The 110,587-nt window shown below is 67.6% G+C and carries 109 protein-coding genes, 3 tRNA genes, 1 other RNA gene and 1 pseudogene (1 of these 114 cut by a window edge); 55 read left to right on the top strand and 59 right to left on the bottom strand.

All coding sequences use genetic code 11. The annotated features are described in order from the left end of the window. Nucleotides 1–985: the 5' portion of a L,D-transpeptidase gene (locus AC5P66_RS00570; RefSeq protein ID WP_049413199.1), read on the bottom strand. Its footprint begins 101 nt before the window's first position; only the first 985 of its 1,086 coding nucleotides appear in the window; the start codon lies at nt 983–985; its stop codon lies beyond the left edge, outside the window. Between the two features lie 352 nt (nt 986–1,337). After that, nucleotides 1,338–1,664 carry a ComEA family DNA-binding protein gene (locus AC5P66_RS00565; protein WP_032953992.1) on the bottom strand — a complete coding sequence of 109 codons (327 nt, stop codon included), beginning with the start codon at nt 1,662–1,664 and terminating at the stop codon, nt 1,338–1,340. A 201-nt stretch (nt 1,665–1,865) separates the two neighbouring features. On the opposite strand from AC5P66_RS00565, the gene AC5P66_RS00560 reads away from it, so the two are divergent. The 4 genes from AC5P66_RS00560 (at nt 1,866) to murU (ending at nt 5,495) form a co-directional block, all read left to right on the top strand. Continuing rightward, nucleotides 1,866–3,359, top strand: a complete 1,494-nt coding sequence (locus AC5P66_RS00560) for a M20 family metallopeptidase (RefSeq protein WP_069139004.1) — start codon at nt 1,866–1,868, stop codon at nt 3,357–3,359. 69 nt (nt 3,360–3,428) lie between these two features. Further along, nucleotides 3,429–3,698: a GlsB/YeaQ/YmgE family stress response membrane protein gene (locus tag AC5P66_RS00555; RefSeq protein WP_005415577.1), complete on the top strand. Its 270-nt coding sequence runs from the start codon at nt 3,429–3,431 to the stop codon at nt 3,696–3,698. A gap of 64 nt (nt 3,699–3,762) precedes the next feature. Continuing rightward, nucleotides 3,763–4,788 carry an aminoglycoside phosphotransferase family protein gene (locus tag AC5P66_RS00550; RefSeq protein ID WP_099495203.1) on the top strand — a complete coding sequence of 342 codons (1,026 nt, stop codon included), beginning with the start codon at nt 3,763–3,765 and terminating at the stop codon, nt 4,786–4,788. After that, nucleotides 4,785–5,495, top strand: coding sequence for an N-acetylmuramate alpha-1-phosphate uridylyltransferase MurU (gene murU, locus AC5P66_RS00545; protein ID WP_049413204.1), 711 nt, complete (start codon nt 4,785–4,787; stop codon nt 5,493–5,495). Before AC5P66_RS00550 ends, murU begins: the two co-directional genes overlap by 4 nt. Nucleotides 5,496–6,011: 516 nt before the next feature. Here murU and hda read toward each other — a convergent pair. The 3 genes from hda to AC5P66_RS00530 are packed head-to-tail and all read right to left on the bottom strand — an operon-like array spanning nt 6,012 to nt 9,024. After that, the gene (gene hda / locus AC5P66_RS00540; RefSeq protein ID WP_049415140.1) at nt 6,012–6,719 is read right to left on the bottom strand and encodes a DnaA regulatory inactivator Hda; all 708 of its coding nucleotides are present in this window, start codon (nt 6,717–6,719) and stop codon (nt 6,012–6,014) included. Continuing rightward, nucleotides 6,719–7,888, bottom strand: coding sequence for an AI-2E family transporter (locus tag AC5P66_RS00535; protein WP_049415142.1), 1,170 nt, complete (start codon nt 7,886–7,888; stop codon nt 6,719–6,721). The genes hda and AC5P66_RS00535 overlap by 1 nt, the downstream gene beginning before the upstream one ends. Then, complete coding sequence (locus AC5P66_RS00530) at nt 7,885–9,024, bottom strand: DUF2066 domain-containing protein (RefSeq protein WP_049415144.1); 1,140 nt, start codon at nt 9,022–9,024, stop codon at nt 7,885–7,887. Before AC5P66_RS00530 ends, AC5P66_RS00535 begins: the two co-directional genes overlap by 4 nt. 99 nt (nt 9,025–9,123) lie before the next feature. On the opposite strand from AC5P66_RS00530, the gene purM reads away from it, so the two are divergent. The 7 genes from purM (at nt 9,124) to AC5P66_RS00495 (ending at nt 14,044) form a co-directional block, all read left to right on the top strand. Further along, nucleotides 9,124–10,182 carry a phosphoribosylformylglycinamidine cyclo-ligase gene (purM, locus tag AC5P66_RS00525; protein WP_049415145.1) on the top strand — a complete coding sequence of 353 codons (1,059 nt, stop codon included), beginning with the start codon at nt 9,124–9,126 and terminating at the stop codon, nt 10,180–10,182. A gap of 21 nt (nt 10,183–10,203) precedes the next feature. Next, nucleotides 10,204–10,692 carry a hypothetical protein gene (locus AC5P66_RS00520; protein WP_049415148.1) on the top strand — a complete coding sequence of 163 codons (489 nt, stop codon included), beginning with the start codon at nt 10,204–10,206 and terminating at the stop codon, nt 10,690–10,692. After that, nucleotides 10,689–11,111, top strand: coding sequence for a hypothetical protein (locus tag AC5P66_RS00515; protein WP_049415149.1), 423 nt, complete (start codon nt 10,689–10,691; stop codon nt 11,109–11,111). Before AC5P66_RS00520 ends, AC5P66_RS00515 begins: the two co-directional genes overlap by 4 nt. Before the next feature lie 38 nt (nt 11,112–11,149). Next, entirely contained in the window at nt 11,150–11,812 is a 663-nt protein-coding gene (locus AC5P66_RS00510; RefSeq protein ID WP_049415152.1) for a DUF2238 domain-containing protein, read from the top strand. Continuing rightward, nucleotides 11,809–12,468, top strand: coding sequence for a phosphoribosylglycinamide formyltransferase (gene purN / locus AC5P66_RS00505; protein ID WP_049415155.1), 660 nt, complete (start codon nt 11,809–11,811; stop codon nt 12,466–12,468). Before AC5P66_RS00510 ends, purN begins: the two co-directional genes overlap by 4 nt. A 68-nt stretch (nt 12,469–12,536) precedes the next feature. Then, nucleotides 12,537–13,358 carry a DUF3108 domain-containing protein gene (locus AC5P66_RS00500; RefSeq protein ID WP_049415157.1) on the top strand — a complete coding sequence of 274 codons (822 nt, stop codon included), beginning with the start codon at nt 12,537–12,539 and terminating at the stop codon, nt 13,356–13,358. A gap of 2 nt (nt 13,359–13,360) precedes the next feature. Beyond that, complete coding sequence (locus AC5P66_RS00495) at nt 13,361–14,044, top strand: DUF3108 domain-containing protein (RefSeq protein WP_099486876.1); 684 nt, start codon at nt 13,361–13,363, stop codon at nt 14,042–14,044. A gap of 122 nt (nt 14,045–14,166) precedes the next feature. On the opposite strand, the gene AC5P66_RS00490 is transcribed toward AC5P66_RS00495, so the two are convergent. Genes AC5P66_RS00490 through AC5P66_RS00480 form a run of 3 tightly spaced genes read right to left on the bottom strand, consistent with a single transcriptional unit; the run spans nt 14,167 to nt 16,004 of the window. Then, nucleotides 14,167–14,484, bottom strand: coding sequence for a hypothetical protein (locus tag AC5P66_RS00490; protein ID WP_032957609.1), 318 nt, complete (start codon nt 14,482–14,484; stop codon nt 14,167–14,169). After that, nucleotides 14,481–15,752, bottom strand: a complete 1,272-nt coding sequence (murA, locus tag AC5P66_RS00485) for a UDP-N-acetylglucosamine 1-carboxyvinyltransferase (RefSeq protein ID WP_049415159.1) — start codon at nt 15,750–15,752, stop codon at nt 14,481–14,483. Before murA ends, AC5P66_RS00490 begins: the two co-directional genes overlap by 4 nt. 21 nt (nt 15,753–15,773) lie before the next feature. Further along, entirely contained in the window at nt 15,774–16,004 is a 231-nt protein-coding gene (locus AC5P66_RS00480; protein ID WP_005408396.1) for a BolA family protein, read from the bottom strand. A gap of 54 nt (nt 16,005–16,058) precedes the next feature. Between AC5P66_RS00480 and AC5P66_RS00475 the strand changes: the two genes are divergently transcribed. From AC5P66_RS00475 to AC5P66_RS00400, 16 genes are all read left to right on the top strand, one after another. After that, on the top strand, nt 16,059–17,060 hold the full coding sequence (locus AC5P66_RS00475; RefSeq protein WP_099495101.1) for a KpsF/GutQ family sugar-phosphate isomerase: 1,002 nt from the start codon (nt 16,059–16,061) through the stop codon (nt 17,058–17,060). A gap of 66 nt (nt 17,061–17,126) precedes the next feature. Then, nucleotides 17,127–17,675: a KdsC family phosphatase gene (locus AC5P66_RS00470; protein ID WP_049415164.1), complete on the top strand. Its 549-nt coding sequence runs from the start codon at nt 17,127–17,129 to the stop codon at nt 17,673–17,675. Then, nucleotides 17,672–18,247: an LPS export ABC transporter periplasmic protein LptC gene (gene lptC / locus AC5P66_RS00465; RefSeq protein ID WP_111096978.1), complete on the top strand. Its 576-nt coding sequence runs from the start codon at nt 17,672–17,674 to the stop codon at nt 18,245–18,247. The genes AC5P66_RS00470 and lptC overlap by 4 nt, the downstream gene beginning before the upstream one ends. A 101-nt stretch (nt 18,248–18,348) precedes the next feature. Beyond that, nucleotides 18,349–18,915, top strand: a complete 567-nt coding sequence (gene lptA / locus AC5P66_RS00460) for a lipopolysaccharide transport periplasmic protein LptA (RefSeq protein WP_049415168.1) — start codon at nt 18,349–18,351, stop codon at nt 18,913–18,915. After that, the gene (gene lptB / locus AC5P66_RS00455; RefSeq protein ID WP_005415558.1) at nt 18,915–19,634 is read left to right on the top strand and encodes an LPS export ABC transporter ATP-binding protein; all 720 of its coding nucleotides are present in this window, start codon (nt 18,915–18,917) and stop codon (nt 19,632–19,634) included. The genes lptA and lptB overlap by 1 nt, the downstream gene beginning before the upstream one ends. Before the next feature lie 40 nt (nt 19,635–19,674). Then, nucleotides 19,675–21,096 (top strand): RNA polymerase factor sigma-54, encoded by a 1,422-nt coding sequence (locus AC5P66_RS00450; RefSeq protein WP_111096979.1) that lies wholly within the window; start codon nt 19,675–19,677, stop codon nt 21,094–21,096. 58 nt (nt 21,097–21,154) lie between these two features. Beyond that, nucleotides 21,155–21,472, top strand: coding sequence for a ribosome hibernation-promoting factor, HPF/YfiA family (gene hpf, locus AC5P66_RS00445; protein ID WP_005415556.1), 318 nt, complete (start codon nt 21,155–21,157; stop codon nt 21,470–21,472). A gap of 21 nt (nt 21,473–21,493) precedes the next feature. Next, nucleotides 21,494–21,946, top strand: coding sequence for a PTS sugar transporter subunit IIA (locus tag AC5P66_RS00440; protein WP_061479789.1), 453 nt, complete (start codon nt 21,494–21,496; stop codon nt 21,944–21,946). Further along, the gene (gene hprK / locus AC5P66_RS00435; RefSeq protein ID WP_005408388.1) at nt 21,943–22,893 is read left to right on the top strand and encodes an HPr(Ser) kinase/phosphatase; all 951 of its coding nucleotides are present in this window, start codon (nt 21,943–21,945) and stop codon (nt 22,891–22,893) included. The genes AC5P66_RS00440 and hprK overlap by 4 nt, the downstream gene beginning before the upstream one ends. Nucleotides 22,894–22,920: 27 nt before the next feature. After that, nucleotides 22,921–23,805, top strand: a complete 885-nt coding sequence (gene rapZ, locus AC5P66_RS00430) for an RNase adapter RapZ (protein WP_049415178.1) — start codon at nt 22,921–22,923, stop codon at nt 23,803–23,805. A 412-nt stretch (nt 23,806–24,217) separates the two neighbouring features. Next, the gene (locus AC5P66_RS00425) at nt 24,218–24,610 is read left to right on the top strand and encodes a PTS sugar transporter subunit IIA (RefSeq protein ID WP_263467360.1); all 393 of its coding nucleotides are present in this window, start codon (nt 24,218–24,220) and stop codon (nt 24,608–24,610) included. Continuing rightward, nucleotides 24,603–24,872 carry an HPr family phosphocarrier protein gene (locus AC5P66_RS00420; RefSeq protein WP_111096556.1) on the top strand — a complete coding sequence of 90 codons (270 nt, stop codon included), beginning with the start codon at nt 24,603–24,605 and terminating at the stop codon, nt 24,870–24,872. The genes AC5P66_RS00425 and AC5P66_RS00420 overlap by 8 nt, the downstream gene beginning before the upstream one ends. A 2-nt stretch (nt 24,873–24,874) precedes the next feature. Then, a complete protein-coding gene (gene ptsP, locus AC5P66_RS00415; protein WP_049410628.1) occupies nt 24,875–26,644 on the top strand; it encodes a phosphoenolpyruvate--protein phosphotransferase in 1,770 nt (589 codons plus the stop codon). Nucleotides 26,645–26,838: 194 nt separating this feature from the next. Continuing rightward, nucleotides 26,839–28,200 carry a magnesium transporter gene (gene mgtE, locus AC5P66_RS00410; RefSeq protein WP_049410631.1) on the top strand — a complete coding sequence of 454 codons (1,362 nt, stop codon included), beginning with the start codon at nt 26,839–26,841 and terminating at the stop codon, nt 28,198–28,200. A 105-nt stretch (nt 28,201–28,305) separates the two neighbouring features. Then, on the top strand, nt 28,306–28,572 hold the full coding sequence (locus AC5P66_RS00405) for a hypothetical protein (protein WP_049438626.1): 267 nt from the start codon (nt 28,306–28,308) through the stop codon (nt 28,570–28,572). 71 nt (nt 28,573–28,643) lie between these two features. Then, a complete protein-coding gene (locus AC5P66_RS00400; protein ID WP_065185824.1) occupies nt 28,644–29,441 on the top strand; it encodes a carboxylesterase family protein in 798 nt (265 codons plus the stop codon). Between the two features lie 224 nt (nt 29,442–29,665). On the opposite strand, the gene AC5P66_RS00395 is transcribed toward AC5P66_RS00400, so the two are convergent. From AC5P66_RS00395 to AC5P66_RS00385, 3 genes are read right to left on the bottom strand one after another with little or no spacing between them, the layout of a single operon-like run. Further along, nucleotides 29,666–30,616 carry an aspartate carbamoyltransferase catalytic subunit gene (locus AC5P66_RS00395; RefSeq protein WP_099494703.1) on the bottom strand — a complete coding sequence of 317 codons (951 nt, stop codon included), beginning with the start codon at nt 30,614–30,616 and terminating at the stop codon, nt 29,666–29,668. A gap of 16 nt (nt 30,617–30,632) precedes the next feature. Next, nucleotides 30,633–31,127: a Holliday junction resolvase RuvX gene (ruvX, locus tag AC5P66_RS00390; protein WP_049410643.1), complete on the bottom strand. Its 495-nt coding sequence runs from the start codon at nt 31,125–31,127 to the stop codon at nt 30,633–30,635. Beyond that, nucleotides 31,120–31,686: a YqgE/AlgH family protein gene (locus AC5P66_RS00385; RefSeq protein ID WP_049410646.1), complete on the bottom strand. Its 567-nt coding sequence runs from the start codon at nt 31,684–31,686 to the stop codon at nt 31,120–31,122. The genes ruvX and AC5P66_RS00385 overlap by 8 nt, the downstream gene beginning before the upstream one ends. A gap of 92 nt (nt 31,687–31,778) precedes the next feature. Here AC5P66_RS00385 and AC5P66_RS00380 point away from each other — a divergent pair, with 92 nt between their 5' ends. Beyond that, a complete protein-coding gene (locus AC5P66_RS00380; protein ID WP_495216033.1) occupies nt 31,779–33,572 on the top strand; it encodes a DUF4153 domain-containing protein in 1,794 nt (597 codons plus the stop codon). Beyond that, entirely contained in the window at nt 33,569–34,114 is a 546-nt protein-coding gene (locus AC5P66_RS00375; RefSeq protein WP_495216032.1) for a DNA-3-methyladenine glycosylase I, read from the top strand. The genes AC5P66_RS00380 and AC5P66_RS00375 overlap by 4 nt, the downstream gene beginning before the upstream one ends. Before the next feature lie 60 nt (nt 34,115–34,174). On the opposite strand, the gene AC5P66_RS00370 is transcribed toward AC5P66_RS00375, so the two are convergent. Together AC5P66_RS00370 and AC5P66_RS00365 are read right to left on the bottom strand one after the other, a co-directional pair. Further along, nucleotides 34,175–34,882 carry a YitT family protein gene (locus tag AC5P66_RS00370; RefSeq protein WP_005415543.1) on the bottom strand — a complete coding sequence of 236 codons (708 nt, stop codon included), beginning with the start codon at nt 34,880–34,882 and terminating at the stop codon, nt 34,175–34,177. 111 nt (nt 34,883–34,993) lie between these two features. After that, nucleotides 34,994–35,206: a DUF4287 domain-containing protein gene (locus AC5P66_RS00365; protein WP_495216031.1), complete on the bottom strand. Its 213-nt coding sequence runs from the start codon at nt 35,204–35,206 to the stop codon at nt 34,994–34,996. Nucleotides 35,207–35,299: 93 nt separating this feature from the next. On the opposite strand from AC5P66_RS00365, the gene AC5P66_RS00360 reads away from it, so the two are divergent. Continuing rightward, nucleotides 35,300–36,196 (top strand): LysR family transcriptional regulator, encoded by an 897-nt coding sequence (locus tag AC5P66_RS00360; RefSeq protein WP_099494702.1) that lies wholly within the window; start codon nt 35,300–35,302, stop codon nt 36,194–36,196. A gap of 62 nt (nt 36,197–36,258) precedes the next feature. Here the strand turns inward: AC5P66_RS00360 and AC5P66_RS00355 are convergent, their stop codons facing one another. From AC5P66_RS00355 to AC5P66_RS00340, 4 genes are all read right to left on the bottom strand, one after another. Beyond that, entirely contained in the window at nt 36,259–37,242 is a 984-nt protein-coding gene (locus AC5P66_RS00355; RefSeq protein WP_099494701.1) for an aldo/keto reductase, read from the bottom strand. 111 nt (nt 37,243–37,353) lie between these two features. Further along, nucleotides 37,354–38,082 (bottom strand): hypothetical protein, encoded by a 729-nt coding sequence (locus AC5P66_RS00350; RefSeq protein WP_049441132.1) that lies wholly within the window; start codon nt 38,080–38,082, stop codon nt 37,354–37,356. Nucleotides 38,083–38,117: 35 nt separating this feature from the next. After that, nucleotides 38,118–39,260 carry a PilT/PilU family type 4a pilus ATPase gene (locus tag AC5P66_RS00345; protein WP_005415539.1) on the bottom strand — a complete coding sequence of 381 codons (1,143 nt, stop codon included), beginning with the start codon at nt 39,258–39,260 and terminating at the stop codon, nt 38,118–38,120. A 98-nt stretch (nt 39,261–39,358) separates the two neighbouring features. Beyond that, nucleotides 39,359–40,396 carry a type IV pilus twitching motility protein PilT gene (locus tag AC5P66_RS00340; RefSeq protein ID WP_004147099.1) on the bottom strand — a complete coding sequence of 346 codons (1,038 nt, stop codon included), beginning with the start codon at nt 40,394–40,396 and terminating at the stop codon, nt 39,359–39,361. 87 nt (nt 40,397–40,483) lie between these two features. On the opposite strand from AC5P66_RS00340, the gene AC5P66_RS00335 reads away from it, so the two are divergent. Both AC5P66_RS00335 and proC read left to right on the top strand, forming a co-directional pair. Next, on the top strand, nt 40,484–41,161 hold the full coding sequence (locus AC5P66_RS00335) for a YggS family pyridoxal phosphate-dependent enzyme (protein WP_099494700.1): 678 nt from the start codon (nt 40,484–40,486) through the stop codon (nt 41,159–41,161). Between the two features lie 18 nt (nt 41,162–41,179). Beyond that, nucleotides 41,180–42,001, top strand: a complete 822-nt coding sequence (gene proC / locus AC5P66_RS00330; protein WP_099494699.1) for a pyrroline-5-carboxylate reductase — start codon at nt 41,180–41,182, stop codon at nt 41,999–42,001. A 60-nt stretch (nt 42,002–42,061) separates the two neighbouring features. Here proC and AC5P66_RS00325 read toward each other — a convergent pair whose 3' ends face one another. Continuing rightward, nucleotides 42,062–42,937 (bottom strand): LysR family transcriptional regulator, encoded by an 876-nt coding sequence (locus AC5P66_RS00325; RefSeq protein ID WP_111096558.1) that lies wholly within the window; start codon nt 42,935–42,937, stop codon nt 42,062–42,064. A gap of 98 nt (nt 42,938–43,035) precedes the next feature. Between AC5P66_RS00325 and AC5P66_RS00320 the strand changes: the two genes are divergently transcribed. Continuing rightward, nucleotides 43,036–43,638, top strand: a complete 603-nt coding sequence (locus AC5P66_RS00320; RefSeq protein ID WP_099494697.1) for a short chain dehydrogenase — start codon at nt 43,036–43,038, stop codon at nt 43,636–43,638. A 66-nt stretch (nt 43,639–43,704) separates the two neighbouring features. Here the strand turns inward: AC5P66_RS00320 and soxR are convergent, their stop codons facing one another. Further along, on the bottom strand, nt 43,705–44,139 hold the full coding sequence (soxR, locus tag AC5P66_RS00315; RefSeq protein WP_005415534.1) for a redox-sensitive transcriptional activator SoxR: 435 nt from the start codon (nt 44,137–44,139) through the stop codon (nt 43,705–43,707). Nucleotides 44,140–44,168: 29 nt separating this feature from the next. Here soxR and AC5P66_RS00310 point away from each other — a divergent pair, with 29 nt between their 5' ends. Beyond that, nucleotides 44,169–45,590, top strand: coding sequence for an MFS transporter (locus AC5P66_RS00310; protein ID WP_099494696.1), 1,422 nt, complete (start codon nt 44,169–44,171; stop codon nt 45,588–45,590). Between the two features lie 87 nt (nt 45,591–45,677). Here AC5P66_RS00310 and AC5P66_RS00305 read toward each other — a convergent pair whose 3' ends face one another. Together AC5P66_RS00305 and AC5P66_RS00300 are read right to left on the bottom strand one after the other, a co-directional pair. After that, nucleotides 45,678–47,699, bottom strand: coding sequence for an esterase/lipase family protein (locus AC5P66_RS00305; protein WP_049417092.1), 2,022 nt, complete (start codon nt 47,697–47,699; stop codon nt 45,678–45,680). Next, nucleotides 47,699–48,673: an Lnb N-terminal periplasmic domain-containing protein gene (locus tag AC5P66_RS00300; RefSeq protein WP_080354765.1), complete on the bottom strand. Its 975-nt coding sequence runs from the start codon at nt 48,671–48,673 to the stop codon at nt 47,699–47,701. Before AC5P66_RS00300 ends, AC5P66_RS00305 begins: the two co-directional genes overlap by 1 nt. Nucleotides 48,674–48,843: 170 nt before the next feature. Between AC5P66_RS00300 and AC5P66_RS00295 the strand changes: the two genes are divergently transcribed. Next, complete coding sequence (locus AC5P66_RS00295) at nt 48,844–49,248, top strand: GFA family protein (protein ID WP_005415530.1); 405 nt, start codon at nt 48,844–48,846, stop codon at nt 49,246–49,248. A gap of 280 nt (nt 49,249–49,528) precedes the next feature. Here the strand turns inward: AC5P66_RS00295 and AC5P66_RS00290 are convergent, their stop codons facing one another. After that, entirely contained in the window at nt 49,529–51,046 is a 1,518-nt protein-coding gene (locus AC5P66_RS00290) for an MFS transporter (RefSeq protein ID WP_099591100.1), read from the bottom strand. 106 nt (nt 51,047–51,152) lie between these two features. Between AC5P66_RS00290 and AC5P66_RS00285 the strand changes: the two genes are divergently transcribed. Further along, complete coding sequence (locus AC5P66_RS00285; RefSeq protein WP_111096565.1) at nt 51,153–52,076, top strand: LysR family transcriptional regulator; 924 nt, start codon at nt 51,153–51,155, stop codon at nt 52,074–52,076. A gap of 49 nt (nt 52,077–52,125) precedes the next feature. Here AC5P66_RS00285 and AC5P66_RS00280 read toward each other — a convergent pair whose 3' ends face one another. Continuing rightward, on the bottom strand, nt 52,126–52,989 hold the full coding sequence (locus tag AC5P66_RS00280) for a DMT family transporter (RefSeq protein ID WP_099494694.1): 864 nt from the start codon (nt 52,987–52,989) through the stop codon (nt 52,126–52,128). 132 nt (nt 52,990–53,121) lie between these two features. Here AC5P66_RS00280 and AC5P66_RS00275 point away from each other — a divergent pair, with 132 nt between their 5' ends. Beyond that, the gene (locus tag AC5P66_RS00275; protein WP_099494693.1) at nt 53,122–54,501 is read left to right on the top strand and encodes an aminotransferase-like domain-containing protein; all 1,380 of its coding nucleotides are present in this window, start codon (nt 53,122–53,124) and stop codon (nt 54,499–54,501) included. Here the strand turns inward: AC5P66_RS00275 and AC5P66_RS00270 are convergent. Further along, nucleotides 54,440–55,384 carry a LysR substrate-binding domain-containing protein gene (locus AC5P66_RS00270; RefSeq protein ID WP_049417088.1) on the bottom strand — a complete coding sequence of 315 codons (945 nt, stop codon included), beginning with the start codon at nt 55,382–55,384 and terminating at the stop codon, nt 54,440–54,442. The two genes, AC5P66_RS00275 and AC5P66_RS00270, sit on opposite strands and share 62 nt — an antisense overlap. Nucleotides 55,385–55,499: 115 nt before the next feature. On the opposite strand from AC5P66_RS00270, the gene AC5P66_RS00265 reads away from it, so the two are divergent. Then, complete coding sequence (locus tag AC5P66_RS00265; protein ID WP_111096560.1) at nt 55,500–56,198, top strand: glutathione S-transferase family protein; 699 nt, start codon at nt 55,500–55,502, stop codon at nt 56,196–56,198. An 86-nt stretch (nt 56,199–56,284) separates the two neighbouring features. Further along, a complete protein-coding gene (locus AC5P66_RS00260; RefSeq protein WP_099494691.1) occupies nt 56,285–56,959 on the top strand; it encodes a class I SAM-dependent methyltransferase in 675 nt (224 codons plus the stop codon). Between the two features lie 3 nt (nt 56,960–56,962). Here the strand turns inward: AC5P66_RS00260 and smqnr are convergent, their stop codons facing one another. Beyond that, complete coding sequence (smqnr, locus tag AC5P66_RS00255) at nt 56,963–57,610, bottom strand: SmQnr family pentapeptide repeat protein (protein WP_049417085.1); 648 nt, start codon at nt 57,608–57,610, stop codon at nt 56,963–56,965. A gap of 158 nt (nt 57,611–57,768) precedes the next feature. On the opposite strand from smqnr, the gene AC5P66_RS00250 reads away from it, so the two are divergent. Together AC5P66_RS00250 and AC5P66_RS00245 are read left to right on the top strand one after the other, a co-directional pair. Then, entirely contained in the window at nt 57,769–58,545 is a 777-nt protein-coding gene (locus AC5P66_RS00250; RefSeq protein WP_099494690.1) for a DeoR/GlpR family DNA-binding transcription regulator, read from the top strand. Between the two features lie 11 nt (nt 58,546–58,556). Beyond that, complete coding sequence (locus AC5P66_RS00245) at nt 58,557–59,690, top strand: MFS transporter (RefSeq protein WP_263467317.1); 1,134 nt, start codon at nt 58,557–58,559, stop codon at nt 59,688–59,690. Nucleotides 59,691–59,699: 9 nt separating this feature from the next. On the opposite strand, the gene AC5P66_RS00240 is transcribed toward AC5P66_RS00245, so the two are convergent. The 4 genes from AC5P66_RS00240 to AC5P66_RS00225 form a co-directional block, all read right to left on the bottom strand. After that, the gene (locus AC5P66_RS00240; protein ID WP_099494688.1) at nt 59,700–61,205 is read right to left on the bottom strand and encodes a PepSY domain-containing protein; all 1,506 of its coding nucleotides are present in this window, start codon (nt 61,203–61,205) and stop codon (nt 59,700–59,702) included. An 11-nt stretch (nt 61,206–61,216) separates the two neighbouring features. Next, nucleotides 61,217–63,355: a TonB-dependent receptor gene (locus AC5P66_RS00235; RefSeq protein ID WP_099494687.1), complete on the bottom strand. Its 2,139-nt coding sequence runs from the start codon at nt 63,353–63,355 to the stop codon at nt 61,217–61,219. 129 nt (nt 63,356–63,484) lie between these two features. Continuing rightward, nucleotides 63,485–63,880 carry a DUF2946 family protein gene (locus tag AC5P66_RS00230; protein WP_099494686.1) on the bottom strand — a complete coding sequence of 132 codons (396 nt, stop codon included), beginning with the start codon at nt 63,878–63,880 and terminating at the stop codon, nt 63,485–63,487. A gap of 191 nt (nt 63,881–64,071) precedes the next feature. Next, the gene (locus AC5P66_RS00225; RefSeq protein ID WP_019659488.1) at nt 64,072–64,452 is read right to left on the bottom strand and encodes a tautomerase family protein; all 381 of its coding nucleotides are present in this window, start codon (nt 64,450–64,452) and stop codon (nt 64,072–64,074) included. A gap of 566 nt (nt 64,453–65,018) precedes the next feature. Here AC5P66_RS00225 and AC5P66_RS00220 point away from each other — a divergent pair. Both AC5P66_RS00220 and AC5P66_RS00215 read left to right on the top strand, forming a co-directional pair. Further along, nucleotides 65,019–65,426, top strand: a complete 408-nt coding sequence (locus tag AC5P66_RS00220; protein ID WP_099494685.1) for a hypothetical protein — start codon at nt 65,019–65,021, stop codon at nt 65,424–65,426. A 52-nt stretch (nt 65,427–65,478) separates the two neighbouring features. Continuing rightward, nucleotides 65,479–66,042, top strand: coding sequence for a hypothetical protein (locus AC5P66_RS00215; protein ID WP_005415515.1), 564 nt, complete (start codon nt 65,479–65,481; stop codon nt 66,040–66,042). An 86-nt stretch (nt 66,043–66,128) separates the two neighbouring features. Here the strand turns inward: AC5P66_RS00215 and AC5P66_RS00210 are convergent. The 14 genes from AC5P66_RS00210 to AC5P66_RS00145 form a co-directional block, all read right to left on the bottom strand. After that, nucleotides 66,129–66,203 (bottom strand) — tRNA-Val (locus tag AC5P66_RS00210). 133 nt (nt 66,204–66,336) lie between these two features. Further along, a complete protein-coding gene (locus AC5P66_RS00205; RefSeq protein ID WP_005412452.1) occupies nt 66,337–66,690 on the bottom strand; it encodes a PilZ domain-containing protein in 354 nt (117 codons plus the stop codon). Beyond that, nucleotides 66,687–67,643 carry a DNA polymerase III subunit delta' gene (locus AC5P66_RS00200; protein ID WP_099494684.1) on the bottom strand — a complete coding sequence of 319 codons (957 nt, stop codon included), beginning with the start codon at nt 67,641–67,643 and terminating at the stop codon, nt 66,687–66,689. Before AC5P66_RS00200 ends, AC5P66_RS00205 begins: the two co-directional genes overlap by 4 nt. Further along, the gene (tmk, locus tag AC5P66_RS00195) at nt 67,640–68,305 is read right to left on the bottom strand and encodes a dTMP kinase (RefSeq protein ID WP_049417074.1); all 666 of its coding nucleotides are present in this window, start codon (nt 68,303–68,305) and stop codon (nt 67,640–67,642) included. Before tmk ends, AC5P66_RS00200 begins: the two co-directional genes overlap by 4 nt. Beyond that, on the bottom strand, nt 68,302–69,363 hold the full coding sequence (gene mltG, locus AC5P66_RS00190) for an endolytic transglycosylase MltG (RefSeq protein ID WP_049417073.1): 1,062 nt from the start codon (nt 69,361–69,363) through the stop codon (nt 68,302–68,304). Before mltG ends, tmk begins: the two co-directional genes overlap by 4 nt. A 210-nt stretch (nt 69,364–69,573) precedes the next feature. Next, nucleotides 69,574–70,938: an aminodeoxychorismate synthase component I gene (locus AC5P66_RS00185; protein ID WP_049417072.1), complete on the bottom strand. Its 1,365-nt coding sequence runs from the start codon at nt 70,936–70,938 to the stop codon at nt 69,574–69,576. A 134-nt stretch (nt 70,939–71,072) separates the two neighbouring features. Further along, a complete protein-coding gene (fabF, locus tag AC5P66_RS00180) occupies nt 71,073–72,335 on the bottom strand; it encodes a beta-ketoacyl-ACP synthase II (protein ID WP_049417071.1) in 1,263 nt (420 codons plus the stop codon). Between the two features lie 142 nt (nt 72,336–72,477). Further along, a complete protein-coding gene (gene acpP / locus AC5P66_RS00175) occupies nt 72,478–72,717 on the bottom strand; it encodes an acyl carrier protein (RefSeq protein ID WP_005415509.1) in 240 nt (79 codons plus the stop codon). A gap of 152 nt (nt 72,718–72,869) precedes the next feature. Continuing rightward, nucleotides 72,870–73,613, bottom strand: a complete 744-nt coding sequence (gene fabG, locus AC5P66_RS00170; protein WP_005408312.1) for a 3-oxoacyl-ACP reductase FabG — start codon at nt 73,611–73,613, stop codon at nt 72,870–72,872. An 81-nt stretch (nt 73,614–73,694) separates the two neighbouring features. Continuing rightward, complete coding sequence (fabD, locus tag AC5P66_RS00165) at nt 73,695–74,639, bottom strand: ACP S-malonyltransferase (RefSeq protein WP_005415507.1); 945 nt, start codon at nt 74,637–74,639, stop codon at nt 73,695–73,697. Between the two features lie 147 nt (nt 74,640–74,786). Further along, nucleotides 74,787–75,569: a BUD32 family EKC/KEOPS complex subunit gene (locus AC5P66_RS00160; RefSeq protein ID WP_049417070.1), complete on the bottom strand. Its 783-nt coding sequence runs from the start codon at nt 75,567–75,569 to the stop codon at nt 74,787–74,789. A 76-nt stretch (nt 75,570–75,645) separates the two neighbouring features. Then, entirely contained in the window at nt 75,646–76,623 is a 978-nt protein-coding gene (locus tag AC5P66_RS00155) for a beta-ketoacyl-ACP synthase III (protein ID WP_005415505.1), read from the bottom strand. Nucleotides 76,624–76,714: 91 nt separating this feature from the next. After that, the gene (gene rpmF, locus AC5P66_RS00150) at nt 76,715–76,909 is read right to left on the bottom strand and encodes a 50S ribosomal protein L32 (protein ID WP_005408308.1); all 195 of its coding nucleotides are present in this window, start codon (nt 76,907–76,909) and stop codon (nt 76,715–76,717) included. 107 nt (nt 76,910–77,016) lie between these two features. After that, complete coding sequence (locus AC5P66_RS00145; RefSeq protein ID WP_049404889.1) at nt 77,017–77,526, bottom strand: YceD family protein; 510 nt, start codon at nt 77,524–77,526, stop codon at nt 77,017–77,019. 113 nt (nt 77,527–77,639) lie between these two features. Between AC5P66_RS00145 and AC5P66_RS00140 the strand changes: the two genes are divergently transcribed. Continuing rightward, entirely contained in the window at nt 77,640–78,209 is a 570-nt protein-coding gene (locus AC5P66_RS00140) for a Maf family protein (protein ID WP_099494683.1), read from the top strand. Between the two features lie 101 nt (nt 78,210–78,310). Here the strand turns inward: AC5P66_RS00140 and AC5P66_RS00135 are convergent, their stop codons facing one another. Further along, the gene (locus AC5P66_RS00135; RefSeq protein ID WP_099494682.1) at nt 78,311–80,146 is read right to left on the bottom strand and encodes a glycosyltransferase family 39 protein; all 1,836 of its coding nucleotides are present in this window, start codon (nt 80,144–80,146) and stop codon (nt 78,311–78,313) included. A 42-nt stretch (nt 80,147–80,188) separates the two neighbouring features. On the opposite strand from AC5P66_RS00135, the gene AC5P66_RS00130 reads away from it, so the two are divergent. The 4 genes from AC5P66_RS00130 to AC5P66_RS00115 are packed head-to-tail and all read left to right on the top strand — an operon-like array spanning nt 80,189 to nt 84,555. Then, a complete protein-coding gene (locus AC5P66_RS00130; protein WP_049417066.1) occupies nt 80,189–81,142 on the top strand; it encodes an AAA family ATPase in 954 nt (317 codons plus the stop codon). A gap of 23 nt (nt 81,143–81,165) precedes the next feature. Further along, on the top strand, nt 81,166–82,089 hold the full coding sequence (locus AC5P66_RS00125; protein ID WP_181452419.1) for a DUF58 domain-containing protein: 924 nt from the start codon (nt 81,166–81,168) through the stop codon (nt 82,087–82,089). Next, on the top strand, nt 82,082–84,031 hold the full coding sequence (locus tag AC5P66_RS00120; RefSeq protein ID WP_099494680.1) for a transglutaminase TgpA family protein: 1,950 nt from the start codon (nt 82,082–82,084) through the stop codon (nt 84,029–84,031). The genes AC5P66_RS00125 and AC5P66_RS00120 overlap by 8 nt, the downstream gene beginning before the upstream one ends. Then, nucleotides 84,028–84,555 carry a Slp family lipoprotein gene (locus AC5P66_RS00115; RefSeq protein ID WP_049417063.1) on the top strand — a complete coding sequence of 176 codons (528 nt, stop codon included), beginning with the start codon at nt 84,028–84,030 and terminating at the stop codon, nt 84,553–84,555. The genes AC5P66_RS00120 and AC5P66_RS00115 overlap by 4 nt, the downstream gene beginning before the upstream one ends. Nucleotides 84,556–84,631: 76 nt before the next feature. Here AC5P66_RS00115 and AC5P66_RS00110 read toward each other — a convergent pair whose 3' ends face one another. The 4 genes from AC5P66_RS00110 to dnaX all read right to left on the bottom strand — a co-directional run bounded on the left by AC5P66_RS00110 (nt 84,632) and on the right by dnaX (nt 88,151). Next, nucleotides 84,632–84,991, bottom strand: coding sequence for a histidine triad nucleotide-binding protein (locus tag AC5P66_RS00110; RefSeq protein ID WP_014036181.1), 360 nt, complete (start codon nt 84,989–84,991; stop codon nt 84,632–84,634). 67 nt (nt 84,992–85,058) lie between these two features. Beyond that, the gene (recR, locus tag AC5P66_RS00105) at nt 85,059–85,658 is read right to left on the bottom strand and encodes a recombination mediator RecR (RefSeq protein ID WP_005415496.1); all 600 of its coding nucleotides are present in this window, start codon (nt 85,656–85,658) and stop codon (nt 85,059–85,061) included. 111 nt (nt 85,659–85,769) lie between these two features. Beyond that, a complete protein-coding gene (locus AC5P66_RS00100) occupies nt 85,770–86,090 on the bottom strand; it encodes a YbaB/EbfC family nucleoid-associated protein (protein WP_019659509.1) in 321 nt (106 codons plus the stop codon). Nucleotides 86,091–86,096: 6 nt separating this feature from the next. Beyond that, the gene (gene dnaX, locus AC5P66_RS00095; RefSeq protein ID WP_099494665.1) at nt 86,097–88,151 is read right to left on the bottom strand and encodes a DNA polymerase III subunit gamma/tau; all 2,055 of its coding nucleotides are present in this window, start codon (nt 88,149–88,151) and stop codon (nt 86,097–86,099) included. A 143-nt stretch (nt 88,152–88,294) separates the two neighbouring features. Between dnaX and AC5P66_RS00090 the strand changes: the two genes are divergently transcribed. Further along, nucleotides 88,295–88,387: transfer RNA gene (locus AC5P66_RS00090), tRNA-Ser, on the top strand. Nucleotides 88,388–88,718: 331 nt separating this feature from the next. Here AC5P66_RS00090 and AC5P66_RS00085 read toward each other — a convergent pair. Further along, a complete protein-coding gene (locus tag AC5P66_RS00085; RefSeq protein WP_275043300.1) occupies nt 88,719–89,129 on the bottom strand; it encodes a DUF3592 domain-containing protein in 411 nt (136 codons plus the stop codon). 314 nt (nt 89,130–89,443) lie between these two features. Between AC5P66_RS00085 and AC5P66_RS00080 the strand changes: the two genes are divergently transcribed. Further along, nucleotides 89,444–89,887 carry a GNAT family N-acetyltransferase gene (locus tag AC5P66_RS00080; RefSeq protein ID WP_049417094.1) on the top strand — a complete coding sequence of 148 codons (444 nt, stop codon included), beginning with the start codon at nt 89,444–89,446 and terminating at the stop codon, nt 89,885–89,887. Between the two features lie 55 nt (nt 89,888–89,942). Here AC5P66_RS00080 and AC5P66_RS00075 read toward each other — a convergent pair whose 3' ends face one another. Both AC5P66_RS00075 and AC5P66_RS00070 read right to left on the bottom strand, forming a co-directional pair. Beyond that, a complete protein-coding gene (locus tag AC5P66_RS00075) occupies nt 89,943–100,832 on the bottom strand; it encodes an autotransporter-associated beta strand repeat-containing protein (protein WP_099494663.1) in 10,890 nt (3,629 codons plus the stop codon). Between the two features lie 358 nt (nt 100,833–101,190). Next, on the bottom strand, nt 101,191–101,508 hold the full coding sequence (locus AC5P66_RS00070) for a DMT family transporter (RefSeq protein WP_099494662.1): 318 nt from the start codon (nt 101,506–101,508) through the stop codon (nt 101,191–101,193). A 300-nt stretch (nt 101,509–101,808) separates the two neighbouring features. Here AC5P66_RS00070 and ffs point away from each other — a divergent pair. Next, an RNA gene (gene ffs / locus AC5P66_RS00065) (signal recognition particle sRNA small type) lies at nt 101,809–101,905 on the top strand. 150 nt (nt 101,906–102,055) lie between these two features. Here the strand turns inward: ffs and AC5P66_RS00060 are convergent. Further along, entirely contained in the window at nt 102,056–102,823 is a 768-nt protein-coding gene (locus AC5P66_RS00060; protein WP_099494661.1) for an MBL fold metallo-hydrolase, read from the bottom strand. Beyond that, a complete protein-coding gene (locus AC5P66_RS00055) occupies nt 102,823–103,572 on the bottom strand; it encodes a 3-deoxy-D-manno-octulosonic acid kinase (RefSeq protein WP_049415219.1) in 750 nt (249 codons plus the stop codon). The genes AC5P66_RS00060 and AC5P66_RS00055 overlap by 1 nt, the downstream gene beginning before the upstream one ends. Before the next feature lie 20 nt (nt 103,573–103,592). Between AC5P66_RS00055 and AC5P66_RS00050 the strand changes: the two genes are divergently transcribed. Continuing rightward, on the top strand, nt 103,593–104,639 hold the full coding sequence (locus tag AC5P66_RS00050) for a glycosyltransferase family 9 protein (RefSeq protein WP_099494660.1): 1,047 nt from the start codon (nt 103,593–103,595) through the stop codon (nt 104,637–104,639). An 18-nt stretch (nt 104,640–104,657) separates the two neighbouring features. Here the strand turns inward: AC5P66_RS00050 and AC5P66_RS00045 are convergent, their stop codons facing one another. Next, nucleotides 104,658–105,062, bottom strand: coding sequence for a DUF6165 family protein (locus AC5P66_RS00045; RefSeq protein ID WP_049415212.1), 405 nt, complete (start codon nt 105,060–105,062; stop codon nt 104,658–104,660). Between the two features lie 508 nt (nt 105,063–105,570). Continuing rightward, nucleotides 105,571–105,661: transfer RNA gene (locus AC5P66_RS00040), tRNA-Ser, on the bottom strand. 165 nt (nt 105,662–105,826) lie between these two features. On the opposite strand from AC5P66_RS00040, the gene AC5P66_RS00035 reads away from it, so the two are divergent. Continuing rightward, nucleotides 105,827–106,531 carry a PP2C family protein-serine/threonine phosphatase gene (locus AC5P66_RS00035; protein ID WP_049439538.1) on the top strand — a complete coding sequence of 235 codons (705 nt, stop codon included), beginning with the start codon at nt 105,827–105,829 and terminating at the stop codon, nt 106,529–106,531. Nucleotides 106,532–106,600: 69 nt separating this feature from the next. Here AC5P66_RS00035 and dnaQ read toward each other — a convergent pair whose 3' ends face one another. The 3 genes from dnaQ to AC5P66_RS00020 are packed head-to-tail and all read right to left on the bottom strand — an operon-like array spanning nt 106,601 to nt 108,446. Beyond that, nucleotides 106,601–107,332 carry a DNA polymerase III subunit epsilon gene (dnaQ, locus tag AC5P66_RS00030; RefSeq protein WP_049415209.1) on the bottom strand — a complete coding sequence of 244 codons (732 nt, stop codon included), beginning with the start codon at nt 107,330–107,332 and terminating at the stop codon, nt 106,601–106,603. A 4-nt stretch (nt 107,333–107,336) separates the two neighbouring features. Next, nucleotides 107,337–107,789, bottom strand: a complete 453-nt coding sequence (gene rnhA / locus AC5P66_RS00025; protein WP_005408275.1) for a ribonuclease HI — start codon at nt 107,787–107,789, stop codon at nt 107,337–107,339. A 12-nt stretch (nt 107,790–107,801) separates the two neighbouring features. Then, entirely contained in the window at nt 107,802–108,446 is a 645-nt protein-coding gene (locus AC5P66_RS00020) for a methyltransferase domain-containing protein (protein ID WP_049415208.1), read from the bottom strand. 11 nt (nt 108,447–108,457) lie between these two features. On the opposite strand from AC5P66_RS00020, the gene gloB reads away from it, so the two are divergent. Then, on the top strand, nt 108,458–109,225 hold the full coding sequence (gene gloB, locus AC5P66_RS00015) for a hydroxyacylglutathione hydrolase (RefSeq protein WP_099494659.1): 768 nt from the start codon (nt 108,458–108,460) through the stop codon (nt 109,223–109,225). Continuing rightward, nucleotides 109,222–110,424 (top strand): lytic transglycosylase domain-containing protein, encoded by a 1,203-nt coding sequence (locus AC5P66_RS00010; RefSeq protein WP_099494658.1) that lies wholly within the window; start codon nt 109,222–109,224, stop codon nt 110,422–110,424. The genes gloB and AC5P66_RS00010 overlap by 4 nt, the downstream gene beginning before the upstream one ends. Before the next feature lie 46 nt (nt 110,425–110,470). Here AC5P66_RS00010 and AC5P66_RS00005 read toward each other — a convergent pair. Further along, nucleotides 110,471–110,587: pseudogene (locus AC5P66_RS00005) on the bottom strand (IS110 family transposase); the annotation flags it as partial.

Below are 110,587 nucleotides of genomic sequence, written 5' to 3'. Positions count from 1 at the left end.
GCAGGGTCGTGCCCGGCACCAGCACCTGGTACAGCTGGCGGGCGAAATCGGCCGGCAGCGCCATCGGCAGCGAGGGCGTGGCCAGCAGGTCCGGCGTGGCCTGGGCGCGGTCCTGGCCCAGCAACGGGTAGGCCGTCCACCGGTGCAGGCGCTGGTTCGCGTCCAGCGGGCTGGGCGTATCGCTGAAACCCTGCCCCATCACGAACAGGGTAGTGCCCTGGAAGGCCGGCAGCGCGTCCGCCTTCAGCGGCGACTCGCCGATCATCACGCCATCGCGCAGCACGTACAGGCGCTGGTCGTGCAGGCTGACCAGGATGCCGACCTGCCCGGCCGGCGCCGCGCTGTCGTTCCACCAGGCCTGTGCCGGCGCCCCACCCTCCGTCTCCGGCAGGGCCTGGCCGCGTGCGTTGACCGGTGCCAGCACCGACGGATAGGCCAGGGTCATCGGCGAGCTCTTGGCATCGGCCACCACGACGGTATCGCCGCGCTGGGTTTCGCTGAACAGCTTCTGCGCGAAGGCCTGCGGCAGGCGTACGCAGCCGTGCGAGGCCGGGTGCCCGGGCAGGCTGCCGCCATGCAGGGCGATGCCGTCCCAGGTCAGGCGCTGCATGTACGGCATCGGCGCGCTGTTGTAGAGGTTGGACTTGTGGTCCTTGTCCTTCTGCAGGATGGTGAACACGCCGGTCGGTGTCTCGTGCCCGGCCTTGCCCGAGCTGATCGTGGTCAGGCCGATGGCAATGCCGTTGCGGTAGACGTAGGCCCGCTGCTCATCGAGGCTGACCACCAGCACGATCGGGCCGGTCGGCGAGATTTCCGGATGCCACAGGTATTCACCCGGTTTCAGGTCGGTCGGCCCGCGCACTTCGGCGGTGCCGGCAGTGGCAGCTGCGGGCTTGGCAGCCGGTGTCGGCGCAGCGGCATGGGCCAGCAGCGGCAGGGCCAGTGCAAGGGCGAGCATCAGGGTCGTGGGGCGGTGCGGAAGCATCCAGCGGGGGTCCTTTCCATGCGGAGCGGCCACCGTACACCATCGGCCCGTAGTGGCCGCGGCAAAACCTGGCGCCGGAAATGAAACTGCCCGGCGACACAGCCATGTGTCGTACCGGGCAATCGTTACGTCCTTGTCGGCCTGCTGCCGCCCCCTCGCATCCTGCGCTGTGGGGGAAGCGTTGCGTCCTGCACGCGGCCGCGTCTGTCCTGTTTGTATCTCAGCCCCTTCCACAGGTCTGTGATGCCACCATCCTGGTGATTGGTGCCGCATCCTGCGGCGGTCGGTGGTCACGGCCTTCCTGTCCGCGACCGGTGAACCAGCCTCCTGCCGGTTCCGACGATTCCTGCTGTCAGCGCCTGGGTACGGTCCGCACCGGTACCGATCCGGGTACCGGATCCGCCGGCAACAACCTGTTGCCTACGGTGATCCGCTGTCGATTCCGTTCGACGATTGCTTTCCCTATCCCCTTCACCTGCGCCAGGTCCTCGACGCGATGAAACGGGCCGTGTCTGCGCCGGTGCTCGACGATCGCCTCGGCCTTGGCGGCTCCGACCATCGTCAATCCCTGCTGCAGCGCCTGGGCATCGGCGCGGTTGATGTCGATCGGTTCGGCGGCATGCGCCCCAGCGATCCCCACTACCAGCACCAGTGCCCTCAACACGACACTCCAAGGCACGACGTCTATCTCCCTGTGATTCTGGCCGCCCCGACCGGCAATCCCGTCGGCAGGAACAGTGTCCGTCACCACATGTGCACAGCCTATCGGTTTCCCGGATTTCCGTAAGCCAGCCAAATACCCGACGTGATGTAGGAAAAACCCTACCCGCGGCACAGGCGTAGAATGGCGCGATCACAGCCCATGCAACCGGAGTATCAGATGGACAGCGCCAAGCTCGGCCAATTCGTCAATGACAAGTGGGACAGCGAAATCGTCCCGCAGTTGGTCGACTACATCCGCATTCCCAACAAGTCGCCGATGTTCGACGCCAATTGGGTGCAGAACGGCTACATGGAACAGGCGGTCACGCTGATGGAGAACTGGGCCAGGGCCCAGCAGCTGCCCGGCCTGAAGGTTGAAGTGGTGCGCCTGGAAGGCCGTACCCCGCTGATCTTCCTGGAAATTCCGGCTACCGGCGCCGAAACCGGCGACGACACCATCCTGCTCTACGGCCACCTGGACAAGCAGCCGGAAATGACCGGCTGGGACGACGACCTCGGCCCGTGGACCCCGGTCCTGCGCGGCGACAAGCTGTATGGCCGCGGCGGTGCGGACGACGGCTACGCCATCTTCGGCTCGCTGGCCGCGGTGCTGGCGCTGCAGGCCCAGGGCCTGCCGCACGCCCGCTGCGTGGTGCTGATCGAGGCCTGCGAAGAGTCCGGCAGCTACGACCTGCCGGCGTACGTCGACCACCTGGCCGAGCGCATCGGCAAGCCGTCGCTGGTGGTCTGCCTGGATTCGGGCTGCGCCAACTACGACCAGCTGTGGTGCACCACCTCGCTGCGCGGCCTGACCGGCGGCAACTTCACCGTGAAGGTGCTCAACGAAGGCGTGCATTCCGGCGATGCCTCCGGCGTTGTGCCGTCCAGCTTCCGCCTGCTGCGCCAGCTGCTGTCGCGCATCGAGGACCAGGACACCGGCCGTATCCTGATCGACGGCATGAACGTCGAAATCCCGGCCGAACGCCTGGAACAGGCCAAGCGCGCGGCCGAAGTGGTCGATACCGAGATCTTCGAGAAGTTCCCGATGGTCGACGGCCTGCGTCCGATGAACGAGGACCTGACCGAACTGGTGCTCAACCGCACCTGGCGCCCGGCCCTGTCGGTCACCGGCGTGGGCGGCATGCCGCCGCTGGAATCGGCCGGCAACGTGCTGCGCCCGCAGACCTCGGTGAAGCTGTCGCTGCGCCTGCCGCCGACTGCCGATGGCAAGACCTGCGGCGAACTGCTGAAGGAAGCGCTGCTGCGCGATCCGCCGAACGGCGCGCAGGTCACCCTGGACCTGGAAAAAGCCTCCACCGGCTGGAACGCCCCGGCGATGGCGCCGTGGCTGACCCAGGCCATCGACGACGCCAGCCAGGCCTTCTTCGGCAAGCCGGCGATGTACATGGGCGAAGGCGGCTCGATCCCGTTCATGGGCATGCTGGGCGAGAAGTTCCCGGGCGCGCAGTTCATGATCACCGGCGTGCTCGGCCCGCACTCCAATGCGCATGGCCCGAACGAGTTCCTGCACATCCCGATGGGCAAGAAGGTCACCGCCTGTGTGTCCAAGGTGATCAGCGAGCACTACGCCGCCAGCCTGCGCGGCGAGACCAGCGGCTCGCCGGTGGCTGCCGACAGCGGCACCCGCCACGGCGACCACGGCTGCTGCTGATCCGGCACTCGTGACGGACGCAGCCTGGCCTTGCTAGGCTGCGTCCACACTCAAGCGGAATCCGCGCGCATGAATGGTCTGTTCGGCAGCAGCAGCTGGCTGTACATCCTGCTGGTCGGCTTCTTCGTCGGCCTGCTCGGGCGTTTCTTCATGCCCGGCAACAACCGCATGGGCTGCCTGCTGACCATCGTGCTGGGCATCCTTGGTGCCCTGCTGGCCGGTTGGTTCGGCCAGTACATGGGCTGGTACGCCCCCGGCGAACCGGCCGGTTTTCTCGGCGCGGTGGTGGGCGCGGTGGCCGTGCTGGCCGTCCTGCGCCTGTTCAGCGGTCGCCGCTGACGCCGTTCCCCCTTCCCTTCCTGTTGCCGACGTTGGCGCGCCCGGCGCGCCCGGATATGCCCGCATGACCGAACCCGCCTCCGATCCCCAGCGCAGCACGCAGCGCCTGCAGTGGGCCCGTACCCAGCTCGATGATGCCGACGCGGTGGTCGAACGCGCCTCGGTCGATGCCGGCATGCGCAGCTACTGGCGCACCACCAGCACCCGTGGCAGCCACATCGTGATGGACGCCCCACCGGGGCTGGAAGATCCGCGGCCGTGGCTGCGCATGCGCGGCCTGCTGCACGACAACGGCCTGCGCGTGCCCGCACTGTTGGCGCAGGACCTGGAGGCCGGCTTCCTGCTGCTGGAAGATCTCGGCGGCCCGACCCTGGCCAGGATCCTCGATGAGCGCAACGCTGACGAATGGTTCGGCCGCTCGATCGAACAGCTGCTGCGCCTGCAGGCGATCCGGGTGCCGGCCGACTTCGGCCAGTTCGGCGAGGCGCTGCTGCAGCGCGATGCCGGCCTGTTCGACGAATGGTTCCTGCAGCGCCACCTGAACCTGGAGCTGGACTGCGGCGAGATCGAAGGCCTGCAGCGGGTGCATCGCCGCCTGATGGACAACGCGCTGGGCCAGGCCCAGCTGATGACCCATCGCGATTACATGCCGCGCAACCTGATGCCGGTCGACGACGGCCCCGCGGTGCTGGATTTCCAGGACCTGGTGCGCGGCCCGATCGCCTACGACGCGGTGAGCCTGTTCAAGGACGCGTTCCTGAGCTGGCCGCTGCAGCGCGTTGACGAGTGGCTGACGCAGTACCACGAACGCGCGCGCGCCGCCGGCCTGCCGGTGCCCGACCGCGCCACCTTCCTGCGCGATGCCGACTGGATGGGCATCCAGCGCCACGTCAAGATCCTCGGCCTGTTCTGCCGCCTGCGCTACCGCGACAACAAGGGCCATTACCTGGACGACGCACCGCGCTTCATCGGCTATCTGGATGAAGTGCTGCCTCGCTATCGCGAGCTGGCCCCCCTGCAGCAGCTGCTGGAAAACCGCATCAAGCCGGCGCTGGCCGAACTGGGCGCACCGATGCGCGTGGCCCGATGAAGGCGCTGGTCTTTGCCGCCGGGCTTGGCGAGCGCATGCGCCCGCTGACCCTGCACACACCCAAGCCGCTGCTGGAAGTGGCCGGCAAGCCACTGATTGTCTGGCACCTGGAACGCCTGGCGGCGCTCGGCGTGCGCGAGGTAGTGGTCAACACCGCGTGGCTGGCCGAGCAGTTCCCGGCGACCCTGGGTGATGGCAGCCAGTGGGGCCTGCGCCTGCATTTCCTTTACGAAGGGCAGACCCCGCTGGAAACCGGCGGCGGCATCCTCAACGCACTGCCGGTGCTGGGCGATGCCCCGTTCCTGGTGGTGAACGGCGATATCTGGACCGATTTCGATTTCGCCACACTGCCGCGCGAGCCGCAGGGCCAGGCACACCTGGTGCTGGTCGACAATCCGGTTCAGCATCCGAACGGTGACTATCGGCTGGACGCACAGGGCCTGCTGCACCACGACCGCGCGGGGCCGTGCCTGACCTATGCCGGCATCGGCGTGTACCGTCCTTCGATCGTGGCCGACTGGCGCGCGGTGATCGGCGATGCGCCGGGCAGCGAGCGGCTGCCGCCGAGGTTCTCGGTGGTGCCGCTGCAGAAGCATTTCATGGCGCAGGGGTTGATGACCGGGCAGCACCATCGTGGGCGTTGGACCGACGTCGGGACCGTGGATCGCCTGCGCGCGCTGGATGCTGAGTTGGCGGCGAACGGCTGAGCCCCTCGTGGCTGGTCGCTCAAATCAAAAGCCGTGCTTGGCCGGGCGGGGTGGATTCGCGGGGGACGCCGTGAACCCGTCCCTGGGGGCTTGGCCGCGGCATCCATGCCGCGGACACCCCCGCGAACCCACCCCGCCCGGCCTCTGACAGTTTCCGCGCGCGTCCAGCCACGGAAGAAAGAAAGAAAAGCAAAAGCGGGTCGCTTCGCTGCGCTTGCTCCGGTGACGACCAACGGTCGTCACCCACCACAAGGTCGACACCCACCAACAGCAGTGCAGTACACAGACCAGTCAGATCGCGGGAACCTGTCGAAGGGGGGGTGGATCCGGTTGCGGGGGCGTGAGCGCCATGGATGGCGCGATCGGGCTACATGGACGTACTTGCGCCGTCTCCCGCAACCTGAGCCACCGCGCCTCCCCTCAGGAAGCCAGCTTTTGACGTTGCTGTTGAAGTTGCCGGCCAGCGGCCGGCACTACCGCGGGTGCAGGGCGCAGCCCTGCAAACAAACCCCACTCTCAGTAACGAGGCCGGCCTTCTTCCAGCACCTGGCGCAGGAATGGCACGGTGATCCGCCGCTTCGCCGCCAGCGACTCCCGGTCCAGCCAGTCCAGCAGGGTGATCAATCCACCCAGCTCACGGCCGGTATGCGACAGCAGCCATTCGATGGCCGCTTCGTCGATGGCCAGGCCACGTCGCAGTGCACGCTCGCGCAGCACCGCAGCGCGACCTTCCTCATCCAGCGGCTGCAGCAGCACGCGCACGCACTGGCCCAGGCGCGAACGCAGGTCCGGCAGCACCAGGCCCAGCGCTTCCGGCGCCTTCTGCGCCGTGTACAGCACGGTCACGCCTGCGGCGCGCGCGCGGTTGTGGAAATCGAACAGCGCGATCTCGTCCTCGCGGTTGCCGGCAACCTCGTCCAGGCCGTCCAGCGCCACCAGTTCGCGCGCCTCCAGCCCATCCAGCGCCGCACGCACGCGGCCGGCCGCGCTGGCCAGCGGCACATAGGTCGGCAGGCGCCCGGCCTGCTCGGCGCTGGAGCACATCGCCAGCGCCTGGTGGGTCTTGCCGGTTCCCGCCGCACCTTCCAGGTAGACCCAGTCGTGGCTGGCGCCAACCGCGATCGCGCGCAGCTGCGCCAGCGCGCCATCCGGCGCGCCGATGAAGGTCTCCAGGCGCTGGTCCCGCGGGTAATGCAGGGCCAGCGGCAGTTGCGGCACACCCATCACTTCAGGTCGGGGCCCTTGTCGTTCGGAACGATGATATGGGGGGCGTCCACTACGCCATCAAGCACGATCGCCGGCTTCTCGCCCACGTACAGCTCGCTCTGGCGGTAGCGCTGATGCGCATAGCGCAGCAGAACATTGGTCACCGCCGCCACCGGCAGCGCCAGCAGCATGCCGAGGAAGCCGAACAGCTGGCCGCCGGCCATCACCGCAAAGATCACTGCCACCGGGTGCAGGCCGATCTTGTCGCCGACGATACGCGGGGTCAGTACGTAGCTTTCCAGCAGCTGGCCCACGGTGAACACCACGCCCACCAGGATCAGCAGCTTCAGGTCGAAGCCCTGCGCCTGCACCAGTGCCGCGATCACCGCCATCAGCACGCCGGTGGTCGCGCCCAGGTACGGGATGAAGCTGATCAGGCCGGCAATCAGGCCGATCAGCAGGCCCAGCTTGAGGCCGACCAGCGACAGGCCGCCGGCATAGATCACGCCCAATGCCAGCATCACCAGGAACTGTCCGCGGATGAACGCGCCCAGCACCTCGTTGGACTCACGCGCCAACGCGCTGATGGTGCCGATCTGGTTGCGCGGAATCACCGACGCCACCCGCTCGACCAGCTTGTCCCAGTCGCGCAGGAAGTAGAACGCCAGGATCGGCAGCAGCAGGATGTTGACCACCCAGGTCACCATCGCAAAGCCCGAACGCGAGACGTAGCCCATGAAGGTGGTGGCGACGCCGCCGGCCTGCTGCCAGTGGCTGCGCACCCATTCGATCAGGCGGTCCGGATCCAGCCACTGCATCACTTCCAGGCCGGTCTTCTGCTCGAACCAGGGAATCCCCTTCTCCATCAGCCACGCCTGTGCCTGCGGCGCGACCGCAATCAGGGTGGTGATCTGGCGCTCGATCATCGGCACCAGCACCAGCAGCAGCGCCACGATCACCAGCACCATCGCCGCGAACACCAGCACCACGCCGGTCATGCGCGAACGGCCGGTGGCCTCGATGCGGTCCACCAGCGGATCGCCCAGCCACGCCAGCGCCAGCGCCAGCACGAACGGGGTCAGGATCGGCGCCAGCAGCCACACCACCCAGCCGACCAGGCCGGCGAACAGGATGTACTTCAGGCGGCGCAGGAACTGCGCGATTTCGGCTTCCGGGGTCAGGGTCATCGCAAGCGGTACTCGTTGCTGACCGGCGCGGCCACCGGGGCACCGGTAGTGTCATCGATCGGGGCCGGCAGGGCCGGCAGCGTCGCGCTGGGCACCAGCACGCCGTTGTCGCCCAGCATGCGGTTGAAGCCGGCCAGGCCGGTGGTCATCTCCAGGCTCAGCTCCAGCTGGCCGGCCGAAGCGTGCAGCGGGGTGACGTTGCGCACCACCGGCACCTCGCGCAGGCCGGCGGCAAGGCGCAGGTAGTCGTCGGCACTGTTGATGCCGGTGACCACCACGCGGTAGGTCCCGGCCTGGCCGACGGCGGCACCCGCCTTGGCATAGCGCTTGACCAGCGCGTCGGCGGCGCCATCGGCACCGGCGGCCATCGCGCGCATGGCGTTGGCGTCCTTGCTGGTCCACTTGTTCAGCTCACGGCCGTTGTCGACGAACACCCAGTCCGCCTGCCAGCCGCCGTTGGCGCGGTAGAGCTTGCCGATCAGCTGCATCGGCGGCGAGTAGCGCGAAGACGCACGGGCCACGGCGGCGCTGTCCTGGCGCCAGATGGCACCGGCCAATGCCTGTTCGGCGGCACCGCCGCTGGGCAGTCCGAGCTTGTAACCCCGCTCGATGGCGCGGTTCAGCAGCGGGCGGGCGGCGTTGGCCTGCTGCACGCTGACCAGGCGCGGGCCACTGCCGTCGTCGACGGCCAACCACACAACCGGCTTCGGCCGCGGCTGCGGCCACAGCGGCAGGCCCAGCGCCGAGACCAGCGAGTCGACATCATCCTCGCGGAAGCGGGCCACCAGCAGGGTCCTGAAGCTCGGCGCGCCACTGGCGCCCACGCTCTGGTCCTGCTTGTAGTCGTAGCTGGCCACGTAGTCCTTGGCGTTGCGCAGCGCCTGCACCACGCCGGGGCGGGACATCACGTTGCGGTCGCCGGACAGTTTGCCCAGCACCACGCTCAGGGCACGGGCCAGGGCGCCGTTGCGATCGGCTTCGGCCTGGCTGTTGACGGGCACTTCGGCCTCGTACGCACCCGAGGCAGTGGCAACATCTCCCTCGGTGCGCAGGCCGCTCTGGGCCATCGTGGCCACCGGCAGGCTCAGTGCAAGGAGCAGGGTCAGAATCAGGCTGCGGCGCATCAGGACATCCATTGGCTCGACGAATCCGGGGGAATTGTTGCCCGAATACGGCCTTTGCGCCAATGCGGCCTGTTAAAATCGCCCGTTCAACCCCTGCCAGCGCCGACGCCCGTGACCAACACCCCGTCTTCCGCCCCCTCCCCCCTTACCTACCGTGACGCGGGTGTCGACATCGACGCCGGCAACGCGCTGGTCGAGCGGATCAAGCCCCTGGTCAAGCGCAGCTTCCGCCCGGAAGTGATGGGCGGCCTGGGCGGCTTCGGCGCCCTGTTCGACCTGTCCAACAAGTACCGCGAGCCGGTGCTGGTGTCGGGTACCGACGGCGTGGGCACCAAGCTGAAGCTGGCCCACCAGCTGAACCGCCACGATACGATCGGCATCGACCTGGTCGCGATGTGCGTGAACGACGTGCTGGTGCAGGGCGCCGAGCCGCTGTTCTTCCTGGACTACTTCGCCACCGGCAAGCTGGACATCGACACCGCCGCGGCGGTGGTGGGCGGCATCGCCAACGGCTGCACCGAGGCCGGCTGCGCGCTGATCGGCGGTGAAACCGCTGAAATGCCCGACATGTATGCCCCGGGCGAGTACGACCTGGCCGGCTTCACGGTCGCTGCGGTCGAGAAGAGCGAGCTGAAGGACGGCGCCAGCGTGGCCGCCGGCGACGTGCTGATCGGCATCGCCTCGTCCGGCCCGCACTCCAACGGCTACTCGCTGGTACGCCGCATCTACGACCGCGCCGGCCGCCCGGCCGACCTGGAGCTGGAAGGCGGGGTGAAGCTGGTCGATGCGCTGATGGCACCGACCCGCCTGTACGTGAAGCCGATCCTGTCGCTGCTGAAGTCGCACGGCGACGCCGTCCACGGCATGGCCCACATCACCGGTGGCGGCCTGACCGAGAACATCATCCGCGTGGTGCCCGACGGCCTCGGCCTGGACATCCAGGCCTCGTCCTGGACCCTGCCGCCGGTGTTCCAGTGGCTGCAGAAGGAAGGCGCGGTGGCCGACAGCGAGATGTGGCGCACCTTCAACTGCGGCATCGGCTTCGTGCTGATCGTGGCAGCGGACCAGGTCGCTGCCGTGTCCGAGGCGGTCCAGGCCCAGGGCCTGGACCACTGGACCATCGGCCAGGTGGTCACCGCCGAAGGCGACGAGCGCGTCCGCATCGGCTGAACCCGACCCCGAGGAGCCCGTATGGACGCAACGCCCCCGTTGGCACCGGCCCCGGTACCGCCGCCGTTGGCGGCCGTGCCGGTCTTCAGCAAGCAGGACGCTGACCACCTGCGCGCACTGTCCATCGCGCACTACGTGTTCGGCGGCCTGATCGCGCTGCTCTCGCTGTTTTTCATTCTGTACATCGTGCTCGGCATCAGTGCGCTGAGCGGCCATCTGCCGATGAACTCCGGGGGCCAGCCCTCGTCGCCGGCCGAACAGCGCCTGTTCGGCTGGGTGTTCACGGTCCTGGGGACCGTGTTCGTCGCCGGTGGCCTGGGCATGGCCGCATTCGTCATCCAGGCCGGACGCTGCCTGGCCCAGCGTCGTCGCCACCTGCTGTGCCTGATCGTGGCCGGCCTGCTCTGCCTGTGCGCGCCGCTGGGCACCGTTCTGGGGGTATTCACCCTGGTTACGCTGCTGCGCCCGCAGGTCAAGGCCGCCTTCGATGCAAGTGGTGCAACGACATGACGACACCCGGCGCACCACCGCCGCTACCGCAGCAGACCTTGGCGCAGCTGCAGCTGGCCAGCCACCTGCAGACGCTGAAGGTGCTGTTCTACGCGCTGGCGGTTTTCCACTGGATGGCCGCGCTGGCGTTCCTCGGTTTCATCGGCCTGGTCGCCAGCTCGCGCGGGCTGGGCGATGGCGCAGTACTGGCCACGGTCTACGGGGTCGTTTCGCTGTTGGCGGCCGCGCTTGGCGTCGTACAGCTGCACACCGCACGCCTGCTGTCGCGCCGCACCGGGCTGGCCTGGTGCCAGCGCGCGGCCTGGCTGGCGGTACTGGCTGGCCCGCTGGGCATGGCCCTGACCGCCTATGCCTGGGTGTTCCTGTCCAAGCCTGACATGGCCGCACTGTTCGACCGCGGCGACCATCTCAGCGTCTGAGCTTGCCGGCAGACGCCCCCTTCCCTGATCGACTCCCCATGTCCGCGCCTGCCCACTGCACGACCACCTCGCCTACCGCTTCCCGTTTCACGGGCCCCAAGAAGCTGGCCTTCGCCGCCGTGCTGGCGGTGTTTGCGATCAGCTGGATCCACCCGCTGTGGCCCACCGAGCAGGCCCTGCACAGCACCCTGACCGTGATCGGGCTGGCCGCACTGCTATGGGTCGACCGCCGGGGTGGCTGGCTGGGCAATGGCGCCTTCATCGCGATCTGTGGATTCATCGCACTGCATTGCGTGGGCGCGCGCTGGCTGTACTCCAACGTGCCCTACGACGCCTGGGCACAGGCGCTGACCGGCTGGTCGCCGAATGCGGCGTTTGGCTGGCAGCGTAATCATTTCGACCGGCTTATCCACTTCCTGTTCGGCGTCTGCTTCACGCCTGCGCTGCTGCAGCTGGCACGCCATGCCTGGCCGGCGCTGCGCCGCGGCCAGGCTTTCACCCTGGCGGTGATGGCAGTGATGTGCGCCAGCCTGGTCTACGAGTGGTTCGAGTGGGCCATCGCGCTGGCCCTTTCGCCGGACGCCGCCGAGGCCTACAACGGGCAGCAGGGCGACATGTGGGACGCGCATGCCGACATGCTGCTGGCGACCGTGGGCAGTCTGCTGAGCTGGCCGTTGATCCGCCGGCGTGCCCCGCAATGACCGCGCCCAGCCGCATCGCCGTGCTCGCCTCTGGGCGCGGCAGCAACCTGCAGGCCATCCTCGATGCCATCGCGGCCGGGCGCCTGCGCGCCGAGGTCGTCGGCGTGTTCTCCGACCGCCCAGCCGCCGCCGCGCTGCAACGGGTCGGCGCCAGCCTGCGCTGGGCACATGCGCCGAAGGAATTCGAGGACCGTGCCGCCTACGAGCAGGCCCTGGGCGATGCACTGGCTGCGGTCGCGCCGGATTTGATCGTCTGCGCCGGCTACATGCGCATTCTCGGCGCCGCCTTCGTGCAGCGCTTCAATGGCCGCCTGGTCAACATCCACCCCTCCCTGCTGCCACTGCACAAGGGGTTGGATACGCATGCGCGGGCTTTGGACGCCGGCGATGTCGAGCACGGGGCCAGCGTGCATCTGGTCGTGCCCGAACTGGATGCAGGCGCCGTGCTGGCCCAGGCGCGGGTGCCGGTCATGCCCGGCGATGACGCCGACAGCCTGGCCGCGCGTGTGCTGGAGGTGGAGCATCCCCTGCTGATCGCCACCCTCCAGCTGCTGTGCGGCGGCCGCCTGACTGAACGGGAGGGGCAGCCGCACCTGGACGGTCACCCCCTGTTTAGCCCACTGGCCCTAGATTCCGCCGGGAACCTGAACCGGTAACGCCCACGCACACGCCCCGCTGACTGCGGGGCTGGCATCCTGCCCCCCTCCTGCAGCTCCTGCCCTCCATGAAGACCACGACCCTGCTGTCCACTTCATTGCTGCTGTCGCTTGTCGTGCTTCCCGGTGTGGGTTGGGGCCAGGTGCAAGCGCCTGCGGCCCCTGCGCAGCCGGCGCCCATAGTACAGCCGCCTGCGGAACCGGCCGTGCCGATGCCCCCGGCGCTGGCCTGGGAGCCGCCGCCGCTGCAGCCGTTCACCGCGACTTACCAGGCCTTCTACAAAGGCAAGGAGGCCGGCGACGCCAGCATGCAGGTCACCCACAGCGGCGGCAACCAGTGGCGGGTGGACATGCAGGTGGTCGGCCGCCGCGGCTTTGCCAGCGTGCTGGGCCTGAACATCGAACAGAGCACGGTGTTCGAAGAGCGCAGCGGGGTCTACGCGCCGCTCAGCCAGAGCACGGTGCGCAAGGGCCTGTTCCTGGGCAAGAAAGCGGTCGGCACGTACAACTGGCAGGCCGGCACCGCGCAGTGGAGCGGCGACGTCAAGAAGGAACGTGCGCAACCGATCCCGCTGCAGCCGGGCGACCAGAGCGCGCTGCTGATCAATCTGGCGATCATGCGTGATGCCCGCCCGGGCGCCACCATGCACTATCGCTACGTGGACATGGGCAAGGTCCGCCAGCACGACTACCAGGCCGCGCCGCAGACCGAGAATGTCGAGGTCGGAGACCTGTCCTACAACGCGCTGCGGGTGTACCGGACCAACGGCGGCAACAATGAAACCATCCTCTGGATCGCCAACGGTGTCCCCACCCCGGTGCGCATCCTGCAACGCGAAGACGGCGAAGACCGCGTCGATCTGCGCCTGATCGAATACCAAGGAGTCTGAGCATGAGCACCCTGACCCGCCCCCTCACCTGGATCGCTGCAGCCGCACTGTCGGTGGCCAGCCTGCCGGCCATGGCCCTGCAGCCATTCAAGGCCGATTACCTGGCCAGCTACATGGGCATGCAGGCCAATGGCAGCATGACGCTGAGCAGCGAGGGAGCCAACAAGTGGCGCTACACGCTGCAGGTGAAGAACCAGCTGGCCGACCTGAGCCAGAGCACCGTGTTCGAAGAGGTGCGCGGCCAGCTGCGCCCGCTCAGCAGCCAGGACCGTTCGGCACTGCTGGTGAAGAAGCGCAATGTGCAGGCCAACTACAACTGGAGCAGCAACCAGGCCACCTGGACCGGCGACATCAAGCCGGACCGTGCGGGCCCCATCGCGTTGAAGACGGGCGACATGGACGCGCTGCTGATCAACCTGGCAATCGCCCGCGACCTGGCCGCCGGCAAGCCGCTGACCTATCGCATGGTCGACGAAGGCCGCATCAAGAACATGACCTACCGTGTGGTCGGCAAGGAATCGATCACCGTGGGCGGCAAGAGCTACGAGGCCACCAAGGTCTCGCGTGCCGACGGCAACAAGGAGCTGATCGCGTGGATCGTGCCGGAATTCCCGGTGCCGGCGCGCATGCTGCAGCGTGAGAGCGGCCGCGATGCGCTGGACCTGACCATCAAGGCGATGAACTGACGGGCAAACCGGTAGTGCCGGCCGCTGGCCGGCATCTGTGCGGTGCTCCACGAGGTTGACGGGGTTGCCGGCCAGCGGCCGGCACTACCAAAAGAAAACGCCCGCTTCCGCGGGCGTTGTTCTTACTTCTTTTCCTCGGCCGCGGCCGGCTTGAACTCGGTGCGGCAGTCCACGCGGATCTGCTCGCCGGTGCTGCGCCAGACGAAGGTGCGGCAATGGCGGTTGCCGTCCTGGCTGTCGTTCACCGCGACCGCGTAGAACGATTCGATGATCTCGTCACGCGAGACCGTGCCGTCGCCGTTCCAGTCCATGTCCTTCTGCTCGATGCCCTGGGTGATGGCGATGTTGGCGTACCAGGCATAGCCCAGCCACGCCAGCACGATCAGCACCAGGGCCAGCAGCGCCTTGCGGCGCGGGCTGAACTTGCCGCGCAGGATCATGGCACGCGCCGGATGGTGGCGCCGAGCGAAGACAGCTTCTCTTCGATGTTCTCGTAGCCACGATCAAGGTGATAGATGCGGTCGATGGTGGTCTCGCCGCTGGCCATCAGGCCGGCCAGGATCAGCGAGGCCGAGGCACGCAGGTCGGTGGCCATTACCGGCGCACCGCTCAAGGTCTCGCTGCCACGCACGATGGCGGTGTGGCCTTCGACCTGGATGTCCGCGCCCAGGCGCAGCAGTTCGTTGACGTGCATGAAACGGTTCTCGAAGATCGTTTCGTTGATCACGCCGACGCCGTCGGCCACGCAGTTGAGCGCCATGAACTGCGCCTGCATGTCGGTCGGAAATGCGGGGTACGGCGCGGTGGTCAGGTTGACCGCCTTCGGTCGCTTGCCCTGCATGTCCAGGGTGATGGTGTCTTCGGTGGTCTCGATCTTCGCGCCGGCCTCGACCAGCTTGGACAGCACCGCGTCCATGGTGTTCGGGCGCGCACGGTTGACCGTGACCTTGCCGCCGGTCATCGCCGCAGCGACCAGGAAGGTACCGGTCTCGATGCGGTCGGGCAGCACTTCGTGGCGGCCGCCGGACAGACGCTCGACGCCTTCGATGACCAGGCGGGCAGTGCCCAGGCCTTCGATCTTCGCGCCCAGCGCGATCAGGCAATGCGCCAGATCGGTCACTTCCGGTTCCATCGCGCAGTTGTCGAGGACGGTGGTGCCTTCGGCCAGCACCGCGCCCATCAGCACGTTCTCGGTGCCGGTGACACTGACCATGTCGAAGGTGAAATGGCCGCCCTTAAGCCGCTTGGCGCTGGCCTTGATGAAGCCGTTCTCGACCACGATCTCGGCACCCAGCGCCTGCAGGCCCTTGATGTGCTGGTCGACCGGACGCGAACCGATCGCGCAGCCGCCGGGCAGCGACACTTCCGCCGCGCCGAAGCGGGCCAGCAGCGGGCCCAGCACCAGGATCGAGGCGCGCATGGTCTTGACCAGCTCGTACGGCGCAACGTGCTGGTTGACCGAACGCGGGTCGACCACGATCGCACTGCCACGCGACAGCGTGCCCTGGTCGATGGTGACCTTGGCACCCAGCTCGCCCAGCAGCTTCACCGTGGTGACCACGTCGTGCAGGTGCGGCACATTGGTGATCTCCACCGGCTCATCGGCCAGCAGGGTCGCGCAGAGGATGGGGAGGACGGCGTTCTTGGCGCCGGAGATGCTCACTTCACCGTGCAGCGCAGCGCCGCCGGTCACAACGATCTTGGCCATGTATTCGGGATCTTCTGCGGTTCAGCCGGCTTCGGCCGGGGTCACGGTTTTCAGCGCCAGCGCGTGGATCGCGCCGCCCATCAGGTCGCCCAGCGTGGCATAGACCATGCGGTGGCGGGCCAGCGGCATCTTGCCGGCGAAGGCCTCGCAGACCACGGTCGCTTCGAAATGCACGCCATCATCGCCCTGCACATCGGCGCGGGCGCCAGGCAGGCCGGTTTCGATCAGATTGCGGATGGTGTCGGCGTCCAACGGGCTTTCCTAATAAAATGTGCCTCCATTCTACTTCCGCTGCGTGGCGTCCGCATGGCCGAATCCCTGTTGCCCCCCCGTTCCGTCGCCCCTGCCGGCCTGGTCGCCAGTGGCCGCCGCGTGTTCGAGATCGAGCGGCAGGCGCTGGATGCCGTGGCCGACCGCCTGGGCGAGGCCTTCCAGCAGGCCTGCGAGGCGATCCTGGCCAGCCGCGGCCGGGTGGTCGCCACCGGCATGGGCAAGTCCGGCCACATTGCCCGCAAGATCGCCGCCACCCTGGCCTCCACCGGCACACCGGCGTTCTACGTGCATCCCGGCGAAGCCGGCCACGGCGACCTGGGCATGATCACCGAGGCCGACGTGGTGCTGGCCCTGTCCTATTCGGGCGAGTCCGATGAGGTGCTGATGCTGTTGCCGGTGCTCAAGCGCCAGGGCAACCTGCTGATCTCCATGACCGGCCGCCCGCAGTCGAGCCTGGCCACCGCCGCCGACATCCACCTGGATGTGAGCGTGCCGGCCGAGGCCTGCCCGCTGGCGCTGGCGCCGACCTCCAGCACCACCGCCTCGCTGGCGATGGGCGATGCGCTGGCCGTAGCCTTGCTTGACGCACGCGGCTTCACCGCCGACGACTTTGCCCGCTCGCACCCGGCCGGCAGCCTCGGCCGTCGCTTGCTGCTGCACATCACCGATGTCATGCATACCGGCGAGGACCTGCCCAGCGTGAACGCCGATGCCAGCCTCAGCGAGGCGCTGGTGGAAATGAGCCGCAAGCGGCTCGGCATGACCGCCGTGGTCGACGCCGATGGCGTGCTGATCGGCCTGTTCACCGACGGCGACCTGCGCCGGGCGCTGGACAGCGCGCTGGACGTGCGCACCGCGAAGATCGCCGACGTGATGACCCGCAACCCGCGCACCATCGGTGCCGACCAGCTGGCCGTAGAGGCGGCGCGGCAGATGGAGACCCAGAAAATCAACGGCCTGATCGTGGTCGATGGCCAGGGCCGTGCGGTCGGCGCCCTGAACATTCATGACCTGTTGCGGGCCCGGGTGGTTTAACCGACAGTCCGTAGACCCCATTCAGTCTGTAATGCCCCACCCGCCCCCACCGAGCCTGATCGCCTGATGCCCTGGTCCCCGCTGCCCGCGTTCCCCGCCCACCTGCACGCCGCTGCGGCCCGCGTCCGCCTGGCCTGCTTCGACGTGGACGGTACCCTCACCGACGGTCGGCTGTACTACGACAAGGACGGCAACGAGAGCAAGGCGTACTTCGTGCAGGACGGTCTGGGCCTGAAACTGCTGCAGCAGCACGGCATCCACCCCGTGCTGATCACCGCGCGCAACAGCCAGTCCGCGCTCAAGCGCGGCGCCGACCTCGGCATCGACACCCAGATCGCCGTGGGCGACAAGCTGGCCAGCGTGCAGGCGCTGTGCGCACAGCATGGCATCGGCCTGGAGCAGGTGGCCTTCATGGGCGACGACCTGCCGGACCTGGCACCGCTGGGCGCGGTCGGCCTGGCGGTGGCGCCAGCCAACGCCCACCCGTGGATCGCCGAGCGCGTGCACTGGCAGACCCGCGCCGATGGCGGGCGTGGCGCCGCCCGTGAACTGTGCGACATCCTGCTGGCCGCCCAGGGCCATGTGGACGCGGTCCTGGCGAGGTTCGGCGCATGAACCTGCCCACCCTGAACTGGCGCACCGTGCTCGGCATCGGCCTGCTGCTGGCGGCCCTGCTCAGCAGCTGGGCGGCCCTGCGCAACCGCGACAAGGGCACGGCCACTGCCGGCCAGGACGCCGGCGTGGACTACATCCTGCACGACTTCCAGATCGTCGCGCTGGATGAGCAGGGCAAGGAATCGACCACCCTGCGCGCACCGCGGCTGGAACGCCAGCGCGGCGACCAGACCATCAACATCGCCACCCCGCTGTTCGAGATGCCGGACAAGGATGGCAAGCACTGGACCCTGCACGCCGAGACCGGCTGGCTCAGTGCCAAGGGCGACGAGATGAAGCTGCGCGGCAATGTCGCCGGCGACAGTCCGGCCGATCCGGGCGTGGTGCCGACCACTTTCCGCACCGACCACCTGGACGTGTTCCCGAAGGAGAACCGCGCCCGCACCGATGCGCGGGTCACCATGACCCGCCCCGGCATGGAACAGTCCGGCGTCGGCTTCGAGGTGGATTCGAAGAACAACACGTATCATTTCCTCAGCCAGTCCAAGGGCCGTTACACGCCCCGACGCTGATTCCGCCACCCTCCTGCGACGTCCCCGGACCGGCGCAAGGAAGGCGGCCCACCCACCCGCCGCCGGTTTCCCGGACGGCCCCACCGGTAGAACGGACCCCGATGAAGATCCCCTTTGCAGCCGTACTCGCGCTCGGTCTCCTGGTTCCCAGCGCCGCCTTTGCCAAGTCCACCGATCGCAACGAGAACATGAACATCGAGTCCGGCGCCCAGTCGGGCGTGCTTACCGGCGATGGCAAGACCGTGCTCTCGCAGGGTGTGACCGTCACCCAGGGCACGCTGGACATCCGCGCGTCCGAAGCGGAGATCTACCTGAAGGACGGCGAGGCCGTGCGTGCGGTGTTCTCCGGCAAGCAGGCCACGATGAAGCAGCAGCTTGACGACGGCACCTGGATGGACGCGGTGGCTGATCGCATCGACTACGACATCAAGACCGAGATCATCACCCTGACCGGCAACTACAAGGTCACCAGCGCGCGCGGCACCAATGCCGGCCAGCGCATGGTCTACAACACCCGCAGTGGCGAGATGAATTCCGGTGGCGATGGCAGCCGCGTGCGCACCGTCATTCCGCCGAAGAACAAGAACGCGGCGGCGCAGCCGGCCGCCGCACCCAAGGCAGCGGCTCCGGCCAGCACACCGGCCAAGCCGGCGGGGAGCAAGAAGTAATGCTCGTCGCCAAGGGCCTGCGCAAGCGCTACAAGCAGCGCGAAGTCGTCAAGGATTTCGGGCTGACCCTCGACGCCGGTGAAGTGGTCGGCCTGCTCGGCCCCAACGGTGCCGGCAAGACCACCTGCTTCTACATGATCGTCGGCCTGGTCGCCGCCGATGCAGGCAGCATCGTGCTCGACGGCAAGGACATCACCAGCGACCCGATGTACACCCGTGCCAAGCAGGGCGTGGGCTACCTGCCGCAGGAACCGTCGGTGTTCCGCAAGCTGACCGTGGCCGACAACCTCCGCCTGGTGCTTGAACTGCGCGAAGACCTGGATTCGGCCGGCCGCGAGCGCGAATTGAACAGCCTGCTCGACGAGCTGCAGCTGGGCCATGTCGCCGACCAGCTCGGTGCCAGCCTGTCCGGTGGCGAACGTCGTCGCTGCGAGATCGCCCGCGCACTGGCCGCGCAGCCGCGACTGATCCTGCTCGACGAACCGTTTGCCGGTGTCGACCCGATCTCGGTGGGCGAAATCCAGCGCATCGTCACCCATCTCAAGCAGCGTGGCATCGGCGTGCTGATCACCGACCACAACGTGCGCGAGACCTTGGGAATCTGCGACCGCGCGTATATCCTCGCCGAGGGCACCGTGCTGGCCCAGGGCTCGCCGGAGGCGATCCTGGACAACGCTGACGTACGTCGCGTCTACCTTGGGGATTCCTTCAAGCTGTGACCGCAGGTGCTGGGTCCCTTTCCTTCCGTTCGGCACAGGCATGAAGACTCGGCTGCAGACATCGTTGGGACAGCAGCTGGTGCTCACCCCCCAGCTTCAGCAGGCGATCAAGCTGCTGCAGATGTCCACGACCGAGCTGGAGCTTGAAATCGCCCAGGCCGTGGAAAGCAATCCGCTGCTGGACTGGGCCGACGGCAACGACAGCAGTGTCGCCAATGAAGGCGGCGACAACACGGACGCCGAGACGGCGGCCGAACGCACCGACAATGGCGACGACTGGGCACCGGCCGAGCTCGACTGGAGCGCCGCCGGCAGTGGCGGCAGCTTCGACGATGATGATGACGCCGGCAGCGCCGCCGAGCGCGTGGCCGAAACCGAGACGCTGGCCGACCACCTGCTGTGGCAGCTGCACCTGTCGCATCTTTCCATGCATGACCGCAGCATCGGCGCTGCGCTGATCGATGCGTTGGACGACGACGGTTACCTGCGCGAACCGCTGGCCACCATCGCCGAAACCCTGCTGCCGTCGGTCCATGCCGATGAGGATGAAATCCTTGCGGTGCTGCATCGCATCCAGCGCTTCGACCCGGTCGGCGTTGCCGCGCGCACGCTCGGCGAATGCCTGCAGCTGCAGCTGGATGTGTTGCCTGGTGACACCGCGGGCCTGGCGCTGGCGCGGCAGATTGCCGCAGGCCCGCTGGAACGGCTGCCACGCAGTGGTGTCGCCGGTCTGGCCCATGAACTGAAACAGCCGCTGGACGAGGTCGAGACAGCGGTCGCCCTGCTGCGCTCGCTGGACCCGCGTCCAGGGACTCAGATCGCGCCGCTTTCGCAGGATACCTATGTGGTACCCGACGTGGTGGTGTGGCGGCAGAACGGCATCTGGCGCGCGGCGCTGGCCGCCCATGCCGGGCCGAAGGTGGTGATCCACCGTGGCTACGAACAGCTGATCCGCCGCTGTGGCGAGGCCGACGCCGGCTACCTGCGTGGCCAGCTGCAGGAGGCGCGCTGGCTGCTGAAGGGCCTGCAGCAGCGCGGTGAAACCCTGCTGCGGGTGGTGCGCAGCCTGATCCATCAGCAGGCCGGTTTCCTCGAGTTCGGCGAACAGGCGCTGCGTCCGCTGACCCTGCGCGAGATCGCCGCCGAACTGGGCCTGCACGAGTCGACGGTGTCGCGCGCGATCGCCCGCAAGCATGTGCGCACGCCGCGCGGCACGCTGCCGCTGCGTGCCTTCTTCGCCTCGGGCATCGATACCGAAGGCGGTGGCGAGGCGTCCAGCACCGCCATCCAGGCGATGATCCGGCGCCTGATCGACGACGAAAACCCGCGCAAGCCGCTTTCTGACGCCAAGCTGGCTGACCTGCTCAAATCGTCGGGAATTCCAGTAGCGCGACGCACCGTGGCGAAGTATCGTGAAGCCATGAACATCTCCGCCTCGCACGAAAGGGTCAGAATCGCTTGACGCGCCGCCGCGCCCGGCGGAGAGGTTCATTGGCACATCCGAACACAGGAGAAACCCGATGCGCATCGAAACGTTTGGCAAAGACGTCGAAGTCACCCCGGCCCTGCAGTCCTATGTGGAGGAGAAGCTGGCCCGGATCGGAAAGCACTTCGACCAGCACTGCGAAGCGCGGGTGACCCTCAAGCTGCAGAAGACCGAACACCACGTCGACGCCAGCCTCAACATCCCCGGGCAGACCCTGCACGCCGAGGCCGGCGGCCAGACCATGTATGCCGCGATCGACCTGCTTGCGGACAAGCTTGACCGCCTGGTCATCAAGCACAAGGAGAAAAAACAGCAGCACGCACCGCTGCCGGTGGGCGACAATGGTGGCTGATCGCCACCGTTCCCCGCAGACATGCCCCTGACTGACCTCCTGGCGGCCGTGCAGACCCAGCTCTGCGCGGCCACCGACCGTGACAGCGTCCTGCAGGCCGCCGCCGGGTTGCTGGCCTGCCGCCAGGCCAATGCCGAACAGATCTATCTGAACCTGTGCCAGCGCGAAGCCCTGGGCAGCACCGCGATCGGCCACGGTATCGCTATCCCCCACGGCCGCGCGCCGACCCTGGACCGCCCCCGTGGCGCCCTGCTGCGTCTGGCGGCCCCGGTCGACTTCGGCGGCGATGAGCCGGTGGACCTGGTGTTCGCGATGGCCGTCCCGGCCCACTACACCCACCAGCACCTGATGCTGCTGTCCGAGCTGGCCGAGCTGTTTTCCGCGCCGGATATCCGCCAGGCCCTGCGTGAGGCCGGCGATGCCCGGGCCCTGCGCGAGGCGCTGGACATGACCCCACCTGCGAGCGCCGCATGAATACCAGCATCACCGCCCGTGAACTGTTCGAACAGCAGCGCGAGCGGCTGGGGCTGCGCTGGGCCGCAGGCAAATCCGGTGAGAAGCGCGAGCTGGAGGCCGGCAATACCGTTTCGCGGCGCCCCTCGCTGGCCGGCTACCTCAACGCCATCTATCCCAACAAGGTGCAGATCCTGGGCACCGAGGAACTGTCCTGGCTGGATGCGCTGGAACCGCGCCAGCGTTGGGAGACCATCGAAAAGATCATGCAGTCGCACCCGCTTGCACTGGTGTTGACCCGCAACCAGGCCTGCCCGGAAGACCTGCGCGCCGCCGCCGATGAATCCGGCACGCCGCTGTGGCTGTCGCCCAAGCGCGGCCACGAACTGCTCAACCACCTGTCCTACCATCTGGCGCGCACGCTTGCGCCGAGGGTGATCCTGCACGGCGTGTTCATGGAGATCTATTCCATTGGCGTGCTGATCACCGGCGAGGCCGGGTCGGGCAAGAGCGAGCTGGCACTGGAACTGCTCAGCCGTGGTCACCGCCTGGTCGCCGACGACGCCCCCGAGTTCACCCAGATCGCCCCGGATGTGCTCGACGGCACCTGCCCCGAACTGCTGCAGGACCTGCTGGAAGTGCGCGGTCTGGGCGTGCTGAACGTGCGCGAGATGTTCGGCGACACGGCTGTAAAGAAGAACAAGTACCTTCGGCTGATCGTCCACCTGACCAAGCCGATGACCGAGCCCACGCCGCATGGCTACGAGCGCCTGACCGGCGACTCGGGCACCCGCCATGTGCTGGACCTGGACGTTCCGCTGATCACCCTGCCGGTGATGCCTGGCCGCAACCTGGCCGTGCTGACCGAAGCCGCCACCCGCCTGCACATCCTGCGCACCAAGGGCATTGACCCGGCGGCCATGTTCATTGCCCGCCACAGCAATCTGCTGGAACGGCGAACACCCTGATCCCACTGCCCCTCGAAGAGCCTGTCCATGAGCACCGCAATCCCCACCGCCCCGACCCTGATCATCGTCAGCGGCCTGTCCGGCTCGGGTAAATCCGTCGCCCTGAAGACCTTCGAGGACCAGGACTACTACTGCTCGGACAACCTGCCGATCCACCTGCTGCCGGACTTCGTGCGCAGCCTGCTGGCCAACCACGACGGCAGCGCACCGCGCCGCTTGGCCGTAGGCATCGATGTCCGCGGCCAGGCCGACCTGAGCCAGCTGGGCGACTGGCGGCAGCTGGCCACCGACGCCGGCGTGGAAGTGAAGGTACTGTTCTTCGAGGCCAGCGACGAAACGGTGCTCAAGCGCTACGCCGACACCCGTCGTCGCCATCCGCTGAGCCAGCTGGGCCTGTCGCTGCCCGAAGCGATCGCCCGCGAGCGCGAGCTGACCGCGCCGCTGCGGCGTGAGGCCGACGCGGTGATCGATACCAGCACCCTCAACGTGCACCAGCTGCGGCGGCGGATCATCACCGAGTTCGCGATGGACCATGCCACCGGCCTGTCGCTGCTGTTCGAATCATTCGCCTACAAGCGCGGCGTACCGGCCGAGGCGGACTTCGTGTTCGATGCGCGGGTGCTGCCCAATCCACACTGGGACCCGGACCTGCGCGCGCTGAGCGGCCGCGAGCCGGGCGTGCGCGACTATCTGGAAGCACAGCCGGACGTGCAGCGTTACCTGGCCCAGCTGATGGATTTCCTCGATACGTGGCTGCCGAAACTGGGGGATGGCACCCGCAGCTACGTGACCGTGGCGTTCGGCTGCACCGGCGGCAAGCACCGCTCGGTGTTCCTGGCCGAGCGCATGGCCCGGCACACCCGCGAGAGGGGCTGGCAGGACGTGGCCACCTACCACCGCGAACAGGATTGAGGGGGGTCGGCCGGGCTGCGCCCGGCACCCGCCGGTAGTGCCGGCCGCTGGCCGGCAACAGCAACAGCAAAAGCGGCAGTCCGTGGGATGGCGGGGCGGTGTGGGCAGGCAGGACACGCCGTGAACCCCTCCTTGGGGGCTCGATGGCGCCATCCATGGCGCCAACGGTCCTGCCTGCCCACACCGCCCCGCCTCTGACAGATTCCGTGTGCTGTTGGTGGGTGTCGACCTTGGTCGACACGGTAGATCCACGCCATGCGTGGATGAATCGCTTTCAGGCATCGAAAAACGGATGGCGTAGGATCTCTTTTTCAACGAAAAAGGGCTCGCCAGCGAGCAACACTGAATACGGGACACAGTACCCCTCATCTGCTGCTATCGCCGATTCACCTTGACCTGTTAACGTGCGGTAATGACCTGTGGCATTCTCCTCGTAACACATCCCGGGGTCGGGACCGCCCTGCTTGACGTGGCGACCCGGCTCCTGCGGCAGTTGCCGCTGAAAACCGAAGCTTTCGAAGTACCGTTCGACGCAGACCTGGACGCCCTGCTCCCGCTCGCCTCGACCGCTTTGCGGCGGGTCGACGGAGGTCACGGCGTGCTGATCCTGACCGACCTGTACGGCGCCAGCCCCGCCAACCTTGCCGGGCAGCTGGCCCGGCTGGGGACCCCGGTTCGCCGGGTATCGGCGCTGAGCCTGCCGATGTTGCTGCGGGTGATGAATTATCCGGAACAGGGACTGGATCAACTGCCCGCCACAGCCGCGGCGGGTACCCGTAATGGAGCGATAGTCGACGATGCTTGAACGAGAACTCACCGTCAGCAACCGCCTGGGCCTGCATGCCCGGGCCACCGCCAAGCTGGTGCAGACCCTGGCGCCGTTCCGCTGCAACGTGACCATGGCCGCCAAGGGCCGTGAGATCAACGCCAAGAGCATCATGGGCGTGATGCTGCTGGCCGCCGGCCAGGGCACCCCGGTCACCGTGCGCATCAACGGCGAGGACGAAGCCGCCGCGATGGAAGCGGTGGTCGCACTGTTCGAACGCCGCTTCGACGAGGACAGCTGAGCGTGCCGCGCGCACGCGCCGGCCAGGTCCCTTCCGGCCAACGGCCGGTACAGCTGCTGGCCGGCCACGGCGCCGCGCGTGGAACGGCGATGGGCCGGGCACGCGTGCGACTGCCGCATGCGCTGGAGGTGGCCGAGCAGCGCGTGGCCGCCCACCAGGTCGAGGCCGAACTGGCGCGCCTGCACCGGGCGCTGGATGCCGCGCGTACGGAAATGCACGAACTGCGCCAGCGCCTGCATGGCGCCCTGAACCAGGAAGTGGGCGAGTTCCTCGACCTGCACGCGCTGCTGCTGGACGACCCCGAGCTGCTGTACGGCCTGGACGAGCTGATCCGCAGCGGCCCGTACAGCGCCGGCTATGCCTTGCGCCTGCAGCGCGACCGCCTGGCCAAGGTCTTCGATGGCATGGACGATGCCTACCTGAAGAGCCGCATGGACGATCTCGACCATGTGATCGGGCGCATCCACGCCTTCCTGCAACCCGAACGGCCGTCGGCGGTGAAAGGCCTGGCCGGCGAGATCCTGGTCTGCGACAACATCGCGCCCTCCGAGTTGGCGCAGCTGCAGGCACAGGGCGTGGTCGGCATCGTCACGGCCGCCGGCAGCGCGCTGTCGCACAGCGCGATCCTGGCGCGCAGCCTGCACCTGCCCCTGATCGTCAACGTGCCGCAGCTGCTCAGCCGCATCGCCGATGGCGACGTGCTGATCATCGATGGCGCCGACGGCAGCATCACCGTCAACCCGCAGGCCGACAACCTGCGGGACTACCGCGTCCGGCTGAAGGAGCACGCGCGCGAGCAGCGCGAGCTCGGCCGCCTGCGCAGCAAGCCCAGCCGTACCCGCGACCAGGTCGACATTGCCCTGCTGGCCAATGCCGAATCGCTGGAAGACGTGACCCAGGCGCATGCACTGGGCGCGCAGGGGCTCGGCCTGTACCGCACCGAATTCCTGTTCCTGCAGCGCAATGAGCTGCCGGACGAAGAAGAGCAGTTCCAGACCTACCGCGATGCCGCGCTGGGCATGAGCGGGCGGCCGGTCACCATACGCACGCTGGACCTGGGCGCGGACAAGGCCGACCGTACCGGCCTGACCCTGAGCAACGAAGAGAACCCTGCACTCGGCCTGCGCGGAGTGCGCCTTTCGCTGGCACGGCCGAAGGTGGCCGACACCCAGCTGCGCGCGATCCTGCGCGCGTCTGCGTACGGCAAGCTGCGCGTACTGGTGCCGATGGTCAGCACCCGCGAGGAGCTGCTGGCCGTGCGCCGGCGCATGCTCAAACTGACCGAACAGCTGCGCGGCGAAGGCCACATGGTGTCCGACCACGTACCGCTGGGCGCGATGATCGAAGTCCCCGCCGCTGCGCTGGCGCTGGAGAGCTTCATCGACCTGGTCGATTTCCTGTCGATCGGCACCAACGATCTGGTGCAGTACCTGCTGGCTGCCGACCGCAACAACGAGGCGCTGGGCGAACTGTATTCGCCACTGCATCCCGCCGTGCTGCGGCTGCTGCAGATGGTGATCGAGACCGGCGCGCGCCACCGCGTCCCGGTGGCGGTCTGCGGCGAGATGGCCGGTGATGCCCGGATGACCCCGCTGCTGCTGGCGCTGGGCCTGAGCGAGTTCAGCCTGCACCCCGGTACGTTGCTGGAGGTACGCCGCGCGATACGCGACGCTGACCTGGGCGCACTGCGCGCCCGTGCACCGAAACTGCTGGCCGCGCGCGACCGCCGCGCCATCGAGCGCTGGCTGGCGCTGGTGGCCGAAACGGCCTGACAGCCGAGGGTAGTGCGGGTCGCTGGCCGGCAATCTCATGGACTTCGATGGGGACGATTGCCGGCCGGTGGCCGGCGCTACCACCGCCCCTCGGCTATGCGTTGAAACATCCCCTTGCGATAATGACGCGCTGAACACCCCTGTTGCCGCATCCTTGCCGGGATCGCGGCTTTTCTTATCCCGCGGGAGCTGCGATGGCTGAAGCTGTACGCCACGACAAGACTGCGCGCCAACTGCGGATGCTGTCCGATGCACTGGACAGCGGCCGGCTGGGCCCGGTACGTCGCCTGGTCAACACCCTGGCCCCGGCCGAGATCGGCAACCTGCTTGAATCGCTGCCGCCGGGCAAGCGCGAGGTGGTGTGGGGCCTGGTCGATCCTGAAGACGACGGCGAGGTGCTGGTCCACGTCGGCGAGGACGTGCGCGAGAGCCTGCTCGCGGACATGGACCCGGACGAGATCATCGCCGCGGTCGAAGACCTGGACATCGACGATCTGGCCGACCTGGTCGAAGACCTGCCGGATACGGTCATCGATGAAGTCCTCAAGTCGATGGACCGCGAGAACCGCGAGCGGCTGGAACAGGTGCTGTCCTATCCCGAGGACAGCGCCGGCCGCCTGATGAACCCGGACGTGGTGACCGTGCGCGCCGACGTCAACGTCGACGTGGTGCTGCGCTACCTGCGCCTGCGCGGCGAACTGCCGGACCACACCGACCACCTGTTCGTGGTCAGCCGGCGGCACCAGTATCTCGGCCGGGTGTCGCTGGCGGCGCTGGTGACCCACGAGGACACCACCCCGATCAACCGCCTGATCGACGACGAGCAGCCGGCCATCGACGTCGGCGAGAGCGACCAGGAAGTGGCACGGCAGTTCTCCGACCATGACTGGATCTCCGCACCGGTGGTGGACGAGAACAACATCCTCGTTGGCCGCATCACCATCGATGACGTGGTCGACATCATCCGCGGCCAGGCCGAGCACCAGGCGCTGGGCGCCGCCGGCCTGGACGAGGACGAGGACCTGTTCAGCCCGGTCTGGCGCGCCATGCGCCGCCGCCTGATGTGGCTGTCGATCAACCTGTGCACGGCCTTCCTGGCCTCCAGCGTGGTCGGCCACTTCGAGGGCACGATCGACAAGCTGGTGGCGCTGGCGGTGCTGATGCCGATCGTGGCCGGCCTGGGCGGCAATGCCGGTACCCAGGTGCTGGCGCTGATGGTGCGCGGCCTGGCGTTGGGCCAGGTGGGCGCTTCCAACGCGCGCACGCTGCTGTGGAAGGAAGTGCGGGTGGCCGCGCTCAACGGCCTGCTGCTCGGCTCGATACTGGGGCTGATCGTGCTGGTCTGGTTCCACTCGCCCGGGCTGTCGGCGGTGATCGCCATCGCGCTGACCTGCAACCTGCTGTTCGCTGCACTGGCCGGCGTACTGGTGCCGCTGACCCTGAAACGCTTCGGCTTCGACCCGGCGCTGGCCAGCGGCATCTTCCTGACTGCCGTGACCGACTCGATGGGCTTCTTCACCTTCCTCGGCCTGGCCACGCTGGTGCTGCTGCACTGATCCCTGCCGGGCCGGATCCCCGCAACGCGGAGCTCCGACCCACGCCAAAACCCAGGGTCGGATCCCCGCTGCGCGGGACTCTGGCCCGATTCCAACTGGACCCTCATGGCCACCACGATCGAAGACTATTTCCAACCCGGCTGGCGCGACCAGCAGCACACCTGCCCGGCCTGCGAATGGAAGGGCAGTTCGCGCGCCATGGAGATGGAACTGGACGAGGACGCGACCGAGTACGCCTGCCCGGTCTGCGAAAACCCGTTGCTGGTGGTGCTGCACCCGGACATGGCGCAGGTGCAGGCTGCGGCGGCGGCAGGCAATGCCGAAGCGCAGGAACAACTGGACATCATTGCCAGCTTCCCGCGCACGCAGTGATGCGGCGCAAGATGCCGCGTTGACCTGCGGCGGACTAGGATGCGGCTGAACCCACCGCTCCTGGAACGTCGATGGTCCGTACGATGATGCGCTGGCTGCCAATGCTGGCGATCCTGATGATGGCCGGCTGCGCCTCGCACCCGGACAGCGCACGTGGCCGCTTCGAATCGCGTGCGGTGAAAGTGGATGGCCGCACCGCCTATTACCAGGTGTTCATTCCGGCAACCGCGGCGCGCACGCCTGGCGCGCTGCCGGTGGTGCTGTTCCTGCATGGATCCGGCGAGCGTGGCGGCGACGGCGTCAAGCAGACCCATGCGGGGCTGGGGCCGCACCTGCGCAGGCACGCGGCCGACTTCCCCGCGTTGGCCGTATTCCCGCAGGTGCCGGGCCGCCAGGAATGGAGCGGGCGCAACAACCGCGTTGCGCTGGCCGCCCTGGACGCCACCATCGCCGAGTTCGGTGCCGATCCCTCGCGGCAGTACCTGACCGGGATGTCGATGGGCGGTTATGGCAGCTGGAACATCGCGCTGGATGACCCCGGGCGCTTCGCCGCGATCGTGCCGGTATGCGGCGCGGTGCTGGCGCCGCGCGCGGTGCGTCCGACGCTGTTCGTCGAACAGGTGGCCCAGGAATCCGATCCGTATGCCGCGATCGCCAAGCGGCTTCGGCACACACCGATCTGGATCTTCCATGGTGCGCTGGATGATGTGGTGCCGCCGGACGACGACCGCAGGCTGCACGCCGCCTTCCAAAGCGCCGCTGCACGCGACGTGCGCTACACCGAGTACCCGGAGGGCAACCACAATGCCTGGGATGCCACCTACGCGGACCCTGCAATGTGGGCGTGGCTGTTCGCGCAGAAGCGATGAACCGCAGCTTCTGCTGGGAAGGATGCAGGATTGCCCGATCCGGGAATGGCGGCCAAGGCGTAGGCGTGCGCGGTTCATGGGCCCAAGCGTGCGCCTGCCGGTATCGCTCTTCTATCGGGCAACCACGTCAGTACAGGTAGGCCCGGACCCATTCAATGGCCAGGCCCCCACTTCACCGCACTGATGGTTCAGTGCCGACCAACGGTCGGCACCCACCAAAGTGGTCAGCTCAGCAAGGTTTCCAGCACGGCCATGCGCACGGCGACGCCGTTGGCGACCTGGCGCAGCACCCACGATTGCGGGCCATCGGCCACGTCGTCGGTCACTTCCACGCCGCGGTTGATCGGGCCCGGGTGCAGTACCGCAGCGTCCTTGCCGGCACGCGCCAGGCGCTCGCGGGTCAGGCCGTACTGCGCGTGGTACTGCTCCAGCGACGGCACCAGGCCTTCTTCCATGCGCTCGCGCTGCAGGCGCAGCATCATCAGCGCGTCGACGCCTTCCAGCATCGCGTCGAAATCATCGCCGACCACGCAGCCCTTCAGGGTCTCGTCATCCGGCAGCAGCGACTGCGGGCCGCACACGCGGATCTCGCCCACGCCCAGCGTGCGCAGCGCATGCAGGTCGGTGCGGGCCACGCGCGAGTGCTTCACGTCGCCGACGATCACCACTTTGAGCTTCGAGAAATCCGGGCCCTTGGCCTGGCGCAGGGTCAGCATGTCGAGCAGGCCCTGGGTCGGGTGCGAGCTGCGGCCGTCGCCGGCATTGATCAGCGCGGTGCCCTCGCCCGCGGCGTCGGCCAGCGCGGCCACGGCGCCGTCATCGGGGTGGCGCACCACGAAGCCGCGCACGCCCATCGCTTCCAGGTTGCGCAGCGTGTCGCAGGCGGTTTCGCCCTTGCGCGTGGACGAGGTCGAGGCATCGAAGTTCAGCACATCGGCCCCGAGGCGCTGCGCGGCCAGCTGGAACGAGCTGCGGGTGCGCGTGGACGGCTCGAAGAACAGCGTGCACACCGCCGAACCGGCCAGCACGTGGCGCTTGTTGCCAACTCGGCCGACCGCGGCATCGCGGATCTGCCCTGCGCGGTCGAGCAACTGCAGCAGGGTTTCGCGCGGCAGGCCCTCCAGGGTCAGCAGGTGGCGCAGGCGTCCGGAGGCATCGATTTGCTGGGCAGTCATGGCGGGAGTCGTGCAGTCAGGGGATGGGGGTGGCGTCGTCGGGGGACGACAGCCAGCGGTCGATGATCACCGCCGCGGCGACGGCATCGAGCGCGGCCGCATCACGGCGGCGCTTGCGCCCTTCGGCGCGCTCGACGGCGAAACGGCGGGCCGCCTCGACCGAGCTGGAACGCTCGTCGATCATCACCACCGGCAGCTTGAAGCGTTCCCGCAGCTGGCGGGCAAAGCCCTGCGCACGCTTGCGGTTGGGCTGGTCCTGGCCATCCAGGGTCAGCGGGTCGCCGACCACCAGGCCGTCGGGCTTCCATTCCTTGAGCAGGCGTTCGATCGCGGTCCAGTCCGGGCCGTTGCCGTGCACATCGACCACGGCCACCGCGCGCGCGTGCGCGGCGAAGGCACTACCGATGGCCACGCCGATCCGTCGCGAGCCGACATCAAAACCCAGCACCGTGCCGTCGCGACGGATGGCCGGGGCAGCAGGAACCGGGGCGGGCGTGATGGGCTCAGACATGGCCGCTGTAGTCGGTCAGCCGGAACAGGTCCACGCCAATGCGCGAAGCCGCCCCCTGCCAGCGCTGCTCCAGCGGCAGCTGGAACACCAGCTCGGCATCGGCCGGCACGGTCAGCCAGCTGTTCTCGGACAGCTCGCTTTCCAGCTGCCCTGCGCCCCAACCGGCACAGCCGAGGGTGACCACGGCATTGGCCGGGCCTTCGCCACGCGCCATCGCTTCGAGGATGTCGCGCGAGGTGGTCAGGTACAGGCCATGGCCCACGGTCAGGCTGGAATCCCACGCGCGCGCGTCGTCATGGATGACGAAGCCGCGCTCGGGATGCACCGGGCCGCCATTGAGCACCATGCGCGCCTGCAGGTCGCCATCACCGGTGGTGATGTCCATCTGCGCGAGCACTTCACCCAGCGTGTATTCGGAGGGCTGGTTGACCAGCACGCCCATCGCCCCGTTCTCGTCGTGCTGGCAGATCAGCGCGACGCTGCGGGCAAAGGTCGCGTCGAGCAGCGACGGCAGCGCGACGAGCAGGTGATCGGCAAGGGAGGTCGGCATTACAGGCATGGGCCCATTCTACCTGCTGGGGGCGGGATGGTCGCGCGATGGCGCCGAACCGCGATGGGCTAGGATGGTGCTTTGCCACGGAAGGTCATTAGATGCAGTCTTCATCGCCCCTGACCCTGCCGGCACGCAGCGCCATCGTCCTGCTTGCCCTGCTGCAGGGCCTGATGCTGTATGCCGCGCAGGAGCTGTCCGACGCGTGGCCGTTCCGCGATATCGGCTGGCGCTATTGCTGGTACGCCTGGGTGCTGGCCGTTCCGAGCGCGGTGGCGCTGAGCCTGGTCGAGCTGGGCCAGCGCCGACTGTGGCTGCAGGCCGTGCTCGGCTCGGCGGTGGTGCTGGCGCTGGCCGGCTGGATCGGCTGGAACCTCAATGGCGAAACCGCACTGGAATCGGGCGCGCTGCAGTTTCCGTTGACCCTGGGCATGGCCGTGGCGGTGTTCGTGGCCCTGCCCTGGTGGCAGTTCCAGCTGCAGCATGGGCACTGGCGCGCCAGCTACCCCGAGTTGTTCGAGCGCGCCTGGCAGAACGGTTTGACCCTGGCCCTGGCGGCGCTGTTCACCGGGCTGACCTGGCTGCTGCTGTGGCTGTGGGCAGCGCTGTTCCAACTGCTGGACGTGAATGTCTTCCGCGACCTGTTCCGGCAGGACGCTTTCATCGCACTGGCCACTGGCAGCCTGGCCGGGTTCGGCGTGCTGATCGGGCGCACCCAGCACCGCGCGATCCAGATCACCCGCCAGGTGCTGTTCGCGATCTGCCGTGGGCTGCTGCCGCTGCTGTCGTTCATCGCCGTATTGTTCGTGCTGAGCCTGCCGCTTACCGGGCTGGAACCGCTGTGGAAGACCCGTTCCGCCGCCAGCCTGCTGGTGGTGGTGTCACTGCTGCTGGTGACGTTTACCAATGCGGTCTACCAGCAGGGGGAAGACAGTGTTCCCTACCCTCTGGTGCTGCGCAGGCTGGTCGAAGCCAGCCTGCTGACGCTGCCGGTTTATGCCGTGCTGGCGCTGTATGCATTGGGCCTGCGCGTGGCGCAGTACGGCTGGACCCTGGATCGCTTCTGGGCGGTACTCGTCGCATTGGCCACGGCCGGCTATGCCGTGGGCTACGCGCTGGCCGTGCCGCGCCGGCAGCGCCGCTGGCTGCAGATGCTGGAGCCGGTCAACCGCTGGATGTGCTGGGTGGTGCTGGCACTGGCACTGCTGGGCAACTCGCCCCTGCTGGACCCGGTGCGGCTGACCCTGTCCAGCCAACTGGCGCGCCTGCGCGCGGACCCGCCAGCGATCACCAGCAGCGACGTCAACGTGCTGCGCTTCGATCTGGGGCGCCGTGGCGTGCAGGCGCTGCGCGAACTGCAGCGCGATCCGGCCATCACCGCCGATGCCAACGCGCCACAGGTGATCGCTGCAGCCCTGGCACGTACCTCACGCTGGGACGACGGCCACCGCCTCGACAAGGGGCCGCAGGACGTCGCCGCCCTGCAGCGCGCGCTGAAGCTGGCCAAGGGATCCAGTTCGCCACCGGACGACTGGTGGAAAGCTCTGGCCACCCGATCGATCAATGGCGAATCCTGCGCCCAGAGCGAGCGCGACTGCCTGATCGTGCATCGCGACCTGGACGGCGATGGTAGCGGCGAGGTGCTGCTGTGCGAGCTGAACACCCACCGTGGACCGGACTGCGTGCTGTACGCACGTGGCAAGAATTCCCAGTGGCGCCGCGCCGGTGCGCTGTTCGGCACCGTCAGCGGCCAGGCCGAGACGATCAACCACGCCCTGCGTGACGGCAAACTCACTCTCGTGCCGCCCCGCTGGCCGATGCTGTCCATCGGCGGGCACCCTGCGGTGGCCATCGATCCCGAATCCGAATCCGAATCCAGCGAGCCTTCCCCATGAGCGGCTACTGCCTCATTGCCCCGGGCCATCCGGTGCACGACTACTACCACGCCAACGAGTACGGCTTCCCGCAGCGTGACGAGCGCGAGCTGTTCGAGCGGCTGGTACTGGAAATCAACCAGGCCGGGCTGAGCTGGGAAACGATCCTGAAGAAGCGCGACGGCTTCCGCGCAGCCTATGACGGCTTCGATGTGGACCGCGTGGCCGCGTATGCCGAGCAGGACATCGAGCGCCTGCTGTCGGACGCGGGCATCATCCGCAACCGGCTGAAGGTGCTGGCGGCGATCCACAACGCGCAGGTGATCCAGCAGCTGCGGGCCAGCCATGGCAGCTTCGCTGGGTGGCTGGATGCACACCACCCGCGCAGCAAGGCCGACTGGGTGAAGCTGTTCAAGAAGACGTTCAGCTTCACCGGCGGCGAGATCACCGGCGAATTCCTGATGAGCCTGGGCTACCTGCCGGGGGCGCACGCCGAGGATTGCCCGGTGCATGCGCGGCTGCTGACGCTGTCGCCGCCGTGGTTGCAGGCCGCCGCCCGCTGATGGATCTCCGCGCGTGGGTGCCGGTGGTGCCGGCCGCTGGCCGGCAACCCCGCTGAACGGTCACACGCCCATGTAGCGGCCAGGGCGGTGGTTGAACATCAGCACGAGGCTGAGCACCACCGCGCCGATGGCCGAGTACAGCACCTTCGACGGCGACAACACGAAGAACGCGGCCACCATCAGGCAGGCGTCGTAGGACATCTGCACCTTGCCCGCGCTCCAGCCACGGGTGCGCTGCAGGTACACCGCCAGGATGCCGATGCCGCCAAGGCTTGCACGGTGGCGGATGAAGAACAGGATGCCCAGGCCGGACAACGCGCCACCGACGATCGCCGAATACAGCGGGTTGATGTGCGAGAAGTCGATCCAGCGCGGCAGCAGGTCGGTCAGCACGCCACAGGCGGTGACCGCGGCGAAGGTCTTCAGGGTGAATTCCCAGCCCATGCGCCGCAGCGCCACCCAGTAGAACGGCAGGTTGACCAGCACGAACACCAGGCCGAAGTTCCAGCCCATCGCGTAGTGCAGCAGGAAGGCCATGCCCGCCATGCCGCCGATCATCAGCCCGCCCTTGGCGAAGATGGCCAGGCCCAGCGAGGCCACCATCGTGGCCAGCACCATGCCCTGCACGTCCTCGGCGATCGAGTGACGCAGCGCTTTGTCGTCGGCGGTGGTGCCGGCGCTGTCGGGCGGCGGGGTCAGCGGACCGGCGGTGACCAGGTGGCCGTCAGCGTCGTCGCACGGCGCGGGGCCATGGGAGGGAAGGGACATACGGGTGGGGAACAGCAGGTGGGGAGCGGTATTAGACACGATCTGCATGACAGTTGCAGATGAAATCGTTCAGCTGAATTCGCCCGCCCCATGCCCCCTGCCCGCCGCTGCTCAGCCCTTGCCGGCCAGATGGTGCGCCACCAGCGCGTTGGCATGGCCATGGCCCAGCCCATGCTCACTTTTTAGGAAGCTGACCAGTTCCATGTGTTTCAGGCCCGTCTGTCCCGCCAGCAGCCCCAGCCAGTGCGCCACCGGTTGCCCATAGGTCCTCTCGATGGAGGGGAAGTAGGAGGCCAGGCCCTTGGGCCTGGTGTCAGTGCTCATGCGGAAGCTCCTTGCGTTGGATGTACCGTTGCGACGAACCGGGGAGCCGGAAATCGACAGATCCGTTCAATCCGGGAGCCGTATCATCCCGTCATGCCCCGTGAAAACCTCAACGACCTGCAGGCCTTCGTCCACGTTGCCCGCGAGGGCAGCTTCACCAAGGCCGCCGCCCAGCTGGGCGTGTCCCAGTCCGCGCTAAGCCATGCCATGCGCGGCCTGGAGCAGCGCCTGGGCGTGCGCCTGCTGACCCGCACCACCCGCAGCGTCTCGACCACCGAAGCCGGTGCCCGCCTGCTCGATACCCTGGCCCCGCGCCTGGCCGAGATCGAGGACGGGCTGGCCGCGCTGGCCGAGTACCGTGAACGCCCGGCCGGCACCATCCGCATCAATGCCACCGGCCACGCCGCCGAGTACATCGCCTGGCCCAGGCTGGCGCCGCTGCTGCAGCAGTACCCGGATTTGAAGGTGGAACTGGCGGCCGACTACGGGTTGGCCGACATCGTGGCCGAGCGCTACGACATCGGCATCCGCCTGGGCGAGCGGCTGGCGCGCGACATGATCGCCGTACCGATCAGCCCGCCGCTGCGCATGCGCGTGGTCGGGGCGCCCAGCTACTTCCGCCAGCACCTGGTGCCGCGGCACCCGGACGACCTGGCCGGGCACAACTGCGTGACCCTGCGCCTGCCCACGCATGGTGGGCTGATGCCGTGGGATTTCGGCCAGGACGGCAACGAACTGAGCGTGCGCGTGAGCGGCCAGTGGACGTTCAACACCATGGGCATGACCCGCGCCGCGGCGCTGGCAGGCAGCGGATTGGCCTGGCTGCCGGAAGACCAGGTACAGCCGATGCTGGACGATGGCCGGCTGCAATCAGTGCTGGACGACTGGTGCCCGCACTTCGATGGCTACTACGCGTACTACCCTTCGCGCCGCCACGTGACCGTGGCGATGCGAACGGTGCTTGATGCGCTGCGCGGGCCGATGGGGTGAGGGTCAAGGCGTGCGGACCAGCGGTCCGCACCCACCACCAGCGGTCCGCACTCACCGGCCGGTCAGCCCTTGGCCTGTGCCGCACGCTGCGGGTTGTAGCGCTCGCCAACGATCGACACTTCGTCCAGCGCCTGCGCGATGCGTTGCAGTTCTTCCGGCGCCAGCTGCAGGTCGGCCGCGCCCAGGTTTTCTTCCAGGCGATGAACCTTGGTGGTGCCCGGAATCGGCACGATCCACGGTGCCTGCGCGAGCAGCCAGGCCAGTGCGACCTGCGCAGGCGTCGCACCGCGCGCTGCCGCAATCGTGCTGATGCGATCCACCAGCGCCTGGTTGGCGCGGCGCGCCTCCACTTCGAAACGCGGCACGCTGTTGCGGAAGTCGTTGGCGTCGAAGGTGGTATCGGCGTTGATCGCACCGGTCAGGAAGCCGCGGCCCAGCGGGCTGAACGGCACGAAGCCGATGCCCAGCTCCTGCAGCGTCGGCAGCAGTTCACGCTCCGGTTCGCGCCACCACAGCGAGTACTCGCTCTGCACGGCGGTGACCGGCTGCACCGCATGCGCGCGACGCACGGTGGCAGCACTGGCCTCGGACAGGCCGAAGTGGCCGACCTTGCCCTCGGCGATCAGGTCGCTCACGGTGCCGGCCACATCCTCGATCGGCACGTTCGGGTCGACGCGGTGCTGGTAGAACAGATCAATATGGTCGGTACGCAGGCGCTTGAGGCTGGCTTCGGCCACGGCACGGATGTTCTCCGGGCGGCTGTCCAGGCCGGCATCGGTGCGCGCGTCCTTGAAACCAAACTTGGTGGCGATCACCAGCCTGTCGCGGTAGGGCGCCAAGGCCTGGCCGAGCAGGTCTTCGTTGGTGTACGGGCCGTACACTTCGGCGGTATCGAAGAAGGTCACGCCGCGCTCGACGGCAGCGTGCAGCAGGGCGATGCCCTGGCTCGGTTCAACCGGCTGGCCGTAGGCATGGGTCAGGCCCATGCAACCCAGGCCCAGGGCGGAAACCTTCAGGCCGCTGCGGCCGAGTTCACGTGTCTGCATCGTCGTACTCCAGAGGGGGAGTGCTGACGATACGCCTGTCGTGGCGCTGGATTGAGCCAGCCCGGCCGCAGTCGGTCATGACCGGAATTCATCAATCGCCTGTGGTGCCCGTCACTCCATGCCCTGCAGGGTGTCAGTGCAACCCGCCAGTTCCACCATCATCCTGCCGGTGTTGCGGAACGCCGGATCCCGCGGCACCCATCGTGCGAACCAACGTTGCTCGCCGTCCACCACGGACTCGAACATCCACGATGAGCCGTCAAGCCCAGCGCTCGAATCTTCGCCCTGCAACAGCGCAAACGCGGCGGCGATGGCGTTCCATTCCTGCGCACTCAGCGCGCGCGGTGGAGCGCACGTGCCACCCTTGATGACGGTGGCTGGGCTTCCGGGTAACGATCCGGAAATCTCGAAATCGCGCGCACTGCGCCCGACGATCCACGCGTGGCCCGCTGCATTGCGCTGCGCGCGAATGAGCACGCCCGGGAAGAATGCAGGATCCCAGACGAAGCGATATGCCTGTGCCGGTACGCTGCCACAGCGGAACGACGGCTCCGGCAAGCCATCGAGATCCCGCAACCGGGCATCATAGATCGTCCTCGCTGACCCGGTGAAATCGATGAACGGCGGCAGGTCGCCGCCGTGCTTCGTCGCAGGCGGTGGCAGCAGATACCAGGCATGCGCCTGTGGATCGTCGCAGCCCGCGGCCGCGGCTGCCGGTTCGGGGGTACGGGCACAACCGGCCTGCAGCAGCACGGCGATGGCCAGTATCACGCTCGTAGTCACACGCATGCAGGCCTCCCTGGCAGGTTCACGCGGGCGTGCATCCGGCGCCGCGGCCATCCCGGAGCAGCGGGCGCCCGCAGGCGCCCGTCCGGTCAACGGATCTCCGAGATCTCCACGCCATCCAGTCCCTGCGACAGGGTGCGCGCGTCGCCGCCCTGGCTGAGCTTGATGCGCAGGCGCACCTCGTTCTGCGAATCGGCGTAGCGCAGCGCGTCCTCGTAGCTGATCTCGCCGGCCTGGTAGAGCTCGAACAGGCTCTGGTCGAAGGTCTTCATGCCCAGCTGGACCGAGTCCTTCATCACTTCCTTCAGCTTGTGGATCTCGCCGTCGCGGATGTAGTCCTGCACCAGCGGCGTGCCCAGCAGGATCTCCATCGCCACCTTGCGCGAGCGGCCATCGGGCGACGGCACCAGCTGCTGCGCGACCACGCCCTTGAGGTTCAGCGACAGGTCCATCAACAGCTGGTTGCGGCGGTCTTCCGGGAAGAAGTTGACGATGCGGTCCATCGCCTGGTTGGCATTGTTGGCATGCAGCGTGGCCAGCACCAGGTGCCCGGTTTCGGCGAACGCGATGGCGTGGTCCATGCCTTCGCGGGTACGCACCTCGCCGATCATGATCACGTCCGGCGCCTGGCGCAGGGTGTTCTTCAGCGCGGCTTCCCAGCTGTCGGTATCGATGCCGACCTCGCGCTGGGTGATGATGCAGCCCTCGTGCTTGTGCACGAATTCGATCGGGTCTTCGATGGTGATGATGTGCCCGGTCGAGTTCTGGTTGCGGTAACCGATCATCGCCGCCAGCGAAGTCGATTTACCGGTACCGGTGGCACCGACGAACAGGATGATGCCGCGCTTGGTCATCGCCAGCGTCTTGATGATCGGCGGCAGGCTCAGCTCTTCCACGGTCGGAATGCGCGTCTCGATGCGACGCAGCACCATGCCGACCTGGTTGCGCTGGTAGAAGCAGCTCACGCGGAAACGGCCGACACCGGACAGGCCGATGGCGAAGTTGCATTCGTGGGTCTTTTCGAATTCCTCGCGCTGTGCCGGGGTCATCACGTTGAGGACCAGGTCGCGGCTCTGCTGCGGCGTCAGTGGCGTCTGCGTGATCGGCGAGATCTTGCCGTTGACCTTCATCGCCGGTGGCATACCCGCAGTGATGAACAGGTCCGAGGCGCGCTGGTGCGCCATCAGCTTGAGGAACGAAGTGAAATCGATGGTGGTCGCGGTGGTGTTCACGGCGGGCTCCCGGAAAGCGGTTTACCAGGTAACGGTCGGTGGAGGAAACAACACGGAGCGGCCGCGCCATTGCGCGCGCCGCCCGTCGCTGTCCCGCCTTACTCGAACAGGCGCTTGTCCTTGGCGTACTCGCGGGCCTGGTTGCGGGTGATCAGGCTGCGCTTGACCAGGTCCTGCAGGTGCTGGTCCAGGGTCATCATGCCGTACTGCTGGCCGGTCTGGATGGCCGAGTACATCTGCGCCACCTTGTCCTCGCGGATCAGGTTGCGGATGGCCGGGGTGCCGACCATGATTTCCCACGCCGCGGTACGGCCGCCGCCGACCTTCTTCAGCAGTGCCTGCGAGATCACCGCACGCAGGGACTCGGACAGCATCGAACGCACCATCGGCTTTTCGCCCGCCGGGAACACGTCGATGATGCGGTCGATGGTCTTGGCCGCCGAACTGGTGTGCAGGGTGCCGAACACCAGGTGGCCGGTTTCCGCGGCGGTCAGTGCCAGGCGGATGGTTTCCAGGTCGCGGAGTTCGCCCACCAGGATGATGTCCGGGTCCTCACGCAGTGCCGAGCGCAGTGCTTCGTTGAAGCCATGCGTGTCACGGTGCACTTCGCGCTGGTTGATCAGGCACTTCTGCGAGGTGTGCACGAATTCGATCGGATCCTCGACGGTGAGGATGTGGCCGTATTCGTTCTTGTTGATGTAGTCGATCATCGCCGCCAGCGTGGTCGACTTGCCCGAGCCGGTCGGGCCGGTCACCAGGATCAGGCCCTGCGGTTGCTGGATCACCTCGCGGAACAGCGGCGGGCAGGCCAGGTCTTCGAGGGTGAGCACCTCGGACGGAATGGTACGGAACACCGCACCGGCGCCGCGGTTCTGGTTGAACGCGTTCACACGGAAGCGCGCCAGCGACGGGATCTCGAAGGAGAAGTCCACTTCGAGGAATTCCTCGTAATCGCGGCGCTGCTTGTCGGACATGATGTCGTACACCAGCGCGTGGACCTGCTTGTGGTCCAGGGCCGGGATGTTGATCCGGCGAACGTCGCCGTCCACCCGGATCATCGGCGGCAGGCCTGCAGACAGGTGCAGGTCGGACGCTTTGTTCTTTACGGAAAACGCCAGCAGTTCGGCGATATCCATGAGCGGCTACTCCCCAATAACGGCTTCGACTGGAAGGATCTTTCCCCGGGCGGCAGTATAGCCTCCTGATTCAACGGAACGCGTTACGTGGCCACTCCCCTGCCCCAGATCCTGAGCAACCTGCATGCCGCCGCCGAGGCGGCCGGCCGGCCCGATCCGCGCCTGCTGGCGGTTTCCAAGACCCAACCGGCCGAGGCCGTGGCCGCGCTGGCCGCGCAGGGCCAGCAGGCCTTCGGCGAAAACTATGTGCAGGAAGCGCTGGCCAAGATGCAGGCGCTGCAGCACCTGGCGCTGGAGTGGCACCTGATCGGCCACCTGCAGTCGAACAAGGCCGAGGCCGTGGCCACCCACTTCGACTGGGTGCAGAGCGTGGACCGGCCCAAGCTGGTAACGGCGCTGGCGCGCCATCGCCCGGCCGCGCGCGGCCCGCTGAATGTGCTGATCCAGGTCAACATCGACGATGAATCCAGCAAGCACGGCTGTGCACCGGAGGATGTCGAGGGGCTGGCCGCTGCGATTGCCGCCGAGCCCTCGCTGTGCCTGCGTGGCCTGATGGCGATTCCTGCGCCGTGGCCCGAGGTGGAGCGCCGTCGGGATGCGTTCGTGCGCATGCGCACACTTTTTCAGTCGCTGGCCGCCCAGCACGCGCAGGTCGACACGCTGTCGATGGGCATGAGCAGCGACTACGCCGACGCCATCGCCGAGGGCGCCACCCTGGTGCGCATCGGCACCGCCCTGTTCGGCGCGCGTGCGCGCCCAGCCTGATTTTCCAAGGAGACGTCCATGGCAGCTGATTCCATCACCTTCATCGGCGGCGGCAACATGGCGCGCAGCCTGATCGCCGGCCTGATCCGCCAGGGCGTGCCGGCCGCGCATATCCATGTGGCCGAACCGGTTGCAGCGCTGCGCGAGTCGCTGGCTGCCGACTTCGGCGTGCAGGTGCACGACAACGCCACCGATGCCGCCGCACAGGGCAGCGCCTGGCTGCTGGCGGTGAAGCCGCAGGTGCTGCGTGAGGTCTGCCAGTCGCTGCAGGCGCTGGCCCAGGCAAACCGGCCGCTGGTGGTGTCGATCGCTGCCGGCATCACCAGCGCACAGCTGGAGCGCTGGCTGGGTGGCAACCTGCCGGTGGTGCGTGCGATGCCCAATACCCCCGCTCTGCTCGGCGCCGGCGTGACCGGCCTGTATGCCACGCCCTTGGTGGATCCACAGCAGCACGCGCAGGCCGAACAGGTGCTGGCCAGTGCCGGGCGCACGGTGTGGATCGAACGCGAGGCACTGATGGATTCGGTCACCGCCGTGTCTGGCAGCGGGCCGGCCTACGTGTTCCTGCTGGCCGAAGCGATGGAAGCGGCGGGTATCGCCCAGGGCCTGCCGGCCGACGCCGCGCGCACGCTGGTGGTGCAGACCCTGCTGGGCGCCTCGCGCATGCTGGATGAGGCCGGTGAGAGCCCGACCGAGCTTCGCCGTCGCGTGACGTCACCCAATGGCACTACCCAGGCCGCGATCGAGAGCTTCCAGGCCGGAGGTTTCGAAGCGCTGGTGGACACCGCACTGCGCGCCGCGCAGGTGCGTGGACAGGAATTGTCTGCGGCGAATGATTGATCCCGATGTGTGCCGACCAACGGTCGGCACCTGCCGATCATCCACGCATGGCGCGGATGCTCATTGCCCCAACGTGGTCATGACGAAATCCACGAAGCACTGCAACCGCGGGCGCGGGCGGCGGTCGGGCAGGTAGATCAGGTGCATCGGCCGCGGTTCGGGCAGGTAGTCGCGCAGCAGCGGCTTCAACCGCCCCGCTGCGATTTCCGCCGCCAGCAGTGCGGTGGGCTGCAGTACCAGCCCGGCCCCGGCCACGGCGGCTTCACGCAATGCGAAGCCATCATTGCTGCTCAGCCGTGCCTCCCAGTCGACGTGTTCGCCGTTGGCCAACTGCCAGCCATGCCCGCCGCGCCAGGCCAGGTGGCTCAGGCAGTCGTGCCCTTGCAGGTCATCCGGTGTTCGCGGCGTGCCGCGCCTGCGCAGGTAAGACGGCGCCGCGCACAGGCTCATCGCATACGGCGGCAGCGGCCGCGCCACCACCTCCTGCGATGGCAACGGCCCGACCCGGATCGCCGCGTCGAAGCCATCTTCGATCAGGTCCACGCGGCGGTTGTTCAGGTCCAGCTCGATATTCAACTGCGGCTGCGCGCGCAGCAGGCCGGCCAGCTGCGGCGCCAGCACGCAGCTGCCCCAGGTGGTGGGCGCGCTGACCCGCAACAGGCCACGCGGCTGTACCTGCAGGCCGGCCACATCGGCCTCGGCCTGCTGCACCTGCTCCAGCACCTGCCGGCACCCGGCCAGGTAGGTGCTGCCGGCTTCGGTCAAGCGCTGGCGGCGGGTGTTCCGTTGCAGCAGTCCGGTGCCTAGGTGCGCCTCCAGCTGCTGGATGTACTTGCCCACCATCACCGCCGACACCTGCAGCTGTTCGGCGGCGCCGGCAAAGCTGCCGCGCTCGGCTACCGCCACGAAGGCCCGCATGCAGCGAAGGGTATCCATTACTAATCCAGGGTTAGGAATCTGCGAATCATACGCCGCTTACCTAACTCCGCTGTGACGGCGCAGACTGCGCTCACTCCCACACGCAAGGAACGGCCATGAAGATTCTCCTCGTCGGTGCCAGCGGCACGCTCGGCCAGGCAGTCGCCCGCCAGCTCGGCCAACAGCATCGGATTCTCGCCGCCGGCCGCAACAGCGGCGAACTGCGCGTGGACCTGACCGATGACGCCAGCGTTGCCGAACTGTTTGCGCGCACAGGCCCGGTAGATGCGGTGATCTCGACCGCAGGCAAACTGCATTTCGGCCCGCTGCAGGACATGACGCCCGAACAGTTCACTATCGGCCTGCAGGACAAACTGCTTGGCCAGGTGCGCTTGGCCTTGGCCGCGCAGCACCACCTCAGTGCGGGCGGCTCGATCACCCTGACCAGCGGCATCGTCAGCGCGCAGCCGATCCGCGACGGCGTCAACGCCACCGCAGTGAATGCCGCACTGGAAGGCTTCGTGCGCGCCGCCGCCCTGGAGCTGCTCCCGCGCGGCCTGCGCATCAACGTGGTCAGCCCGAACGTACTGATCGAATCGATGGCGGCCTACGGCCCCTACTTCCCGGGCTTCGAAGCGGTAAGCGCACAACGCGCCGCACTGGCGTTCCAGCGTGCAGTGGAAGGCATCCAGAGCGGCGAGACGATCACGGTCTGGTAAGAAAAAGGGGACGGAGGGGATTAAGTCGTTTGTGCACTTGCGACTTAATCCCCTCCGTCCCCTTTTTCATTCCCAGCGCATCGGACCGTCGCCGCGTTCGCCGAGAACGTCGCCAGGATTGGCCAGGCGGCAATGCTGCAGTGACAGGCAGCCACAGCCGATGCAGCCGGTCAGTTCATCGCGCAGCAGCTGCAACATGTGGATGCGCTCTTCCAGCTCGGTGCGCCAGCGCGCAGACAGCTTGGCCCAGTCAGCCTTGGTCGGTGCACGGCCTTCAGGCAGGCTCTCGAAGGCGCGGCCGACCGCTTCCAGTGGCATGCCCACCCGCTGCGCAACGCGGATCACTGCCAGCCGGCGCAGCACGTCGCGGCTGTAACGGCGTTGGTTGCCCGAGGTGCGCAGGCTGCTGATCAGGCCCTTGCGCTCGTAGAAATGCAGTGCGGAAACGGCCACGCCACTGCGCTGGGAGACCTCGCCAACGCTGAGTTCCTGGGATGCCATTGCTTGACCTCAACTACAGTTGAGGTGGCATGCTGCTATCTTCGCCGCCCGTTGACAAGCGCGGCCCGCCCCTGACCGGTATGACCCCGACCCTCTCTCCCGCCGACACCCGCCTGCCGGCTGACACATCGATCCTGTCCGCGCGCTACCGCGCCACCACCCTCGGCATGGTTGCGCTGGTCGCGCTGCACGCCTTCGAAGCATTGGCCGTCGCGGCCGCGATGCCCACGGTGGCCGAAGCACTCAGTGGCCTGCGCCTGTATGCGCTTGCGTTCGGCGGCACACTGGCCACCAGCGTGATCGGCATGACCCTGGCCGGACGCTGGGCCGACCGCCAGGGCCCGGCACGGCCGCTGTGGTACGGCCTGGCCTGCTTCGTGCTGGGCCTGCTGCTGGCCGGCTTCGCCGTGCGCATGGGCATGCTGGTGGCCGGGCGCCTGCTGCAGGGCCTGGGTGCGGGCGCGATTTCGGTCTCGCTGTACGTGATGGTCGGCCGCAGCTACCCCGAGCACCTGCGGCCGAAGGTGTTCGCGGCATTCTCGGCGGGCTGGGTGGTGCCCTCGATGGTCGGCCCGGCGCTGAGCGGCCTGATCGTCCAGCATCCCGGCTGGCGCTGGGTGTTCCTGGCGGTGCCGCTGCTGGCAGTCCCTGCTGCCCTGTTGCTGCGGCCTGCGCTGGCGCGCATGCAGCCCTCCGCCGACAGCAGCAACGACGAGGGGCGCGGCAACGTCGTGCGCTGGGCCAGTGGTGCATCGCTGGCGGCGCTGCTGCTGTACTTCGGCGGGCAGCAGCACGGTCCGACCGCCCTGCTCTGCATCGGCGTGGCGATGCTGGCGCTGCTGCTATGCGTGCATCGCCTGCTGCCGGCCGGGACGCTGATCCTGCGCAGGGGCCTGCCCAGCGTGATCGCACTGCGCGGCATCGCCGCTGCCGCATTCTTCGCCTGCGAAGCCTACCTGCCGCTGCTGCTGCAGCGCGAACGCGGGCTCCCGCCCAGCTGGGCCGGCGCGGTGCTCAGCCTCGGCGCACTCGGTTGGTTCGCCGGCTCCTGGCTGCAGGGTCACCAGCAGCGCGGCTGGTCACGCCAGCAGCTGCTGCGCGTCGGCACGGCGATGATGACGGTCGGCATCGCCGCAACGCTTGCGGTGTTGTTCAATGCAGTGCCATTGCCGGTGGCTCTGGTGGGCTGGACGGTCACCGGTTTCGGCATGGGCATGATCTACGCCAGCCTCTCGGTACTCACGCTTTCGCTGTCAGCAGCGCATGAGCAGGGTGCCAACACGTCGGCCCTGCAGCTGAGCGAGGCCCTGTCGGTGACCACCGCATTGGCGGTCTCCGGTGCGTTGTTCGCGCTGTTCGTGGAAAGCGCGCCGCACACCGGCTACCTGCTGTGCCTGGCGATCACCTTCGGCCTGGCGATGCTGGCCGCGGTGATCGCGCGACGGGTGTAGCGCCGCCGAATTTCGGTAGTGCCGGCCGCTGGCCGGCACCATCACGGGATTCCCGCGTGCGCGGAGAGTGCCGGCCAGCGACCAGGACTACCGGGTCCCCGTGCCCACGTCATCGATATCCCGGTGCAGGATGCGCCGCACTTCCAGCACCGCCTGCGGGGTCTCCTGCACGCTGTGGCCGGAAATGATGACCTTCTCCGACTGTGCACCCGGCAGGTGCGCACTCCAGTACGGCACCAGTCCGTCATCGGACTTTTCCACCGGCAGCTCCGGCTTGCGCTGGGCGATGATCGAGTGGTACTTCAGGCCCGCTTCGATCGGCAGCTGCGCTGCGGCCTTCACGAACGGATCGCTGGCCTTGAGGTTGTCGATGCTGTTGGGAATCTTCGGCTTGGCGGTGCCGTCGACCTGCTGCTCGGCCTGCGCCAGCGCCATGAACACGTCCTCGAACTTGCCGAGGATGGTCAGCGGCAGGCGCACCAGCCGGCCCAGCAGGCGCCCGACCTTGTTGCCGGCGATGTCCGTGCCCTGGTGCGGCGCGGCGATGAAGATCGCACGCTCCACGTTCGGCTGTGCCTTGAAATGCAGCAACGGCCCCAGCTTGTTCTGGACGCGCTTCAGACGCTCGCCCTTCAGGTCATAGTTGGCCAGCAGGTCGTTCCACAGCACGTCACCGGAATCGCTCACCAGCAGCCGCGCGAGCACGCCGCCCATGCTGTGGCCGATGTAGACCATGTCCTTCGATGCACGCGTGCTGCCATTGGGATCGAAGTGCTTGAGGGTGTCGTTGAACGCGTTGGCGATCTCGTAGCGGTTCAGCGCGATCGGTGCGTTGGTCGGGTAATAGACCTGCCACACCTGGAACTGCTGGCGCAGTTCGGGGTCGCCCATGATCTCGTTGGCCAGGTTCACCCAGGCTTCCGGGCTGCTGGCCAGGCCGTGCAGCATGAAGATGATGCGGCGGTTCGGGTCCCACGGCTGCATCAGGTAGATGTGTGGCTCGCCGATGCCCTCGCTCATGCCGAACAGGGTGCGCAGTGACTGCCGGGCGAAGCCGCTCTGGGCAAGCCACAGGCCGTAGGCCGCGGTGAAATTGCCGGCCAGCGGCACCTGCTCGCCGTGCAGGGTGATGCGCTCGGTGGCTTCCGGCGAATAGGCATCCAGTTCAACCCGGCGCGTCCGCATCACATCGTCCAGGCTGCTGCCTTCGAAACGCAGCAACGCGGTGACGTTGATCGAGGACATCTCGCTGAACTCGGGCACCGAATCGTCATGACGGTGGCGACGGCCGCGGCGCTCGTCACCGCCATCATCCGCTGCCGTTTCGGCCTTCGGGCCATCCGCTGCGATCACCGGTGCGACCAGCTTCGGCGGGTCCATCACCATCACCAGCTCGGCACCGAAGCCATCGCGGCGATAGGTACTGCGCAGGCCGACGAAGCTGACCGTGCCGGCCGGCACCAGCTGCGCGGGAATGCTCTTCAGGTTCAGCTGCTGGTAGTTGGAAGCCAGCGACCAGCTGCCGACCGAGATCGGCTTCGTGTAGTCCTCGCCCGCCAACGCAGCGGCGCGCGCGCGGACGAACAGCACCACCGCCGCCTTCTCGGCCGCGTAGTTGTAGTAGTCACGCACCTGCGTCTGCCGGTCTTCGAAGGCGCGATCCGATGGTGAGCGGCCGCTGTAGAACAGGTAGGCATAGGCGTAGCGCGCGGCTTCCAGCCAGGCGTCCAGCGCTGCGTCGCTCATCGGCGGATCACCGGCTGCGGTCTTCTTCGGCGTCAGCGCCAGCGCGGCCTTCACCCACAGTTCGGACAGCGCCGACAGCCGCTGCTCGACATTGAGATCGTCGGTCATCAGCAGCGTGCTGCGGCAGACCAGGAAGTCCTTCTCGCACTGCGATTCGTCCAGGCCTGCCGCGCTGAGCGTCTCTCGCGCGGCGGGGCTGAGCTTGCCGGTATTGAGCACGTCGGCACGCTTGTTGACCAGCGAATCGCTGGACTTGACCTGCTTGACGGTGACCATCGCGCAGCCACTGCTGCCCAGCAGCAGGAAGGCGGCGAACAACACCGGCAGCGCACGCTGCCAGCGGATCAGGAGGAGTCGAGTCATTACTGCGGGTCCTGCTCGGTGCCAGGTACGCCCTGGCGGATCACGGTGGAGAAGTGTTCGCCGCTGCCCAGGTCCAACGCACGCTGGGTGATGCGGCCCTTGTCGTGCAGCTCGGCGTACGGCACACCCGGGGTCAACGCACCCACCTCCTGTGCGTACTCGGCCAGGTAGCCGGACAGCAGCAGGCGGTAGTCCAGCGGCAGGCGCGGCGCGATGTGGCGGGCCAGGTCGAAGACGATGGTGGTGCAGTTGCTGGTGAGCGTGTTGTAGAAGCCCGGCTTCGCATCCAGTTCGCGTGCCTGTGCGATGTACGCGGCAAACAGCTCCTTCAGCTGCGCACGGTCCATGCCATGCAGGCGGTACAGGTAGACGTCCTCACCGCGCGCATTGGTGCGGGTGCGGATGATGTCGGTCTCCTCCGCGGCCACCAGGGTCATCTCGAACTTGCGGAAGAAGCCGCCCAGTGCCGAGAACGATTCGCCGCGTTCCTTGCGGATCTCGAGCGAGAACACCACGTGGCGCCCATCCTCGAAGCCAAACGAGATGAGGGTGTGGGCGATCGCCGGGCCCATCCAGTACGACAGCACCAGGTCGGCCGAGCGCAACTGGTCCAGGTCGTACGCGCGGCGCACCCAGTGCGCGTCGTAGTCGGTTTCGCTGCGCCAGGTGAAATCACGCACGTTGTCGAGCACCACGTGGCGGCCGTCGAAGGACACCACATGCAGGCGCTGGGCCACGTCATCGGCCCATACGCGGTCCTGGCGCGGGGTCAGCAGCAGCCACCACAAGCCAGCCAGCGCCAGTGAAGCGCCGAACGCCAGGCCCAGGCGACGGCTGCTGCGGCCACGCGCGACCCGCCACGACGCCCACAGCGCAACCAGCAGCCACAGCGCCGCAACGCCATTGGCCAGCCAGCCCGGCCCCGGCACCTGATAGGCCAGCAGCCCGGTCACCCACAACGCCGCCAGCGCCATGGCACTTCCTGTCATCCAACGTCCTGCGGCTCTCACTGGCATCCTGTCGCGGTCCCGAAGCCGCATAGTTAGCCACAAGCGGGTTCACCGTGGCATCTACGGCCCGTTCAGGCACGCCGGCGCACCGTCTCCGGCGGCCGCACGGCCAGATGAATCACACAGGAGCAATGATGGGCATCACTTCCGTGGCCGGCGTTCCGGTCCAACCCCGGCACCGCGCAACCTGCCACTGCGGCACGGTCGAGCTGCTGCTGGACCTGCCGGACGGCATCGTCGATCCCCGCCGCTGCGACTGCTCGATGTGCCGGCGCCGGGGTGCCATCGCCGCCAGTGTCCCCCGCCAGGGCCTGCAGGTGGTGCGCGGGCAGCATCACCTGCAGAAGTACCAGTTCAACACCCATGTGGCCGAGCACTACTTCTGCGGCGTGTGCGGCATCTACACCCATCACCGGCGCCGCTCCAACCCCGACCAGTACGGCTACAACGTGGCCTGCCTGGAGGGCATTGATCCGTTCGCGCTGGGGGTCATTCCGGTCAGCGACGGGGTCAACCATCCGTCAGACCGCACCGGCTAGTGGCGCGTGCGCCGCGGCGGCGTGGCGACCTTCTGCCAGGGCGCCATGCCGCTGCGCCCCGCCCGCGCGGGTCGTTTCAGCCATGGCCGGCGCGGCGGTGCCTGCGGCGCATCCGCGGCCGGGGGAGGAAGCGGTCGACGGCCAGGCCAGAGATGATCGAGCAGCCACATGGCGGGTCTCCGTGGGGGGACGGGGACGATCAACATTAGACCCGGGTGGGCATGGGCGGCGTGAGCGGAAGACGACAACGGGATGACGGCGAAGGCGGGCGATGAGCCTGCTACGCAGTACGCCCGACCAACGCGTCTTTATGTTGCCGCAGCAACAGGCGCAACACGGCGGCACAGGCGGCGGTCAGCAGCGCCAGTACCCGCAGCAGTGTTGCCAGCGCCTCACCACTGGCGTGCTGCAGCTGCATGCGGCTCATCGCCGGTAGCAGTGCCTGCGCCTGTTCCCGCGCCCCCGTGGCCAGATAGGCACCGGCACGCGCCAGCGATGCCGGCGACGCGCCCTGCAGCTGATGGCCGATCAGCAGCGCAAGCAAGGCAGTGACTGCGGCCAATGCGATGCCTTCACCGGCCACCCGCACGGTTCCGAAGATGCCAGCGGCCATGCCCGCACGCTGTACCGGCACCACGCTGACCGACAGCCCATCCATCAGGCCCCACGGCAAGGCCGTTCCTGCGCCGATCAGCATCAGCAACGGCACCCACTGCGACGGCGACGGATGCGATGCGTGGCGCGACAACAGGTACAGACCAGAGGCACAGGCCAGCAGGCCCAGCGTGCACAGCCGCGCACTTCCAACGCGCTCCGCCCAGCGCGCGGCCAGCATCGGCAGCACCAGCATCGGCGCGGACAGGGCCAGCATCTGCAGCCCCACCAGGGTCGCGCTCTGTCCGTGCACACCCAGCAGCTGCAGAGGCAGTACCACCAGCAGCACCACATAGCCGAAGCAGGTTGCGACCGGCAGCAGCTGGACACCGAGGAACGCCGGTTGCGAGAACAGCGAGAGGTCCAGCAACGGTGAGCGGTGCAGCCGTTCGATGCAGACGAATACCCCGCCCAGCATCAGCGTCGCCAACAGCGCCAGTTGCACGCGCACGGTATGCAGGCCGAACTCGCCCAGCCACAGCAGGGCCAGGGTCAACGCTGCCAGCATCAGGCTGAAGCCCAGCATGCCGCCGACATCCAGCCGCCCGCGTTCACCATGGCTTTCGGGCAACACACGCGCGCTCAGTACGAAGGCGGCCAATGTCAGCACGCCGCCGACGGCGAACACACTGCGCCATCCCAATGCCTGCAGCAGCAGACCCGCAAGCAGCGGCCCCAGCGCCAACCCTGCACCGAATGTGGCGCCCAGCAGAGCGAAGACACGGCCACGCATCGGCCCCTGCCAGGCATGCGCGAGCGCAGCCGTGCCCGATGCCAACGCCGCTGCGGCGGCAACGCCCTGCAACCCACGCGCCAGATCCAGCGAGGGCAGCGTGGGAGCAAGGCAGACGGCGGTCGTGGCAATGGTGAAGCCTGCTGTGCCCAGCAGGAACAACCGCCGCCGGCCATAGCGGTCGGCCAGGCCACCGGCAGCGAGCAGCAGGCTGCCGAAGGTGAGCATGAAGGCGTTGGTCACCCAGGCCAGCACGCTCGGCGACGACGCTACGGAACTGGCCAGCGCGGGCACCGCGACCGCACCGGCCGAGAAGGACAACGGCAACGCCAGTGCGGCCAGGCAGACGGCAAGCAGGGTCCAGCGCTGCTGCGTCTTAACAGGTACAGGGAGCATCGAAACCGGGGCCATACGGGCCTCCATCCATCAGGGGCATTGATGATGGACACGCCGCTATTCCTGAAAAACAGGCTCGATGGACGTTGATTACGGCCAGATGTTCCGCAATCATCCCCACATGGACTCCATTTCTGCCCTGCTCGCCTTCGTCCGCACCGCGGAGGCCGGCAGCATCGTGGGTGCTGCGCGTGTACTTGGCCTGTCCGCGTCGGCGGTCGGCAAGCGCATCGCCCGTCTTGAACAGGACCTGGGCACCCGGTTGTTCCAACGCACCACCCGCCGCGTGCATCTCACCGACGAAGGCGAACTACTGCTGCAGCGCTGCCGGCGTGCACTGGACGAGCTTTCCGAAGCACAGGCGGACCTGGCGCAGCGACAGCACGCCCCCAGCGGGCTGCTGCGCATCGGCCTGCCCACCATCGGCTACCGCTTCCTGTTGCCGGTGCTGCCCGGCTTCCAGCAACGCTATCCGCAGGTGCAGCTGGAACTGGACTTCAACGACCGCATCGTCGATGTGGTCAGCGAAGGCCTGGATGCAGTGATACGCAGTGGCGAACTGGCCGATTCCAGCCTGACCGCACGGCGGCTGGGTGGTTTTCGTTTCATTCTCTGTGCGGCGCCGGGCTATCTGCAGATGCATGGAACGCCCGGCGATGTGGGCGACCTGCGCATGCATACCGCGCTGCGCTTCCGTTACCCCACCACGGGAAAGCTGCATCCCTGGCAGCTGCCGGGCATCGAAGGCGATGCCGGAGCGCGCCTTCCCACGGCGATGACCTGCAACAACATGGAGGCCGTGCTGGCCGCTGCGATCGGTTGCATGGGCCTGGCCTGGATGCCTGACTTCCTCGCAGACGACGCGCTGGCCGATGGCCGCCTGCAACGGGTACTGCCCGCGCTGCCGACGCACCAGGGGCAGTTCTCGCTGCTATGGCCCGGTGGGCGCCATCCCAGCGCACGCCTGCGGGTGTTCATCGACTATGCCGTTGCGCATCTTTTCCGCGGCTCCCCAGAAAAGGGGACGGAGGGGATTAAGTCGTAATCGGGTCTGCCATGCCTGAAACGACTTAATCCCCTCCGTCCCCTTTTTCCTAGCGGCTGAAGCGGCGCGCGCCGGCGACGCAGATCACCGCGACCAGAGTCACCAGCACCATGCTGAGGCTGACCGATTCGTGCAGCAGCAGCGCGGCCAGGGCCAGGCCGAAGAACGGCTGCAGCAGCTGCAGCTGGCCGACGGCAGCGATGCCGCCCTGCGCCAGCCCGCGGTACCAGAACAGGAAGCCGATCAGCATGCTGAACACCGCCACGTAGCCCAGCGCCCACCACGCCGAGGCACCGACCGCCGTGAACGAGGCCGGGCGCATCAGCACCGTCAGTGGCAGCATCACCGGCAACGCCAGCAGCAGTGCCCAGCTGATCACCTGCCAGCCGCCCAGATGACGGGCGAGCCGGCCGCCTTCCGCGTAGCCCAGCCCGCACACCACGATGGCCGCCAGCATCAGCAGGTCGGCCTGCAAGGACGCCTCGATGCCGTTGCGCACTGCATAGCCGACCACGCAGGCGCTGCCCAGCAACGAAAACAACCAGAACGCCGGGCGCGGCCGATCACCACCGCGCAGCACGCCGAACACGGCGGTGCTCAGCGGCAGCAAGCCGAGGAACACGATGGTGTGTGCCGATGACGCATGGCGCAGGGCGAGCGCGGTCAGCAACGGGAAGCCGACCACCACGCCAAGGCTGACCACCGCCAAGCCGGGCACGTCGCTGCGCCGCGGCCACGGTTGGCGCAACAGCAGCAACAGGCCGAGGCCGAGTACGGCGGCGATGGTGGCGCGCGCGGCGGTGACGAACCCGGCATCCAGCTGCAGCACCGCCAGGCGAGTAGCCGGCAACGAGCCCGCGAAAATCACTACGCCAATGAAGCCATTGATCCAACCACTCGCCGACCGTTCCACGCCTGTACTCCTGGGGTGCCGGACGGTGCCCGGCGGGATTTCCATGGAAGCACCTGCGCCCCCATCGCCCCAGCTACAATCCAGTACAGTCGCAAAGAACTGTACTGCCTACACTTCCAACACACTTTCACCGTGTCACGCCCGCTTACCCGCATCGAATCGGTGATCCAGGCCGTCCGCAACCGCATCACCGCGCGGGTGGATGGCCCCGGCTCCCGCCTGCCTTCGGTGCGCGCGCAGGCGGCAGCGATGGGCGTGTCGGTCTCCACCGTGGTCGAGGCCTACGAACGCCTCGCTGCCGAAGGGTTGATCAGCGCGCGGGCCGGTTCCGGCTTTTACGTCAATGGGCCGGCCGCACCGCTGGCACTGGCCGAGATGGAACCCCGGCTTGACCGCGCGGTGGACCCGCTGTGGGTGTCGCGGCAGTCGCTGGAAACCCCGCCGGGCCACCTCAAGCCGGGGTGCGGCTGGTTGCCCAGTGACTGGCTGTATCACGATGGCATGCGCCGCGGCCTGCGTCGGCTGGCGCGTGCCGATGCAGTGCACCTGGTCGACTACGCCGGCCCACTCGGGCTGCCCGCATTGCGCCAGCTGCTGCAACGGCGCAGCGCCACGCTGGGCATCGATGCACCGATGGAGCAGATCCTGCTAACCGAATCCGGGACACACGCGGTCGACCTGATCTGCCGTTTCCTACTCAAGCCCGGTGACTGCGTGCTGGTCGATGACCCGAGCTACTTCAATTACCACGCGCTGCTCAAGGCACACCAGGTGCAGGCAGTGGGCGTGCCGTACACGCCCAACGGCCCGGACCTTGAGGCGTTCGAACGCGCATTGCAGGACCATTCGCCGCGGCTGTACATCACCAATTCCGGATTGCACAACCCGACCGGCGCGGTGCTTTCCGCGAGCACCGCACATCGCCTGCTGGGCCTGGCCGAACGCAGCGAACTGATCATCATCGAGGATGACATCTTCGCCGACTTCGAACTGCAGCCGGCACCGCGGCTGGCCGCGCTCGATGGACTGTCACGGGTGATCCACGTCGGCAGTTTCTCCAAGACGCTGTCGGCAGCCTCGCGCTGCGGCTACATCGCTGCACGCCATGACTGGATCGAAGCGCTGACCGACCTGAAGCTGGCGACCAGCTTCGGCGGTGGCCATCTGGCTGCGCAGCTGATGCACGTCGCGCTGACCGACAGCGGCTACCGACGCCACATGCACTCGGTGCGTTCGCGTTTGGCCGATGCGCGCCGGCACACGCTGCGCAGGCTGCACACGCTGGGCATCACGCCGTGGCTGCAACCGGAAGCGGGCCTGTTCCTGTGGTGCCAGCTGCCCGATGGCCGCGACGCCGCCGCGCTGGCGCGGCAGTGCCTGCGCGAGGGCATCGTGCTGGCACCGGGCAACGCGTTCAGCCAGTCGCAGCGCGCGGCCGACTATCTGCGCTTCAACGTTTCGCAGTGCCAGGACCCGAGGATCTGGCAGGTGCTGGCACGCGCGCTGCGTTGAGCTGGTAATGCGCGACCAGCGCATCCACCACCACGCGCACGCCCGGCAACTGTCCACGACGATGCGGCAGCAGCACGCTGGTGGTCACTTCGCCGGCATGCCACGCCGGCAGGACCTGCTGCAGGCGGCCGGCCGCAATCGCTGCGGCACACAGGCTGTGCGGCAACACAGTGATGCCAAGGCCCGCTTCGGCCGCCGCGACCAGAAGCTGCGACTCATTGCCGACCAGCGCCACCTGCGGTTCCACCTGCACGGTGCGCGCATCGGTGCCGTGCAGTGTCCAGCGCGTTGCGTGGCGCGCCGTCAGCAGGCCGGCATGCGCGCGTAGCTGCTCGGGCGTATCCACTGCTGGCGCGGCTGCCAGATAGCCAGGGGACGCCACCAGCACGATACGTTCGCTACCGAGCATGCGTTGCACCAAACCGGAATCCGGCAGCGGACCGAAGTGGCTGCGCAAGGCGATGTCGATGCCCTCCTGCGCCAGATCGATGAAACGATCACTCACTTCAACTTCGATGCGCAGCCGCGGATAGCGGCGGGCCAACGCGGGCAGGCACGCGGCGAGCTCGCCCTGCACCACCGGAATCGAAGCGCTGATGCGCACGGTGCCACTCGGTTCGGCCTGGCGGTCACGGACAATGGCCTCGGCGGACTCCACTTCGGACAACGCCGCGCGTGCGCGATCGAAGAACGCCTGGCCGACTTCGGTCAGCGCGAAGCGCCGCGAACTGCGTTGCAGCAGCCGTACCCCGAGGTGTTCTTCCAGCAGCGCCACGCGCTTGCTCAACGTCGAGCGGGGCAGGCCCAGATGGCGTCCGCCTGCTGCAAAACCGCCCTGCTCCACTGCGGCCACGAACAGGGCCAGATCGTTGAGGTTGAGCATGCACAACGTCCACAGGTGTGGACTTCAGGATGCCATTCGAACAGCTTCCGGGGCAATGTCCACGCAGGCACGCTTTCCTCACCCGCCGCATCGCGGCTTGAACCGGAAACCTGCCATGACCCCGATCCTCTTCTACGGCGTGCCCTCGGGCTGCTCGTTCGGCTCCATCGTCGCGCTGGAATGGCTGCGCCAGCCGTATCACCTGTGCCGTATCGACATGCCCGGCCAGGTGCAGGGCGAAGACTATCGCCGCCTCAATCCACTGGGCGAAACCCCCACGCTGCGGACCGCGCAGGGCGAACTGCTCAGCGAGAGCCTGGCCATCCTCAACCACCTTGCCGCCAAGGGCGTTACGCAGGGGCTGGGCTTCGCACAGGGCACCTCCGGCTTCGACCGCCTCAACCACCGGCTGGCCTATCTCAACACCAGCTTCTTCGGTGCCTACGCCCCGCTCTGGCACGCGCTAGAACACGCCGAGGGCGATGACGGCAAGGCGCTGCGTGCCTATGGCACCACCAAGGTGCGCCAGGCCCATCAGGCGCTGGAGCAGATGCTCAGCACCGGCCCGTGGCTGCTGGGCGAGCAGCGCAGCTTCGCCGACGCCTACTTCGCCGGCATCGCGCGCTGGAACGATTACCACCAGGTGGTCGATCGCCGCGAGTTCCCCAGGGTGCAGCAGCTGTTCCAGCGCTTGCAGGACGACGCCGGCGTGCAGTTCGCTCACGCCATCGAAGCACAGCGGCCGGCTACCAGCAGCGGTGGCTTCCTCGGCGAGGTGCGGCTGGAAGACGTGCTTGAGGCCGCGGCGGCCTGAGCCCTGCCCTGCCTGTGCGGCAGCGGCGCGCAATGCCCCTTGCGCGCCGCGCTACAGTGGTCTGTCCCCGTCGAAGGAATCCGCACATGTCCACGTTCTCCGACCCGCAGGCGGTGGCCCGCTATGCCGAAGCACCGCTGCGCCAGGTGCCCGGTTTCCTCGCGTTGCAGCAGATGAGCCGCCTGCTGCTGGCCGAACGCGTTCCCGCACAGGGCCGCGTGCTGGTACTCGGTGCCGGTGGCGGGCTTGAGCTGAAGGCCTTCGCCGAGGCACAGCCGGGCTGGCAGTTGCTCGGCGTGGATCCGGCCGCACCGATGCTGGCCCTGGCCGAACAGACACTGGGTCCGCTGAAGTCGCGCGTGCAGCTGCTGGAAGGCTACATCGACGATGCGCCCGATCTGCGCTTCGACGGTGCCAGCTGCCTGTTGACCCTGCACTTCCTCGACGCCGCGCAGCGCCTGCACACGCTCCGCGAGCTGCACAGGCGCCTGCAGCCCGGCGCGCCGCTGGTGGTGGCGCACCACAGCGTGCCGCAGGATCCGGCCGGCAAGCTGCGCTGGTTGCAGCGCTACGCCGCGTTCGCCGAAGCCTCGGGGGTTGCCCACGCCGATGCACAGCGCGCGATCGACGCCATTGCCGAGCGGTTGCCGCTGCTGGCCCCCGAACAGGAGGTCGCGCTGATGCAGGAGGCGGGCTTCGATGGCGTGGAGCTGTTCTACGCAGGCTTCAGCTTCAGGGGCTGGGTGGCGTACGCCGGGTGATGCCTACGGCACCACCGTGATGCCGATGCGCTGCATCAACAGCGCCACCTGCTGCACGTCCAGCGTGGCGCCACGCAGGTTGGTGCTGCGCAGGTCCAGCTCGCCCAGCTCGGAGTTGGTCAGGTCGCAGTCGGTGAAGTTGGCGCTGTTCCAGTCGATGCCCTCGAACTGGCCACCGGACAGGTCCGAGCCCGCGAAGCTGGCGCCGCTCACGTTCGCACCGTCCCAGCGGTTTTCCCACAGTTCGCATTTCTCCAACGTGACCCGCGAGAAATTGGCATAGCGCAGGTTCGACTTCTTGATGAACGCGCTGCAGAACCAGCTCCGCGTGGTGATCTGGTTCATGAAGCTGGCGCTGCTGAAATCCGCGCCCTGCACGCGGCACTCGCTGATTTCCAGGCCCAGTGCCTTGATGAAATTGAAGTGGCACATGCTGATGTCGCAGCTGCGGAAGCTCGCTTCCTTCAGCGTGGCGCCGTTGAAGCGGCAGCCGGCGCGGCTGTCGGCATCGTAGAAGCTGCAGTTGATGAACTCGGTAGCGGTCAGGTCCGCGCCGGAAAAATCGCATTCGTGGAACTGCTGGTCGACCACTTTCTGGCCGGTGTACTGGTCCGCGCCGATGCGCAGCTTGCGGTGAACGGTGGGGGACATCAGGGATTCCATGCCAGGTGCCCCGCCATCTTGCCGGGTCGCGAGGACGATCCATAGACGTGGGCGCGGGAGGATTCACCGGCAGTCCAGCCGCCCTGTGCCCCCAACAGCGTATGCACGTTGTTGCATGTTAATGCACGAACGTGCAGACTTGCAGCATGAGCTCCGATCCCAGCCCCCTGCCCGCCCAGCGCACCCGACAGATCCTGGAGGAACTGCGCCAGCAGGGCCGCGTGGTCGCCGCCGAACTGGCGCGCCGCTATGCCGTCTCTGAAGATTCGATCCGCCGTGACCTGCGCGAGCTGGCTGCACAGGGCCTGTGCCAGCGTGTCTACGGCGGCGCCGTGCTGCCGCCGCCCAAGGAACGCCCGCTGCGCGAGCGCCTGACCCGCGACCGCGGCGACAAGGCCGAGCTGGCCGCCCGCGTCTGCGCATTGCTGCAACCCGGCCAGGTGGTGCTGCTTGATGCCGGTTCGACCAACCTGGCCATCGCCCAGCAATTGCCGCTCGAACTCGGGCTGACAGTGATCACCAATGCCCCGCAGATCGCCACCGCCGCCAGCATGCTTGAAGGCACCTCGGTGCAGCTGATCGGCGGCCGCCTGGCCAGCGGTGGCGGTGCGGTCGGTGCCGAAGCCTTGGCCCAGGTGCAGCGCCTGCGCGCCGACGTATACCTGCCCGGCCCCTGCGCGGTGGACGGCGACACCGGCGTGTGGGCAATGGATGCGGAAGAAGCCTCGCTGAAGCGCGCGATGGTCGCGTGCAGCAGCCGTGTCATCGTCGCCGCCACCACTGAAAAGCTCGGTGCCCGCGGCCACTGGCAGATCGCCAGCCTCGACGAGATCGACGACCTGGTGCTGACCACCACCGCGCCCCCCGCATTGGCGGCACGCTTCCGCGCCGCCGGCATCGCGGTGCACCCCACTCCGCCCTGACCGTACCGCTCATGTCCCTTGCCAACCGCGCGCGTGCCGAACAGCACGCGACCCGCGCTGCGTTCTTCATTCCCGGCTTCGCCACCGCACTGTGGGCCACACTGGTACCGTTCGCCAAGGCGCGCACCGGGATCAACGACGCCACGCTGGGGCTGGTGCTGCTCTGCCTCGGTGCCGGTTCGCTGATGGCGATGCCGTTGTCCGGCGTGCTCGCCGCGCGCCTCGGTTGCCGCCGGGTGATGGTGGCCAGCAGCCTGCTGATCTGCCTGACCGTGCCCGGCCTGGCGCTGGCCGGCTCAGCGTGGACGCTGGGCCTGTTGTTGTTCGTGTTCGGTGCTGCGGTGGGCGCGATGGACTGCACGATGAACGTGCAGGCCGTCATCGTCGAGCGCGAAGCACGGCGGGTGATGATGTCCGGCTTCCATGCCTTCTTCAGCATCGGCGGCTTCCTCGGCGCGGCCACCATGACCGTGCTGCTGTCCGCACAGTTGCCGCCCTTGGCATCCGTGCTGATCGGCGTCGGCGCCATGCTGCTGGTGATGCTGCTGTCAGCGGCGTACTGGCACAGCGAACGCATGCCGCATGACACGCCGATGCTGGCCCTGCCGCATGGCATCGTGCTGCTCATCGGCGTGCTGGCGTTCGTCGCCTTCCTCGGCGAAGGCGCAATACTGGACTGGAGCGCAGTGTTCCTCAGTGACGTGCGTCGCGTCGATGCCAGCCTGGCCGGCGTCGGCTACGTGACCTTCACCCTGACCATGACCGTCGCGCGCCTGTTCGGCGATGCACTGGTGGCGCGCGTGGGCCGCCAACGCGCGATCGTGTTCGGGGCCCTGCTCGCCGCTGCGGGCGTGCTGGTGCTGACCCTGGTCACGCCGTGGCAGGCATCACTGCTCGGCTATGTACTGGTCGGACTCGGCTGCGCCAACATCGCGCCGGCGCTGTTCTCGCTGGCTGGCCACCAGACCCGCATGCCCGGCGCGCTGGCCATCACCGCCGTTTCCACGCTGGGCTTTGCCGGCATTCTCGCCGGGCCGGCGCTGATCGGCTTCGCCGCAAACCATTTCGGCCTGATCGCCGCGTTCATCGGCGTGGCCACGGCCTTGTTGCTGGTGGCCGTGTCCACGCGCTGGCTGCGGGTGTAGCCAAAGGCATCAACGCCGCCTGCGGCGCAGCTTCATCCGCAAGCGCCGATAGCCGATCACCGTCGCCGTGGCACACAGCGCGGTGCCAGCAGCGCTCAGCAGCAGCAACACCGCCAACCGGACACCTTCCTGGCGCAGCATCGCCGGCAGATCCCAGCTGTGCAGGAAGGAGAACAACCAGCGCCCCACCCGCTCGCGATGCCCCATCGTCAGCAACGGATCGCCGGTCGCCAGATCGAGATAGACGCGCGTCGCCTCGGCATCACCGAAGTCCACCACAGCCACCGGGAAGCGGCGCACTGCTGCGCCACTCATGGCCTCGGGCGCACGCGGGTAGAAGTACGCATCCGCTGCCTGCAGCACCACGAAAACCTGCATGGGCGCATCTGACAGCGCGCGCGCCTTCTGCTGCAGCCATGCGGTCGGCAGCAAGCGCGCGACTTGCAGATCTCCATTGCTGCCGGACATGATGCGGGTCTCGCCTCGCCCGTCCAGCAGTACCGCGAACAGCTCACCACCGATGCGTCGCCACTGGATCTCCACCGGCTGGAAGCGCGTGGCTTCGGCCACTGCCAGAAGCTCGTCAGGATCACCCAGCGCACCGTCCACCGCCACCGCGCCGCCCCGATAGCGTCCGCTGTCGATCGCCTCGCGCGTGCTGCTGAAGACGCCCAATGGATTCATCGACATCAGGCCGCTGAAAATCCAGGTGAACACGAAGGCCGCAGCACACAATCCGATCAGATGGTGCCAGCGCATCCACGGCTCGACGTACGGCGTCTTCGCACCGGAACGATAGTGCCCACGGAAACGCCAGCGCCACACACCCACCACGATGCCGCTGATCGCCGCCAGCGTGCACAGTGCGGACAGCACGATCACCCCCCACGTCCACACCGGGTCCACCGACTGCATGCGCAGGACGTACAACCAGTGCAGCCAGGCGCCCACGTAGTTCCAGCGCTGCTGCACATGCGGCGCGTCCAGCACGACTTCACCGGTGCGCGAGGACACATACAGGTCGCCCGGTTGCTCACCGCCCACCTCCACCCGGTACATTGGCCGATGCGCATCCAGAGCGCGCGAATGCGTCCAGCGATCCTCGTCCACGCGCGTTGCGCCGACGAAGGCCTGGCCGCCCGCGAACTGTGCAGCGGATGCTTCGGCACGCTGTGCCGACACCGGCAGCAGGGCCTGGCCGGTCACGGCAGACCAGGCGCCCACGTTGCTGCCACTGCGCACCACATACGCTGGCTCGCCACGCAGCGTGGTCAGCGCCACGGCCTCCGGCTCGGCCTGCACAGCGGCTGGCAGTACCGACAGCCCCTGCAGGTCGCGGGCCTCACCGAGCACCGGCAACGCCGCCAGCCGCTCACCGGGTGTCAGCTTCGGGTAGCCGATGAACAGCATCACCATGCCGCTGACAAACCACAGCAGCATCAGCAGGCATCCGCCGATGCCCAGCCAGCGGTGCACCAGGTAGGTCCAGCGCTTGGCGGTGGATCGCAGCGTCATCGTCAGCGCCCTCAGAAGCGATGGTCGACGGTGAGTTCGACGCGCCGGTCCGCACCCAGCAACCACTGCGTGCTGGTGTAGTACGCGGTGGCGTAGTACCCCTTGTCGAACACGTTGAACAATCGCGCGGACAGCCGCGTGCGCGGTGCCGCCTGCCAGGTCAGCGCAAAGTCAGTGGTGCTGAAGCCGGGAAGTTCCAGTGTGTTGGCATTGTCAGCGTAACGCTTGCCGACATAGCGGATGCCCGCCGCTGCGCTCCAGTCCGGCAGGAACTGCCAGCTCAACCATGCATTGGCCAAGCGCTCGGCCACATTCGGCGGCACGTTGCCATCTCGCGACACCAGCACCGCCGGCGAACCGGTGGTTTCCAGGAAGTCCTCGAACTCAGCCTTCAGCACCGTCGCGTTGGCATCCAGCGACCAGCGCGGCGCGAAGTTCCAGTTCAACGACGCTTCAATACCGCGCGAGGTCTGCGCGCCCACCTGCACCCGGCGATCCGGCAGCAGCGGATCACGGCTGAGCAGCCCGGTCTTGCGGATGCGGTACGCCGCCAGCGTCCACTCGCCGCCATCGAAGGCCTGCTTCAGGCCCACTTCGATCTGCCGCCCCTTGGCCAGATCGAATACACCATTGGCCGGGCTGATCATCAGCAGTCCACTGACCGGGTCCGCCGCCTGCGAGTACTGCGCATACAGGCTCAGCGTCGGCTGCAGCGCGAATACCGTACCCGCACGCCAGCCGGTGCTGCTGTAGGTCTTTGAGAACGCATTCTGGCCGCTGATCAGATCGGTGCGATCGATGCGCGCGCGGTCGTGGCGCAGCCCACCCAGCACCGACCAGCGCTCGCTCAGCGCCACCCGGTCCTCCATGAACAGCGCGTACTGCTCGGCACGGTTGCGGTAGCGCGGCAGGTTCGGCGCATCGCTGGCGAACTGGCCCGGGACAGGATCGAACGGATCGACCGAGCCCGAGCTGCCGGCATAGGTATTGTTGGTGTGCTTGAAGTGCGCGCGGTTGGCATCCAGGCCCACCGCGAAGGCGTTCGCCCAACTGCCCACATGGCCCTGCACGCGCAGCGTCGAGGTCAGACCGGTCTGGTCCTGGTTGTGGGTGATCTCGGTATTGCCCGAGCGATCGATCAGGCCGGTAGCGCGGTTGTAGACATAGGCCTCGGCATTGCGCCAATCGCGCTGGCTGTCGATCTGATAAACCCGCGTGCGCCATTCAACGTTCGCGTTCGGCGTCCACAGCGCATCGAGCTGGGTCCAGCGGTCGCGGAAGCGGATCTCGCTGTCGTCCACGTTGTAGTTGCGGTGGCGCAGCGCCTCCAGCTGGCGGCCCTCGACCAGCGGCGTGCCGAAGTAGCGCATCGGTTGCTGGTAGCCCTGCGCATGGGTGAGCGTCAGCTGCAGGTCCGGGCGGGCCTGCCACAGCAATGCGCCGGAGAAGGTGGCGTCATTGTTGCGGCCACGGTCAACCCAGCCACCGCTGTAGTTGCCGCTCACATCAACCCGGTAGGCCAGCTCGGGCGTCAGCGCGCCACCACTGCCGAAGCCCAGCCGCGCGGTGTCCTCGCTGCCCACGGTCATGCTGATCTCGTTCTCGATGGCGCCGCGCGTGGGCTTCTTCGGCACGATGTTGATCACGCCGCCGATCGCACCGTCGCCATGGATCACTGAGGCCGGGCCGCGCAGCACTTCGATGCGCTCGATCGACCAGGTATCGAACGGGAAGGTGATGCCCACGCCGCCGTACTGGCGCAGCCCGTCGTACAGCCGCATCACCGAAGCACCGTCGGTGAAGCCGCGGCTGGACAGCGCACTCAGGCCATTGCCCGGGTGCGGCATCGCACTGATCGCACCCGCCCGGCTGATCGCATCGTTGAGGTTGCTGTCGCCGCGCTGCTCCAGTTGCTCGCGCGAGATCACCGCCAGGCTGGCCGGTGTCTGCAGCACGCTCAGGCCCAACGCAGAGCCGGCGCTGGCGGCGGAGGACAGCTCGCCGCTGCGGGTATCGACCACCCGCACGGTCTCCAGCGTGGTCGGGGGTGCCGCGTCAGCAGCAACGGCAGAAGTGGAGTGCAGGACCAGCGCGCACACGACAGGCAGCGTCGCCCGGCGCAAGCGTGCGGGGTTGGGGTTCGTTTTCATTTTTTCACGGCATGCAAGGCCACCCCGCAATGGCAGGGCAGCAATCAGAAACGGACAGACACGCGCGTGCGGGCACCGGCCGTGGCCGGCAACCTCATGGAAGAACGTTCAGTGCAACGCGCGTGCGGCTCAGGCGGCCATCAAGGCCGGCGGCCCACGCGCTCCCAATGTGCCGCTGATCCGTTGCGGCAACGTCTGCACCGCACCGCGCAACGCGCGGCACACCGGTGCCATCGGCGCCAACAGCAGCACGGCCGCCACCAGCAGGGTGATCAGCCGCGCAGCGATCAGGCAGTAATCGCAGTCCACGCCCATCTCATGATCGGCGTGTGGATCGGCGGGCGGCTTCTTTGCGGCCTCGCCGTGCGGCATCGCCATCGCGTGATGGTCGTGGTGCCCTTCCATCGCGTGCAGCGCATGCTCTGCGTGCATTGCGTGGTCCATGGCTGCCACCGGCGCAGCGGCAGCCACGTGACCATGCGCCAGCCAGCGGCTCACCAGCGGGGCGAGCAGCACCAGCAGCATGGCAAGCCATGCCAGGGCCTGGAACCGGCGGTGGAGAGCAGAACGGCGCACGCCGCCATTCTACGGGGCCATGGCCAACCTTGGACCCCGTTCAGGGTTTGCCCCCTGCGACACGGTGACGCAGGACTGTCCTCCCCCGCGCACGCCCTCCATTCAGTAGATCCACGCCATGCGTGGATGCTTTTCGCCCATCAACTCACGTACTGGGCCACACCATTACCAAACGACCAATTTTCCCGCTTCACTTCCACCAGATTGATGAACACGTCTTCGCGGCGGATGCCCACCGCCGCATGCAGGCCGTCGGCGATGCCCAGGTACAACGCCTTCTTCTGCTCCAGCGTGCGCCCTTCGTTCCAGGTGATCTGGATGCAGATGAAGTCGTCGGTACGGTCCACGCCCAGGTAGCCCGGGTCGTAGATCAGCGTGCCGGGCGCGTGTTCCTGGAAGATCTGGAAGCGATCGTTTTCCGGCACACCCACCGCGCGCATGGCCTGGTAGATGGTTTCGCCGACGCGTTGCAGGTAGTCGGCGGATTTACCTTTGCGAAGGTCGATGCGGGCGAGCGGCATGGTGGCACTCCAGAGTGGATGGGCACGGCAACGGACTGAGACTACGCCTGCCCGGGGCGGCGGGACAACGCTGGGATGGAGCCCTCTGGCTCCATGCGTGGCATGGTCCCGCCTCCGCCGCGCGGGGTGACGCGATTGCCGTGGTGGCTCCGCTGTGGAGTCGTCTCGTGCATGGTCGGAAGGTGCGGCGATGTGCGCCATCAGTGATGGGCCGCACTACTCGCGGGTGCTGGACGGCACACATCGGGAAACATCTGGCCTGCCTAGGGACAGTTGAGAATTTTCCTTACAGACCGATGTGATTGTCCGGCTTGAAGATCGCCGCGCCGAGGCAAGACGCCTTGGCCGGGATTGGCGTCTCGAATAAACGAACAAGCTACTGGAAGTTGCGATCTTGATCGCAGCAAAGAGAATGCACCGACTGCCTTCCATGGCGGGCGGTGCGTGGGGATCGGAAGATCCGCCAGGCTTTTTCTCCCAGTGAGCTTTCGTGCCTTGGTACGCCAACCCGCACCGTCCGCCACCTTCGCTTCGGAAGGTGGCTTCACGCCAGTGAGGGTTTCGCCATGACCAACTGCACCGCCATCCATCCCCGCCTGCACGCCTTGATCGGCGACGTCGCCGCCGATGTGCCCGAAGACCTCGCACGCGAGATCGAGTGCGCACTGAACGAACAGAACCTGCCGGCGCAGTCGGCCACGTTCTTCGCCCGTCTCAGTGCGATCAACCATGCTGACGGCGATGACGGACAGCCGTGCATCAGCCTCACCCTCGGCGCCAGCAATCACGCTTCGTTGCGCCGCTCGCTATCTGGGCTCGGCGCGTTGCTCGATCTGCTGCAGGCCGCCGACCATGCGCGCAACGAAGCCGGTCCTAACGAGCAGTTGGGCGCCTTCCATATCGACGGACTGATCTTGGCCGCACGACAGCTGGTGCGCGAGGCGCATCATTGCCTCTTCAGCGGCGATGCCTGACCGGCCCGGATGTGCTGCCGCTACAATCGCGCAGGGAGCGCAGGAGACCGCAATGGACGCCGAACACCTGGAGTACTTCAAGGCCGCACTGGAAGGCCGCGCAACCGTGGGCTGGAACGTCTGGTTCGCGGCCAACCAGCACGCGCTGGCACAACAGCTGAGCCGCCCTGCACTGCTGCGCTTGAAGTTCAGCACACTGGATGAAGCCGAACGCCTGCTGGCCGAAGCCGGCATCGTGCCCCGCAGCACAGCGGGCAAGCGCTACGAAATGTACTGCGCGCAGTTCTCGCCGGACGTGGTGGACGCGAACGGTCGCCCGCTACCGGCCCTCTGGCGCGCGGCGCACGGCGGTGCCATCGGCCTGCTGGCCGATGGCGAGCAGGAGGCCGGCCAGGCGAAGCTGCTTGCGGAATTCCGCCGGGTCCGCAAGCGCGGGCTGCAGCAGGCCCATGAATGGTTGGCCGATCTGTGCTTTGAAGGCGAGATGGAGCTGACCAGCGGCAATGCCGAGGTGGGCCGTAGCCTGCTGGCGGTGGTGGTGCAGGCCGGCAGCGGCCACGACCTGTTGGATGCCACGGCGATGATCGCGCGCGAGCTGCTGGAGCGGCACGGCTGAAACGATGTGCGTTTCCGGCTGATCCTGCCGGATGACAGGCAACAAAAAAAGCCTCCATTGCTGGAGGCTTCTTTCGTTCTGCAACATGGTGGGCGGTACAGGGATCGAACCTGTGACCCTTGCCGTGTGAAGGCAATGCTCTACCGCTGAGCTAACCGCCCGGTGTGTTGCTGAGCCGCTCATTATAGGGGCTTTTCAGAGGCCGTCAACAGTTTTTCACATTCGTGTTCACGGGGGTTTTCGGGCAACGGCAGTCGAGCATGGCTCGACTCTACAGGGCCGCGCGGCGCGGCCTCACATCGTATGGGTCGGTTTGTCCGAACCGGTCAGGCCGGCCAGCAGGGTCTCGATCTTGTGGCGCACGCCCTCGCCTTCGGCACCGTCGGCCAGCTGCACGCCGATGCCGGCGGTGCGGTTGCCCTGTGCGCCGGCCGGGGTCACCCAGATCACCTTGCCGGCCACCGGCAGGCGCTCGCTGGAATCGGGCAGGGTCAGCAACAGGAACACCTCGTCGCCCAGGAAGTAGCGCTTGGGCGTGGGCACGAAGATGCCGCCATTCTTCACGAACGGCATGTACGCGCTGTACAGCGCGGCTTTGTCCTTCACAGCCAGGGACAGGATGCCCTGGCGGGCGTTGCTGGCACTCATCGATTTCCCCTTGCGGCAGGCCGCTCGTTCACCTTGTTCCAGGCCAGCAGCAACTCGACCACCGCAAGGTCTGCACGCACCGTGGTGCGCAGCAGGTCGCGGGTGCGGTTGGCCGCATCGAACCAGGCTGCAAGCTTGTGCAATCGCTCCGGCGTGGTCAAGGCATCGGTGCTGGCCTGGGCCAGCGCCAGGTCGGCGGCAAAGCGCAGGCGCAATGCCGCGTTTTCATCGCCGCACCACTTCTGCGCCAGTTCCACCGCACCGGTCTTGCCGGCAGCCAGCTGTTCCAGCTCACGGCCTACTTCTCGGCGCAGGCTCAGGCCATCTTCGCGCAGCCAGTTGTCGGCCTGGCCGGGATGGCCGCGCGCGGCGTCCAGCGCTTCGCGCGCCAACGCCTCGCTATGGCCCTGCTGCTGCAGCCAGGCCAGTGCCTCGTGCTGCGGCGGCAGCTTGAACTCCAGGCGCTGGCAGCGGCTGCGGATGGTCTGTGGCAAGCGTGCCGGGTCGCTGCTGATCAGCCACAGGTAGCGGCCGGGCTGCGGCTCTTCCAGCGTCTTCAGCAGTGCGTTGGCCGCCGAGCGGTTGATCGCATCGGCCGGATCGACGATCACTACCTGCGCCACGCCGTACTGCGGGGTCAGCGCCAGCTTGTCGGTGATCTCGCGCACCTGCTCGATGACGATCTCGGTACGCAGCTTGTCGCCGCTCTTGTTCGGAATGAAGCTGACCAGCTGCAGGTCCGGGTGTGTGCCCGCTGCGATCAGCTGGCGCGTACGCGTTGCGTGGGCTGCATCGCCCTGCGCCAGCACATGGTCGGCCAGCGCCAGCGCGACCTCGTGCTTGCCCAGCCCGGCCGGGCCGCAGATCAGCAGGCCATGACCGAGGCGACCGGCGTCGAGCGCGGCAACCGTCTGATCGAACGCGCGCTGCTGCCACGGTGAAAAGGTACTCATGCGCCCTCCCCGTCCTGCAGCCAGCGCTCGACACGCGCGACCACGTCGGCGGCCACGCGCGCCTGCTCCTGGCCCGCATCAATCAACGCAAAGCGCTGCGGGTCCTGCTGCGCACGGCCGCGGAACACTTCGCGCACGCGCTGGAAGAAATCGTCCTGCTCGCTCTCGATGCGGTCCGGCCACAGGTCACGGCCGTTGGCGCGCGCGCGGCCGACGGCCACGTCCACGTCCAGCAGCAGGGTCAGGCCCGGCAGCAGGCCGACCGCGCGGCGCTCCAGGTCGGCGATCCACTGCGGGTCGAGGCCACGGCCACCGCCCTGGTAGGCATAGCTGGAATCGGTGAAACGATCGCTCAGCACATAGGCGCCGCGCTGCAGTGCTGGCTGGATCACCTGGCGCACGTGCTGCGCGCGCGCGGCGAATACCAGCAGCAGCTCGGCTTCGGCGCTGAGCGGTTCGGCGGCGATTTCGGCATCGGGTTTCAGCACCAGGCCGCGGATGCGCTCGGCCAGTGGCGTGCCGCCCGGTTCACGGGTCAGCACCACCTCGTGGCCGTGGCTGCGCAGGCACTCACGGATGGCATTGATGGCGGTGGTCTTGCCCGCGCCCTCGCCGCCTTCCAGGCTGACGAAACGCGGGTGGCGAAGCAGCGCGGGACTCATTGCGCCTGGGTCTCCTGGGTACGTTGCTGTCGCAGCTGCTGCAGGTAGCGGGCTACGGCGGCGTTGTGCTGGTCCAGGCTGGGCGAGAACACGTGCGCGCCGCTGCCATCGCCGACGGCGACGAAGTACAGCGCGTCGCCCGGCGCCGGCTGTGCGGCGGCCATCAGCGCGTCACGGCTGGGCATGGCGATCGGGGTCGGGGTCAGGCCAGCGCGGGTATAGGTGTTGTACGGCGTATCGGTAGTCAGGTCGCGACGGCGGATGTTGCCGTCGTACGCAGCACCGAGGCCGTAGATCACGGTCGGGTCGGTCTGCAGGCGCATGCCGATCTTCAGGCGGCGCATGAACACGCCGGCGATCTGCGGGCGTTCGCTGGCCAGCGCGGTTTCCTTCTCGATGATCGAGGCCAGCGTCAGCAGTTCGTAGGGCGTGTTGATCGGCAGGTCCGGCGCGCGGCTTTCCCAGGCTTCGTCCAGCGCCTTTTCCATTGCGGCGTGGGCGCGCTTGAGCACGTCCAGATCACTGTCGCCGCGCTGGTAAACGTAGGTCTCCGGCAGGAAGCGGCCTTCCGGATGCTGGCCACCGAAGCCGAGGCGCTGCATCAACGCGGCGTCATCCAGGGTATCGGTGGTGTGCAGCAGCGGCTCGGCGCGCTTGAGCGCGGCACGCAGCTGGCGGATGTTCCAGCCCTCGACAATGGTGACGCGGTGCTGCAGCACCTTGCCGGCGCGCATGCGCAGCAGCAGCTCGCGCGGGGTCAGCTCGCCACTGAGCGCGTACTCGCCCACTTTCAACTTGCCGGCCGCATCGAGCTGGCGCGCCAGCAGCTGCCACTGGGTGTCCTGGCCCTCGTCCACGCCGGCCTCGCGCAGCTTGCGCAGCACGCTGTTCATGCCATCGCCGCTGGCGATGACCACGCTCTCGGCGGTCGGGGTGATCGGGGCATCGGCGAAGCGGGTCTGCTGGTAGAAGAACCACGCGCCCGCGCCGGCAACGACGGCGGCCAGCACCACCACCAGCGTTACCACGAACAGACACCCGCGCTTGGCTCCCGCCATGGACTACCTCTGAACTCGATTCCGTCGTGCAGGATACCGTGCCGGTGGATCGGGGTCATGACCGGGGCGGCGCCTGCGTGCCGACCAACGGTCGGCACCCACCACAACACTGGCACCCACCGGTACGGTAGTGCCGGCCGCTGGCCGGCAATCGCGCGGATCATGGATGAATGAGGTTGCCGGCCAGCGGCCGGCACTACCGGTGCACGCCTACCCCTGCTGGCCCAGCGCGCGCAGCAGGCCGCGGGCCTTGGCGCGGGTCTCGTCCAGTTCCTTGTCCGGGTCCGAATCGACCACGATGCCGGCGCCTGTGCGGAAGCTCACCTCGTGGCCATCCACTTCGGCGGTGCGGATCAGGATGTTCAGGTCCAGGTCGCCATCGCGGTTCAGCCAGCCGAACGCGCCGGTGTAGGCACCCCGCGGCACCTGCTCCAGTTCGCTGATGATCTGCATGCAGCGCACCTTGGGGCAGCCGGTGATGGTGCCACCCGGGAACGTGGCGGCAATCACCTCGCCGGGCGTGACCTCCGGGCGCAGGTGGCCGCTGACGTTGCTGACGATGTGGTGCACATGCGCGTAGCTCTCCACGGTCATCAGCTCATCGACCACCACGGTGCCGGGCAGGCAGATACGGCCCAGATCGTTGCGCTCCAGGTCGATCAGCATCACGTGCTCGGCACGCTCCTTCGGGTGGCCGACCAGCTCCTGGATGCGCGCGGCATCATCGTCGCCTTCAAAACGCGGTCGCGTACCGGCAATCGGCCGGGTCTGCGCGTGGCCGGCATGCACCGACACCAGCCGCTCCGGCGAGGAACTGACCACATGGCGGCCGTGCGCGCTGAACAGGCCGGCAAACGGCGCCGGGTTGGCGCGGCGCAGCTGCGCGTACAGCGCCTGCGGGCTGACCGGCGCAGCGAACTGCGCGCTCCAGCGCCGCGACAGGTTCACCTGGAACACATCGCCGGCGCGCAGGTACTCGATCACCCGGCGCACGCCGCCGGTGAAGCGCTGCGGCGCATCCTCGCCCACCGACTGCGGCGGCTGCCAGCCGTGCCCGGCCTCCGGCAGTGCCTGCGACGCCAAGGTCACCAGCGCCTCCAGCAGGGCCTGCTCACCGGCTTCGGCGATGACGAAGCTGGCGTCGTTCTGGTGGTCGTGCAGCAGCGCGGCCGGGCAGCGCAGCGCCAGCGCGGTCGGGCGGCCGTCCTCGCGCGCACGCGTTGGCAGCACCGGTTCGATCTGGCTGGCCACTTCGTAGTCCAGCATCAACGCCCAGCCGCCGCGGAACGGCAGGCTGTGGCTGCCGTCGTGCGGCAGGCGTTCGTGCTGCCAGGCGCGATCCAGCGCCTGCAGGAACGTGCCGGGCTGCACGGCACCCTGCAGGTCGCGCACCTGGCCATCGGCGTCCAGACGCAGGCCCTCGCCCTGCGCGGCCAGCAGCAGGCTCCAGCGGCCCTGGGCGGTGCCCGAGGCGGTGGATTCCATCAGCAGCGGGAAGCGCGCCGGGTCGTGCTGCTGCAGGGCCAGCAGATCGATCGGGTGCGGCAGCGGGTGGATCAGCGGTGCGTGGGTCATGGCGGCCAGTTCGGGGGATCAGATGCACGGAAGCCGCCTTGCGGCGGCCTCCTCGTGCGTGACGCACGTTCAGTCGAGCATGGTTCGACTCTACACAACGGCGGAGTCGAGCATGGCCCGACGCTACAACTCGGTCAGACGCGCTTGAAGATCAGCGTGCCGTTGGTGCCGCCGAAGCCGAAGCCATTGGACATCACCACGTCGACCTTGGCCTGGCGTGCTTCGTTGGGCACGTAGTCCAGGTCGCAGCCTTCGCCCGGCTGCTGCAGGTTGATGGTCGGCGGAATGACGTTGTCCTGCAGCGCCATCACCGAGAAGATCGCTTCCACGCCGCCGGCCGCGCCCAGCAGGTGGCCGGTCATCGACTTGGTGGAGCTGACCATCATCTTGTAGGCGTGGTCGCCGAAGGCGGTCTTCATCGCCATGGTCTCGCCCAGGTCGCCCAGCGGCGTGGAGGTGCCGTGCGCGTTGAGGTAACCGACCTGCTCCGGGCTCACGCCGGCGTCCTTCATGGCCATCACCATGCAGCGTGCGGCGCCTTCGCCGTTCTCGCTCGGGGCGGTCATGTGATACGCGTCGGAGCTGGCGCCGAAGCCGGCCAGTTCGCAGTAGATCTTCGCGCCACGGGCCTTGGCGTGCTCGTACTCTTCCAGGATCAGGATGCCGGCGCCGTCACCCAGCACGAAGCCGTCACGGTCCTTGTCCCACGGGCGCGAGGCCTGTTCCGGTGCGTCGTTGCGGGTGCTCATCGCCTTCATCGCGCAGAAACCGCCCAGTGCGGTCGGCGACGAGCCGCGCTCGGCACCACCGACCACCATCACGTCGGCATCGCCGTACTGGATCATGCGCATCGCGGTACCGATCGAATGGTTCGAGGTCGCGCACGCCGACACCGCCGAGAACGACGGGCCCTTCAGGCCGGTGATGATGCTCAGCTGGCCCGGCAGCATGTTGATGATGGTCTTGGGCACGTAGAAGGGCGAGATCTTCTTGCCCTCGTGGAACTCGATGGTCTGCTCTTCGATACCGAGCAGGCCGCCGATGCCGGCGCCGACAATGGCGCCGATGCGCTCGGCATTGGCGTCGGTGATCTCCAGGCCCGAGTCGTGCAGGGCCATGAACGAGGCACCGAGGCCGTAATGGATGAACGGGTCCATCTTCTTGGCATCCTTGCCGCTGACCCGGAATTTGCCGAACAGTTCGTTGTCGGCGGTGATGTCAAAGCCCTTGACCTCACCTGCAATCTTGGTGGTGAACCGGTCCAGGTAGGCATCGGCAACGTTGGTCAGCGGACCGATGCCCGAACGACCGTGGGTGATGCCTTCCCAGCTGCTGGCCAGATCATTGCCCAACGGCGAGACGATACCCAGGCCGGTTACGACGACGCGACGCTTCATTGCTGATTCTCCTGACCCGAAGGTTCAATCGGGTAACACGGTTTGCTTCGGTGTGATGCTCAAACACACGGGGCCGCAACTGCGGCCCCATGGGGTGCGGTGCGCGGCGAGCGGAGACCCGCGCGCGCACTGCCGTCTGACATCAGGCCTTGACGTGGGCCTTGATGTAGTCGATGGCGGCCTGCACGGTGCTGATCTTCTCGGCTTCTTCGTCCGGGATCTCGCACTCGAATTCTTCTTCCAGGGCCATCACCAGCTCGACGGTGTCCAGCGAGTCAGCGCCCAGGTCATCGACGAACGATGCGCTGTTGGTGACTTCTTCTTCCTTGACGCCAAGCTGTTCGACGACGATTTTCTTGACGCGTTCTTCGATGGTGCTCATGGGATCTCGCTCCAGATGGAGTTGTGGTTCAAAAGTGGTCGCCATCAAGGGCGATGGCCGTGGGATAGTGTAGTGGAAACCGGCGCGGCCTTGCATTGCAGCAAAAACCTCCGCAGATCAACCACTTGCGGCGCAATCCCTGCGCCCCTTGCTTACGGCATGTACATGCCGCCGTTCACATGGAGGGTTTCGCCGGTGATGTAACCGGCAGCCGGGCTGGCCAGGAACGCCACCGCATGGGCGATGTCCTCCGGCGAACCCAGGCGTTCGAGGGCGATGTCGTTGATCAGCGCGGTACGCGCTTCTTCCGGCAACGCCTTGGTCATGTCGGTGTCGATGAAGCCGGGTGCGACAACATTGACGGTGACGCCGCGCGAACCGATTTCCTTGGCCAGCGACTTGCTGAAGCCGATGATGCCGGCCTTGGCCGCGGCGTAGTTGGCCTGGCCGGCATTGCCGGTCACGCCCACCACCGATGCGATGTTGATGATGCGGCCCTTGCGCGCCTTCATCATGCCGCGCATCACCGCCTTGCTGGTACGGAACACGCTGGTCAGGTTGGTGTCGATGATCGACGCCCAGTCCTCGTCCTTCATGCGCATCAGCAGGTTGTCGCGGGTGATGCCGGCATTGTTGACCAGGATCGAGATCGGGCCGAATTCCTTGGCGATGCCATCGAGCACGCTGTCCAGCGCAGCGGCGTCAGTGACGTTCAGCGCGCGGCCGTGACCGCCGTGGGCGGCCAGGCGCTCACCGATCGCGGCGGCGCCGGATTCGGTGGTGGCGGTGCCGATGACGGTGGCGCCCTGGGCGGCCAGCAGATCGGCGATGGCGGCGCCAATGCCACGGCTGGCACCGGTGACCAGTGCGATTTCACCCTGCAGGGGCTTGCTCATGATGTTTTCCTCAGACGGGAGCGGCCGCCGCACCGTGCCGCTTGCAGCGGCCACCGGTACGGCCGGCAGGAACAGGGAAGGTCAGGCCGACCATGCCTCGCGGGCGGCTTCGAAGTCGCCCGGCGTGGCCAGCGGACGGCCGTCGATGGCCTTGTCGATGCGCTTGACCAGGCCGGTCAGCACCTTGCCCGGGCCGCACTCGGCGATCTGGGTGATGCCGCGGGCGGCCAGCGCCTGCACGCACCCGGTCCACTGCACCGGCTGGTACAGCTGCTGGACCAGCGCGGTGCGGATGGCGTCCACGCCGTCGTGCACCTGGGCATCGACGTTCTGCACCACCGGCAGCTGCGGCGCCTGCCAGGACAGGCCGGCCATCACTTCGGCCAGGCGGTTGGCGGCTTCGCGCATCAACGGGGTGTGCGAGGGCACGCTGACGGCCAGCTTGACCGCCTTGCGCACGCCCTTCTCGGCCAGCAGCGCCAGCGCACGGTCGACCGCATCGGCGTCGCCACCGATCACGATCTGGCCCGGCGAATTGAAGTTGGCCGGCACCACTACCTGGCTGCCTGCGGCTTCGGCACAGACATCCAGCACCAGCTGGTCTTCGGCACCGAGCACGGCGGCCATGGCACCGACACCGGCCGGCGCCGCTTCCTGCATCAGCTGGCCACGCAGGCGCACCAGGTGCGCACCGTCATGCAGGCTCAGCGCGCCGGCGGCAACCAGGGCGGTGTACTCGCCCAGGCTGTGGCCGGACAGCACCGACGGGCGCGGACCGCCCACGGCGTTCCAGGCGCGCCACACGCCGATGCTTGCGGCCAGCAGGGCCGGCTGGGTGTATTCGGTACGGTTGAGCATTTCCTCCGGGCCGCCCTGGGACAGCGCCCACAGGTCGACGCCGGCACCATCGGATGCCTCGGTGAAGGCTTCACGCACCTGCGGGTGCAGTTCGGCCAGCTCGGCCACCATGCCCACAGACTGCGAGCCCTGGCCGGGGAAGACAAAAGCGAGGGTGGATACGGTCACGCGGTCATCCGCTTGTTGCAATCGAAGCGGGCCATGATAAGGGGGAATCCGCTGTGTCGTCTGTACGTGCGCGTATGCAGGCGTATGGAGCAATGACAGGGTCAGATCCCTTTTCCACGGGAAATGGGATCTGACCCCGGCCGACGATCAGCAGAACAGCTGCAGGACGTCCAGATCGCCGTCGGCGAGGAAATCCACGCACAGGCCCACCAGCATCAGCACGCCAGCAGTGCTGGCACCGTGGGTGATGAAGATCGAATGGGCCAGCGCGCGCGCTGAGCGGCCCAGCTTCATGCAGACCCTGGCCAGGCTGCGCAGGCGGCCACTGACCGCATGCACGTGCTCGCGCACCGGCGCCTGGACCCCGCCCATCGCCTCGGCCATCATCGCCTGCAGATGTTCGGGGCGGTCGGCGTAGTACTTGGCCACGCCATAGCCGAACATCAGCCAGTCGCGGGCCTGCGCTTCGGACAGGTCCATCACTTCCAGCGGATCTTCCTCGAAATCGATGAAGCCGACCTGCTGCCCATCCCAGGTGAGATTGCGCGGCAACGGCTGGCCGAAATAGGCGCCGCGCGCATGCGCTTGGGCAATGGCCTGCATCGCCGCCATCACCAGCCGATCACGACCGGCTTCGTCGGCTTCGCGCAGGCAGGTATTGAACGAACTTCCGTTGTCGCCGATCACCAGCGCGGCATGGCCGGTGCCCAGCACGTCCGGTACGTTCACGCCTTGCGCCTGCAGCTCTGCAAGGCGGCGGGCCTCGGTTTCGCGCGCGGCGTCGCCACCACGGTGCGGCGGCGGGCGCAGGGCATCGAGATGGAAACGGCGCGCAACAAAATTGAGCAGGCCCAGGGCCAGTGCTCGGCTTCCCTTGCCGTACTGCTTCAGCCAGGCACGTTGCCCTTCGATGACGATGGGCTCAACCATGACAGGTCCTCCTTAAACGCGTTACGGCCCCGGAGGGCCGCAACGACAAGACTTCACGTTGTCGTAACTTGCACTATCAATAGCGCAGCAGGGCCGAACCCCACGTGAAGCCGCCGCCGAAGGCCTCCAGCAGCAGCAGCTGGCCGCGCTCGACCCTGCCCGACCGCACGGCGGCATCCAGCGCCAGCGGCACTGAACCGGACGAGGTGTTGCCGTGCTTGTCGACGGTCACCACAACCTGGTCCATGGACATGTCCAGGCGCTTGGCGGTGGCTTCGATGATGCGCAGGTTGGCCTGGTGCGGGATCAGCCAATCCAGGTCGGACTTGTCCAGGCCGTTGGCGGCCAGGGTCTCGTCCACGACCGAGTCCAGCGCCTTGACGGCGTACTTGAACACGTCGTTGCCCTTCATGTTGATGGTGCCGCCACCATTGGCGCCATCCTTGAAGCCGGTCGAAACGCCGACCGGGTTCCACAACAGCTCCTTCTTGCTGCCATCGGCATGCAGGTGAGTGCTGAGGATGCCGGTTTCTTCGTCGGCCTTGAGCACGACGGCGCCGGCGCCATCACCGAACAGCACGCAGGTGGTGCGATCGTTCCAGTCGACCATGCGGGTCAACGTTTCGGTGCCGATCACCAGCACGTGCTTGCAGTCGCCGGAGCGGATGAACTTGTCGGCCACGCCAAGCGCGAACACGAAGCCGGAACAGGCTGCGTTGACGTCGAAGGCGGGGCACCCGGCCACACCGAGCTTGGCCTGGATCAGGCACGCGGTGGACGGGAAAATAAGGTCAGGAGTGGTCGTGCCGACCACGATCATGTCGAGCTGCGAGGCATCGATGCCTGCGGCTTCAAGCGCGCGCAGGGCGGCGTTGTAGCCAAGGTCGCTGGTGGTTTCGCCTTCGGCCGCGATGTGCCGTTCACGAATTCCGGTGCGCGACTGGATCCACTCATCCGAGGTTTCGACCATTTTTTCCAGGTCGGCGTTGGTCAGGACTTTCTCCGGCAAATAGCTACCGGTGCCCGCGATCCTCGAATAGATCCGCTTGCTCATCATGTTTCCTGTTGCGCGGGCCGCCGATCACCGGCACGCCCGGGAAAGAAGGCAAAGGCCGCTGCCCGGAGGCAGCGGCCTTCCCGGCACATCAATCTTCTTCGACGGCCGAGGTCTTGGTCTGGATGACCTTCTTGCCGCGGTAGAAACCATCGGCAGTGATGTGGTGACGCAGGTGCACTTCGCCGGTGGTCGGGTCGGTCGACAGCTGCTTGGCGCTCAGGGCGTCATGCGAACGGCGCTGGCCGCGGCGGGACGGGGTAACACGGGATTTCTGCACAGCCATGGGATTGCTCCAAACTCGGTTCGTTTTGCTTCGTCGTATCGTCGCGCAGGACGCCAGCGCCCAGCACACTTTCGCTTTCGCCGCAGCCGCCGACGACAATCCGGCTGCTATTGTTTCTTCAGAGCTGCCAACGCCGCAAACGGGTTGGCCTTCTTCGTTTCTTCTTCGCTCGGCGCCCAGTCCTTGTCGACTGCCTCACCGTCGGGTGACAGCGGCACCACAGGCACCGCCAGCACCAACTCGTCCTCGACCAGGTCCAGCGGACGCAGCTGGCCGTCTTCCGGCACCAGCAACGCCTCGTATTCCTCCGGCAGGGACGATTCCTCGTCCTCGTCGCGGATCAGGCCAAGCCTCTGGGTCACCTTCACCGGCAACAGGAATCGCTGCATGCTGCGCTGACAGGTCAGCGGCAACGCGGTGTCGATGGTCAGTTCCACATAGGATACCCGCAAGACGTCGTCGCGACCGAATTCAAGCGAGTAGACACACTCGCCGTCGGTATCTGCGACCAACCCCTGCAGGCGGGTCAATTCAGCCAGGGAGACCTGACCGTCGAAGCGCCTTCGCGCTACAACCATCCGCCAGGCATCCAGCGTTTCGGGCACGTTCGCGGACATAAGCCGCTGAATACTAAGGATCGCACCGCCCGCTGTCAAATGCCCGCCATACAGGACTTGCTGCTGGCGTTGCCGGCGGGCCAGACTGCCGCACCCTGCCCCGGTATTCTCGCATGTCACTGGTCCTGGCCTCCACCTCCCGCTACCGTCGCGAACTGCTGCAACGGCTGGGCCTGCCCTTCGACTGCGCACGCCCGGAGGTGGATGAAACGCCGTTGAACGGCGAGGGTCCGCTGGCCCTGGCCACGCGCCTGGCCGCCGCCAAGGCGGCCGATGTCGCCACGCGGCATCCGGGTGCCTGGGTGATCGGCTCGGACCAGGTCGCCGACCTGAACGGCCAGCCGCTGGGCAAGCCGGGCACGGTCGAGGCGGCCTGTGCGCAGCTGGTGGCGATGTCCGGGCAGACGGTACGCTTTCACACGGCAATCAGTCTCAGGCGGGATGGAGAATCCCTGGCCGCCCTGGATCTGACCGAAGTGCACTTCCGCGCGCTGGGCTCGCAGGAGATCGCCCGCTACGTCGCCGTCGAGCAGCCACTGGACTGCGCCGGCAGCTTCAAGTGCGAGGGCCTGGGCATCAGCCTGTTCGAGGCGATCGACAACCGCGACCCGACCGCGCTGGTCGGCCTGCCACTGATCGCGCTGTGCGGCCTGCTGCGCAGGGCTGGATTCGCGGTGCCGTGAACGGTGGAGCCGAGCCCTTGCTCGGCCGTTTTTTTCGAGGCTGCCCGCCATCTGTAGCAGAAGCAGCCGAGCATCGGCTCGGCTCTACAGGACCAGGGACCTCAACGAACCTCGAACGGCTGCTCCTGCCACGCCTCCACGCTGCCATCGCGCCCGTGCAGGCGCAGGCCGAGCCAGTGCCGGCCCGGCGCCAGCGTGGTGGTGTCCAGCGACGCGTCGAAGCCCACCGCCGGATGCTGCGGATCGGTACTGCCCGGCCAGGCGGGGCGAACGTCGAACACGCGCCCGTAACGCGCGTCACCGATCGAGCGGCCATCAACCAGCACTTCAACCCGCGCCAGCCCGACCCCATCCTTGAATGCCCACCCCTTGATGGCGAGCGTTCCGGAGACCTTTTCACCGTTGGACGGCGCATCCAGCCAAGCCATCGCGGGCGTTACGCAGGGCCCCTGTGCACGCTTGGCCGGCAGCCGGAACAGCAGGAACCGCTGGAAGCCATGATCGCTGCTGACCACGCGCGGCGCCGGCAGCGGCCCCACCTGCTCGCAGATGGTGTGGTAGCGCGCCAGCAGATCGCGGTAGCGCTGGTCACTGGGTGACAACACCAGCAGCATCGGCATACTGCGCGGGCCTTCGTGCAGCAGGTCCCACTGCGCCAGCTGTGCGGTGCGCCCATGCTTGTCGTTGAGCGGATGTGGCAACACCTCGATATCACCGTTGCCCAGCTGGAAACCCAGTTCGGCACCAACCTTGAAGTTGCCCGCCAGCACACGCGTACCCGGTGGCATCTGCCGCAGTTCGTCACGCACCGCCACGGCCAGTGGCTGCCAGCCGGCAAAGTTGCGCGGGTAGTACTTGCTGCCGGCCATCTGCTCGCGCAGTGCCGGCGTGGACGCCATCAGGTAGTAGCCGAACGCCAGCACCGTACCTGCAGCAGCCAGCCACCAGCCGGTACGGCGCAGCCAGCGCGGCCAACCGTTGAGGACCACCGGCACGGCCACCAGCAACGCCAGGTAGCCTGGCAGCGGCCAGTGGAAACTGATCCGCTCGACATCGGTGAAGAAGCCCAGCAGGAAGATGCCCAGCGTCGACACCCCGCCCACCAGGCCGAAATAGCGCCACTGCACCCGCGCCCCACCGCCACTGCGGGTGCCCGCGAGGGCGACCTTCCACATCGCGATGCACAGGATCGGCGTCACCAGCATCGGCTGGATCACCAGGAACCACAGCCCCTCCCACTCGAACGCCCACGGGTGGCGCTCGACCACCTGGAACTTCAGGCCGGCATCGTGGTTGTCGGCATTCCACGCCAGCAACGGCAGCCAGGCCAGCACACCCACCGCCAGCGCCACCCATACGCGCGGGTCAGCCAGCATGCGACGGCCCTGCGGCAACGCCAGCAGCGCAATGAAGCCGACCCCGATGACACCAATGAAACGGTAGTGGCTGAGCGCACCGATCAGCAGGCCCAGCGCCAGCTTCATCGCCGAGGACGCATCCACGCTGTGCAGCAGGCGTGCACCTGCGTGCAGGCAGATCACCGCCGCCAGCGCCATCGGCACGTCCGGCACGGCCAGCAGGCCCAGCGTGGCCGACAACGGCATCAGCAGGGTCAGGCTGCCCGCCTGCCAACCGGCCACGTTGCCGAACCAGCGCGTGGCGATGCGCACCACCAGCATCGGCAGCAGCGCGCCGATGGCCAGGAACGGCAGGCGCAATGCGAGTACGTGATGGCCACCGATCTCCACGCCCAGGCGTGCCAGCCAGGCGGTCAGCCCAGGCAGGTCGGAATAGGCAGCGGCCAGATGCTGGCCTTCCTGCCAATAGAACGCCTCATCGACGAACAGCGGCAGGCGCGCAGCCACCACCAGCTTGGCCGCTGTGACCAGCGTCCACAACCAGAGAAATATCGTCCGCGCGCGCTGTTCGCCTTGCATTGCTCTATGGATAATCGAATGGATTCCAGACCTGAGACGATCATGCCAGCCTCGTCCCCCAATCCCAGCATGCTAACCGATCAACTGCGCCAGGCCCTGCGGGAGGCACAGGATCAGGTGAACGCACTGGTGCTGGGCAAGGTGCCGGAAGTCAGGCTGGCCTTTGTCGCCCTGCTTTCCGGCGGCCACCTGCTCATCGAGGATCTGCCCGGGCTGGGCAAGACCACGTTGGCGCACGCATTGGCCAGCAGCCTCGGCCTCAGCTTCCAGCGCGTGCAGTTCACCTCCGACCTGTTGCCGGCGGATGTACTTGGCGTTTCGGTGTACGAGGCCGGCAGCCGCCAGTTCCAGTTCCATCCCGGCCCGGTGTTCACCCACGTGCTGCTGGCCGATGAGATCAACCGCGCACCGCCGCGCACGCAGAGCGCGTTGCTGGAGGCGATGGCCGAGCAGCAGGTCACGCTGGATGGACAGACACATCCACTGCCCGACCCGTTCTTCGTCATCGCCACGCAGAACCCGGTCGACCTGTCCGGCACCTTCCCGTTGCCGGATTCGCAGCTGGATCGTTTCCTGCTGCGGCTGGCGATGGGCTACCCCAGCGCGCAGGCCGAGCGCGAGCTGCTGCGCGGCAGTGATCGCCGCGACCTGATCGCACGCGCGGTGCCAAAGCTGGACGACACCCAGGTGCGTGCCTTGCGTGAAGCGGTTGGCCAGGTGCATGCCAGCGACGCGTTGATCGACTACGTGCAGGCGCTGCTGACCCGCAGCCGACACCATGCCGGCGTGCGCGTAGGCCTGTCACCGCGCGCGGGACTGGCCCTGCTGCGTGCCGCCAGGGCACACGCGCTGCTGCTCGGCCGCGGGCATGTGGTGCCCGAAGACGTGCAGACGCTGTTCGTGGCGGTGGCCGGCCATCGCCTGGTGGCCGAAGCCGAATCCAGCTCCGGGCCGGCGCTGGCGCGGGCGATCCTGCAGACCGTCGCGGTGGACTGAAGGTGGCCACACGCTGGGCACGCATGCAGCTGCTGGCACGCCCCCGCAGGCCCGAAGCCCTGCCGCAGCGACTGGACCGCCATCGCATCTACGTACTACCGACCCGCTTCGGCCTGTTCGTCGCCACCCTGCTGTCGGCGATGCTGCTGGGCGCATTGAACTACAACAACAACCCAGCCCTGCTGCTGGCGCTGCTGCTGGCCGCGGCAGCGATCGCCAGCGCCATCGCCGCGCACCTGCAACTGTCCGGCATACAGATCGACGCGATCTCCGCCGAACCGGTACCGGCCGGGCATCCCCTGCGCCTGCGCGTGGACCTTTCGTTGCGCGACCCGCGCGCGCGCCATGGGCTGCACCTGCAGCTGGGCGCAAGCGAGGCCTGGGTTGCACTGCCTGCACACGGTCGCGGCGAAGTGGAGCTGGATGTTCCCAGCGAGCGCCGCGGCTGGCTGGAACTGCCCTGCATCCGCCTGTCGAGCACGCAGCCGCTGGGACTGGTGCGGGCATGGTCGTGGGTGTGGCCGGAGCAGCCGCTGCTGGTCTACCCGCTGGCCGAGGCACTGGCACCGCCGCTTCCGGAACGTGGCAACGACCCACTGCACACCCGCGCCCATGCCAGTGGCGATGAGCTGCACCAGTTGCGCCCCTATCGTGCCGGCGATGCCCCGCGCAGCATTGCCTGGAAACACTCGGCGCGCCGCGACAGCCTGCTGGTACGCGAGTACGAGAAGCCGATCGGCATCGAAGTGGTGCTGGACTGGCGCACGCTGGCACCGCTGGGCCATGAAGCGCGCATCGCGCGCCTGGCACGCTGGGTCGACATGGCCGAGCGCGAAGGTCGTCGCTATACGCTGCTGCTTCCGGCCCATCCGCCGTTGGGGCCCGGCCAGGGCGCCAGCCACTACCACCTGTGCCTGCGCGCACTGGCATTGATGCCCCATGACTGAGCCTGCCGTCCTGCTCGACCGCAATGCCCGCAGCTGGACCCTGGCCAGCGCAGCGCTGGCGCTGCTGCCACTGCTGCTGCAGCTGCCGCCGGTGCTTGCCATCGTGATCGCGATCGCCGCGGTGCTGACCACTGCGCTTTCGTGGCGGCGGGTGCTGCCGATGCCGGTTCGCCTGTTGCTGGTGCTGGCCATGCTTGCCACCATCGTCTGGCAGATGGGCATGGTGCGGCCGGGCCGCGATACCGGCTGCGCATTGCTGGCGGCGATGCTGGCGATCAAGTCCAGCGAACTGCGCAACCTGCGCGATGCGCGCAGCCTGCTGGGCTTCGCGTTGTTCTCGCCGTTCGCGGCCTTCCTGCTCGACCAGGGGCCGCTGACCACCGGGCTGGCAGCGCTGGCCGCAGTTGCCGCACTGCTGGCCCTGCAACGCCTGGCCCTGGACGAGGGCCACAGCCCTCGCCTGCCGCTGCGCGGACAACTGCGTGGTGTCGGCCGCCTGCTGGGGATCGGCCTGCCACTCGCGCTGGCCTGCTTCTGGCTGTTCCCGCGCTTGTCCACGCCGCTGTGGGGCGTACCCGAGCGAGCGGTGGGCACACCGGGCCTGGCTGACAGCATGGCGCCGGACCAGTGGCTGGACCTGATGGCCGACGACACCCCCGCGTTGCGCGTGCAGTTTTTCGGCGCGGTGCCCGAACCTGCGCAGCGCTATTGGCGCGGCCCGGTGCTGACGTCGTTCGACGGCCACCGCTGGAGCCGCGATCGCGCGACGGCCGGGCGCCCCGCACCGGTGGTCGAAACCACCGCACTGGGCTGGGACTACCAGATCGACTACGAGCCCACCGACCGTCGCCTGCTGGTGGCACTGGACCTGCCCAGCCGCGCACCGGAGGGCAGCAGCTTCGATGCCGACATGAGCCTGCGCAGCGACCGCACGCTGTCCGCGCTCAGCCGCTGGCGGTTGCATTCGGCGCCGCCGCAACGGTTCGACACCGATCTGTCGCCGTACCTGCGCCGCGCCGCGCTGCAGCTTCCGCCCGGCTTCAATCCGCGCACCGCCCAGCTCGCGCGGCAATGGCGGCAGGAGGCCGGCAGCGATGACGAGGCCATCGTCCGCCGTGCGCTGCAATGGATTACCCGCGACTTCTCCTACACGCTGGATACACCGGTGGCGGGGCGCGATCCGGTCGACGATTTCCTGTTCAACTACAAGGCCGGCTTCTGCCAGCACTTCAGCTCGGCCTTCGTGGTGCTGATGCGCAACGCCGGCATTCCGGCCCGGGTGGTGACCGGCTTCGCAGGCGGTACCCGTAACCGCATCGGCGACTACTGGGTGGTGCGTCGCATGGATGCCCACGCCTGGGCCGAAGTCTGGCTGCCGCAACGCGGCTGGGTGCGGGTCGACCCGACTGCCGCCGTGGCACCCGAACGCATCCTGGACACCGTGGACGACCGCCTGCAGGCCGGCACCGATACCCCGCTGCAACAGCGCTGGCTGCAACTGGGGCAGATGGGTGACTGGCTGCGCCGCGGCTGGAACGACCTGGTGCTGTCCTTCGATGCACGCCGCCAGCAGCAACTGCTCAAGCCGTTCGGGCTGGATGACCTCGGGCCGGCGCAGCTGGTGACCGGATTCGTGGTCGCCGCCCTGCTGGCACTGGCGTGGATGGCCTGGCTGCTGGCCCGCGGCGAGCGCGAGCGCGACCCGCTGCTGCGCGCCTGGCACCGGCTCGGGCGGCGGTATGCGCGCCTCGGCCTGGCCCGCGAACCGCACGAAACCGCACAGGACTGGGCACAGCGGGTTCACCGGCAGCGCCCCGACCCGACCCTGCTCGCGCTCAGCCAGCGTTTCGCCGACGCGCGCTACGCTGGAACTTGCACCGACCTCGCTTCATTATTGCGGGACCTGCGCAGGCATCGCCCGACTTCCGGAGCCTCCCCATGAACACCAAGTTCCTCCTCACCGCTGTGGCCACGCTGGCCCTGTCGGCCTGCGCCACGGCCCCCAAGCCGCTGCAGGGACAGTTCAGCCTGGTTTCCCCGCGCGACTCGGTCGCCACCCAGCAGGTCGGCACGCCGGTCCGATGGGGCGGCCGCATCATCGAGACCAAGCCCGGCCAGGGCGAGACCTGCTTCCAGATGATCTCGCGCCCGCTCAACGCCAGTGGCCGCCCGAACACCACCTCGTCCGACGCCAGCGACGGCCGCTTCATTGCCTGCCGCGCCGGTTTCTACGACCCGGCCGTGTTTGAACCCGGCCGTGACGTGACCTTCATCGGCAAGATCGACGGCTACCAGAACACGCGCATCGGGGACTACGACTACCGCCTGCCGAAGCTGTCGGCCGATGTGATCTACCTGTGGCCGGAACAGCGCCAGGTCGATGTGGTGCCCTACCCCTATGGCCCGTGGGGCCCGGGTCCGTGGGGCCCGTACTGGGGTGGCTACGGCCGTTGGGGCTGGTGGTGATCGCCACCCACCCTGCATGATCGGAAAAGGCCGCCTTCGGGCGGCCTTTTTCATCCACGCATGCGTGGACAGGGCCTCAACGCCCCGGCGTACCGAAATGCCCCAGCGGCGCGCCGGCCAGCAGGTGCATGTGGATGTGGAACACGGTCTGCCCAGCGTGCTCGCGGCAGTTCATCACGATGCGGTAGCCGTCCTGCGCGAAACCCTCGCGGCGCGCGTATTCGGCAGCGGCCAGGGCCAGCTTGCCGATCAGGTGCGCCTGCGACGGCTGCAGGTCGTCCAGGGTCGGGATGATCTCGTTCTTCGGAATGAACAGTACGTGCACCGGCGCCTGCGGTGCGATGTCCTTGAAGCCCAGCACCTCGTCGTCCTCATAGACGATGGTGGCCGGGATCTCGCGACGGATGATCTTGCTGAAGAGGGTTTCGTTGCTCATGGTCGGCCTCGGCGGGAGTGTCTTCCGCATTGTAGGCCGGCCGCGCCGGGCGATGCCCGGGTGATGCTCAATCGCGGAATTCGCTGCGCGTCCCGAACGCGTGCGACAGCGTGCCGCGGTCAACGTATTCAAGCTCGCCGCCAAGCGGCAGGCCCTGTGCCAGCCGGCTGGGCTGCACCTTGCGCGCGCGCGCCAGCTGCGCAAGGTAATGCGCAGTGGCTTCGCCTTCGACGGTGGCACTGGTGGCGATGATCAGCTCCTGTACCTCACCTTCGGCCAGCCGCTGCTCCAGCTGCTCCAGGCCCAGCTCGCGCGGGCCGACGCCATCGAGCGGCGACAGCCTGCCCTGCAGCACGAAGTAGACACCGCGAAAACCCGTCGCGTTCTCGATCGCGAGACGATCGGCCGGCGATTCGACCACGCACAGCTGGCTGCGCTCGCGGCTGCTGTTGGCACAGGTCGGGCACAGCTCGGTCTCGCTGAAGTCGCGGCACTGCGCGCAGTGGCCGATACGCTCCACCGCCAAGGCCAGCGTTTCGGCCAGGCGCTGGCCGCCTTCGCGCTCGCGCTCGAGCAGGTGGTAGGCCATGCGCTGCGCTGTCTTCTGGCCTACACCAGGCAGCACCCGCAGTGCGTCGATCAGTTGTTCAAGCAGGGGTGCGGACACGGCGGCATGCTTTGATGGCGTCGAGCAAGCTCGACAGCTACGTGTAGAGTCGAGCCCTGCTCGACTGAGGGTTGCAGCGGGCGCCTGCAGCGACAGGCGCCCCGCCAAAAATCAGAACGGCAGCTTCATGCCCGGCGGCAGCTGCATGCCGGCGGTGGCCGAACCCATCTTCGACTTCGACTCGGCATCGATCTTGTTCGAGGCATCGTTGAAGGCGGCGGCGATCAGGTCTTCCAGCATCTCCGGGTCGCTGGTCAGCGACGGGTCGATGCGCACCTTGCGGCATTCCTTGGCGCCGGTCAGGGTCACGCTGACCATGCCGCCGCCGGCACTGCCGGTCACTTCGATCCTGGCGATTTCTTCCTGGGCCTTCTGCAGGTTTTCCTGCATCTTCTGGGCCTGCTGCATCAGTTGGGCGATATTGCCGCGCATAGTGTCTTACTCGTCAAAAGAACGGATGGAATCGGAAACAACCCGGGCACCGTGCTGTTGGATCAGCACCTGCACTTCCGGGTCATCCATGAAAACGGCCTCTGCCACCTGCTGCCGCTCGCCGCGCTGGCGGTCGGCACGCTGATGCAGGGTCTCGGCCGGAACGTGTTCGGTTTCCACGGTCTCGACCACGATCTTCGGCGCCTGGCCAAGGGCCTTCTGCAGCATCTCGCCCAGGGCAGCCAGCGCGCGCTCCGAGCGCAGGTACTCAAATCCGGGCGAAAGGCCCAGTTTCAAGGTCCCGTGCTGGCAGCTGATGAAGGCGGCGTTGGCAGCCAGCTGCCGCGAGGGGCCGCTGAGGCCGCTGTTGGCGACCAGGTCCAGCCAGTCTTCGGCAGTGGCCAGCTCGCTGACACCTTCCTGCGGCGCGGTGTCACGCGTCGGAGCCGGTTCGGCCGGCGCAATGGCAATACCTTCGGCGCGGAACGAACGCTCCGGCGGCGCAGGCTCGCCTGGATCCGCGGCGGGAGCCGGCGGTTCATGCCAGGGCGCGACCATGGCGGCATCCGGGCCGGCCATCTCGGCCGCCAGGGCCCCATCCCGCGCCTCGGCTTCGTCGGTGGCCCACGGCGGCAGGTCATCGCTTGCCTCTGCAGCAATGGCAGACGCCGGCGCGTCGGCCCTCACCGGCGGCGGTGACACGGGCTCTTCCACCGGAACCGGCTCGGGTTCAGGCGTCGGATCCGGCTCCGGTTGCGGTGCCGGCTCGGGTTCGGGTTCGGGTTCAGGTTCGCGCGGTGCAGCCGCCGGAGCGGCCGCCTGCGCCACCGCGGCCGGACTGGCCGAAGCGACGGCAGCAGCCGGCGTCGCTTCATGGCTTCCGGCATCGGCGCCACCACCGGCAGCGTTGCCACCCGGCGTGCCACCCACCGCACCGTCGACGGCCTTCGGCACCGGCGGTACCGCTGCGGCCGGACGGAACGCCAGCATGCGCAGCACCGCCATTTCAAAGCCCGCGCGCGGGCTCGGTGCCAGTGGCAGGTCGCGACGGCCATTCAAGGCCATCTGGTACCAGAGCTGCACCACTTCCGGGCGCAGGCGCTCGGCGAATGCCGCCACATCCAGGCCTTCCGCGACGGCGGCGCCCGGCACCAGCTGCTGCACCTGGATGCGATGCAGGCCTTCAGCCAGCGCTTCCAGCACGCCACTCCAGTCCGGCGAGAATTCGGCCAGCGCGGCCACCACCTGCAGCAGGCGCGGGCCATCGCCCTCGGCCAGCGCATCGAGCATCGCCGCCACCTGGGTGCGATCCACAGTGCCCAGCATGGTTCGCACCACATCCTCGCGCAGCGCGCCGCCGGCATAGGCGATCGCCTGGTCCAGCAGTGACAGGCCGTCACGCAGGCTGCCGTCAGCGGCCTTGGCCAGCTGCACGATGGCGCTGCCGTCGGCCTCGATCTCTTCCGCCGCCAGGATGCGGGTCATCTGGCCCTGGATCTGGTCTTCGTCCAGGCGCTTGAGATTGAACTGCAGGCAGCGGCTGAGCACGGTGACCGGCAGCTTCTGCGGATCGGTGGTGGCCAGCAGGAACTTCACGTGCTCCGGCGGCTCTTCCAGCGTCTTCAGCAGTGCGTTGAACGCCGCCTTGGACAGCATGTGCACTTCGTCGATCAGGTAGACCTTGTACTTGCCGCGCGAGGGCATGTACTGCGCGTTCTCGATCACCTCGCGCACGTCGTCCACGCCGGTGTTGGACGCGGCATCGATTTCCAGCAGGTCGATGTAGCGGCCGGCGTCGATGTCCAGGCAGGCGGCACACTGGCCGCACGGGTCGGCGCTGGTGCCCTGCTCGCAGTTGAGCGACTTGGCGAAGATGCGCGCGATGGTGGTCTTGCCCACGCCACGGGTACCGGTGAACAGGAACGCATGGTGGACCCGGCCGCTGTCCAGCGCATTGCTGAGCGCACGGACCACATGCTCCTGGCCCACCAGCTCGGCAAAACGCTTCGGACGCCACTTGCGGGCAAGGACGAGATAGGACATCAGGCCACCGTTTTCCATCGGATGTTCCATTGTGCCATGCCTGTCCAGCCCCTTCGCCAACAATGCCCCCGGACGCGTCCCTGATCTGGGCGCTTGTGTCCGGCCGCGCCGCCCGCTAGAATCTGCGCCCCTGCTGAGGCGTTTGCCGATGGCAGGGATCCGGAGAGGTGTCCGAGTGGTTGAAGGAGCACGCCTGGAAAGTGTGTAAGCGTCTAAACCGCGCTTCGGGGGTTCGAATCCCCCTCTCTCCGCCAGACAAACGCAAAAGGGCCGCCCACAGGGTGGCCCTTTTGCGTTTGCCTGGCGGATGGGATGGGTGGTGAGAAGCCCCGCCGGGGTTCGACGGTTCTGCAGGAGCAGAACCGGACAGCCGCAGGCTGGTCCCGGGGCGCAACGCGCATCGGGATCGGGTGCAGGGATGCACCGACAATCCCCTCTCTCCGCCAGATAGATGAAGAAGCCGCCCAGTGGGCGGCTTTTTCATTTGGCTGTCGGGAATCGCCGCAGGTACTACCGGACTGAACGGGCCTGCCGTCGTGGCCGGTCCAACGGCCCGCCCGCCGACGGCGCGCGATCCGCCGCGGGTCATCTGCGCCGGAGCAGTCCCCGCACGCAGGCGCCGACGAACACCAGCCCCAGCAGCACCCACACGACCGTCATTCCCCACAGCGCACCGAACGTATCCAGGACCGGCTCCAGCCGCGGTTGCGCCGGGTCGTACAGCACGCGTACCGGTTGCCCCGGCTCATAGCCGAAAATCATGCCGCCCTGCGGGTACGAGACGCGTTGGCCGGTCGCGGTGGTGAACGCGACCTGCGGATGCGATCCGCCGGCGTTCAGGCGCTCGACCTGGCCATCAACGGCCTGCGCGACCTCCAGGAACTCGAAGCGATGCGTCACCTCGAAGGCGGCCATGGCAAGGATCAACAGACCCACCGCGCCAAACAGCAGACCGCGCATGAGCTGGGCAGGCCGGAGAAAAGAAGGGTCGGGCATCGCTGGGCAGCTCCGTTGCAGGCGGGAAGACGAATGGGGCCGGCGGATCCTGCCGCGCGGTCAGTCCCACATGTGGAAAGCATAGCCCAGAAGCCACCGCGCTCCACTGCACGCCATCGCGACCGGATCCGCCTCGCCATTACCCGCCACCGACGCACCCGCCTGGTACAGGCGCCTGCATTCCGCACGGTCATTCGAGTGGGGAAGAAGTCACCTGTAAAGGATCGGCATCGCTCCATGTACCCTTGAACGCTTCGCCCCCTCCCAACGTCTGGACGGTTGAAATGCAGCCGGGCAACTCCATGGCGTTTCCCATGAATCTCCGCCTCTACCGCCCCGCCGATGCCAGCGCCTGCCTGTCGATTTTCGACAGCAACGTACCCACCTACTTCGCGCCCGAAGAGCGCAGCGACTTCGAACGCTTCCTGCACGAGCAGGCCACGGACTGTGCATTCCAGGTGATCGAGCGCGATGGCAGCGTCGTGGCCTGTGGCGGCCTCTCGCGCCGTGGCGACGGCAGCGCCGGCTTCTGCTGGGGCATGGTGCAGCGCGCGCTGCACCGGCACGGCCTGGGCCGCGAACTGGCACTCGCACGCCTGCGCCAGGCCGAAGCGGATCCCTCGATCAAGCGCATCACGCTCAGCACCAGCCAGCACACCCAGGGCTTCTATGCTGGCCTGGGCTTCCAGGTGACGCGGATCGTGTCCAATGGCCACGGCGCCGGGATCGACGCCGTGGAGATGGAGCGGAGGGTCTAGCCCTCCGCCCGCCCTGGATCCACGCGAGCCTGGATCCAACGTCGCCGCGCTTTCCTCAGAAGCCCACGCGCAGGTTGATCTGCCCGCCCACATCGCGGCGGCCGTCGCCATGCTGGCCCTGTACGAACATCGACAGTTGGCTGTTGCGGCCAAGGCCGACCGCTACACCGAGCTGGCTGACCAGCGCATTGCGTGCCATCACCGCACTGTAGACATCGAAGGCATTGCCGCCCAACGCGAAGCGGTTGCGGCTGGCCACATCGGTGTCACCCGAGGCGTGCTGCCAGCCGAGGCCGACGGTCAGCTGCGCCGGGAAGCGCTCGCCGCTGCCCACGTCCCAACGGCCGCGCACGCCCACGGTGCTGACATTGAGCGTGTCCTTGCCGCCTTCCAGCACCAGTGCCGCGCTGCCGCCCTGCTCCACCGCACGATCGCTGTCGACCCAGTGCTTGGTGAACTGCACATAGGGCTGCAGCTGGGTCCTGCCGTGGGTCCATGTCCAGCTGCCTTCCACCTGCGCGATGGTCACATCGGAATCCTGGCGGCTGTACAGGGTCTGGCCCAACAACGGCACTTCACGCGTGGTGCGCGTGCGGTAGTCACCGCGCGACACGCTGCCACCCACCGCGAAGCCGTTGTTCCACTGTCCCTGTGCATACAGGCCGAACGTGTTGCCACGCAGGCGGGCCCGCGAGCTGCGATCATACAGCCGCGTATCCAGCCGTTCGTTGCCGGCCGCTGCACCCAGCACCACATGCTCGCCCAGCTGCCAGTCGACACCGGCCATAAGCGCATTGCGATTGGCGCGGATCTCATCGCCATTGCCGTCGCCATCCTGCCTGAACACCTTGCCGCTGCCGGCCAGCCAGGCCGAAGCGCGCTCGCCCCGCACGGTCGGCAGTTCGCTGCCCAAGCGCTGGCGGATGCCCTCCTCCAGGTAGTTGTCATACAGCAGCACCGCGCGGCTGGCCGCATGCACTTCGCCTGACAGCTGGTCGAAGGCGCTGCGCGCAGTGGCCGCGTCGTAGAGCAGCACCGTGTTGTACAGGCCCAGCGCCGGGCCACTCTGCGGCAGGCTGTCCAGCGCTGCGGCAGTGTTGTACTGGTTGCGCGTCGTCGCTGCGGTGGTGAATGCCGCAGTCTGCGCCACGTCGATCTGCAGGTTCGCCGTGTTCGCGGTATACACCGGAGTGATGGTCAGGAAGGCCGACGGCGAGGTTGCCGCAGCGAACTGCCCACTCACGCCACCGCCCGCATTGACCACCGTGTACTGCTGGCCCTGCTGGTAGCTGGTGCTCGGCGAAATGGTATTCACCCGCACGGTGCTGCCGCCCACATTCGCGCTGCCGCCGACCTGCACCGTGTCGCTGCCGGTGGCGCCCAGGTCGATGCCCAGCGTGCTGCCCGGCGACAGCGTCAGGTTGCCGCCGACGGTGATCGTTCCGGTGCCATTGCCGGCACCGCCGCCATTGCCCGGGCCATTGCCCGGCGACAGCACGCCACCGCTGGATACGGTCACGCCACCGCCGGTACCGCCGATGGTGCCGGTGCCGGAGAGCGTGGTGCCACTGCCGATGGTCCACTGGCCGCCGATGTTGCCGGTGACGTTCAGGCCACCGCCGGTGACCTGGCCCGTGCCGCTGAAGCCAGCACTGTTGCCGCCCAGATTCAGGCTGCCCGGGCCGGCCTGCACGATGCTGCCGCCACCACTGATACTGCCGCCGAGCGTGGTGGTGCCACCGGTGTTGATGACCAGGCCACCGTTGTTGGTGATGTTGCCGGTGATCGCACCGCTGGCCCCACCGTTGCCGACCTGCACGGTGCCGCCGGCATTGATGGTGGTACCACCGGTGTAGGTGTTGTTGCCGGTCAGGACCACGGTGCCGGCACCTGCCTGGGTCAGGCCGCCACTGCCGCTGATGGTGCCGCCCACCGTGGTGTTGCCGCCGACGTTGAACACCAGGCTGCCGTTGTTGCTGACATTACCGGTGATCGCACCGCTGGCGCCCCCATTGCCGACCTGCAGCGTGCCGCCGGTGTTGATGGCGGTGCCGCCGGTATAGGTGTTGTTGCCGGCCAGGATCACGGTACCGGTGCCGGCCTGGGTCAGGCCACCGCTACCGCTGATGGCGCCGCCGACGGTGGTGGTGCCGCCCACGTTGAACACCAGGCTGCCGTTGTTGACGACGCTGCCGCCGATGGCGCCGGTCGCACCGCCATTGCCTACCTGCAGCGTGCCACCGGTGTTGATGGTGGTCGGGCCGGTATAGGTGTTGTTGCCGGTCAGGGTCAGCGTGCCGCTGCCGGCCTGGGTGAGGCCTCCACTGCCGCTGATGGTGCCGCCCAGCGTGGTGTTGCCCGCCACGCTGGACAGCAGCATGCCGTTGTTGGTGACATCACCGACGATTGAGCCCGTTGCCCCGCCATTGCCCAGCTGCAGCGTACTGCCGGCGTTGATGGTCGTGCCGCCGGTATAGGTGTTGGTCCCGGTCAGCAGCAGCGTACCGCTGCCGGCCTGGGTCAGGCTGCCGCTGCCACTGATGGTGCCGCCCAGCGCGGTGTTGCCGGCCACGTTGGAAATCAACGCGCCATTGTTGGTGATGTCGCCAGCGATGGCGCCGGCCGCGCCGCCGTTGCCCATCTGCAGCGTGCCGCCGGTATTGATGGTGGTCCCACCGGTGTAGGTGTTGTTGCCCACCAGGGTCAGCACACCGCTGCCCGCCTGGGTCAGGCCACCACTGCCGCTGATCGCACCGCCGACCGTGGTGTTGCCCGCAACGTCGAACACCAGGCTGCCGTTGTTGGCAACGTTGCCGGTGATCGCGCCGGTCGCACCGCCATTGCCCACCTGCAGCGTGCCGCCGGCATTGATGGTGGTGCCGCCGGTATAGGTGTTGTTGCCGGTCAGGGTCAGCGTGCCGCTGCCGGCCTGGGTCAGGCCGCCACTGCCGCTGATGGTGCCACCGAGCGTGGTGTTGCCGGCCACGTTGGATACCAGCGCACCGTTGTTGGTGATGTCGCCGATGATCGCGCCGGTCGCACCGCCGTTGCCGATCTGCAATGTGCCACCGGCATTGATCGTGGTTCCACCGGTGTAGCTGTTGTTGCCGGTCAGCACCAGCGTGCCACTGCCGGCCTGGGTCAAGCCGCCGCTGCCGCTGACCTCCGCGCCCACGGTGGCCGTCGTACCCAGGTTGTAGACCAGGCTGCCGTTGTTGGTGATGTCGCCCAGCACCGAGCCGGTGCTGCCGCCGTTGCCGATCTGCAGCGTACTGCCACCGTTGATGGTGGTGCCTCCGGTATAGGTGTTGTCGCCACTGAGGATCAGCGTGCCGGTACCGCTCTGCACCAGGCCGCCGGTACCACTGAGCACGCCGGCGAAGGTCGTGCTGCCGTTGTTGCCGCCGGTGGTCAGGGTTGCACCGCCCAGCACCACGCTGGAACCGGTCACGCCAGCGAGGCCTCCGATGCTCTGGCTGCCACCGGCGCTGATATCCAGCGTACTGGCACCGGCCAGGTTGACCGTGCTGGCACCGGACAGGCTGCCGCCGGCTGCCACCGCCAGCGTCCCACTGTTGATGGTGGTGGTGCCGGTATAGCTGCTGGCACCGCCCAGGGTGACCGTCGCCGCGCCATCCTTCAGCAGGCCACCGGCACCGCTGATCGGGCCGTTCAAGGTCAGTGCGTTGCTGCCGCCCAGAGTCAGCGTGCCGCTGGCCAGCTGCACGGTGTTGGCCAGCGTCAGCGCGCTGGTGCCATCCAGGCTGGCGTTGCCGCCTACGGTCAGCGCACCGGTTCCCAGCGAACCGTCGTTGCCCAGTAGCAGGCCACCGGCATTGAGGGTCACGCCGCCCGTGAAGACGTTGACGCCAGTCAAGCCCTGGATGCCTGCGCCGTTCTTTACCAGCCCCCCTGCCCCTCCGATGGTGCCGGCGAACGTGGTATTGCCCACGCCATTGAGGGTCAGCGTGCTGCCACCCAACGCCACTGAAGAGCCTGCCACGCCTGCCAGCGAACCGATCGCCTGCGCGCCCCCCGCACTGATGTCGAAGGTGGTACCGGCGTTGGCCAGGTTCACCGCACCCGTCGCAGCGAGGCTGCCACCGGCGCCGATCGCCAGCGTCCCGGCGTTGATGGTGGTGCCACCGGTGAAGGTGTTGGTGCCGGTCAACGTCTGGGTACCGGAGCCTTCCTTGATCAGCCCACCGGAGCCGGCCACCGAGCCACTGAACGTGCCATTGGTGGCGTCTCCGATCGTCAGCGTGTTGGCGCCCAGGTTCACCGTGCCGTTGCCGATCAGGGTACCGAACTGCTGCGTGCCGCTGCCTGCCGACAGATCGAAGGTCGCCCCCGAGGCCAGGTTGACGATGCCACTGGCGTGCAGGCTCGCGCCCGCGCCCAGTGCCAGCGTACCGGCGTTGATGTTGGTGCCACCGGTGTAGCTGTTGGTGCCGTTCAAGGTCAGCGTCGCGGCACCCTCCTTGGTCAGGCTGCCGGTACCACTCAGGTTGCCGTTGAGGGTGAGGTTGTTGCTGCCCAGGACGGTCAACGCGTTGTTGAGGATGAAGTTGTTGCCGAGGATGACCGCAGTGTTCGAATCGAGCGTCGCAGCGCCTCCGACCGTCACCGTACCGGTGCCCAGCGCAGCATTGTTGCCGACCACCAGGCCACCGGCGTTGAGCGCCACGCCACCGCTGAAGGTGTTGGCACCATTGAGCGTCTGCACGCCCGCACCGTTCTTGATCAGGCCGCCACTGCCGCCGATCACACCGCTGAAGGTGCTGTCCACGGTGCCGCCCAGGGTCAGCGTGCTGCCGCCCAGCGCCACCGTGCTGCCTGCAACGCCGGCCAGCGAACCGATGGCCTGGTTACCCGCGGAGATGTCGAGCGTGCCCGCACCGGCCAGGTTCACCGCGCCGGTTGCGGCGAGGCTGCCACCGGCACCGATCGCCAGTGTGCCGCTGTTGATGGTGGTACCCCCGGTGTAGGTGTTGGCACCGCTCAGGGTTACGGTGGCCGCACCGTCCTTGATCAGCCCGCCCGTGCCGGAAATCACGCCCCCCAGCGTCAGCGCCTGGCTGCCGAGCAGATCGAGGTTGGCACCCGCTGCCAGCCCGATGTTGTTGGCAAGGCTGACGCCGGTCGTTGCATCCAGCGTTGCGTTGCTTCCGACCGTCAACGCGCCGCTGCCGAGCGCAGCGCTGTTGCCGACCACCAGGCCACCGCCGTTCAGTGCAACGCCACCACTGAACAGATTGGTGCCACCCAGCGTGAGGATGCCGGCGCCATTCTTGACCAGGCCACCGGTGCCGGAAATCGTGCCATCGAAGAGGCTGTTGCCCACACCACCGAGTGTCAGCGTCTGTGCCCCCAGGCTCACCGTCGAGCCGGCCACACCGTTCAACGAACCGATGGTCTGGTTGGCACCTGCGGTGGAGATGTCGAAGCCGGTGCCCGCGGCGCTCAGCGTCACCGCGCCGGTCGCGGCCAGGCTGCCGCCCGGACCGATCGCCAGCGTGCCAGCGTTGATGAAGGTGCCGCCGGTGTAGGTGTTGGCACCGGTCAGCGTTTCGATGCCCGCGCCCACCTTGGTCAGGCCACCGGTGCCTGTGATCGAGCCACTGAAGGTGCCATCGGTGGCGCCGCCGACCTCGATCGAGTTGGCGCCGAGGTTCACCGTACCATTGCCGACCAGCGTGCCGAACTGCTGCGTGCCGCTGCCGGCAGACAGATCCAGCGTGGCACCCGTGGCGAGGTTCACGGTACCGCTCGCCGCCAGGCTGGCACCGGCCCCCAGCGCCAGCGTGCCGGCGTTGATGTTGGTGCCACCGGTATAGGTGTTGGTGCCGTTCAAGGTCAGCGTCGCGCTGCCGTTCTTGGTCAGGCTGCCGGCCCCGGACAGGACGCCGTTGAGCGTCAGTGCATTGGTCCCGAGCACGGTCAGCCCGGCGTTGAGCGCGATGTTGTTGGCCAGCGTTGCCAGGCCGGTGGTATCCAGCGTGGCGGCACCACCAACGGTCAATGCGCCGGTGCCCAACGCCGCATCATTGCCAAGCACCAGTCCGCCCGCGTTGAGCGTTACGCCGCCGCCAAACGTGTTGGCACCGGACAGCGTCTGTACGCCCGCGCCTGCTTTGATCAGACTGCCGCCGCCACTGATCACGCCATCGAACGCGGCGTTGCCGGCCGTACCGAAGGTGAGCGAATTGCCGCCCAGCGCCAGGGTGCTGCCACCCGCACCGTTGAGCGCGCCGATGGTCTGGCTGCTGCCGGCACCGGAAATATCAAAGCCAGCGCCTGCACCCAGCGTGACATCACCCGCTGCAGCAAGGCTGCCGCCCGTGTCCAGCGCCAGCGTGCCGGCGTTGATCGTGGTCCCGCCGGTGTAGGTGTTGGCACCGGACAGCGTCAGCGTGGTGGCACCATTCTTGACCAGGCTGCCATTGCCGCCGACCACGCCCGACAGCGTCAGCGCATTGCTGCCGGGCAACGTCAGTACGACGCCCGAGCCCAGCGTGACCGCATTGCCCAGTGCCACCGCGGCGCTCGCATCAAGCGTGGTACTGGCATTCACCGCCAGCGCGCCGGTACCGAGCGCATCATTCGCGCCGACCACCAGGCCTCCCCCGTTCAAGGTCAGGCCGCCACTGAAGGTATTGGTGTTGTCGAGGGTCAGCAGGCCCGCACCATTCTTGATCAGGCTGCCATTGCCTGCCACCACGCCACCGAGGGTGAGGTCGTTGCTGCCACCCAGCGTCAGCTGCGTAGCGGCACCGAAGTTCACTGCATTGGCCAGGTTCAGCGCCACGGTGCTGTCCAGCGTGGTCGTGCCACCAATGCCCAGTGCACCGGTACCGAGTGCGCTGGCGTTGCCGAGAATCAGGCCACCGTCGTTGAGTGCAAGGCCACCACTGAAAGTATTGGCACCGGACAGCGTCTGCACGCCGGCACCGGTCTTGATCAGGCCGCCGGTACCATCGATCACGCCGGCAAAGCTGCCATTGCTGGCGCCGCCAAAGGTGAGCGACTGCGCGCCCAGCACCAGCTGGCTGCCTGCCACGCCATTCAGCGCGCCGATGGTCTGCGCCGCACCGGCTGCGGAGATGTCCAGCGTCGCACCGGCACCGGCAAGATCCACCGCACCGGCCGCGGCAAGACTGCCGCCCGCCCCCAGCGCCAGCGTGCCGGCGTTGATGGTGGTGCCACCGGTGTAGACGTTGGCGCCGGACAGTGTGAGGCGGGCCGCGCCGTCCTTGATCAGCCCACCGGCACCGAATACCGGACCGGTGAGGGTCAGGTCATTGCTGCCCAGCACGGAGAGATTCGCACCGGCGGCCAGGCCGATGAGGTTGCCTACGGTGAGTGCAGACGTTGCATCCAGCGACGCGTTACCGCCCACGTCCAGCTGGCCGGTACCCAGTGCCTGCGCATTGCCCAGCTGCAGCAGGCCCGCGTTGAGGCCGACGCCCCCGCTGAAGGTGTTGGGTCCATTCAACGCCAGCGTGGCCGTACCATTCTTGACCAGGCTGCCAGTGCCACTGATGAGACCGCCCAGTGACACGTCCTGGCTGCCCAGCAGATCCAGCGCCGCGCCTGCCCCGAGGTTGACGTTGTTGGCGAGGTTCAGCGCGACCGAACTGTCCAGCGTGGCAGTGGCGCCCACCGACAGTGCACCGGTGCCCAGTGCGCCGGCGTTCCCCAGGAACACGCCGCCGCCGTTGACGGTGAGCCCACCACCGAAGCTGTTGGCGCCGTTGAGGGTCAACGTGCTGGCACCGTTCTTCACCAGCCTGCCGGTACCGGACACCACGCCACCCAGCGTGATCGCCTGCGAGCCCGGCAACGACAGCGCCGCACCGGCGCCCAGGTCAACGTTGTTGGTCAGGCTCAACGGGGCGCTGCCATCGAGCGTGACGTTGCCGCCGATGCCCAGTACTCCGGTACCGAGCGCGCCGCTGTTGCCCAGCAGCAGGCTGCCGGCGTTTGCGTTCAGTCCACCGCTGAAGGTGTTGGCGCCGTTCAAGGTCAGTGTCGACGCGCCATTCTTGACCAGGCTGCCGGTGCCAGTGATGTTGCCGCCCAGGGTCAGGTTCTGGCTGCCCGGCAGGGTCAGTGCCGCGCTGAGGTTGATCGCATTGCCCAGGTTCAGCGCCGCAGTGGCGTCCAGCGAGCCGTTGCCACTGACCGTCAGCGCACCGCTTCCCAGCGCACCGGCGTTGCCCAGCACCAGGCCACCGGCCGCAAGATTCACCCCACCGCTGAAGGTATTGGCACCGGTCAGCGTCTGCACGCCGGTACCCTGCTTGATCAGCCCACCGGTGCCGCCGATCACGCCGGCGAAGGTCTGGTTGGTGGCATCACCGAAGGTGAGCGTGCTGCTGCCCAGCGCCAGGGTGCTGCCCGCCACACCGGACAATGCACCGATGGTCTGGTTGCCACCCAGCGAGATATCCAGTGCGCTGCCAGCGCCGGCCAGGCTGACCGCGCCGGTCGCCGCCAGGCTGCCACCACTGGCCAATGCCACCGTTCCGGCATTTACTGCCAGCCCACCCGTGAACGTGTTCGCGCCGCCCAACGACAGCGTGGCAGCGCCGTTCTTGACCAGGCTGCCGCTCCCACCAATGACACCCCCCAGCGTCAGCGCATTCGAGCCCAGCACATTGAGCGAACCACCGGCGCCAAGCGTGATGCCATTGCCCACCGTGAGCGCGGCGCTGGCGTCGAGCGATACCGCACCGCCGACGTTCAGTGCCCCGGTTCCCAGTGCACCGCCGTTGCCCAGCACCAGGCTGCCCGCGTTGAGTGCCAGACCACCGTCGAACGTATTGGCGCCGTTGAGGGTCAGTGACGATGCACCATCCTTGATCAAGCCGCCAGCGCCACTGATCACCCCGTTGAAGGTGAGCGCCTGCCCGCCAAGCAGATTCAGGCTGGCACCCGATCCGAGGCTGACCGCATTGGTCAGCGCCAGCGCCGTGGTGCCGTCGAAGGTGGTGTTGCCGCCGACAGAGAGCGTACCGCTGCCCAGCGCGGCGGCATTGCCCAGCAACAAGCCACCGGCGTTGAGCGCAACACCGCCCGTGAGGCTGTTGACGCCCGACAGGGTCTGCACACCGGTGCCGAGCTTGATCAGGCCGCCGGTGCCTGCTGCGAACGTGCCGCTGTAGCTGGTATCGCCCAGCCCGCCCAGGGTCAGGGTGTGGCTGCCGAGGTTGACCGAACCGCCAAGCCCGGCCAGCGAGCCGATGGTCTGGTCGGCCGCCGCCGAAAGATCCAGGCTGGTGCCGACGCCCAGCGTGATCGCGCCTGTGGGCGACAGGCTGCCGCCCGCGCCCAAGGCCAACGCGCCCCCGGCCAGGTTGAAGCTGCCGCTCAGCAAATTGGCACCGTTCAGGGTCAGCGTGCCCGCACCGTTCTTGGTCACGTTGCCGGCACCGGAAATCGAACCACTCAATGTCAGCGCATTGCTGCCCAGCAGGTTCAGCGAGCCCCCGCCATTGACCACCAGGTTGTTGCCCAGGTTGAAGCCCGCCGTCGTATCCAGCGAGGCGCTGCCACCGACGGTCAGGTTGCCGCTGCCGAGTGCACCGGCATTGCCCAGCAGCAGGCCGCCGGCATTGAGGTTGACGCCACCGGAGAACAGGTTTGCGCCGCCGAGAGTAACGATGCCGGTGTTGTTGACCGTCAGCCCGCCTGCGCCTGAAAGCACGCCATTCAGGCCGAACGCATTGGTCCCGGCCAGGGACAGATTGCCGCCGAGGTTGAACGCATTGGTCAGATTCAGACCGGCCGTGGAGGAGGCGATGGCACCGCCGTTGGCCGTGAACAGCCCTGTGCCGAATGAACCGGCATTGTTGAAATTGACCAGGCCATCATTGAGCGTCGTCGGGCCGGATCCGCCCCATGCGCCCTGCAGGTTCCAGGTACCGCTGTTGACGGTGAGCTTCTGGAAGTTGAGGTACTGGTTCCAGCCCAGTGTGGTCACCGCTCCACCGGTGCCGGCCCCCGGACCGCTGACGACGTTCTGCAACACCAGCGTGTTGTTGGCCGCACCACTGCCGGTACCGGCGTCGACCGATCCCGCAGCCGCAACCTTCACCCCGGTAACACCGGTAATCACGCCGGCAAGAGCGCCGCCGCCACCGCTCACAACGCTGGAACCCGACACTGCGGTGAAGGTGTTGCCGCCGGTTGAATCACCCAGGTGAACACTGCCACTGACCGCCCCCGCATTGAGGAACGTATTACCGCCAGAAGCGCCCAGGCCGACACGCCCGTCGATGGTGCCGGTGTTGGTCACATTGGCTGCCGCACCACCGTAGGTCACCACCGTAGTCGCGTCGGAAACGCTGCCTGCGCCGATCAGCGACGTGCTGATCAGGCCGGCGTTGTTGATGGTGGTGGTGCCGTTGACATTCTGTGCCACCAGCGCCTGTCCACCGAAGCCCAGCAGCGTTGCGATGTTGACGACACCCTTGATCTGTCCGCTGGCGTTGTTGTTGACGACGATCGCGCTGTTGTTGGCAGAAGCATTGCCGATGACCAGGCCGGGCGAGGCGAGGACGATCGAGCTCGGATCGATCGTGCCATTGTTGTTGACCGTCACGTTGTCGCCGGTCAGCGTTGCTGCGTTGCCTCCACCTACGATCGGCGGCGTACGCAGCAATGCACCCGCAGCGATGTTCAGCGTGAGGCCGTTGGTCGCGTTGGAGTAGTTGTTGATGTTGGTGGTGCTGTCGCAGTTCACGGTCGTGGTGCCCGTGCACGCTGCGAATGCCGATCCGCTGGCCAGTGTGGCGGCCAATGCCGCCGCCAGCTGGTGCGCCCGCAATCGCGGCACCCGCCCTGCGCTGACCGCGCTTCCGCCGGGATTCCGGGTGACCTCCGAAGCAACCTGCATTACCCCAAGGGCGCGATTGAAAACCAGACGGTAAATGCGGTTCATCGGCAAATCTCCATGAAAAGACCGGATGGCACAGCTGGCAGGTTTTTTGGAGACAATGCGGGCCGCCCCTGCTCCCGATACGGGAACAAGGCCTGAAGGCATTAACTCCTGAAAATCTTCACATCTTCACGTGATCGCACCCCGGGACAGGTACGTCAGCGTGTCCATCAAGACGAAAACTCCCCGATTTCGCCCGACGAATGGCGGCACTGTGCGACCCGCCGTGCCAGCGGCATGTGAATCGCGCGCGTTATTTTCATGACGCGCGTCAAATAAAAGGGGCCGGCGGAATGGTTTTGCCGAAAATGCATATCGCTATATGTGGCGGGGAATCCATCCCCGCCATGAGTAAATAAATTCAGCTACTGGAGAGTTTCATCAGCACCAGACCGGAAACAATCAGCACCGCTGCACCGATCCGCATCGGGCTGACCTGCTCACCCAGGAACACGATGCCGACCGCGAACGCGCCGACTGCGCCGATGCCGGTCCAGATCGTATAGGCGGTGCCGAGCGGCAGGCTGCGCATGGCCACCGCCAGCAGCCAGAAGCTGGCGATCATGCCGATGATCGTGACCACGGTGGGGGTGAGCCGGGTGAAGCCTCCGGACTGCTTCATGGACACGGCCCAGACGATTTCCAGCAGGCCGGCAAACAACAGATAGATCCAGGCCATGACGGCCCTCCTCTTGGTAGGGCCAGGCCGTCCTGGTCATTGGTTCCCGATGTGGGGGAGGTCGTTCCTCCTGGCCGGCATTCTAGCAACGGGGGTGGGTGCCGGCCGCTGCCGGCGGCGACGGGTTACAGCCGATTCAGTGCGTGAAGCTGGCATCGACGCACCCGCCTGCGCTAGAATGAGCGCCTGCCATCGGCCAGCCGATGTGCAGTCCGGCTGTGGTCTCCGGCGCATCGCGCGCTGCTTCCCCTGATCCGTGAACTGGCCGCCCACCGGGCGGCCAACGTCTCTATGGTGGCCCCGTCGGCCCCTCGCGACGCTAGGTCGAAAACCCCGCCAGGGCCGGAAGGCAGCAACGGTATCGATCGACGCGGGCGCCGAGGTCAGCCGGCGGGGCCACCGCCTTTTCCGGCGACGCCCGCGCCTCTGCTAGATGCCAACCTTGGTTGGCGCCCTTTGCCGGGCATGGCCCCGCGCTACTGCAGCGCGCGCTCCAGCGCCTCCAGTCCAGCGGCCAGCGCCGTATCGGCGGGCTGGCCGGTTCCGCTCACGGCGGATCCTGCGCCAGTACGTGCGGCGCGGTCGGGTCAGCCAGCGGCACGCACTGCCCCGGCTGCGCCACGCGGTGCCCGCGCGCGGCCAGCGCCTGGCCATCGGCCACGCTGGCGTAGTGGTAGAGCATCATCCGCGCCTGCAGTTCGATGCTGTACTCACGCTCCAGGTCGTCCACACCCGTGTGTGACGGGTTGCCGTGCAGGCCGCAGTCGTGGGCGATCAGTTCGTTGTCGTTGGCGTAGCGCGCCAGCATCTCCGGAATCGGCCGGGTATCGCCGCTCCAGGTCAGCGCGCCCTGCAGGCGCAGGCCATACGCCGTCTCCGGCCAGTGATGGCGCACCGGAAACACCTCCAGGCGCACCCCCTCATGCCAGAACGCCTCGCCCACCACGATCAGGTGGAAGGCATCCCAGAAATTCGCACCGCCCTCGGCCAGCACGTTCGGATAGTCAGCAATGCGCTTGTGCAGCAGCGGCACCACCGTGGCAGGCACGTACAGGCGCACCTTGCCGCGTCGGTGCGCATTGAAGAAAGTGTCCACGAACAGGCGCTCGAAGCCGGCCACATGGTCCAGGTGCACATGGGTGACGAACAGCGCCTGCGGCATGTGCCCGTAGTGAGCCTTGAACGCGGTGAGGCCTTCACCGCCGCAATCGATGGTCAGCCACGGGCGACCACCGCGCTCGATCACCGACATCGGCGATCCCAGCTCGACCGCCGACGCATTGCCGACGCCGAGGAAACGCAACGACCAGTCCATCAGGTGCCCCGGTTCCAGGCCATGTCATAGGCGCGGCGCAGCCGCGCGTAGTCCTTCTGCACGTCTTCCACGCTGCGCTCGCCGCGCAGCTTGACCAGCGAGCGCAGCAACCGCTTGAGGTTGCGTTCGCGCCAGGCGGTGGCCGGGATGCGGATCACCCCACGGTCGAAATCGATCAGCCAGCCATGGCCACTGCCATCGAACAGGATGTTGTGCGCGTTGAGGTCGGCATGGTCCAGGCCGGCACGGTGGAAACGGGCGATCAGGCGCCCGGTCTCCTCCCAGGGCGCGCCCCGACCCGCAACCAGTGCGCGGTCGGCCAGCGAGCGCACGCCCTCGATCCGTTCCATCAGGATCGCCGCCCGGTAGCGCAGGCCCTCGCGCATGTAGAACGCGGCGATCGGCCGTGGCACCGGCAGCTTCTTCTCGCGCAGCGCGCGCATCAGCCGGAATTCGGCGAAGCTGCGGGTCCGGTCCGAGCCGCGCCAGAGGTACTGGTCGTGGCTGATCCGGGCCGCCATGCCGCCCCGCAGGTAGTGCCGCAGCACGCTGGCACCGAACGGCGCATCGACGAACCAGGCGCTGCCGCGGCCGCCCTCGCCCACCGGGCGGGCCTTGCTGCCCCAGTGCTGGGGCGAGAACAGGCCAATATCGGCTTGCCGCAGCCGCTCGCGGTCGAACAGAATGGCCCCGATGCCGCGACCCTCGCGGCATGGCGTCAGCGCTTCATTGGCGTCGAATGCGACCATTTCATTGAGTCTAACAACACATGGCATCAGCGTCCTCCTCCTTGTGCCTCCTGCGCCTGTCCGCACTGGGCGACGTCACCCACGTGGTGCCCCTGGTGCGCACCCTGCAGGCCGCACGCCCGGACACGCCGATCCACTGGATCATCGACAAAGCCGGCCACAAGCTGCTCGACGGGCTGCCCGGCGTCACCTTCCATGCCTACGACAAGAAGAGCGGCATGGCCGGGGTCAAGGAACTGCGCAGGCAACTGCCACCGGGGCGCTTTGAAGCGCTGTTGCAGATGCAGGTCGCGTTCCGCGCCAACCTGCTGTCGGCCTTCATTCCGGCCGAGCGCCGCATCGGATACGACCGCAGCCGCTCCAAGGACCTGCACGGGCTCTTCATCAACGAGCGCATTCCCGATCGCCCCGGCATCCACGTGCTGGATGCCATCGGCAGCTTCTGCGAACCGCTGGGCCTGCGCCAGACCGAGGTCAGCTGGGATCTGGCGGTGCCGCCGTCCGCCCATGAGTGGGCAGCAGCGCAGTGGCAGGACGATGGCCGCCCGGTGCTGATGATCTCGCCCTGCTCCAGCCACGTGCGGCGCAACTGGTATGCGGACCGCTATGCAGCGGTGGCCAACCACGCCGCACAGCGCGGTTGGCGGGTGGTGCTGTGCGGTGGCCGCAGCGAACTGGAGCGCCACATGGCCGATGCGATCCAGGCGCAGCTGCAGACGCCGGCACTGGACCTGGTCGGCAAGGACACGCTCAAGCAGCTGCCTGCCCTGCTGGCCCGCGCCAATCTGGTGATGACCCCGGACTCGGGCCCGATGCACATCGCCAACGCAATGGGCACCAAGGTGTTGGGGCTGCATGCGGCCAGCAACCCGGACCGCAGTGGCCCGTACTCGGACCGCCGCTACTGCGTGGACCGCTACGACGATGCGGCACGCAAGTACCTGGCCAAGCAGGCCACCGATCTGAAGTGGGGCACCAAGATCGAGTTCGACGATGTAATGGAACTGATCACCGTAGAAGACGGTATCGCCGCCTTCGAACGCTACGTCGCCGACCACCTGGGGTGAGCGGCGGCCTGCCCGGGATCACGTGCGCTGCGCGTAATCCTGATAGGACTTCTCTTCCACGTACGCCGAACCCAGCGCCAGGTTGATCGCCTTCTTGATGCGCGCGCGCTCGTCGTTGCGCAGGTAGACACTGCGCGCCAGGTCGATGAAGCCCTGGTCGAACGCCTGCGCCTTCTCCTTCAGGCGGATGTCGTCCTCGATGTCCCACAGTTGCTCGTTGACCGCCTTCAGTTCGGCACGCAGCCTGGCGACATCCTTCACCGCCGCCGGGTGCGCCATCCAGGTCTGCTCCAGCGCCGACAGCTCCCTGCGCACATTGGCCAGCTTGCCCTCGTCGCTGATGCGCTCGGACTTGATCTGCAGAATCGAGATCTTGTCCAGCAGCTCGCCGAACGAAACGGGGACGAGGATTTCAGCGGTCATCGGGAAAGCTCCAGCAAGTGATGCGTGCAGTTTAACCCGCGACTGGCGATGGGACAGGTAGAGCCGCCACGCGTGGATGGTCCAGCCCGGCAGCAAGTGCATCCACGCATGGCGTGGATTCACGGAGGCAATCTGGTGGAACAAGCCCCTCTGTTGAGGGGCTGCCCCGACCGGGGCGGGGAGAGGCCGGCGAAGGGAGGGGCCCACGCGTTGCACAGCAACGTGTGGGGCGACGCGCGCAAAGCGCATCGTGTCCCGCGCCGGATCAGGACATGGTCACTGCGCCGCAAATCCCGATGTGCATCCATCCATGGCGTGGATTCACGGAGGCATCTGGTGGAACAAGCCCCTCTGTTGAGGGGCTGCCCCGACAGGGGCGGGGAGAGGCCGGCGAAGGGAGGGGCCCACGCGTTGCACAGCAACGTGTGGGGCGACGCGCGCAAAGCGCGTCGTGTCCCGCGCCAGATAAAGAAAAAGGGCTGCCGTTCGGCAGCCCTTTTTCTTTATCTGGCGGAGAGGGGGGGATTCGAACCCCCGAGGCGCTATAAACGCCTGCCTGATTTCGAGTCAGGTACATTCAACCACTCTGCCACCTCTCCGGGTGGTCCCCGGCGGACCGGGGACGCGCATCATACGAGGAAGTGAGGCCGGCGACAAGTCATTCCGGTCAATGAAGTGAAGATTTCCTGAGTGCATGCCTTGCCGGATGCCTGCGGCCCCCCGATGATGCCTGTCTCCCCAGCAATACCCTGCCCCCGCACCCCATGATCGAATTCGGACACCTCACCCACCCCGGCATGCGCCGCGAGCTCAACGAGGACACCTACTACGGTGACAGCGAGCTGGCCCTGTGGCTGGTGGCCGATGGCATGGGCGGCCACGCCTGCGGCGAAGTGGCCAGCGCGCTGGCGCGCGAGACGATCGTGCGCGAGATCCGCCGCGGCGCGCCGCTGGCGCAGGCCATCCGCACCGCCGATGAAGAAATCATCCGCGCCTCGCGCCGGCGCAACGACACCCTGCCGATGGGCACCACCGTGGTTGCAGCACGCGTGCAGGGCAATCGCTATGAAGTGGCATGGGTCGGCGACAGCCGTGCGTATCTGTGGCGCGATGGTCAGCTGGCGCAGCTCAGCCAGGACCACAGCGTGGTTCAGGAGCTGGTCGCGCAGGGCAACCTGACTGCCGAGCAGGCACGCGCGCATCCGCATCGCAACGTGGTCACCCAGGCGCTGGGCGTGACCGACCCTGCGCATCTGAACGTAGCCACCACCAGCGGTGAGCTGCGCCCAGGCATGCAACTGCTGCTGTGCAGTGACGGCCTGACCGAGGAAGTGGACGACCGCAGCATCGCCCGCACCCTCGCCTTCGACGATGCCAGCGCGCAGGAATGCGTGGACACACTGGTCGCGGCCGCGCTCGACGGCGGAGGCCGCGACAACATCAGCGTGATCCTGGTGCGCTGCCATTAAGCGGTAGATCCACGCCATGCGTGGATACGGTACTGCCGGCCAGCGGCCGGCAGTACCCCATGCCAAGCATTACGCGCTGGCGGGCTCTTCCACCTTCGGGCCATCCCACAAGGCGTAGCCGGCCTTCTTGCGCAGTCGTTCCAGACGCGCGCTGTGCGCTTCCAGCTCAGACGGGGTGGCCACCACGCGTGGGCGCGGCAGCAGTTTGCTGGTATCGAAGGCCTGCAGCGCGGCACCGGCGCCACCGCCGTCATCGTCGCCCAGGCCGAAGCCGATCTCTTCCTGGCCCGAGGTCAGCGCGATGTAGACGTCGCCCAGGATCTGCGCATCGAGCAGGCCGCCGTGCAGCGCACGGTGCGAGTTGTCCACGCCCAGGCGCTTGCACAGCGCATCCAGCGAATTGCGCTGGCCCGGGAAGCGCTCGCGCGCCATCACCAGGGTATCGATCACCGTGCAGCGATCGGTGATCTTCCCGTACTGCGGGCCCAGCAACGACAGTTCGTTGTCGAGGAAGCCCAGGTCGAACGCCGCGTTGTGGATGATCAGCTCGGCGCCATCGATGAAAGCCAGGAATTCATCGGCGATCTGCGCGAAGTCCGGCTTGTCAGCCAGGAACTCCAGGGTCAGGCCGGTGACTTCCTGCGCGCCCTGTTCGAACTCACAGTCCGGCTTGATGTACTGGTGGTAGTTGTTGCCGGTCGGGCGGCGCTTGAACAGCTCCACGCAGCCGATTTCGACGATGCGGTTGCCCTTCTTCCACTCCAGGCCGGTGGTTTCGGTATCGAGGATGATCTGACGCATGGGCTCAGTTTACCGGGCTGGCGTCGCGGATCTGGATGGCCGCGTTGCGCGCCAGGGTATCCACCCGCTCATTGTCCGGATCGCCGGAGTGGCCCTTCACCCAGCGCCAGTCGATCTGGTGCCGCAGCGTGGCCGCATGCAGGCGCTCCCACAGCTCGCGGTTCTTCACCGGGTCACCGCCGGCGGTCTTCCAGTTCTTGCGGATCCAGCCGGGCATCCATTGGGTCAGGCCCTGCCGCACATACTGCGAATCGGTGTAGAGCACGATGTTGCACGGCTCGGTCAGCGTTTCCAGACCGGAAATGGCCGCCATCAGCTCCATCCGGTTGTTGGTGGTGTGCGCTTCGCCGCCGCTCAGTTCACGCTCGTGGCCCTTGTAGCGCAGCAGTGCAGCCCAGCCGCCGGGGCCGGGATTGCCGAGGCAGGAACCGTCGGTGTGGATTTCAATGGTTTTCAATACAACTCCAGATCAGGTAGCAACGGTGCCGTGCCAACGCACCGGCAACGGTTTCGGCCCGGGCAGGGCCAGCGTTCGCTTTTCAGCATGGAACAGGCAGGCCGCGCGCAGTGGCGACCAACCGCCTGTGCGGCGACTGCCGGCGCCGCGCCAGAGCGGGCCGAGGAAACGCATATCGTCGCACTCCAGCCCGTGGCGGCCGAGCAGCAGGCGGATCCGCTGCGGCGTGCGCACCACCAGCCCGTGCTGGCGCCAGTGCGTGCGGTAAGGGCTGAACGGGTTGAGGCTGCTCAGCCACAGGTGGCCGCCCGGCATCAGCACGCGCTCGCACTCATCGAGCAACCGATCAGCGTCGGCTGCGGTGACATGCTGCAGCACGACCGCATTGACGCTTTCATTGGCCAGCGGCAGCGGCAACGCACAGCGGGTGTCGCCGGCATAGCCGTGCCCCTGCCGGTACAGGCGCAGGCCGCGCCCGCCAAGCTGCGCATCGTCCAGCCATGCGGCACTCGGCGCGATCCATAGCCAGGGCTGCACCGGCAGCAACGACAGCTGCGGCAGCAGCAGTTGCCGCTCCAGAACGCGCAGGGCTTCCGCCGGTTCGCTGTCGAACCACGGGGTCTGGCTCGCTTGACGGGTGCTCTGCAGCGCGGGCATGGTCCAATTCTATGCGACTGACTGCCCTGCCCGCATTTGCGGACAACTACATCTGGACGTTGATCGACGACGACGACGGCGCCGCCGTGGTCGTCGATCCCGGCGATGCCGCGCCGGTGCTTGCGCTCGCCGATCAGGGCCTGCGCGTGGACACGATCCTGCTCACCCATCATCACGATGACCACATCGGTGGCGTGCCCGCGCTGCAGACACGTTTTCCCGGAGTCCGGGTGATCGCGCCCGTCGAGGAGCGCATCCCCACGGCAACCGAACGGGTCGGCGAAGGTGAACGCGTTCAGGCACTGGGCCGGACGTTCCACGTACTATCCGTGCCCGGGCATACCCGCAGCCACATCGCGTTTCACACTGCTGAACATCTTTTCAGCGGAGATTCGTTGTTCAGCCTGGGCTGTGGACGCCTGTTCGAAGGTACGCCGTCCCAGCTGCTGGCATCGATGCGCAAGCTGGGTACCTTGCCCGCGCAACTGCTGCTTTGTTGCGCTCATGAGTACACCGTGTCAAATGCCGTCTTCGCGCGGCATGTCGACCCCGCCAACGCTGCCTTGTGGCAGCGCCAAGAGGAGGCTTTGGCCATGCGCCGCGATGACCGTTCCACCCTGCCGGTAACCCTGGCCAACGAATTCGACTGCAATCCGTTCCTGCGTGTGCACACTGCGCCGATCCGCGCGTCGGTGTCGGCACACCTGGGCCGTGACGTCGTTGACGACGTCGACGTGATGGCCGGTCTCCGGCACTGGAAAGACGGCTTCCGCGCATGATGCGCCGAAGTCTGCCGCTGGCCCTGGGCCTGGTCCTGGGGCTGGCCGGAACCGCCGGCGCCCAGTCGCTGGGCGCTGGCATCGGCCAGAACCTGACCGCCGCCGCGGCCCTGCCACTGGATCCGGCCGCGTTGCCGGCCGCGTCGGTCCGCAACGGCCAGGAGATCTTCTCCAGCTTCCGCGACGGCCTGGCCGAGCCCACCTGCAATGCCGAGGCCACCAGCCCGCGCTGGCAGAAGCAGTTCGCCCACGCCCCGTCGCGCCTGGCCAACCAGGATGACGATGCGCTGGTGCTGTTCGGCTATGTGGTCGAAGAGCTGCGCAAGGCCAACCTGCCCACCGAGTTCGCGCTGATTCCTTTCGTGGAAAGCGGCTACCGGCCCAATGCCCGCAACGGCAGCGGCCCGACCGGCCTGTGGCAGTTCATCGCCACCACCGCGCGCAATCACCGCGTGCCCATGGCCAACGGCTACGACGGCCGCCTGTCGGCGGTCGATTCCACCCAGGCCGCAGTGCGCTACCTGAAGACCCTGCACGGCATGTTCGGCGGTGACTGGCGCCTGGCCACCATGGCCTACAACGCCGGCGAGTACCGCGTGCTGCAATCCATGCGCAAGGCCGGCATGAACGCGCAGAACGCCAAGCCCTCGGCGCTGCCCGGCCTGTCGCCGGTCACCCATGCCTACGTCGAGAAGCTGCATGCCCTGGCCTGCGTGCTGGAAGACGTGGAAGACCAGCCAGGTGTCATGGCCTCGCTGGACCGCACCGTGCCGGTGCTGAAGGACCACACCCTGCCCGCCGGCACCAGCGTCCAGCAGTGGGCCGCACAGCGCGCCCTGGACCCGGCCCGGATCGCCCGCCTCAACCCCGCCCTGGCGGGCGGTGGCCGCGTCTCGTCCGGCACCACCCGCGTGCTGGCGCCGGTCTCGGCCGCCAACACGACCGTGGCGGACAGCGCCACCGCGCTGGTGGCCAGTAGCGTACCTGTCGCCGCCGCCTCGCCAACGCCGCAGGCCGCCAAGACCGTGGCCGCGATCGCCGATCGTCCGCGCAGCCGTCGCCACACCGTGCGTGATGGTGAATCGGCCTGGACCATCGCCCGCCGCTATGGCATGCCGGTCAAGGCACTTCTGTCGCTGAACGGCCTGAGCGGCAGCAGCGTGCTGAAGCCGGGTGCGGTGCTGCGCGTCGAAGACTGACGCACAGGCCAGGCCCTCCTGGAGAGCCGAGATCCTATGTTCGTGGTCAAGCCTGCTGGAAGCAGGTTTGACCCACTTTCAGCATGGCCGGGTCAAAGTCCCGGCCGCTCTTGAAGACGCCCCAAGCGATCCTGGCCAGCTTTCTGGCGAGAATGTTGAAGCT

This window comes from Stenotrophomonas sp. YJH_SMC_122, from assembly GCF_059369535.1.
Note: the sequence above shows the minus strand (reverse complement) of the source record. Positions and strands in the feature narration are given on the sequence as shown.

Coding starts and splice junctions, on each gene's coding strand:
- AC5P66_RS00560 (WP_069139004.1), top strand. CDS start 1,866: ATGGACAGCGCCAAGCTCGGCCAATTCGTCAATGACAAGTGGGACAGC.
- AC5P66_RS00555 (WP_005415577.1), top strand. CDS start 3,429: ATGAATGGTCTGTTCGGCAGCAGCAGCTGGCTGTACATCCTGCTGGTC.
- AC5P66_RS00550 (WP_099495203.1), top strand. CDS start 3,763: ATGACCGAACCCGCCTCCGATCCCCAGCGCAGCACGCAGCGCCTGCAG.
- murU (WP_049413204.1), top strand. CDS start 4,785: ATGAAGGCGCTGGTCTTTGCCGCCGGGCTTGGCGAGCGCATGCGCCCG.
- hda (WP_049415140.1), bottom strand. CDS start 6,719: ATGGGTGTGCCGCAACTGCCGCTGGCCCTGCATTACCCGCGGGACCAG.
- AC5P66_RS00535 (WP_049415142.1), bottom strand. CDS start 7,888: ATGACCCTGACCCCGGAAGCCGAAATCGCGCAGTTCCTGCGCCGCCTG.
- AC5P66_RS00530 (WP_049415144.1), bottom strand. CDS start 9,024: ATGGATGTCCTGATGCGCCGCAGCCTGATTCTGACCCTGCTCCTTGCA.
- AC5P66_RS00520 (WP_049415148.1), top strand. CDS start 10,204: ATGGACGCAACGCCCCCGTTGGCACCGGCCCCGGTACCGCCGCCGTTG.
- AC5P66_RS00515 (WP_049415149.1), top strand. CDS start 10,689: ATGACGACACCCGGCGCACCACCGCCGCTACCGCAGCAGACCTTGGCG.
- AC5P66_RS00510 (WP_049415152.1), top strand. CDS start 11,150: ATGTCCGCGCCTGCCCACTGCACGACCACCTCGCCTACCGCTTCCCGT.
- purN (WP_049415155.1), top strand. CDS start 11,809: ATGACCGCGCCCAGCCGCATCGCCGTGCTCGCCTCTGGGCGCGGCAGC.
- AC5P66_RS00500 (WP_049415157.1), top strand. CDS start 12,537: ATGAAGACCACGACCCTGCTGTCCACTTCATTGCTGCTGTCGCTTGTC.
- AC5P66_RS00495 (WP_099486876.1), top strand. CDS start 13,361: ATGAGCACCCTGACCCGCCCCCTCACCTGGATCGCTGCAGCCGCACTG.
- AC5P66_RS00490 (WP_032957609.1), bottom strand. CDS start 14,484: ATGATCCTGCGCGGCAAGTTCAGCCCGCGCCGCAAGGCGCTGCTGGCC.
- murA (WP_049415159.1), bottom strand. CDS start 15,752: ATGGCCAAGATCGTTGTGACCGGCGGCGCTGCGCTGCACGGTGAAGTG.
- AC5P66_RS00475 (WP_099495101.1), top strand. CDS start 16,059: ATGGCCGAATCCCTGTTGCCCCCCCGTTCCGTCGCCCCTGCCGGCCTG.
- AC5P66_RS00470 (WP_049415164.1), top strand. CDS start 17,127: ATGCCCTGGTCCCCGCTGCCCGCGTTCCCCGCCCACCTGCACGCCGCT.
- lptC (WP_111096978.1), top strand. CDS start 17,672: ATGAACCTGCCCACCCTGAACTGGCGCACCGTGCTCGGCATCGGCCTG.
- lptA (WP_049415168.1), top strand. CDS start 18,349: ATGAAGATCCCCTTTGCAGCCGTACTCGCGCTCGGTCTCCTGGTTCCC.
- lptB (WP_005415558.1), top strand. CDS start 18,915: ATGCTCGTCGCCAAGGGCCTGCGCAAGCGCTACAAGCAGCGCGAAGTC.
- AC5P66_RS00450 (WP_111096979.1), top strand. CDS start 19,675: ATGAAGACTCGGCTGCAGACATCGTTGGGACAGCAGCTGGTGCTCACC.
- hpf (WP_005415556.1), top strand. CDS start 21,155: ATGCGCATCGAAACGTTTGGCAAAGACGTCGAAGTCACCCCGGCCCTG.
- AC5P66_RS00440 (WP_061479789.1), top strand. CDS start 21,494: ATGCCCCTGACTGACCTCCTGGCGGCCGTGCAGACCCAGCTCTGCGCG.
- hprK (WP_005408388.1), top strand. CDS start 21,943: ATGAATACCAGCATCACCGCCCGTGAACTGTTCGAACAGCAGCGCGAG.
- rapZ (WP_049415178.1), top strand. CDS start 22,921: ATGAGCACCGCAATCCCCACCGCCCCGACCCTGATCATCGTCAGCGGC.
- AC5P66_RS00425 (WP_263467360.1), top strand. CDS start 24,218: ATGACCTGTGGCATTCTCCTCGTAACACATCCCGGGGTCGGGACCGCC.
- AC5P66_RS00420 (WP_111096556.1), top strand. CDS start 24,603: ATGCTTGAACGAGAACTCACCGTCAGCAACCGCCTGGGCCTGCATGCC.
- mgtE (WP_049410631.1), top strand. CDS start 26,839: ATGGCTGAAGCTGTACGCCACGACAAGACTGCGCGCCAACTGCGGATG.
- AC5P66_RS00405 (WP_049438626.1), top strand. CDS start 28,306: ATGGCCACCACGATCGAAGACTATTTCCAACCCGGCTGGCGCGACCAG.
- AC5P66_RS00400 (WP_065185824.1), top strand. CDS start 28,644: ATGGTCCGTACGATGATGCGCTGGCTGCCAATGCTGGCGATCCTGATG.
- AC5P66_RS00395 (WP_099494703.1), bottom strand. CDS start 30,616: ATGACTGCCCAGCAAATCGATGCCTCCGGACGCCTGCGCCACCTGCTG.
- ruvX (WP_049410643.1), bottom strand. CDS start 31,127: ATGTCTGAGCCCATCACGCCCGCCCCGGTTCCTGCTGCCCCGGCCATC.
- AC5P66_RS00385 (WP_049410646.1), bottom strand. CDS start 31,686: ATGCCTGTAATGCCGACCTCCCTTGCCGATCACCTGCTCGTCGCGCTG.
- AC5P66_RS00380 (WP_495216033.1), top strand. CDS start 31,779: ATGCAGTCTTCATCGCCCCTGACCCTGCCGGCACGCAGCGCCATCGTC.
- AC5P66_RS00375 (WP_495216032.1), top strand. CDS start 33,569: ATGAGCGGCTACTGCCTCATTGCCCCGGGCCATCCGGTGCACGACTAC.
- AC5P66_RS00370 (WP_005415543.1), bottom strand. CDS start 34,882: ATGTCCCTTCCCTCCCATGGCCCCGCGCCGTGCGACGACGCTGACGGC.
- AC5P66_RS00365 (WP_495216031.1), bottom strand. CDS start 35,206: ATGAGCACTGACACCAGGCCCAAGGGCCTGGCCTCCTACTTCCCCTCC.
- AC5P66_RS00360 (WP_099494702.1), top strand. CDS start 35,300: ATGCCCCGTGAAAACCTCAACGACCTGCAGGCCTTCGTCCACGTTGCC.
- AC5P66_RS00355 (WP_099494701.1), bottom strand. CDS start 37,242: ATGCAGACACGTGAACTCGGCCGCAGCGGCCTGAAGGTTTCCGCCCTG.
- AC5P66_RS00350 (WP_049441132.1), bottom strand. CDS start 38,082: ATGGCCGCGGCGCCGGATGCACGCCCGCGTGAACCTGCCAGGGAGGCC.
- AC5P66_RS00340 (WP_004147099.1), bottom strand. CDS start 40,396: ATGGATATCGCCGAACTGCTGGCGTTTTCCGTAAAGAACAAAGCGTCC.
- proC (WP_099494699.1), top strand. CDS start 41,180: ATGGCAGCTGATTCCATCACCTTCATCGGCGGCGGCAACATGGCGCGC.
- AC5P66_RS00325 (WP_111096558.1), bottom strand. CDS start 42,937: ATGGATACCCTTCGCTGCATGCGGGCCTTCGTGGCGGTAGCCGAGCGC.
- AC5P66_RS00320 (WP_099494697.1), top strand. CDS start 43,036: ATGAAGATTCTCCTCGTCGGTGCCAGCGGCACGCTCGGCCAGGCAGTC.
- soxR (WP_005415534.1), bottom strand. CDS start 44,139: ATGGCATCCCAGGAACTCAGCGTTGGCGAGGTCTCCCAGCGCAGTGGC.
- AC5P66_RS00310 (WP_099494696.1), top strand. CDS start 44,169: ATGCTGCTATCTTCGCCGCCCGTTGACAAGCGCGGCCCGCCCCTGACC.
- AC5P66_RS00305 (WP_049417092.1), bottom strand. CDS start 47,699: ATGACTCGACTCCTCCTGATCCGCTGGCAGCGTGCGCTGCCGGTGTTG.
- AC5P66_RS00300 (WP_080354765.1), bottom strand. CDS start 48,673: ATGGCGCTGGCGGCGTTGTGGGTGACCGGGCTGCTGGCCTATCAGGTG.
- AC5P66_RS00295 (WP_005415530.1), top strand. CDS start 48,844: ATGGGCATCACTTCCGTGGCCGGCGTTCCGGTCCAACCCCGGCACCGC.
- AC5P66_RS00290 (WP_099591100.1), bottom strand. CDS start 51,046: ATGGCCCCGGTTTCGATGCTCCCTGTACCTGTTAAGACGCAGCAGCGC.
- AC5P66_RS00285 (WP_111096565.1), top strand. CDS start 51,153: ATGGACTCCATTTCTGCCCTGCTCGCCTTCGTCCGCACCGCGGAGGCC.
- AC5P66_RS00270 (WP_049417088.1), bottom strand. CDS start 55,384: ATGCTCAACCTCAACGATCTGGCCCTGTTCGTGGCCGCAGTGGAGCAG.
- AC5P66_RS00265 (WP_111096560.1), top strand. CDS start 55,500: ATGACCCCGATCCTCTTCTACGGCGTGCCCTCGGGCTGCTCGTTCGGC.
- AC5P66_RS00260 (WP_099494691.1), top strand. CDS start 56,285: ATGTCCACGTTCTCCGACCCGCAGGCGGTGGCCCGCTATGCCGAAGCA.
- smqnr (WP_049417085.1), bottom strand. CDS start 57,610: ATGTCCCCCACCGTTCACCGCAAGCTGCGCATCGGCGCGGACCAGTAC.
- AC5P66_RS00250 (WP_099494690.1), top strand. CDS start 57,769: ATGAGCTCCGATCCCAGCCCCCTGCCCGCCCAGCGCACCCGACAGATC.
- AC5P66_RS00245 (WP_263467317.1), top strand. CDS start 58,557: ATGTCCCTTGCCAACCGCGCGCGTGCCGAACAGCACGCGACCCGCGCT.
- AC5P66_RS00240 (WP_099494688.1), bottom strand. CDS start 61,205: ATGACGCTGCGATCCACCGCCAAGCGCTGGACCTACCTGGTGCACCGC.
- AC5P66_RS00235 (WP_099494687.1), bottom strand. CDS start 63,355: ATGAAAACGAACCCCAACCCCGCACGCTTGCGCCGGGCGACGCTGCCT.
- AC5P66_RS00230 (WP_099494686.1), bottom strand. CDS start 63,880: ATGCTGCTGGTGCTGCTCGCCCCGCTGGTGAGCCGCTGGCTGGCGCAT.
- AC5P66_RS00225 (WP_019659488.1), bottom strand. CDS start 64,452: ATGCCGCTCGCCCGCATCGACCTTCGCAAAGGTAAATCCGCCGACTAC.
- AC5P66_RS00220 (WP_099494685.1), top strand. CDS start 65,019: ATGACCAACTGCACCGCCATCCATCCCCGCCTGCACGCCTTGATCGGC.
- AC5P66_RS00215 (WP_005415515.1), top strand. CDS start 65,479: ATGGACGCCGAACACCTGGAGTACTTCAAGGCCGCACTGGAAGGCCGC.
- AC5P66_RS00205 (WP_005412452.1), bottom strand. CDS start 66,690: ATGAGTGCCAGCAACGCCCGCCAGGGCATCCTGTCCCTGGCTGTGAAG.
- AC5P66_RS00200 (WP_099494684.1), bottom strand. CDS start 67,643: ATGAGTACCTTTTCACCGTGGCAGCAGCGCGCGTTCGATCAGACGGTT.
- tmk (WP_049417074.1), bottom strand. CDS start 68,305: ATGAGTCCCGCGCTGCTTCGCCACCCGCGTTTCGTCAGCCTGGAAGGC.
- mltG (WP_049417073.1), bottom strand. CDS start 69,363: ATGGCGGGAGCCAAGCGCGGGTGTCTGTTCGTGGTAACGCTGGTGGTG.
- AC5P66_RS00185 (WP_049417072.1), bottom strand. CDS start 70,938: ATGACCCACGCACCGCTGATCCACCCGCTGCCGCACCCGATCGATCTG.
- fabF (WP_049417071.1), bottom strand. CDS start 72,335: ATGAAGCGTCGCGTCGTCGTAACCGGCCTGGGTATCGTCTCGCCGTTG.
- acpP (WP_005415509.1), bottom strand. CDS start 72,717: ATGAGCACCATCGAAGAACGCGTCAAGAAAATCGTCGTCGAACAGCTT.
- fabG (WP_005408312.1), bottom strand. CDS start 73,613: ATGAGCAAGCCCCTGCAGGGTGAAATCGCACTGGTCACCGGTGCCAGC.
- AC5P66_RS00160 (WP_049417070.1), bottom strand. CDS start 75,569: ATGGTTGAGCCCATCGTCATCGAAGGGCAACGTGCCTGGCTGAAGCAG.
- AC5P66_RS00155 (WP_005415505.1), bottom strand. CDS start 76,623: ATGAGCAAGCGGATCTATTCGAGGATCGCGGGCACCGGTAGCTATTTG.
- rpmF (WP_005408308.1), bottom strand. CDS start 76,909: ATGGCTGTGCAGAAATCCCGTGTTACCCCGTCCCGCCGCGGCCAGCGC.
- AC5P66_RS00145 (WP_049404889.1), bottom strand. CDS start 77,526: ATGTCCGCGAACGTGCCCGAAACGCTGGATGCCTGGCGGATGGTTGTA.
- AC5P66_RS00140 (WP_099494683.1), top strand. CDS start 77,640: ATGTCACTGGTCCTGGCCTCCACCTCCCGCTACCGTCGCGAACTGCTG.
- AC5P66_RS00135 (WP_099494682.1), bottom strand. CDS start 80,146: ATGCAAGGCGAACAGCGCGCGCGGACGATATTTCTCTGGTTGTGGACG.
- AC5P66_RS00130 (WP_049417066.1), top strand. CDS start 80,189: ATGCCAGCCTCGTCCCCCAATCCCAGCATGCTAACCGATCAACTGCGC.
- AC5P66_RS00125 (WP_181452419.1), top strand. CDS start 81,166: ATGCAGCTGCTGGCACGCCCCCGCAGGCCCGAAGCCCTGCCGCAGCGA.
- AC5P66_RS00120 (WP_099494680.1), top strand. CDS start 82,082: ATGACTGAGCCTGCCGTCCTGCTCGACCGCAATGCCCGCAGCTGGACC.
- AC5P66_RS00115 (WP_049417063.1), top strand. CDS start 84,028: ATGAACACCAAGTTCCTCCTCACCGCTGTGGCCACGCTGGCCCTGTCG.
- AC5P66_RS00110 (WP_014036181.1), bottom strand. CDS start 84,991: ATGAGCAACGAAACCCTCTTCAGCAAGATCATCCGTCGCGAGATCCCG.
- AC5P66_RS00100 (WP_019659509.1), bottom strand. CDS start 86,090: ATGCGCGGCAATATCGCCCAACTGATGCAGCAGGCCCAGAAGATGCAG.
- dnaX (WP_099494665.1), bottom strand. CDS start 88,151: ATGGAAAACGGTGGCCTGATGTCCTATCTCGTCCTTGCCCGCAAGTGG.
- AC5P66_RS00085 (WP_275043300.1), bottom strand. CDS start 89,129: ATGCCCGACCCTTCTTTTCTCCGGCCTGCCCAGCTCATGCGCGGTCTG.
- AC5P66_RS00080 (WP_049417094.1), top strand. CDS start 89,444: ATGAATCTCCGCCTCTACCGCCCCGCCGATGCCAGCGCCTGCCTGTCG.
- AC5P66_RS00075 (WP_099494663.1), bottom strand. CDS start 100,832: ATGAACCGCATTTACCGTCTGGTTTTCAATCGCGCCCTTGGGGTAATG.
- AC5P66_RS00070 (WP_099494662.1), bottom strand. CDS start 101,508: ATGGCCTGGATCTATCTGTTGTTTGCCGGCCTGCTGGAAATCGTCTGG.
- AC5P66_RS00060 (WP_099494661.1), bottom strand. CDS start 102,823: ATGGACTGGTCGTTGCGTTTCCTCGGCGTCGGCAATGCGTCGGCGGTC.
- AC5P66_RS00055 (WP_049415219.1), bottom strand. CDS start 103,572: ATGGTCGCATTCGACGCCAATGAAGCGCTGACGCCATGCCGCGAGGGT.
- AC5P66_RS00050 (WP_099494660.1), top strand. CDS start 103,593: ATGGCATCAGCGTCCTCCTCCTTGTGCCTCCTGCGCCTGTCCGCACTG.
- AC5P66_RS00045 (WP_049415212.1), bottom strand. CDS start 105,062: ATGACCGCTGAAATCCTCGTCCCCGTTTCGTTCGGCGAGCTGCTGGAC.
- AC5P66_RS00035 (WP_049439538.1), top strand. CDS start 105,827: ATGATCGAATTCGGACACCTCACCCACCCCGGCATGCGCCGCGAGCTC.
- dnaQ (WP_049415209.1), bottom strand. CDS start 107,332: ATGCGTCAGATCATCCTCGATACCGAAACCACCGGCCTGGAGTGGAAG.
- AC5P66_RS00020 (WP_049415208.1), bottom strand. CDS start 108,446: ATGCCCGCGCTGCAGAGCACCCGTCAAGCGAGCCAGACCCCGTGGTTC.
- gloB (WP_099494659.1), top strand. CDS start 108,458: ATGCGACTGACTGCCCTGCCCGCATTTGCGGACAACTACATCTGGACG.
- AC5P66_RS00010 (WP_099494658.1), top strand. CDS start 109,222: ATGATGCGCCGAAGTCTGCCGCTGGCCCTGGGCCTGGTCCTGGGGCTG.